The organism is Desulfosporosinus sp. FKB, assembly GCF_002196705.1.
GTDB lineage: Bacteria > Bacillota > Desulfitobacteriia > Desulfitobacteriales > Desulfitobacteriaceae > Desulfosporosinus.
This window is the reverse complement of sequence record NZ_NADJ01000033.1, coordinates 1-115,343: the sequence shown is the minus strand read 5'-3', so window position 1 is coordinate 115,343 and position 115,343 is coordinate 1. Positions and strand designations below refer to the sequence as shown.

At 42.1% G+C, this 115,343-nt stretch carries 112 protein-coding genes, 1 tRNA gene and 3 riboswitches (1 of these 116 running past the window's edge); of the genes, 21 read left to right on the top strand and 92 right to left on the bottom strand.

Annotated elements, in window-relative coordinates; all coding sequences use genetic code 11:
• On the bottom strand, nt 1-234 hold the 5' portion of the coding sequence (locus B5Y67_RS11615) for a type II CAAX endopeptidase family protein (RefSeq protein WP_088226600.1). Its footprint begins 495 nt before the window's first position; only the first 234 of its 729 coding nucleotides appear in the window; its start codon is at nt 232-234; its stop codon lies beyond the left edge, outside the window.
• A 77-nt stretch (nt 235-311) separates the two neighbouring features.
• Between B5Y67_RS11615 and B5Y67_RS11610 the strand changes: the two genes are divergently transcribed.
• A complete protein-coding gene (locus B5Y67_RS11610; RefSeq protein ID WP_088226599.1) occupies nt 312-578 on the top strand; it encodes a hypothetical protein in 267 nt (88 codons plus the stop codon).
• A gap of 5 nt (nt 579-583) precedes the next feature.
• On the opposite strand, the gene B5Y67_RS11605 is transcribed toward B5Y67_RS11610, so the two are convergent.
• On the bottom strand, nt 584-1,237 hold the full coding sequence (locus B5Y67_RS11605; RefSeq protein ID WP_088226598.1) for an HAD hydrolase-like protein: 654 nt from the start codon (nt 1,235-1,237) through the stop codon (nt 584-586).
• An 87-nt stretch (nt 1,238-1,324) separates the two neighbouring features.
• Between B5Y67_RS11605 and B5Y67_RS11600 the strand changes: the two genes are divergently transcribed.
• Entirely contained in the window at nt 1,325-1,528 is a 204-nt protein-coding gene (locus tag B5Y67_RS11600) for a hypothetical protein (RefSeq protein WP_088226597.1), read from the top strand.
• A gap of 148 nt (nt 1,529-1,676) precedes the next feature.
• Here B5Y67_RS11600 and B5Y67_RS11595 read toward each other — a convergent pair whose 3' ends face one another.
• The 11 genes from B5Y67_RS11595 to B5Y67_RS11545 form a co-directional block, all read right to left on the bottom strand.
• Nucleotides 1,677-2,696 carry a zinc dependent phospholipase C family protein gene (locus B5Y67_RS11595; RefSeq protein ID WP_088226596.1) on the bottom strand — a complete coding sequence of 340 codons (1,020 nt, stop codon included), beginning with the start codon at nt 2,694-2,696 and terminating at the stop codon, nt 1,677-1,679.
• Nucleotides 2,697-2,765: 69 nt separating this feature from the next.
• Nucleotides 2,766-3,413: a TrkA family potassium uptake protein gene (locus tag B5Y67_RS11590; protein WP_088226595.1), complete on the bottom strand. Its 648-nt coding sequence runs from the start codon at nt 3,411-3,413 to the stop codon at nt 2,766-2,768.
• 11 nt (nt 3,414-3,424) lie between these two features.
• Entirely contained in the window at nt 3,425-4,759 is a 1,335-nt protein-coding gene (locus tag B5Y67_RS11585) for a TrkH family potassium uptake protein (protein ID WP_242975941.1), read from the bottom strand.
• Nucleotides 4,760-5,054: 295 nt separating this feature from the next.
• On the bottom strand, nt 5,055-5,903 hold the full coding sequence (locus tag B5Y67_RS11580) for an AzlC family ABC transporter permease (RefSeq protein WP_088226594.1): 849 nt from the start codon (nt 5,901-5,903) through the stop codon (nt 5,055-5,057).
• Nucleotides 5,900-7,186: a 3-phosphoshikimate 1-carboxyvinyltransferase gene (gene aroA / locus B5Y67_RS11575; RefSeq protein WP_088226593.1), complete on the bottom strand. Its 1,287-nt coding sequence runs from the start codon at nt 7,184-7,186 to the stop codon at nt 5,900-5,902. Before aroA ends, B5Y67_RS11580 begins: the two co-directional genes overlap by 4 nt.
• Before the next feature lie 204 nt (nt 7,187-7,390).
• Nucleotides 7,391-8,284, bottom strand: coding sequence for a prephenate dehydrogenase/arogenate dehydrogenase family protein (locus B5Y67_RS11570; protein ID WP_348982301.1), 894 nt, complete (start codon nt 8,282-8,284; stop codon nt 7,391-7,393).
• The gene (gene aroF, locus B5Y67_RS11565; RefSeq protein ID WP_088226592.1) at nt 8,278-9,309 is read right to left on the bottom strand and encodes a 3-deoxy-7-phosphoheptulonate synthase; all 1,032 of its coding nucleotides are present in this window, start codon (nt 9,307-9,309) and stop codon (nt 8,278-8,280) included. Before aroF ends, B5Y67_RS11570 begins: the two co-directional genes overlap by 7 nt.
• A 432-nt stretch (nt 9,310-9,741) precedes the next feature.
• Nucleotides 9,742-10,110, bottom strand: a complete 369-nt coding sequence (gene aroH / locus B5Y67_RS11560) for a chorismate mutase (RefSeq protein WP_088226591.1) — start codon at nt 10,108-10,110, stop codon at nt 9,742-9,744.
• A 13-nt stretch (nt 10,111-10,123) separates the two neighbouring features.
• Nucleotides 10,124-10,543 (bottom strand): HutP family protein, encoded by a 420-nt coding sequence (locus tag B5Y67_RS11555; RefSeq protein WP_170932673.1) that lies wholly within the window; start codon nt 10,541-10,543, stop codon nt 10,124-10,126.
• Nucleotides 10,544-10,663: 120 nt separating this feature from the next.
• A complete protein-coding gene (locus tag B5Y67_RS11550; RefSeq protein WP_088226589.1) occupies nt 10,664-11,134 on the bottom strand; it encodes a hypothetical protein in 471 nt (156 codons plus the stop codon).
• Between the two features lie 41 nt (nt 11,135-11,175).
• On the bottom strand, nt 11,176-12,435 hold the full coding sequence (locus B5Y67_RS11545; RefSeq protein ID WP_088226588.1) for an NAD(P)/FAD-dependent oxidoreductase: 1,260 nt from the start codon (nt 12,433-12,435) through the stop codon (nt 11,176-11,178).
• Between the two features lie 283 nt (nt 12,436-12,718).
• Here B5Y67_RS11545 and B5Y67_RS11540 point away from each other — a divergent pair, with 283 nt between their 5' ends.
• On the top strand, nt 12,719-12,994 hold the full coding sequence (locus B5Y67_RS11540) for a hypothetical protein (protein ID WP_088226587.1): 276 nt from the start codon (nt 12,719-12,721) through the stop codon (nt 12,992-12,994).
• Between the two features lie 15 nt (nt 12,995-13,009).
• Nucleotides 13,010-13,900 carry a phosphatase PAP2 family protein gene (locus B5Y67_RS11535; protein ID WP_088226586.1) on the top strand — a complete coding sequence of 297 codons (891 nt, stop codon included), beginning with the start codon at nt 13,010-13,012 and terminating at the stop codon, nt 13,898-13,900.
• On the opposite strand, the gene B5Y67_RS11530 is transcribed toward B5Y67_RS11535, so the two are convergent.
• The 6 genes from B5Y67_RS11530 to B5Y67_RS11505 all read right to left on the bottom strand — a co-directional run bounded on the left by B5Y67_RS11530 (nt 13,859) and on the right by B5Y67_RS11505 (nt 21,601).
• Nucleotides 13,859-14,923: a 4Fe-4S binding protein gene (locus B5Y67_RS11530; RefSeq protein ID WP_088226585.1), complete on the bottom strand. Its 1,065-nt coding sequence runs from the start codon at nt 14,921-14,923 to the stop codon at nt 13,859-13,861. The genes B5Y67_RS11535 and B5Y67_RS11530 overlap by 42 nt on opposite strands.
• A gap of 106 nt (nt 14,924-15,029) precedes the next feature.
• Nucleotides 15,030-15,749, bottom strand: coding sequence for a FadR/GntR family transcriptional regulator (locus tag B5Y67_RS11525; RefSeq protein WP_088226584.1), 720 nt, complete (start codon nt 15,747-15,749; stop codon nt 15,030-15,032).
• A gap of 209 nt (nt 15,750-15,958) precedes the next feature.
• The gene (locus B5Y67_RS11520; RefSeq protein WP_088226583.1) at nt 15,959-17,254 is read right to left on the bottom strand and encodes a (Fe-S)-binding protein; all 1,296 of its coding nucleotides are present in this window, start codon (nt 17,252-17,254) and stop codon (nt 15,959-15,961) included.
• 2 nt (nt 17,255-17,256) lie between these two features.
• The gene (locus B5Y67_RS11515) at nt 17,257-18,645 is read right to left on the bottom strand and encodes an FAD-linked oxidase C-terminal domain-containing protein (protein ID WP_088226582.1); all 1,389 of its coding nucleotides are present in this window, start codon (nt 18,643-18,645) and stop codon (nt 17,257-17,259) included.
• 252 nt (nt 18,646-18,897) lie between these two features.
• Complete coding sequence (locus B5Y67_RS11510; RefSeq protein WP_088226581.1) at nt 18,898-20,547, bottom strand: lactate permease LctP family transporter; 1,650 nt, start codon at nt 20,545-20,547, stop codon at nt 18,898-18,900.
• Between the two features lie 589 nt (nt 20,548-21,136).
• Nucleotides 21,137-21,601 carry a hypothetical protein gene (locus tag B5Y67_RS11505; protein WP_088226580.1) on the bottom strand — a complete coding sequence of 155 codons (465 nt, stop codon included), beginning with the start codon at nt 21,599-21,601 and terminating at the stop codon, nt 21,137-21,139.
• 165 nt (nt 21,602-21,766) lie between these two features.
• On the opposite strand from B5Y67_RS11505, the gene B5Y67_RS11500 reads away from it, so the two are divergent.
• Nucleotides 21,767-22,279: a hypothetical protein gene (locus B5Y67_RS11500; RefSeq protein WP_088189530.1), complete on the top strand. Its 513-nt coding sequence runs from the start codon at nt 21,767-21,769 to the stop codon at nt 22,277-22,279.
• On the opposite strand, the gene B5Y67_RS11495 is transcribed toward B5Y67_RS11500, so the two are convergent.
• The 9 genes from B5Y67_RS11495 to lepB form a co-directional block, all read right to left on the bottom strand.
• Nucleotides 22,276-23,046 carry a pseudouridine synthase gene (locus B5Y67_RS11495; protein ID WP_088226579.1) on the bottom strand — a complete coding sequence of 257 codons (771 nt, stop codon included), beginning with the start codon at nt 23,044-23,046 and terminating at the stop codon, nt 22,276-22,278. The two genes, B5Y67_RS11500 and B5Y67_RS11495, sit on opposite strands and share 4 nt — an antisense overlap.
• 119 nt (nt 23,047-23,165) lie before the next feature.
• Nucleotides 23,166-24,578: a glycosyltransferase family 39 protein gene (locus tag B5Y67_RS11490; RefSeq protein ID WP_088226578.1), complete on the bottom strand. Its 1,413-nt coding sequence runs from the start codon at nt 24,576-24,578 to the stop codon at nt 23,166-23,168.
• A complete protein-coding gene (locus B5Y67_RS11485) occupies nt 24,563-25,357 on the bottom strand; it encodes a glycosyltransferase (protein WP_088226577.1) in 795 nt (264 codons plus the stop codon). The genes B5Y67_RS11490 and B5Y67_RS11485 overlap by 16 nt, the downstream gene beginning before the upstream one ends.
• Nucleotides 25,358-25,408: 51 nt before the next feature.
• A complete protein-coding gene (locus tag B5Y67_RS11480; protein WP_088226576.1) occupies nt 25,409-25,945 on the bottom strand; it encodes a spore maturation protein in 537 nt (178 codons plus the stop codon).
• A complete protein-coding gene (locus tag B5Y67_RS11475; protein WP_088226575.1) occupies nt 25,942-26,523 on the bottom strand; it encodes a nucleoside recognition domain-containing protein in 582 nt (193 codons plus the stop codon). Before B5Y67_RS11475 ends, B5Y67_RS11480 begins: the two co-directional genes overlap by 4 nt.
• A gap of 105 nt (nt 26,524-26,628) precedes the next feature.
• Nucleotides 26,629-27,066, bottom strand: a complete 438-nt coding sequence (gene ytfJ / locus B5Y67_RS11470) for a GerW family sporulation protein (RefSeq protein WP_088226574.1) — start codon at nt 27,064-27,066, stop codon at nt 26,629-26,631.
• Between the two features lie 4 nt (nt 27,067-27,070).
• The gene (locus B5Y67_RS11465; protein ID WP_088226573.1) at nt 27,071-27,715 is read right to left on the bottom strand and encodes a DUF2953 domain-containing protein; all 645 of its coding nucleotides are present in this window, start codon (nt 27,713-27,715) and stop codon (nt 27,071-27,073) included.
• A gap of 109 nt (nt 27,716-27,824) precedes the next feature.
• Nucleotides 27,825-28,475 carry an HAD family hydrolase gene (locus tag B5Y67_RS11460; RefSeq protein ID WP_088226572.1) on the bottom strand — a complete coding sequence of 217 codons (651 nt, stop codon included), beginning with the start codon at nt 28,473-28,475 and terminating at the stop codon, nt 27,825-27,827.
• Between the two features lie 150 nt (nt 28,476-28,625).
• Nucleotides 28,626-29,162, bottom strand: a complete 537-nt coding sequence (gene lepB / locus B5Y67_RS11455; RefSeq protein WP_088226571.1) for a signal peptidase I — start codon at nt 29,160-29,162, stop codon at nt 28,626-28,628.
• Nucleotides 29,163-29,347: 185 nt separating this feature from the next.
• Between lepB and B5Y67_RS11450 the strand changes: the two genes are divergently transcribed.
• The 3 genes from B5Y67_RS11450 (at nt 29,348) to B5Y67_RS11440 (ending at nt 32,244) form a co-directional block, all read left to right on the top strand.
• Nucleotides 29,348-29,542 carry a DUF2892 domain-containing protein gene (locus tag B5Y67_RS11450; protein ID WP_088226570.1) on the top strand — a complete coding sequence of 65 codons (195 nt, stop codon included), beginning with the start codon at nt 29,348-29,350 and terminating at the stop codon, nt 29,540-29,542.
• A gap of 59 nt (nt 29,543-29,601) precedes the next feature.
• Nucleotides 29,602-29,751: riboswitch (FMN riboswitch) on the top strand.
• 149 nt (nt 29,752-29,900) lie between these two features.
• Nucleotides 29,901-30,875 carry an EamA family transporter gene (locus B5Y67_RS11445; RefSeq protein WP_088226569.1) on the top strand — a complete coding sequence of 325 codons (975 nt, stop codon included), beginning with the start codon at nt 29,901-29,903 and terminating at the stop codon, nt 30,873-30,875.
• A gap of 649 nt (nt 30,876-31,524) precedes the next feature.
• Nucleotides 31,525-32,244: an NlpC/P60 family protein gene (locus B5Y67_RS11440; RefSeq protein WP_088226568.1), complete on the top strand. Its 720-nt coding sequence runs from the start codon at nt 31,525-31,527 to the stop codon at nt 32,242-32,244.
• 322 nt (nt 32,245-32,566) lie between these two features.
• Here B5Y67_RS11440 and B5Y67_RS11435 read toward each other — a convergent pair whose 3' ends face one another.
• The 3 genes from B5Y67_RS11435 to polA form a co-directional block, all read right to left on the bottom strand.
• Nucleotides 32,567-33,484, bottom strand: coding sequence for a pentapeptide repeat-containing protein (locus tag B5Y67_RS11435; protein WP_088226567.1), 918 nt, complete (start codon nt 33,482-33,484; stop codon nt 32,567-32,569).
• A gap of 81 nt (nt 33,485-33,565) precedes the next feature.
• Complete coding sequence (mutM, locus tag B5Y67_RS11430) at nt 33,566-34,387, bottom strand: bifunctional DNA-formamidopyrimidine glycosylase/DNA-(apurinic or apyrimidinic site) lyase (protein ID WP_088226566.1); 822 nt, start codon at nt 34,385-34,387, stop codon at nt 33,566-33,568.
• Between the two features lie 2 nt (nt 34,388-34,389).
• The gene (gene polA / locus B5Y67_RS11425) at nt 34,390-37,023 is read right to left on the bottom strand and encodes a DNA polymerase I (protein WP_088226565.1); all 2,634 of its coding nucleotides are present in this window, start codon (nt 37,021-37,023) and stop codon (nt 34,390-34,392) included.
• A gap of 266 nt (nt 37,024-37,289) precedes the next feature.
• On the opposite strand from polA, the gene B5Y67_RS11420 reads away from it, so the two are divergent.
• Nucleotides 37,290-38,660: a Na+/H+ antiporter NhaC family protein gene (locus tag B5Y67_RS11420; protein WP_242975940.1), complete on the top strand. Its 1,371-nt coding sequence runs from the start codon at nt 37,290-37,292 to the stop codon at nt 38,658-38,660.
• A gap of 252 nt (nt 38,661-38,912) precedes the next feature.
• Here B5Y67_RS11420 and B5Y67_RS11415 read toward each other — a convergent pair whose 3' ends face one another.
• The 17 genes from B5Y67_RS11415 to B5Y67_RS11335 all read right to left on the bottom strand — a co-directional run bounded on the left by B5Y67_RS11415 (nt 38,913) and on the right by B5Y67_RS11335 (nt 54,013).
• Nucleotides 38,913-40,436, bottom strand: a complete 1,524-nt coding sequence (locus B5Y67_RS11415) for an ATP-binding protein (protein ID WP_088226564.1) — start codon at nt 40,434-40,436, stop codon at nt 38,913-38,915.
• Complete coding sequence (locus B5Y67_RS11410; RefSeq protein ID WP_088226563.1) at nt 40,433-41,116, bottom strand: response regulator transcription factor; 684 nt, start codon at nt 41,114-41,116, stop codon at nt 40,433-40,435. The genes B5Y67_RS11415 and B5Y67_RS11410 overlap by 4 nt, the downstream gene beginning before the upstream one ends.
• 178 nt (nt 41,117-41,294) lie before the next feature.
• A tRNA-Leu gene (locus B5Y67_RS11405) sits at nt 41,295-41,380 on the bottom strand.
• Between the two features lie 79 nt (nt 41,381-41,459).
• Entirely contained in the window at nt 41,460-42,422 is a 963-nt protein-coding gene (locus B5Y67_RS11400) for an acetyl-CoA carboxylase carboxyltransferase subunit alpha (RefSeq protein ID WP_088226562.1), read from the bottom strand.
• Nucleotides 42,406-43,320: an acetyl-CoA carboxylase, carboxyltransferase subunit beta gene (gene accD / locus B5Y67_RS11395; RefSeq protein WP_088226561.1), complete on the bottom strand. Its 915-nt coding sequence runs from the start codon at nt 43,318-43,320 to the stop codon at nt 42,406-42,408. Before accD ends, B5Y67_RS11400 begins: the two co-directional genes overlap by 17 nt.
• Before the next feature lie 2 nt (nt 43,321-43,322).
• Complete coding sequence (locus B5Y67_RS11390) at nt 43,323-43,523, bottom strand: glutamate decarboxylase (RefSeq protein ID WP_047809209.1); 201 nt, start codon at nt 43,521-43,523, stop codon at nt 43,323-43,325.
• Nucleotides 43,524-43,593: 70 nt separating this feature from the next.
• Nucleotides 43,594-44,103, bottom strand: coding sequence for a pantetheine-phosphate adenylyltransferase (gene coaD, locus B5Y67_RS11385; RefSeq protein WP_088226560.1), 510 nt, complete (start codon nt 44,101-44,103; stop codon nt 43,594-43,596).
• Nucleotides 44,104-44,181: 78 nt separating this feature from the next.
• Nucleotides 44,182-47,634 carry a DNA polymerase III subunit alpha gene (locus B5Y67_RS11380; protein WP_242975939.1) on the bottom strand — a complete coding sequence of 1,151 codons (3,453 nt, stop codon included), beginning with the start codon at nt 47,632-47,634 and terminating at the stop codon, nt 44,182-44,184.
• A 113-nt stretch (nt 47,635-47,747) separates the two neighbouring features.
• Nucleotides 47,748-49,079 (bottom strand): DRTGG domain-containing protein, encoded by a 1,332-nt coding sequence (locus tag B5Y67_RS11375; protein ID WP_088226558.1) that lies wholly within the window; start codon nt 49,077-49,079, stop codon nt 47,748-47,750.
• Nucleotides 49,080-49,147: 68 nt separating this feature from the next.
• Nucleotides 49,148-49,345 (bottom strand): small, acid-soluble spore protein, alpha/beta type, encoded by a 198-nt coding sequence (locus tag B5Y67_RS11370; RefSeq protein ID WP_088226557.1) that lies wholly within the window; start codon nt 49,343-49,345, stop codon nt 49,148-49,150.
• A 1-nt stretch (nt 49,346) separates the two neighbouring features.
• On the bottom strand, nt 49,347-49,487 hold the full coding sequence (locus B5Y67_RS11365) for a cleavage protein (protein ID WP_088226556.1): 141 nt from the start codon (nt 49,485-49,487) through the stop codon (nt 49,347-49,349).
• A 123-nt stretch (nt 49,488-49,610) separates the two neighbouring features.
• Complete coding sequence (locus tag B5Y67_RS11360; protein ID WP_088226555.1) at nt 49,611-50,312, bottom strand: metal-dependent hydrolase; 702 nt, start codon at nt 50,310-50,312, stop codon at nt 49,611-49,613.
• A gap of 23 nt (nt 50,313-50,335) precedes the next feature.
• The gene (locus B5Y67_RS11355; protein WP_088226554.1) at nt 50,336-51,292 is read right to left on the bottom strand and encodes a glycosyl hydrolase family 18 protein; all 957 of its coding nucleotides are present in this window, start codon (nt 51,290-51,292) and stop codon (nt 50,336-50,338) included.
• A 121-nt stretch (nt 51,293-51,413) separates the two neighbouring features.
• Complete coding sequence (locus tag B5Y67_RS11350) at nt 51,414-52,457, bottom strand: MraY family glycosyltransferase (protein WP_088226553.1); 1,044 nt, start codon at nt 52,455-52,457, stop codon at nt 51,414-51,416.
• A 2-nt stretch (nt 52,458-52,459) separates the two neighbouring features.
• Nucleotides 52,460-53,302 carry an MTAP family purine nucleoside phosphorylase gene (locus B5Y67_RS11345; protein WP_088226552.1) on the bottom strand — a complete coding sequence of 281 codons (843 nt, stop codon included), beginning with the start codon at nt 53,300-53,302 and terminating at the stop codon, nt 52,460-52,462.
• 15 nt (nt 53,303-53,317) lie between these two features.
• Nucleotides 53,318-53,764: a tRNA (cytidine(34)-2'-O)-methyltransferase gene (locus B5Y67_RS11340; protein WP_088226766.1), complete on the bottom strand. Its 447-nt coding sequence runs from the start codon at nt 53,762-53,764 to the stop codon at nt 53,318-53,320.
• Nucleotides 53,765-53,803: 39 nt separating this feature from the next.
• Nucleotides 53,804-54,013 carry an FmdB family zinc ribbon protein gene (locus B5Y67_RS11335; protein ID WP_348982303.1) on the bottom strand — a complete coding sequence of 70 codons (210 nt, stop codon included), beginning with the start codon at nt 54,011-54,013 and terminating at the stop codon, nt 53,804-53,806.
• A gap of 378 nt (nt 54,014-54,391) precedes the next feature.
• Here B5Y67_RS11335 and B5Y67_RS11330 point away from each other — a divergent pair, with 378 nt between their 5' ends.
• Nucleotides 54,392-54,889 carry an Lrp/AsnC family transcriptional regulator gene (locus tag B5Y67_RS11330; protein WP_088226550.1) on the top strand — a complete coding sequence of 166 codons (498 nt, stop codon included), beginning with the start codon at nt 54,392-54,394 and terminating at the stop codon, nt 54,887-54,889.
• The gene (locus B5Y67_RS11325) at nt 54,886-56,052 is read left to right on the top strand and encodes an aminotransferase class I/II-fold pyridoxal phosphate-dependent enzyme (protein ID WP_088226549.1); all 1,167 of its coding nucleotides are present in this window, start codon (nt 54,886-54,888) and stop codon (nt 56,050-56,052) included. The genes B5Y67_RS11330 and B5Y67_RS11325 overlap by 4 nt, the downstream gene beginning before the upstream one ends.
• Here the strand turns inward: B5Y67_RS11325 and queG are convergent.
• The 10 genes from queG to B5Y67_RS11275 form a co-directional block, all read right to left on the bottom strand.
• A complete protein-coding gene (queG, locus tag B5Y67_RS11320) occupies nt 56,049-57,068 on the bottom strand; it encodes a tRNA epoxyqueuosine(34) reductase QueG (protein WP_088226548.1) in 1,020 nt (339 codons plus the stop codon). The genes B5Y67_RS11325 and queG overlap by 4 nt on opposite strands.
• Before the next feature lie 559 nt (nt 57,069-57,627).
• Nucleotides 57,628-58,566 carry an NADP-dependent oxidoreductase gene (locus B5Y67_RS11315; protein WP_088226547.1) on the bottom strand — a complete coding sequence of 313 codons (939 nt, stop codon included), beginning with the start codon at nt 58,564-58,566 and terminating at the stop codon, nt 57,628-57,630.
• A gap of 363 nt (nt 58,567-58,929) precedes the next feature.
• A complete protein-coding gene (locus tag B5Y67_RS11310; RefSeq protein WP_088226546.1) occupies nt 58,930-59,511 on the bottom strand; it encodes a TetR family transcriptional regulator in 582 nt (193 codons plus the stop codon).
• Between the two features lie 526 nt (nt 59,512-60,037).
• On the bottom strand, nt 60,038-60,583 hold the full coding sequence (locus B5Y67_RS11305) for an NADH peroxidase (RefSeq protein WP_088226765.1): 546 nt from the start codon (nt 60,581-60,583) through the stop codon (nt 60,038-60,040).
• A gap of 116 nt (nt 60,584-60,699) precedes the next feature.
• On the bottom strand, nt 60,700-62,703 hold the full coding sequence (locus tag B5Y67_RS11300) for a molybdopterin-dependent oxidoreductase (protein WP_088226545.1): 2,004 nt from the start codon (nt 62,701-62,703) through the stop codon (nt 60,700-60,702).
• Nucleotides 62,704-62,949: 246 nt separating this feature from the next.
• Nucleotides 62,950-63,597, bottom strand: coding sequence for a flavin reductase (locus B5Y67_RS11295; RefSeq protein ID WP_088226544.1), 648 nt, complete (start codon nt 63,595-63,597; stop codon nt 62,950-62,952).
• A gap of 148 nt (nt 63,598-63,745) precedes the next feature.
• On the bottom strand, nt 63,746-65,113 hold the full coding sequence (locus B5Y67_RS11290; RefSeq protein WP_088226543.1) for an HD domain-containing protein: 1,368 nt from the start codon (nt 65,111-65,113) through the stop codon (nt 63,746-63,748).
• Between the two features lie 51 nt (nt 65,114-65,164).
• Nucleotides 65,165-66,046: a diacylglycerol kinase family protein gene (locus B5Y67_RS11285; RefSeq protein WP_088226542.1), complete on the bottom strand. Its 882-nt coding sequence runs from the start codon at nt 66,044-66,046 to the stop codon at nt 65,165-65,167.
• 37 nt (nt 66,047-66,083) lie between these two features.
• The gene (locus B5Y67_RS11280) at nt 66,084-66,485 is read right to left on the bottom strand and encodes a hypothetical protein (protein ID WP_088226541.1); all 402 of its coding nucleotides are present in this window, start codon (nt 66,483-66,485) and stop codon (nt 66,084-66,086) included.
• Nucleotides 66,486-66,562: 77 nt separating this feature from the next.
• A complete protein-coding gene (locus B5Y67_RS11275; RefSeq protein ID WP_088226540.1) occupies nt 66,563-67,678 on the bottom strand; it encodes an aminopeptidase in 1,116 nt (371 codons plus the stop codon).
• A 258-nt stretch (nt 67,679-67,936) separates the two neighbouring features.
• Here B5Y67_RS11275 and B5Y67_RS11270 point away from each other — a divergent pair, with 258 nt between their 5' ends.
• Both B5Y67_RS11270 and B5Y67_RS11265 read left to right on the top strand, forming a co-directional pair.
• Nucleotides 67,937-68,842, top strand: coding sequence for an RluA family pseudouridine synthase (locus tag B5Y67_RS11270; RefSeq protein WP_088226539.1), 906 nt, complete (start codon nt 67,937-67,939; stop codon nt 68,840-68,842).
• 230 nt (nt 68,843-69,072) lie between these two features.
• The gene (locus B5Y67_RS11265) at nt 69,073-70,221 is read left to right on the top strand and encodes a DUF2087 domain-containing protein (RefSeq protein WP_088226538.1); all 1,149 of its coding nucleotides are present in this window, start codon (nt 69,073-69,075) and stop codon (nt 70,219-70,221) included.
• Nucleotides 70,222-70,430: 209 nt separating this feature from the next.
• On the opposite strand, the gene B5Y67_RS11260 is transcribed toward B5Y67_RS11265, so the two are convergent.
• From B5Y67_RS11260 to B5Y67_RS11160, 21 genes are all read right to left on the bottom strand, one after another.
• Nucleotides 70,431-71,291, bottom strand: coding sequence for a PHP domain-containing protein (locus B5Y67_RS11260; RefSeq protein WP_088226537.1), 861 nt, complete (start codon nt 71,289-71,291; stop codon nt 70,431-70,433).
• A 352-nt stretch (nt 71,292-71,643) separates the two neighbouring features.
• Nucleotides 71,644-72,471 carry an inositol monophosphatase family protein gene (locus B5Y67_RS11255; RefSeq protein WP_088226536.1) on the bottom strand — a complete coding sequence of 276 codons (828 nt, stop codon included), beginning with the start codon at nt 72,469-72,471 and terminating at the stop codon, nt 71,644-71,646.
• Nucleotides 72,472-72,503: 32 nt separating this feature from the next.
• Nucleotides 72,504-73,274 carry a hypothetical protein gene (locus B5Y67_RS11250; RefSeq protein WP_088226535.1) on the bottom strand — a complete coding sequence of 257 codons (771 nt, stop codon included), beginning with the start codon at nt 73,272-73,274 and terminating at the stop codon, nt 72,504-72,506.
• Between the two features lie 108 nt (nt 73,275-73,382).
• A complete protein-coding gene (locus B5Y67_RS11245) occupies nt 73,383-73,823 on the bottom strand; it encodes a GNAT family N-acetyltransferase (protein WP_088226534.1) in 441 nt (146 codons plus the stop codon).
• Nucleotides 73,817-75,019, bottom strand: coding sequence for an alpha-D-ribose 1-methylphosphonate 5-triphosphate diphosphatase (locus B5Y67_RS11240; protein ID WP_088226533.1), 1,203 nt, complete (start codon nt 75,017-75,019; stop codon nt 73,817-73,819). The genes B5Y67_RS11245 and B5Y67_RS11240 overlap by 7 nt, the downstream gene beginning before the upstream one ends.
• A gap of 136 nt (nt 75,020-75,155) precedes the next feature.
• Complete coding sequence (locus B5Y67_RS11235; protein WP_242975938.1) at nt 75,156-75,980, bottom strand: ABC transporter permease subunit; 825 nt, start codon at nt 75,978-75,980, stop codon at nt 75,156-75,158.
• Nucleotides 75,977-76,762: an ABC transporter permease subunit gene (locus B5Y67_RS11230; RefSeq protein WP_088226532.1), complete on the bottom strand. Its 786-nt coding sequence runs from the start codon at nt 76,760-76,762 to the stop codon at nt 75,977-75,979. The genes B5Y67_RS11235 and B5Y67_RS11230 overlap by 4 nt, the downstream gene beginning before the upstream one ends.
• Complete coding sequence (phnC, locus tag B5Y67_RS11225) at nt 76,752-77,573, bottom strand: phosphonate ABC transporter ATP-binding protein (RefSeq protein WP_088226531.1); 822 nt, start codon at nt 77,571-77,573, stop codon at nt 76,752-76,754. The genes B5Y67_RS11230 and phnC overlap by 11 nt, the downstream gene beginning before the upstream one ends.
• Before the next feature lie 115 nt (nt 77,574-77,688).
• A complete protein-coding gene (locus B5Y67_RS11220; RefSeq protein ID WP_088226530.1) occupies nt 77,689-78,759 on the bottom strand; it encodes a phosphate/phosphite/phosphonate ABC transporter substrate-binding protein in 1,071 nt (356 codons plus the stop codon).
• 109 nt (nt 78,760-78,868) lie between these two features.
• Nucleotides 78,869-79,576, bottom strand: a complete 708-nt coding sequence (locus B5Y67_RS11215; protein ID WP_088226529.1) for an ATP-binding cassette domain-containing protein — start codon at nt 79,574-79,576, stop codon at nt 78,869-78,871.
• A complete protein-coding gene (locus B5Y67_RS11210; RefSeq protein WP_088226528.1) occupies nt 79,577-80,200 on the bottom strand; it encodes a DapH/DapD/GlmU-related protein in 624 nt (207 codons plus the stop codon).
• A gap of 37 nt (nt 80,201-80,237) precedes the next feature.
• A complete protein-coding gene (gene phnM / locus B5Y67_RS11205) occupies nt 80,238-81,428 on the bottom strand; it encodes a phosphonate metabolism protein PhnM (protein WP_088226527.1) in 1,191 nt (396 codons plus the stop codon).
• Between the two features lie 26 nt (nt 81,429-81,454).
• Entirely contained in the window at nt 81,455-82,300 is an 846-nt protein-coding gene (locus B5Y67_RS11200) for an ATP-binding cassette domain-containing protein (protein WP_088226526.1), read from the bottom strand.
• Nucleotides 82,301-82,311: 11 nt separating this feature from the next.
• Entirely contained in the window at nt 82,312-83,157 is an 846-nt protein-coding gene (locus tag B5Y67_RS11195) for an alpha-D-ribose 1-methylphosphonate 5-phosphate C-P-lyase PhnJ (RefSeq protein ID WP_088226525.1), read from the bottom strand.
• Nucleotides 83,154-84,290 (bottom strand): carbon-phosphorus lyase complex subunit PhnI, encoded by a 1,137-nt coding sequence (locus tag B5Y67_RS11190; protein WP_088226524.1) that lies wholly within the window; start codon nt 84,288-84,290, stop codon nt 83,154-83,156. The genes B5Y67_RS11195 and B5Y67_RS11190 overlap by 4 nt, the downstream gene beginning before the upstream one ends.
• Nucleotides 84,291-84,887: a phosphonate C-P lyase system protein PhnH gene (phnH, locus tag B5Y67_RS11185; protein WP_088226523.1), complete on the bottom strand. Its 597-nt coding sequence runs from the start codon at nt 84,885-84,887 to the stop codon at nt 84,291-84,293. It abuts the gene before it with no gap.
• 16 nt (nt 84,888-84,903) lie between these two features.
• Entirely contained in the window at nt 84,904-85,329 is a 426-nt protein-coding gene (phnG, locus tag B5Y67_RS11180) for a phosphonate C-P lyase system protein PhnG (protein ID WP_088226522.1), read from the bottom strand.
• Nucleotides 85,330-85,548: 219 nt separating this feature from the next.
• Nucleotides 85,549-85,860, bottom strand: coding sequence for a DUF6485 family protein (locus B5Y67_RS11175; protein WP_088226521.1), 312 nt, complete (start codon nt 85,858-85,860; stop codon nt 85,549-85,551).
• 223 nt (nt 85,861-86,083) lie between these two features.
• Nucleotides 86,084-86,788 carry a GntR family transcriptional regulator gene (locus B5Y67_RS11170; RefSeq protein WP_088226520.1) on the bottom strand — a complete coding sequence of 235 codons (705 nt, stop codon included), beginning with the start codon at nt 86,786-86,788 and terminating at the stop codon, nt 86,084-86,086.
• Between the two features lie 374 nt (nt 86,789-87,162).
• Nucleotides 87,163-89,835 carry a calcium-translocating P-type ATPase, PMCA-type gene (locus tag B5Y67_RS11165; protein ID WP_088226519.1) on the bottom strand — a complete coding sequence of 891 codons (2,673 nt, stop codon included), beginning with the start codon at nt 89,833-89,835 and terminating at the stop codon, nt 87,163-87,165.
• A gap of 476 nt (nt 89,836-90,311) precedes the next feature.
• Nucleotides 90,312-92,579: a PAS domain S-box protein gene (locus tag B5Y67_RS11160; protein WP_088226518.1), complete on the bottom strand. Its 2,268-nt coding sequence runs from the start codon at nt 92,577-92,579 to the stop codon at nt 90,312-90,314.
• Between the two features lie 154 nt (nt 92,580-92,733).
• Between B5Y67_RS11160 and B5Y67_RS11155 the strand changes: the two genes are divergently transcribed.
• Together B5Y67_RS11155 and B5Y67_RS11150 are read left to right on the top strand one after the other, a co-directional pair.
• Nucleotides 92,734-93,468 carry a lysophospholipid acyltransferase family protein gene (locus tag B5Y67_RS11155; RefSeq protein ID WP_088226517.1) on the top strand — a complete coding sequence of 245 codons (735 nt, stop codon included), beginning with the start codon at nt 92,734-92,736 and terminating at the stop codon, nt 93,466-93,468.
• 302 nt (nt 93,469-93,770) lie between these two features.
• On the top strand, nt 93,771-94,448 hold the full coding sequence (locus B5Y67_RS11150) for an NlpC/P60 family protein (protein ID WP_088226516.1): 678 nt from the start codon (nt 93,771-93,773) through the stop codon (nt 94,446-94,448).
• A gap of 126 nt (nt 94,449-94,574) precedes the next feature.
• Here the strand turns inward: B5Y67_RS11150 and B5Y67_RS11145 are convergent, their stop codons facing one another.
• Nucleotides 94,575-95,207 (bottom strand): hypothetical protein, encoded by a 633-nt coding sequence (locus B5Y67_RS11145; RefSeq protein WP_088226515.1) that lies wholly within the window; start codon nt 95,205-95,207, stop codon nt 94,575-94,577.
• A 327-nt stretch (nt 95,208-95,534) separates the two neighbouring features.
• Here B5Y67_RS11145 and B5Y67_RS11140 point away from each other — a divergent pair, with 327 nt between their 5' ends.
• Nucleotides 95,535-97,064, top strand: a complete 1,530-nt coding sequence (locus B5Y67_RS11140; RefSeq protein WP_242975937.1) for an ATP-binding protein — start codon at nt 95,535-95,537, stop codon at nt 97,062-97,064.
• A 5-nt stretch (nt 97,065-97,069) separates the two neighbouring features.
• Complete coding sequence (locus B5Y67_RS11135; protein ID WP_088226514.1) at nt 97,070-98,416, top strand: sigma-54 dependent transcriptional regulator; 1,347 nt, start codon at nt 97,070-97,072, stop codon at nt 98,414-98,416.
• 149 nt (nt 98,417-98,565) lie between these two features.
• Here B5Y67_RS11135 and B5Y67_RS11130 read toward each other — a convergent pair whose 3' ends face one another.
• Nucleotides 98,566-98,871: a hypothetical protein gene (locus B5Y67_RS11130; protein WP_088226513.1), complete on the bottom strand. Its 306-nt coding sequence runs from the start codon at nt 98,869-98,871 to the stop codon at nt 98,566-98,568.
• A gap of 197 nt (nt 98,872-99,068) precedes the next feature.
• Nucleotides 99,069-99,205: riboswitch (cyclic di-AMP (ydaO/yuaA leader) on the top strand.
• Nucleotides 99,206-99,209: 4 nt separating this feature from the next.
• On the opposite strand from B5Y67_RS11130, the gene B5Y67_RS11125 reads away from it, so the two are divergent.
• Entirely contained in the window at nt 99,210-100,685 is a 1,476-nt protein-coding gene (locus B5Y67_RS11125) for a C40 family peptidase (protein ID WP_088226512.1), read from the top strand.
• 49 nt (nt 100,686-100,734) lie between these two features.
• Here the strand turns inward: B5Y67_RS11125 and B5Y67_RS11120 are convergent, their stop codons facing one another.
• The 5 genes from B5Y67_RS11120 to B5Y67_RS25330 all read right to left on the bottom strand — a co-directional run bounded on the left by B5Y67_RS11120 (nt 100,735) and on the right by B5Y67_RS25330 (nt 103,889).
• A complete protein-coding gene (locus B5Y67_RS11120) occupies nt 100,735-101,664 on the bottom strand; it encodes a hypothetical protein (protein WP_242975936.1) in 930 nt (309 codons plus the stop codon).
• A 68-nt stretch (nt 101,665-101,732) separates the two neighbouring features.
• A complete protein-coding gene (locus B5Y67_RS11115; RefSeq protein ID WP_088226510.1) occupies nt 101,733-102,098 on the bottom strand; it encodes a hypothetical protein in 366 nt (121 codons plus the stop codon).
• A gap of 139 nt (nt 102,099-102,237) precedes the next feature.
• Entirely contained in the window at nt 102,238-103,071 is an 834-nt protein-coding gene (locus B5Y67_RS11110; RefSeq protein WP_088226509.1) for an ATP-binding protein, read from the bottom strand.
• 310 nt (nt 103,072-103,381) lie between these two features.
• On the bottom strand, nt 103,382-103,585 hold the full coding sequence (gene dmpI / locus B5Y67_RS11105) for a 4-oxalocrotonate tautomerase DmpI (RefSeq protein ID WP_088226508.1): 204 nt from the start codon (nt 103,583-103,585) through the stop codon (nt 103,382-103,384).
• Between the two features lie 160 nt (nt 103,586-103,745).
• Nucleotides 103,746-103,889 (bottom strand): hypothetical protein, encoded by a 144-nt coding sequence (locus B5Y67_RS25330; protein WP_170932672.1) that lies wholly within the window; start codon nt 103,887-103,889, stop codon nt 103,746-103,748.
• 377 nt (nt 103,890-104,266) lie between these two features.
• Between B5Y67_RS25330 and B5Y67_RS11100 the strand changes: the two genes are divergently transcribed.
• The gene (locus B5Y67_RS11100) at nt 104,267-105,010 is read left to right on the top strand and encodes a zinc dependent phospholipase C family protein (protein WP_088226507.1); all 744 of its coding nucleotides are present in this window, start codon (nt 104,267-104,269) and stop codon (nt 105,008-105,010) included.
• Between the two features lie 188 nt (nt 105,011-105,198).
• Here B5Y67_RS11100 and B5Y67_RS11095 read toward each other — a convergent pair whose 3' ends face one another.
• A complete protein-coding gene (locus B5Y67_RS11095; RefSeq protein WP_088226506.1) occupies nt 105,199-106,377 on the bottom strand; it encodes a cyclopropane-fatty-acyl-phospholipid synthase family protein in 1,179 nt (392 codons plus the stop codon).
• Between the two features lie 48 nt (nt 106,378-106,425).
• Nucleotides 106,426-106,860 (bottom strand): MerR family transcriptional regulator, encoded by a 435-nt coding sequence (locus B5Y67_RS11090; protein ID WP_088226505.1) that lies wholly within the window; start codon nt 106,858-106,860, stop codon nt 106,426-106,428.
• Between the two features lie 344 nt (nt 106,861-107,204).
• Here B5Y67_RS11090 and B5Y67_RS11085 point away from each other — a divergent pair, with 344 nt between their 5' ends.
• Complete coding sequence (locus tag B5Y67_RS11085) at nt 107,205-107,741, top strand: hypothetical protein (protein WP_088226504.1); 537 nt, start codon at nt 107,205-107,207, stop codon at nt 107,739-107,741.
• Between the two features lie 186 nt (nt 107,742-107,927).
• Here the strand turns inward: B5Y67_RS11085 and B5Y67_RS11080 are convergent, their stop codons facing one another.
• Nucleotides 107,928-109,076: a methyl-accepting chemotaxis protein gene (locus B5Y67_RS11080; RefSeq protein ID WP_088226503.1), complete on the bottom strand. Its 1,149-nt coding sequence runs from the start codon at nt 109,074-109,076 to the stop codon at nt 107,928-107,930.
• Between the two features lie 19 nt (nt 109,077-109,095).
• Nucleotides 109,096-109,536, bottom strand: a complete 441-nt coding sequence (locus B5Y67_RS11075) for a chemotaxis protein CheW (protein WP_088226502.1) — start codon at nt 109,534-109,536, stop codon at nt 109,096-109,098.
• Between the two features lie 106 nt (nt 109,537-109,642).
• Nucleotides 109,643-109,724: riboswitch (cyclic di-GMP riboswitch) on the bottom strand.
• A gap of 317 nt (nt 109,725-110,041) precedes the next feature.
• On the opposite strand from B5Y67_RS11075, the gene B5Y67_RS11070 reads away from it, so the two are divergent.
• A complete protein-coding gene (locus B5Y67_RS11070; protein WP_088226501.1) occupies nt 110,042-110,914 on the top strand; it encodes a DMT family transporter in 873 nt (290 codons plus the stop codon).
• A gap of 70 nt (nt 110,915-110,984) precedes the next feature.
• Here the strand turns inward: B5Y67_RS11070 and B5Y67_RS11065 are convergent, their stop codons facing one another.
• Entirely contained in the window at nt 110,985-112,856 is a 1,872-nt protein-coding gene (locus B5Y67_RS11065; RefSeq protein ID WP_088226500.1) for an ABC transporter ATP-binding protein, read from the bottom strand.
• Entirely contained in the window at nt 112,853-115,078 is a 2,226-nt protein-coding gene (locus B5Y67_RS11060; protein ID WP_088226499.1) for an ABC transporter ATP-binding protein, read from the bottom strand. The genes B5Y67_RS11065 and B5Y67_RS11060 overlap by 4 nt, the downstream gene beginning before the upstream one ends.
• Nucleotides 115,079-115,343 lie beyond the last annotated feature (265 nt).

Sequence of the window (115,343 nt, the reverse complement as noted above, 5' to 3'; positions counted from 1 at the left end):
AACCAGCCAAATCAAAAGAACAAATGAAAACTGGGTTAGAAAAGCATTTAAGTACATCAATACCCGTTCATTGGGCCACCATTTCATCAACCAGACAGTTCCCAAAGCCAGAATAATATAGATCACGGCAATTCCAATCATAACTGCCAGTAAGTCGACCCAGTTTAAGGTGCGTTTTCGTGCAGGAGGTTCTAAGAGCTCTGAGTATTCGTGATATTTAAGTCCTTCGTCCATATACACTCTCCCTTTTATGGTTTTACACATAGTTTAATGGCAAATATCTCAGACTAACACTTAAGGGAGGAATAGAAATGCATTCCAATGAAACGACACTACAAGTTTACCATCGCCATTTTAAAATTCCCGTAGAACGCTATTTAAATACCGTAACTGATTTTTTAGATCCCTGGGACGAACGCGCTTACCAGCACTTTGTTCAGCAGCACCTTAAAACAATCGATGATCATGGCATCGTAGGCATGGTTCGCCAAGATAAGGATGAAAACTATGTTTATCTTGATGCAGCAGTACGATACCCTATAAACCATCCGACAGACGTTGAAAAGGTAGCGGATTAAATGATCTAACCTTGAAGAAGCTGCTTCAAGTCTTGGACACTGGAAACAAAATAGTCCGGAGCTGCAGTTTCCAATTCTTCAAAAGTCCCGTAACCATAGCCCACAGATATAACCTTAATATTGTTCGCTCTGGCGCCTTGAACATCATAGAGACGGTCACCGATCATTACCGTTTTAGACCGGGATTGGGGAGAAACACTTTTTAAGACTTCACGGATCAAATCGTCCTTCTCCACAAATCTTCCACTCAATTCGCTGCCCATAATTTCAGAAAAACTATCGTTCAAAGAAAAATGCTGCAGAATTTTTTCCGCAAAGACCTTCGGTTTTGAAGTGGCCAAAAAATGCTGACAGCCTTTTTCCTTTAATAAGTCCAGCAGTTCAGGAATACCGGGGTAGACCATATTTTCATACATTCCAATCTCTTGGAAACGCTCGCGATAGAAGGTGACAGCCTTAGTTATTAAGTCTTCGTTGTCTGACTGAAGAAGAACTTTAAAACTAGCTTTTAAAGGCGGCCCAATAACCCACTCTAACTCGTCCTCATGGGGATAGGCAAAACCAAGTTTTTGCAGGGCATACTGTACAGAGCGAGTTATTCCTGGTTTAGGGTCTGTCAACGTCCCGTCAAGATCCCAAAGCAAATTATCAAAACGCACAACTGGACCTCCTCGTTTTTTCCTTATATTACCCGGATGAAATTCTCCAAAATGGCTAATCTAAAACGTAAGAAAGGGGGATAAACTATGTTCTGGCAAAAACAACACTACCATTCTCATGGATTACTCTTTATCCTGAGCCTTATTGCAGCCTTTATGTTAGGCCGCAAATCCGAACAATATGGCTACACCATCGTTTCACGAGGAAGCGGTTACTCAGATTCAGATGACGACAATAACGAGATGGGAATGATGAACGATTCCCAGACAGAGAATAACTATCAAAGTTAGTCAGCAATGAAGCTATACCTTAAGCCCGTCACATATCCTTAATATACTTTAACTATCAAGCAAGTGACTATAACCCATGACTTTTACTATACCTAACTTAACACTAATTTACCAGCCGAAATCAAAAACTCCGAGTCTTCTCGGAGTTTTATCTATTTTTATTATTCCAAAACGAAACAAATCCTCTTCGTTCCCGACGCAAGTGATCTTCAATAGGGTCCTGGCGAAAATATGTCATCTTCTTCACCGGTACATAGGCTAAACCGCTGTCGAGAGACAAGGGGGGATAGATCCGCAAAAGATCAGGCCATTTTTCCATTGATTCTGAACCTAAATGATGAAACAGGGCAACAACCTTTTCCACTGTTTCAGCAAAAAGCTGCTTCATAGTCATCTCAAAAGTTTCTCCCGTTACCGGGTGCTGCCAATGTAGGCGGGAATCCAAAAAGCCTAAATTAAAACGCTGAGGATAAAATAAAGCCTCCTGTTGTTCAACCGTAGGATGCCCTAACCGCCGGTAGAGAGCCAAGATTCTTCGAGGTGTAGACCAGCGAAAGAATGTCTGAAGGAAGCGATGATTGCGCCAAGCCGTCATAAAATGCTTTTCAAGGCTTTTGTCACTTTTACCGGCGTAATAATCGATCAGCAATTGCAGAGCTTCTTGTCCAGCTGTCCCAGCTTCGCGCCAAAGATGAATTAAATCTGAGGGGTACTCAAGAGGATCAACAGTTTCCAGCCAAAGATCAATAGCCGTCTCGAAAAGACGATGTCGGAATACTGCCTTTCCCCGCTCCTCAGCACTCTCTGCAAAGTAATTGCCGCTCATATAATAGACCATTGGGTGGAAGGTGCTGTCTGCAATAAGATGAGTCAGCATTCCCAGGAGGAAGACCAGCAGTGACTGCTTCTTATCTTGAACAAGTGCCGTTTTCGTAAGTTCAATCAACGGAAACAAGGTATTCTCTCCATTTACCCCGTGGAGTTGGTTTCCTATACCTTCGATGCGAGCTTCAGGAGGCTGTGATAAATCGTAAAAGGCAATATCATGAGCAATAGCTCCCAGATAAAAAAGGGCCGAATCACGAAGAATCATCTCTCCCAGCTGTCCTGGGACACCTTTCTGCAAAGCAGCACTGGCAATGTGCCAATGTGTCAATTCTTTCGGCACAATCCTCCCTCCTCTCCAGCCTGCCAGGGATTTTGAAACCACATTCCAGGAAAAATCGTAAGATCGTAACTAGTTTGGTAATTTAGTCAAGGACTTTTTATTACCCACAAAGACCAAAATATCTTTATCCTCAATAACAGCTTTTGCCCCCGGCGCAACTACAATCTGATCTTCTTTCTTTTTAATGGCCATAACGGTGATTCCATAATTTTTTCGAAGATCCAATTCCCCCAGGGTTTTATTGACAAAACTGGCTGACGCCTTAGTTTCAAATATACTATAATCCGGAGATAACTCAATAAAATCCAAAACGTTTGTTGCTACTAGATTATGCGCCAGTCGTACTCCCATGTCCCTTTCTGGATAAATCACTTTATCTGCGCCGATTCTTTCTAAAACTTTGCCGTGCTGCGTCGATTGTGCCTTTGCTACAACAATGATTCCCATCTCTTTCAACATCAGCGTAATCAGGATATTCGCTTCAAGATCATCCCCTATGGCAACGACCGCCACATCAAAATTTCGCACACCCAAGGCACGAAGAGTTTCCTCTTCACGAGCATCTGCCTGAACCGCATGAGTAACATTATGCATAATAAGTTGGACCGCATGCTCATTCCTGTCAATAGCTAACACATCGTGACCTAATTCGCTGAGAGTTTGAGCCACACTTCTTCCAAATCGGCCTAAACCGATAACTACAAATTGTTTACGCACATCTTCTCCCCCTAGCCTATCATAATTCGTTCATCGGGATATTTAATATGACAGATCCCTTTATTACGTTTTTGAGAAAGAACGAATGCTAATGTTAACGGGCCAACTCTGCCTATAAACATCGTTAAAATAATGGCAGCTTTACCAATTTCGGAAAGATTTGGAGTAATCCCTAAGGACAACCCTACTGTCCCAAAAGCTGAGGTTACTTCAAAAAGTAAGGTGAGTATATCGGCATGTTCTGTCAGCGAAAGAATTGAGATCATGACAAATATTAATAATGAAGCTGAAGTGGTAATAGCCCAGGCTTTTTGTATAACATCCGCCGGCAGTGATCGTCTTTTTAAAACGACTTGGGGTTCATTACGATAAGTAGCCAAAATAGAAACCATAATTGCAACAAAGGTTGTTGTTTTAATTCCACCTCCTGTTGACCCCGGTGAAGCACCAATAAACATTAGGACAATGATGGACAGTAACGTTGTGTGATGCATACCGGCAAGATTGATAGTATTAAAACCAGCAGTTCTAGGAGAAACTGATTGGAAGAATGAGGCTAAAATTTTACTTCCCAGAGGAAGAGGTCCCAGAGTCTCAGGGTTCGTGAATTCCAGCACGAAGATAATCACGGCTCCAACTAATATAAGAATACCCGAAACTTCCAAGACGATTTTAGTATGTAATTTGAACTTATGGGAGGGCGTTTGCAGATCGACTAAAACGAAAAAGCCCACCCCCCCTAATATGATTAAGGCCATAATGGTGAGATTGATAATTGGATCATTAACATAGGTTGTAAAACTGGTAAAATCACCCATAAGATCAATTCCGGCGTTGTTAAAAGCCGAAATTGAATGAAAGACCCCGAAATATAAAGCTTGTTTCCAACCAAAGTCAAAAGACCAGCGCAGAGCTAAAATAAGAGCTCCAACTGCTTCAATGATAAATGAAAATTGAATAACTGATTTCGCCAAACGCACAATGCCTTCTACAGATACCTGGTTAAAGGCCTCTTGCAAGAGTAAGCGTTCCCTGAACGTAATTCTGCGCTTTAAGATTAAGGCAAACATAGTGGCAAAGGTCATGAAGCCCAACCCGCCGATCTGGATCAGCATGAGAATAACTAGCTGCCCAAAATGCGTAAAGGTCTTTGCCGTATCCACAACGACTAATCCTGTGACACACACTGCCGAAGTCGCTGTGAAAACTGCATTGATGAACGACAGCCCATCTCCATTAGTATTCGCAATCGGTAAGGTAAGCAGCAGTGCGCCGCATAAAATGACTGTGGCAAAGCCCAATACTAATACCCGAGATGGGGTCATTAGCTTACCCAGTATCTTCACCCCATTTCTCTCATGACTTAAATGCCTTAAATTTAGTAGTTAAGCGACGGAACCTGAGGATTTTATGTATAAAATCCCATTGATATTTATCATAACGCAAATAATCCTTGATATAAACACTTGATTTTTTAAACAATTGCGTCAAAGTAGCTCTCTATCATTTCATTATTACAAAAATTTATATTGAAATGTTATTATAATCCATTAAATCCATAATTTTAAAAATATAAAGAGCAGCGGCAAACTTAAACCAATCGAGTTTACTGCTGCTCCGAGAGACACTTTCATAAGCAGACTAATGGAAAACAAGCAATAATTTATCGCATCCCCAATAGACGACCATACCAAAAAGAATTCCAAGAAAAAGATTAGGCACTCTACGGGCAAATAGAAATGTAAAAATTCCTGCCCATAAATAGGGATTATTAAGTACAATCGTTGATCCTCCGGGAGTAACCAACTCTGGAATAACCAAAGCTGCCAGAGCAACACTTAAAATGAGGTAAATTTTCCCTGGAAGGAGCAGCTTGAAAATAACTGCTAAGGTTCCGGCAAGAATATAAGTCATCAGGTTCTTACGAGACAATGAAGAAGCCGTCAAGATAATAAAAAGTGCTAAAAGAGCAAATTGAAACCCCGAGAACTGAACCGGCAGCCACTTACCGATTAGTCCGCCCAAAATCGTAAAGATAACCCAGGAGGCATAAGCACCGGAATTGATTCCCAACATAATTCTCCGGCGCTGTTCTTCTCCTGCCACTTCCTTGAGAATTCTGGAATTCAGGACAAAGGTCTCATCCGTTAAACCCTGTGCCAGCCCCAACGACCAGGTTAAAGATCTTTCCGGGAAAAAATGCACAACCGACAGACTCATAAGCACGTGACGAATATTTACAATCAAAGTGGTAAGACCTATCATCCAGGCGGTAGCACCTTGGTGGAGCATTTCAATAGCAATAAACTGCGAAGCACCGGCAAATACGAAACAGGACATCAGTCCTGCTTCCCAAACACTAATTCCAAACTGTGTTGCCAAAATCCCAAACGTCACGGCTACAGGGGCATAGCCAATGGCAATACTCAAAGACTGACGCAAGCCAAAGGCAAACCCTTGATCGCTATCCTGTATCGGCACAGAATTCATAGAATAACCTTCTTAATAACTTCTAAAAAATCAGGGAATGAGACATCTGCCGCAGTCATGTTGTCCACGCTGACTCCTCCTTGAGAAAGCATGCCGGCTACAGCCCAAGCCATAGCTAAGCGATGATCGCCAAAACTGCTCACTTCTCCGCCTCGCAGCGTTCTTTGGCCATGGATTCTCATTCCGTCAGGCAATTCCTCTATCTTGGCGCCTAAAGCATTCAAGCCTTCCGCAACTCGTGCTATACGGTCAGTTTCTTTGACCCTTAATTCGGATGCATCCCGAATGACTGTCTCTCCTTCCGCCAGACTTGCGGCCAAGGCTAAAATCGGAATTTCATCAATCAGGCGTGGAATCAGATCTCCTCCAAGCTCAATTCCTTTCAAATGTGCTGGCCGAACTCGTAAGGTCGCTCTTGGTTCACCACATATTTCTGAACTCTCCAAAAGTTCAATGTCTGCTCCCATAGCTTTTAAGGCATCGATAATTCCGGTGCGAGTTGGGTTTATTCCGACTTCCGGCAGAAGGAGCTCACCCTTTTCAGCCAAACTTCCTAAAACAAGAAAAAAGGCTGCGGAGGATATATCTCCCGGAACGGAAACCTCCTGGCCCGTTAACCTTCCGCCGCCCTGAAGTTTCACCAGGTTACCGGCGCTGTGAACTTCCACTCCAAAGCCCCTGAGCATTCGTTCGGTATGATCCCGTGATCGAGAGGGCTCTTGTACACTCGTCTCTCCCTTTGCTCTTAATCCTGCTAAAAGCAGAGCAGATTTGACCTGGGCCGAAGCAACCTCGGTCTGAAATGACTGCCCCTGCAGTTGACCGCCTTGCATCGTTATTGGTGCCAAATTACCGTCACTTCGTCCCAAAATACGGGCGCCCATTTGCTTTAGAGGCTCTGTAACACGCCGCATAGGGCGTGAGCGCAGAGAATCGTCACCTGTCAAGGTAATAGAAAAGGGACTCCCTGCCAACACGCCCAACATGAGCCTGAACGTCGTCCCAGAATTACCCGCATCCAAAATAGTTGTTGGTTCTCGCCACTCGTCCATACCTTGACCATGAAGCCAAACTTCAGTTCCTTGTCTTTCCCAGTCTACCCCTAGTTCTCTTAAACATCTTAGGGTGCTTAAACAATCTTGACCCAGTAAAAAATTCGTAACATGAGTTTCCCCCAAGGCCATTCCGCCTAAAAGCGCTGCCCGATGAGAGATGGATTTATCTCCGGGGACTCGAATTTCTCCCTTAACGCCGGTGATCGGCTTAACAAAAACGCCTCCCATTGGAATTCCCCTTTCCACTGTAGCATATCGCAGAAATATTATTACGTTAACGTCAAGAATTATAATTATACCTATCCAATCGTAAGACTCCCACTTCTACAAGGAGAGTGGTTCCCATACCTTACTTCGGTGGGGGTAGTGTCCATCCCTTCAGCGCGATAGAATTTGTTGATGTTCAGCTTTAGCTGAACGAGTTCACTTGAATCAAAGAGCTGCTCGAATCGTGTGGGCAATTCGAAAGACGTCAGCTATTTTCTCCCCATCTCCTTGCTCTAGATATTCCCGGAATTCTTTAAGCCTCTTTTCCCAAAGGGTTAGGCCCTCAAGAATTGTCTCGGAATTTCTAACCATGATTTCCTTCCACATCTCAGGGGAGCTGTCTGCTACACGTGTAATATCCCGAAAACTCCGTCCTGCTAAAGATAACAACGACTCACCGTCAGGGGAAGCATCTTTAGCCGCTAAAGACAGTGTAACTGCTAAAATATGAGGAATATGACTCACCATAGCAACTTCACGGTCGTGATCCAAAGGCTCTCTGAATTCTACCCTAGCCCCAAATCCCTGAACAAGTTGAACGATTTTGTCCACAACGATTGCCGGGCAATCTGCTGAAGGAGTTAAAACGTAAGGATAGCCGCGGAAAAGATCTTGATTGGCCGCTTCAAACCCGGACTGTTCAGAGCCCGTCATAGGATGACCACCGACATAATAAACGTCAGATCCCCTTAAACCTTCTTGATATTTATGACAAACCTCAGACTTAATACTCCCCACATCTGTGACAATGGCTCCTTGAGGAAGTTTTAGGGCGAAGTGATTAAAGCCTCTAACTAATTCTTTAAGCGGAAGGGCTAAAACAACAAGATCAACATCCAGATGCTCTGGTACTTCTGCCCAGCCTTCTTGGATCCAGCCTCGTCGAATCGCTTCAATAATACTTGACGTTTCAGGATCAACGGCAACAACCTGCCAGCCGAGCTGGTGTAACGCACCGGCCCAGGAACCGCCGATTAGTCCTAAACCAAAGATGCAGGCCTTCGGAATCCGAAGGCCTGACCATCCTGGTGTCAACATGACCGCGGCAGGTTTCAACACAAGCTCACATCCCCTAGGGAACGGCCAAGGGCTTTGCTTAATCCGATGAGATCATCCATCATCAGTTTAAACGTTTCCGGGGTTAACGACTGCTTCCCATCAGATACTGCCTTCTCCGGCTGAGGGTGAACTTCAACGATCAGGCCATCAGCACCGGCGGCCAAGGCTGCTTTTGCCATTGGATGAACCAATTGCCAGCGCCCTGTTCCATGGCTGGGGTCAACGATAACCGGTAAGTGAGACAGGGAATGCAGTGCCGGGACCATCGTCAAATCAAGAGTATTACGAGTATACGTTTCAAAGGTGCGAATTCCGCGCTCACAGAACATGACTTGGTAATTGCCGCCATCCATAATATACTCTGCCGCCATCATCCACTCTTCTAAGGTAGCTGAAGGGCCTCGCTTCAATAGAACAGGTTTTCCGCATTTGGCAACTTCTTTAAGCAGGTTGAAATTTTGCATATTCCGGGCACCAATTTGCAGAATATCGGAGTAATGGGCGATCAAAGAAACGTCTCGGGCATCGATAACCTCCGTCACGACCAGAAGTCCTGTTTCTTCCCGGGCATCTGCTAAATAGCGCAGCCCTTCTTCTTCCAACCCCTGGAAGGAGTATGGAGATGTTCGCGGCTTGAACGCTCCGCCGCGCAAAAAGGTTGCCCCTGCTGCGCGAACAGCATGAGCCGTTTCTATGATCTGCTCTCTGCTTTCAACGGCACAGGGGCCAGCCATCATATGAACCTGACGGCCACCAATTTCATGGTCACCAATGCGGATAATACTATCTGTGGGATGAAACTCGCGGCTGACCAATTTATAGGGCGCTAAAATAGGCACTACTTTCTCGACCCAAGGCAAAGCTTCTAAATCAAGGGCCTTAAGTCGAGTGCGATCTCCAACCGCACCCATTATTGTCTTCTCGACTCCTTCAGAAAGATGGATTTTAAAGCCCTCTTCCGTCAATCTTGTGGATACTTCTTCGACCTGCTCAGGTGTGGCACCTTTTTTCAAAACAATAATCATTTCAGACCTACCCCTTTCAACCATACTACTTTTTTACTTGGTTTATTCACTCACTACCATCCTGCTTAACCATTGTTTTCAACCTAAAATGTTCGCAATCTCTCGGAAAAGTTCTTATCCTACCTCCTCTGACACAGGCAGCTGCAAGCTGCTGCACTTATGCTTAAAAAATATATCGCATAGCGGCATGGGAGGCTGATGATAGTTACAAAAAAACACCCCAAATGAAGAGGGTGCTTTACTCCGATTATAACTGCGCCCATCCTACTATCCTACGATCCTTTATTTGTCCTCTAAGGATTCCCCATTAAAAAAATACCATCCTACTTAAGCTTTGCCTAACAAAGCCAATTCATTCACCGCTAGGGTAATAAATTGAAATTATCTTACCACATAAGAGGCTGTCCCTACAACCCCCTATGAAAAATCAGATTATTCAATCGTTTCCAAAAGATCCTTGCGTAAACTTGCAGCTTCTCTGAGAAAAATATGCCGAATTTCCTTTTGCGTACAGGATGTATTGACATGAAGCAAGACCCGAATGCAGTGGGACAGAGAACCAGGCACTGGTATTTCCGTGGCACAAAGTAAAGGAACTAGCTGCCAGCCGATCTCCCTGGCGCTGGATGCTGGAAAATCCGCATTTAAGTCTGACGTCACGGTAAAAATTGCACTAACTAGATCTTCAGTGCTCAGCTTATTTTCTTTAAGAATCATCTGCAAGAGCTCCTTTGTTGCCTCTCGAATCTCTCCTGCATCGTTGTTCATAACGGTGGTTGCACCGCGTATTCCACGTACCATATCTGTTCCTCCTTTAATCCTTAGGAGCAACGCGATGCCCCAACCCTACCGCTACTTCGTCTAAATGAAGAAGCCCGATGCCAAAGAAGACAGCAACACTCAAATGGTCGTCTTGACGTGCGATTCCGATTTTACCACCAATATTTAAACCCATAGCTTTATTCATAATTTGGCTTAAGGCCTCACGTGTGGCACCTGCTACGGCACCTTCGTCTCCATGGGTTTCGTGAATAGCCCCTTCGCGTTTAGCCGCTACGATAGCTCGTTCTACAATCTTGCGTACTGAATTAATATACTCGCCGCCATAATCAACAGCAGCAGTTTTAACACCCTGTCTCTGATAGTGTTCCTTGAGGTGAGTTTCCTCGTCTCTGCTCTCTGTCATGGCCATTTTTAAAGCGGCAAGGGCAATTTTCTTACTTTGTGCCATCATTCCGTCCTTCCTTTCCTATCATGTCCTTAATAACTCCTACCATTCTGCCCTCCTTCTCTTCAAGGCAAGTTCCATCGTCTGATGATTGCATTATAGTCCACCGGTTCAGGATTTGCAATATTATGGGCTAACCTGGAAGGTCTGAACAGATCCTGGTAAGACAATCACTTGCGTCTGGTGCGGCTCTTTTAATCCGCCATCGTTCTTGATAATCTGAACTCGTATTATCTGGGATAAGCCCGTGCCATCCAGTTGAATTTGGCCCCTTTGAGCAAGCACCTTCTGTTCTCCCTTCATCAGAGTTGCTATTTCTTTGCCATTTTGCAAGACGCGGATGGGTGCTTCAGGGATCGGCGTTAAGGTTAATTGCCATAATTTTGTCGACTCATTGGCAGCAAGAGAAGGCAAATCCAAAGGAGGAGACTCTACTTTCGAGGCGACAGATATGTAGAATTGCAGGGGATCACGAGCAACACTTAACTGCATAACAACAAGCATTACGGAGACTAAAACCATGACCCGGATAATTCGCCGTTCTCCATTTTGAACACTGCTCCAAAGCTGTTCCATCATTGAAACTTTTCTACGCACAAACACCACCTCAGAAAAAGTTTATGCGCCAAGTATCTCTATCAGACCAGAGAACAGACTTCTTCACCAGCTGCACGTCCGGCGCGAAAACCCATGGCGAAAGCAGCCTGCAAATTATAACCTCCGGTTATTCCATCAACATCAACCACTTCTCCTGCCCAGTACAGCCCCTCAATTCGTTTGGAAGCCATGGTTTTAGGATTAATTTCTTTAACATCAACCCCGCCGGCAGTGACAATTGCGGTCTCAAGAGAGAGGGTATCGGTTATGGTGAGAGTGAGCTCTTGCAGTAAAGTAAGCAACGTTTTTCGATCTTCACGATTGATTTGATGGACAACTCGTTCAGGATTAATTCCGCTTAACTGAATCATCACCGGGATCAAGCTTTGGGGCAGAAGGTCTTCAAGTGCATTTTTAAATTGTTTATTGCTATACTTTTGAAAATCCCTCTGAAGGCGCAGATCAAGTTGTTCCCTGGTCAAAGCCGGTTTCAAATTAATTCGCAGCTGAACAGTCTCTCCCTTACGTCTTTCTTCGCCTGCTTGCCGGCTTAGGGTTAGGATAATGGGGCCGGATACTCCGAAATGAGTGAAGAGCATTTCCCCAAACTCTGTAACTTTTTTCTTTCCGCCGATCCACAAAGAAGCTTCAACATTCCTTAGAGACAGCCCTTGCAATTCCTTGACCCAGGTCTCAGCCGTTCTGAGTGGGACTAAAGCCGGTCGCGGGGTAATCACATGATGCCCCAGCTTACGGGCAAATCGAAAGCCATCACCTGTTGATCCCGTTGCCGGATAGGATGCTCCTCCTGTACAGACAAGCACAGCCCGGGCTAAAAACCGCTTTTGACCTATTCCTTGGACACCGATAACACGGTCATTCTCAACCAGAATATCCTCGATCGTAATCCCGGTAAGAATCGTAACTCCCATTTCAGTCAAATACGCAGCAAAAGCCTTGTTGACACTTTCTGCATCATCAGAAACAGGGAAAACACGCCCTCCGCGTTCAACTTTAGTCTCAACTCCATAGTGCGCAAGAAAATGTCGTACGGCTACATTATCGAAGTCCCGGAGAATCCCATGCAAAAACCGCCCGTTGCCCGGATAGTTACGAATAAAATCCGAGACATTTTCTTCATTGGTGATATTACAACGTCCTTTACCCGAAATGGCAATTTTTCTGCCTAAGCGTTCTTTTTTCTCAAGCAAAAGAACCTTTGCACCGCTTTTCGCGGCTTGACCGGCTGCCATCATGCCGGCAGCGCCTCCGCCAACAACAATTACCTGATAGTCCTTCATCCTAATTTCCTTTCATTCACTTATCATTAGATTATCTGTATCTCTTGATCCGTTTATTTGATTTAACATATACTTTATTAGTAAGTACGTTTTTCTTCCCTACCTAATTAAAAGTCATTCAAGGTCCGAGTTTTGCCCTTAAAACCTGACTGTGCTAAAATTATCCCTACTTAAACTATTTACATAAAAGGTCTTCTTTATAAACAATTCAGGAAAACCTTTTGCGCTTCACTGAGTAGCCATAAAAATTGAACAGAACTAAATATTTTAGGAGGAATGTTTCATGAGTCTTGACAACCGCACCGCTATTTTAGCCCGAATTTCCGCTTCAGTAGCCTGTAATGCCCTTGCTTCACTTCGTGTAGCGATTATGGAAGCTTTAGAAATGGGTATCAATAAGGCAGACATTACCGAGGCAATAAACTTAGCCTTTGAAATTCAGCAGCAACCCATTAACCATGCAACTCATCTTACAGAACAGCTTTTGCGCGAACCCATGAAAAAGCCCCACCAACACGGTGCCCATTGCGATTGCGGATGCGGCGGTCACCATGTGTAAGCAGGGGCACAAGGTATGGTAAGCTTTTATCAAGCGATTCAATCCATTCATAATCCGCTGATTGATTATTTCTTTATTCTGCTTAGCTTTTTAGGCAGTGAGCCAAGTTATATTTTTCTAATGACCGTCATTTATTGGAATATTGATAAGCGTTTTGGTTTTAGACTGGCTATCCTATTCTTGACGTCTATGGCTTTAAACGGATTTTTCAAGGATATATTTAATGCCCCTCGTCCCATTGGGCAACCCGGTATTCGCTCTCTCTATCTTTCTTCGGCAGCAGGCAGTTCTTTCCCAAGCGGACATAGTCAAGGAGCGGCTACCTTTTACCCCTATATTTGGAACCGTTGGCGATCCCGTAAGATCTGGCTGGGAATTAGCGCCTTTATGATCCTTGGAATTGGCTTTTCCCGCCTTTATCTTGGCGTGCACTGGCCTCAAGATGTCTTAGGGGGCTATTTGCTGGGGGGTATGGTGGTTTTCGGGTTTCAAAAGATCGATGAGCGCTTGTTAAAACTTCAAATGTCCCTTGGTTTAAAACTCTTCTTTTCCTTCTTAGTCCCCTTGTTGTTTCTCTTGCTGTATCATACCCAGCAGGGACTGCAAATGATTGGTTTTGTTACCGGTTTCACCTGCGGACATTTTTTAGAGGATGTTTATCTGGACTACCGTGAACGTACCCTCCTGGTCCCCTCAATCTTCAAAACTCTCCTTGGCCTTTGCGTTTTAGGACTCTGGGTCTGGCTCTGGCATTCGCTTACCCGCATTTATCCTTGGATCTATCTTCCCGTCCTTTCCGTCGGCGGCTTATGGACGTCCTTTGGGGCTCCCTGTCTCTTTCGGTATTTTAAATGGGAAACCCCTTTAAAGGAAGAAAGAACTTCGTCCCTTGGGATCACTCGTTGAACAGACCAGACATAACTCCGTATTGTCAAAAATACGTTTTCCACACTGTTTGCAATACAAAGGGCTGCCTTCATGAATCAGTACCTTACCCGTTAAAAACCGATAATTTAGCATTTTAGTAGAATAAGACAAAGCCTCAATGCGGCAGACATCCAGACAACGATTACAATGGACGCATTTCTGAGGCTCAAGGATAAGCCGCTGGGATAATATTTTATCTTCCAGAGGTGACTCCTTGGCCGCCGGGTCAGGATCCCATTCCTCTGTTTTTTGCAGAGCACCCTGGGGACAAATCGAGGCGCAAACTCCGCAATTCGTACACAACCTGGAAACTGACAAAACTCTAAATGGTATCTTTTCATCTTCGTCTTTTTCCAGAGCCTGCAGCAAACCCTGTCGGCTCTTAGGAATTGGATAGGTCTGATCGGCCGTTAAGTTCGGTAACCAATGTTCAACCTGTTTCATGCTTTTTTGGCGCCAATTATCCAAGGAAAAACTCCGTTTAAACGATTTAGGAGCTTCTATACCCTTAGAGTCTCTGCCATCGTCCGGTCGTACTTGGATATGAACCGGCGCATGATCCGGCCAGGACGAATGCACTTGCTTAAAGGCTTGGACGCTGACAGTACAGGCAGAACGATCCTCGCAAGCTGAACATACTCCTGTAACCAGAGTTACAGGTTTTTTCTTCGCCCAAAGAATTAAGGTCACCCAGCCATCTATATCAAACATACCTAAACAAGGAATCTCAAAACCTCCGGGAAGAGCCTTTGGACAATTCAAACGGATTTCATCGGTCTCTTCAAGATATTCGTAGAGCTTATCAATCTGAGTATCAACAAAACCATCACTTGGACAAACGGCCATACAGGCTCCACATTCGGAACATTTCTGGGCATCAAGCTGTCGGTATTCAGAAATAGCCTGGTAGGGGCATACCTCAATACATAATCGGCAGGTATTCGTATAAGCTTTTTTAGTATTAAGACAATTTCCGTTGTGATAAACTACTTGGCAAGTCATATTTAGACCTCACTGTTCTATACTTTTTCATTCCAAACAACAGTCTGTTCTAAACGCTTTGAAGTAAAAGAGGCGGGAAACACATCATCTAGTGTTTCCGCCTCTGTTATTTGTACTTACGAAGCAAATCTTTTGCCAATTCATTCTCCACACCAACTAAGTGATCCAGCATCAATTTTTGAGCTTGTTCAATATCGTGCAATCGTATCGCTTCGTAAATGGCAAAATGTTCGTCATACAATCTCTGTGGCTTTTTTTTATCAGATGCAAGTATATCACGACTGGTTTTCAAAGTTATGCGCATGGTATCTGAAATCGTGTTCATAAGACGAATCAAGATCTTATTGTGGGTAGCTTTAGCGATGGAATAATGAAAATGGTGATCGGCTTCTTCTCCGGTTCGTTCTAATTGAAGATCAGTTCGCATAAGTTCCAGATATTTGTGCATCTCGGCGATCTCATCCTCTTCTGCTCTCTCCGCTGCTAATCCGGCAGCTTGCACCTCAAGAACCTTTCGAGCCTCATAGAGTTCTAAATCAGAATCTTTTTCAATGAACAGCATCCAGGCTAAAGGAGCTACTACCGAATCAACGTTAACCTGTCTGATATACATTCCTTCTCCGGAACGAACCTCGATAAGTCCCATTAGTTCCAGGGCACTTACTGCTTCACGGATGGAGGATCGACTAACTTTAAAACGTTCAACCAACTCACGTTCCGATGGTAAACGGTCTCCGGGTTTCAGATGGCCATCGATGACAAGTTGACTGATTTGATCTACAATCTGTTCATAAATTTTTTGGGTTTTTATGGGTTTTAAAATCACCCTATTCACTCCTTGTTAACACTTTCTCCTCCAATAGCTAAGAATTCACAATTCTATATGAATATTCTATCATACTTTTTAGTTTAGCATGAGTATTGGGGAAAATCCAATATTTTCTATAATAAAAGAGGAAACACTAGTTGATTAGTGTTTCCATTTAGTTTACCGTCCTCTAAATAACATCCTATAGTTTTAGTTTGAGGTTAGAATTACTTCGATCCTTTTTTACCGGCACGATAGGATTCGGCCAGGATTTGAACCGTATGCATAACTTGTTCCTGAATACCCGCATTTTCGACACCGCTCTGCAGCTGTAAGCGACAAGCAGGGCAACCGGTAGCTACAGTATTCGTTTGAGTTTGAGAAATATCGGCAATTTTGCGATCCGAAATCTTAACTGAAAGATCCGGGTGAACCAAACTAAACGATCCAGCCATACCGCAGCAACGACCAGGCTCTTTCATTTCTATCAATTCCACTCCGGGGATACTTTTGAGAATCTCTCGAGGTTCTTTATTAATACCTTGTCCACGATTTAAATGGCAGGGATCGTGATATGTCACCTTACGGTCAACGCGACCCAGGCCTTCTTTCTTAAAGGGTACTTTGTGGATCAGAAACTCCGAAATATCATAGGATTTTTCCGACCACTTCTTGGCCAGAGTGCTGAATTCCGGGTCATTCTCCAAAAGCTCCATAAACACATGTTTCCAAGCTGTTCCTCCTGAAGAACAAGCAACAACTAAAGCATCTGCACCCAATCGTTCAAAGGCTCGTAAGTTTCGTCGTGCAAGTGCACGGGCTGACACAGTGTCTCCATTTACTGATGCTGGTATCCCACAACAACCTTGTCCTCGAGGAATAACAACTTCAATGTCATTTTCTGTCAAAACTTCAACGACAGCTTTACCGATATCCGTGTAAAAATAGTTGATCATACATCCTGTAAAGAAAGCAACCCTCATTTTAGGATTTTTAACCTTGACAACTTCAGGCAGCTCAGAGCGTAAAGGACGTTTAGCGAGCATCGGAAATACTTTTTCTGTTCCAATGCCTATGTCAAAACGCATTCGGGCAAGGCGGTCACTTTTGTGAGGTAAATGCTTTAAAGCGACCCCTTGAAAAACGCTGCCTGTTTTCATACCAAAATCAAAAAGACGCTGCATCTTCAGGGCTGTAAAGGCGATCTTTTTAACAGGATGCAGACCCTTTTTACGAACCGCTTCTGCTCTAGCCGCCAAAATAATTTTATCAAAACGAACTCCACATGGACAATTTTGGTTACAAGCCATGCATGTGGTACAAAGAGAAAAACGCTCAGCCATGCCTTCTGTCATTTCTGCCTCGCCTGAGAGAATAAATTCTGCCAGGCTTATTTTCCCTCGTGCAACTCCAACTTCTTGGCGCGTTTCCTTATAAATTGGGCAAACGGCCTGACAGTTGCCACATTTCATACATTTATGGAGTTCCTCGTTAATCGAATCCAAAGAATCATATACGGACACGATTAATCCCTCCTTACAATTTTGCCAGGGTTCAACATATAGTTGGGATCCAAGGCTTCTTTGATCGCCTTCAAGGCTTCTACTCCCGCTTCACCAAATTCCAAACTCAAGAAGTCCATTTTGGCAACTCCGATTCCGTGCTCTCCCGAAAGGGTACCTCCCAGAGCAATAGCCCCATGGAAAATTTCGTCGACGGCGAGATGAACTCGCTTCATTTCGTCCTCATCACGCACATCTGTTAAAATCGTCGGGTGCAGATTTCCATCTCCCGCGTGCCCAAACGTTGCAATCTGAAGGTTATACTTGTCAGCAATTTTACGGACTATTTTAAGCATATCGGGAATTTTACTCCGCGGAACAGTGGCATCCTCAAGAACTGTCGTCGGCCGTTTTTGAGCCAAAGCAGGAAGGGCACTGCGGCGTGCAAGCCAGAGAAGATCACGTTCCTGATCGTTTTTAGCCACTTTAACTTCGACGGCACCCTCTTCTTGCAAAATACGTTCTACTAATACGGACTCGCGTTCCACAACTTCTTTGTAGCCATCCACCTCACATAAGAGTACGGCTTCAGCATTCAGAGGAAGTCCGGCATGAACGAAATGCTCAACGGTTTGAATGGTCACATTATCCATGATTTCCAGGGTCGCTGGAATGATCTTATTGCGAATAATTGCTGCTATGGCATTGCCAGCCTTATCAAGGTTATCAAAAACACCTAAAACACTTTTTCTAGTCTCGGGAGCAGGGATCAATTTGACGATCATTTCTGTAATAATTCCCAAAGTTCCCTCAGCACCTGTGAAAAGAGCCACTAAATCATAACCCGTAACATTCTTGACAGTTTTTCCGCCCCAGCGAATGACCTTGCCATTGGCCAGAACAATCGTTAACCCCATTATATAATGCTTGGTAACTCCGTATTTAAGGCCTCGTAATCCTCCGGAACATTCAGATACTGACCCGCCCATAGTAGCTGTAGTGACGGTTCCTGGATCAGGGGGATAAATCAGGCCATGTTTGGCTGCTTCGTCATTTAAGGTCTGAATAATAACACCCGGTTGAACAGTAGCAGTTAAATTATCCTGATCAAATTCAAGAATCTTATTCAAGTTGAGCATCGAAAGAACAATGCCCCCCTGGATGGGAACAGTTCCCCCACTAAGATTGGTTCCTGATCCCCGAGGGTAAATCGGGACTTGATGACGCTGGGCAATTTTCACTACCTCTGCGACCTGTTCGGTAGATATGGGCGAAACTACAACATCCGGCTTTTGATGTTTCAAAGCCGCAGTTGCATCGTAGGCATAGGTCAGTAAATCTTCCTGTTCTGTAAGAACATTTTCACGACCGAGCACTTGTATAAGTTCTTCCACAACTTCACGAGCTAACATTATTTTGTTTCCCCCTTTTTAATGTCTGATTGTCAGACCACACAAAAGCAAAATAAAAAAGCAATCTTCATATCTTTGATATATATAATAATAATCTAACTGTATTGAAATTTCAATATGAGAATTTTAGATAAATGAATTGACAAATTTATATAATTAACAATTTACTTGCCAACTTACTTTACGCTGGCATGAAAACGTGGGAAAGGGTTAATTTACCCCTTCCCACGTTCCATTTTAAATGATTAACCCTTAGTGTAAGATCGGCATCATGCCAGGTACGAAGTAGGCTTGAATATAAGTCATACACATGATAAGAACCAACATAAACACAGAATGCTTAATTGTGAAGCGGAAGAGATCTGACTCTCGGCCAACTAAGTCTGTAGCTGCAGCAGCAACAGCGATGGATTGCGGAGAGATCATTTTTCCTACGACACCACCAGAGCTGTTGGCAGCAACGGTGAGGATAGGATTGATTCCCACTTGTGTAGCAGTAACACGCTGCAATTGTCCGAAGAGAGCATTGGCCGATGTATCGGATCCAGTTAAGAATACGCCGAGCCATCCTAAGATTGGAGCGAAGAATGGGAACGCATGTCCAGTAAGGGAGAAGAATAAGCCAAGGGTGTAAGAAAGTCCGGAATAGTTAGCTATATAAGCGAAGCCAAGTACTGAACCAATGGTGATAATCGGATAGATGAGACTCTTTACAGTGGATCCGGCAACCTTACTAGCTCGAGAAGGACTGATTTTGAGAATGATCATGGTGATGATACAAGCGAATAAAATGACTGTTCCAGTTGCCAGGAAGAAATCCCACTTATAATTAGCGCCATATATGGTAGGCTTATTAACAATCGGTGCAGCTTTATAAACTAAGCCATCGAGACCAGGCCAATGAGGAATCATGATAAACCATTTAAGCTGTTTGGTAACAAAATCTTTGAAAGGATTAGAGCCCCAGATTCCTACCATTACTGTAAGAACGATGAATGGAGACCAAGCCTTTAAAATTTGACCACCGGTATATTTTTGATGTTGCTCGATTTTGACGTTCTTTTCGTTCGGGAAGCGCCAAATATTCTTGGGTTTCCAGAATTTCAGCAGAATAGCCGTGCAAATTAGAGAGAAGATTGAGGCAATAATATCAGGAAGCAGAGCTCCGAGATAGTTAGAGGACCACCATTGCGCAACGGCAAAGGTAATACCGGAAACGGCAATTCCAGGGAGAACTTCTTTAGCACCTTTCCAACCGGCCATTAAAATGATCAGATACAAAGGCACAAACACGGAGAGAAATGGTAATTGACGTCCGATTGCGGCTGCAATAATATTTTGATCAATTCCTGAAGAAGCAGCAGCAGCAATAATTGGAGAACCGATTCCTCCGAAGGCTACCGGAGCAGTATTAGCAACTAAGCAAATACCTGCAGCATAAAGTGGTTCAAAACCTAATCCCACCAAGATGGAAGCGGTAATAGCTACTGGAGTACCAAATCCTGCAGCCCCCTCGAGGAAGGCACCAAAGGAAAATGCAATCAGAAGGGCTTGAAGTCGACGGTCATCCGATAAAGAGGCGATTGAACTTTTAATAATATCGAATTGACCTGCTTCAACTGTTAAGTTATATAGAAAAACCGCGGCTACAATAATCCAGGCGATCGGGAACCATCCATTGATTACTCCGAGTATACTTGCTGAAATAGCAAGGCCAACTGGCATTTTGTAAACGAGAATAACATCAATAATCGTAAATAAGAGCGTAGTAGTACCTGCAATATGCCCTTTCATTCGTTTAATAGCAAGAGCCCAAAACAGATAAAAAATAGGCAGAGAAACAGCAAGCGCAGTTAATGGAATGCTATTTCCAAGGGCAGCGTAATTCTGTGTCCATGGCATTTGTTTAATTCCACCTTTCATTTAATTATGTCTAGAGCGTTTCCAATTTAGAATTAACTTATACTACCGTTCACCCTCCTTCTCTTCTAAGATTATAGGAAATGGCTGATTGTTTGACTGTCAGACCATTAACCTGCTTAATATACTACCTCTAAAGAATGAAAATTTCAATATGCTATTAAATTCTTTGTTTCACTTATTATCAAATTTTAATAATTTTGGGACCCTATTCCGAATTTTTAGAACAAAAAATAAAAACAAAAATGATTCGAATTTTACTTTAGAGAAATATCTTATTTTTAGTAGATTTAACTATATTGTTTAATTTACAGAGCTGAACGTGAATATTAAACTAGATTTAGTTATATTTTATTCAAAACTATTTCAATATTCAAAACTCCGTTTCACAAACAATATGTAGAATTGAAAAAATGTACTGTCTCTCACCTCCCTTTTAGAATAATATAATATTGAAAAAATTACAATATGTTAGGATCTTTGTGAATAAATTATTTAGTAAGTTATTTAATTATTTTAAATTTTTTATATTTTTATATAATTTGCGAAGTTACGTTAAATCTAATGATCTCTAGCGCAGATATTTTTGTTCTATAGCCTTAAGTTCCTGTTGAAAAGATTGACTTAAACGGAATAGCAAGCGCTCCATGTCCAGGCGATGTAAAGAAATACTTTCTGGACTCAAAAATTCAATCTTACGGAATTCCGGTTTAATTAATAAAGGCAATAAATCATCGAGATTTTCTACCCTAAGAGTAAGAATAATAGGCGCAAATGCTGACTCTTGGGTTCTTCGTCCCGAGCCTTCAGTAACTGTGTAGACATCTAGACTCAAATCAACATCCTCTATCATAATTCCCTGAAGTGGGACATTTCGCAATACAGCAACCTGCTGTTCCCTCGTTGCTTCGGCTACTTGTTCTTTACTTTTGCTTCCGAAAAAGAAACGTCCGCTGTGTGCTTCACCACGAAAATCCAAACGAATCCTCACACGGACATGTTCCGTTAAAAGTTCCTCTCCGATCCGTATTTTCATCTCTGATCTCTCCGTTCTATATAAACCTACAATTTTTTTATCGTTTAAGCAAAATATTCTCCATAGGGATTATTTTCTCCTGCCTAATTTGCTATATGCTCACACTTTGTGGACATACTAACCTTATTATAAGGAAAAGGAAATGCTGTCAAAGGAGATTAGAATATGCGAAAAACTGTGGTTGCAATATTTAAAGGCCCTCAACAAACAAAAGAAGCAATTGAAGAGATCCAAGGAGAATCCTTAGCCAATAGTAAAATTTCTGTTGTTGTTCTCAGCGATTATCTGCATCAAGGAGAATTCAAAGAAGAAATTGCTAATGAGCTGGCCTACTATCCGAGCGAAATTAATCTTGACAAATTTAACGCTTGGCTTGTTCAAGCTCCCCCTTTTAACGTTCCCAATCTTGGCGAGGTGGCAGCAGCCGGACCTATAGCCAACCTGTTGATGCATCAACCCCAGGGACGTGGATTGACAGAAGCCCTCTTAGTCTATGGTATTTCTGCGGAACGGGCTCGTCATTATGAGCACGAAGTCAGAACCGGACATTGGCTGGTCCTTATTACAACCAATCATGAAAAACAAAATTCAGTCGCCAATGCTTTAGGAGCTTTTGGAGGAAAAGACATTGAAAAATGGAATACCTCCATAGATCATCCTCTTTATCCTATTGGTTAAGACCGTCCAACTAATAAGCGAAGCTTTTTTACTTCCTCAATGGTTAAAGATCGATAGTTTCCTGCTGAAAAACGTTGTCCATCCAGGGTTAAAGGCCCATAAGCTATGCGCTCTAATTGAACAACGGGATAGCCGACAGATTCAAACATTCTCCGCACCTGCCTATTTTTCCCTTCATGAATTGTCACTTCAAGGACTTCAAGCAAATGTTGTTTATGACCGCTCCTGCTGATAACTTTAGCCGGAGCGGTTTTGCCGTCTTCAAGTTCAACCCCTTTTCTTAGCTGTTCCAGAGCTTCCAGTTCCACCGGGCCTTTAACCCAAACCCTATAGGTTTTATTTACCCCGTAAGAAGGATGCATTAAGCGATGGGCTAGTTCTCCATCGTTTGTCATAATCAGCAAACCTGAAGTATCATAATCTAACCGACCCACTGGATACACTCTAACTGGGACATTTTTCATTAAATCAACAACAGTTGGTCTTCCCCGTGGATCTCGAGCGCTCGAAATTACTCCTGCCGGTTTATTAAGCAAATAATAATGCAGTTCCTCAGCCTTTTTAACGAGAACCCCATCCACTATAATCTCATCTTCGGCACGGACCTTAGTTCCTAAAACAGAGACCGTAAAACCATTGACTTTCACTCGTCCTTCTTGAATTAATTTTTCAACTTGGCGGCGCGAGGCGACTCCAGCTTGAGCCAACACTTTTTGCAGCCGTACGCCGGATTCTGGGCTTTTTTCATGTTTGTATTTAACCTCCATGAAGCTTCTCATTCCTTTTCACTATTATCCTCTTTATGGGCTTTTATCCGGTTTTTAAGCCCCCCACTTCTATAAGTGGGGGTGGGTCCTTCGTTTCAGCTTTAGCTGAACGAGTTCACTTAGCCTTTCTTAATTTTTGGCTGTTTGAGAGCAAAAACCCCCGGTCCAATTTCAGGGTAAGCTTCTTCAACCTTTTCCCAGAAAAGTTCGTGTTGTTGGGTTTTCGGAAGTCGAATAAAATAATCCCCCGGAAATTGCGAGAGCACTCTGGCCGGAGATTTCTCATATCCCATATCTAACACTTCGGAAAGGCGAAAGCCCACTCGATGGGCATAATAAAATGTCATAGGTACCGGATCGCTTAAAACCAGAACACTAGAAGAAGGTGTATGATCCTTTATCCACTCTGCCTGGGTCAAGTATTCCGGATCCCATTGATATTTTGGCTTTAAATATGAATAAGATCCTCGGTTGAGTACAATTAAGAGCAGGAGAACAAGAACGAGTTGGAACCTTTTACATCCTTCTAAAGCGTAAGCACCTAATAAAGCAGTTAGAGGCATAATAGGAACCAGATAATAATCCAAGGGAATACGAACACAGACTATGCCTAGATAAAGCAAGGCAATGATTACCCACGCCAAAAGGGCTATTCGTCCATAAAATCGCTTAAAAAAGAGTCTTAATAAACCCATTCCCGACAGAAAAAGGGCGCTATCTGTTAAACCATGATGTAAACTTTTCAGAAGTGGTTTCCAATTCAAATGTTTAGAGCCTGCAACTTGACTGGTTATAATTCCCGATACAAATTGGCTTGAGGAGCTGACATTCATATGTACCCATAAATAATATACCATAGGGAAACCCAGTGCAATCAAGCAATAGCTGATGAATTTCCTTCGATACGCTTGTCTCCAAGGGTAAAAGCCAAACATCAAAGCAACAGGAAACAACATTAACTGAGGCAGCTTAGCTAATATTGCCCCTGCCATCATAACTCCAATCAACCCGACATCTTTTTTCTCAGGCGATTTTCTCCAGCGAATAATAAGAGCCAAAGCCCAAATACTTAAAGCTTGAGCCATTGGCTCGGGCATTACCACTCTTCCGTAATAAATCGACAGAGGCAATAAGGTATAAATCGCTGCCGCCAAATAACCTGCCCTCTCGGAAATCACATGTTTCCCTAAATCATATAATCCGTAAATTGCCAGCAATGATAAAGCTATAGCCCAAAGCCGCCCCCAGATATCTGCCCAGCCAAATAATTTCCATGTCCATGCCAATAAATAGGGAAACAAGGGAAATTCCAATTCAACGTTTTGAGGTGCTACACCGTCATAATTCAGCTGAGGTATCAGTACTTTGGGGAAATCCGCCAGATGGCTAAGCATATGAACCGCGATACTGGCCGTATCAGCCTGCCGCCATCCTTGATTATCCAGTAAGGGATTTGTAATCCCCTTGAGGCGAAGGAGCAGAGCAATCCCCAGAATGAATCCCAACAAACACCACCTTACTCTTCGACCCATTCGACAAGACTCCACCTTTGTCGTTTAATCTGGTATATTAACTGGACATAGCCCCAAATCGTAGCCCAAATTTTCATTTTGCTTGTACCTTGTTTTAATTCGTAATGAAGTTTTAGCGGAACTTCTGTCACACGATCTGCAAAGGGAGCTATTTTTAAGAGCAATTCTACCATTCCGGAAAAATTGCGGCTCCGAATAATGTTCGGCCCGTATTGCCTTGTCCCTTCGGCTAATAAAGAAAGCCGATAAGCACGATAACCACAGGAATAGTCATGGACACCTCTGATTGGCAGGAAAAAATTCATGACTTTTCCCGCTCCCCAAGAAAGTACTTTTCGCAGCCAAGAAAGACCATATTGTTCTCCGCCCTTAACAAATCTTGAAGCTATGGCCAGATCTGCACCTGAGCGAATCGCCTCCAATAGCAAGGGAATGCGATCAGCTGGTTGTGTGTTATCAGCATCCATAGTTACGACCATATCAGGAAATTCATCCGGAACACTTGTCAAGTAAGGCTTATGCGTTGAATTATAGTTTAAAACGTATTGAAATCCACTGTTTAAAGCTGCTCCTAAGCCTTGATTTTGAACATGGTCAACTTGGTGCACCGTTGAATAAATTTGAGTGTACCTCGTAATAACCTCCGGTGTCGTGTCAGTACTTCCATCATTAACTACGATAATTAAATGAGGAATATGAGCACAGGTCTGTTCAATATTATCGAGCAGCACCGGAAGAGAGCCGGCTTCGTTATAGGCGGGTAAAAGAATGTAAAGCATACTAACAAATTCCTCCTTTCGGATATTGTTAGTATGCGCAGAAATAATTCATTAAAACGTTTTTGTCACAATCCAGATCGAAGCAATTAAGCCTATAAAATCGGCCAATAATCCTAATTTAAGAGCATAGCGATACTTTCGTATACCTACCGATCCAAAATAGATTGTTAAAACAAAAAATGTTGTGTCTGTACTTCCTTGAAGGGTAGACGCTAAACGTCCTATATATGAATCAGGTCCGTATTGGTGTATCAGTTGAGTCGCCACTCCAAGGGCCCCGGATCCGCTCAAAGGGCGCATTATTGCTAAAGGAATAATTGCTGCAACGTTAGAATCCAAGCCAAAATAAGCAAATATCGGCTGCAGCCAATGGGCCAGGATGTTCAAAGCTCCCGAATCAACAAAGATTCGAATTGATACTAACATGCCAATTAAAAACGGAAGTATGCGAACACCGGTATTAAACCCTTCCTCAGCTCCTGCCACAAAGGATTCATAAACAGGTACTTTACGCAAAAAGGCAATCACCGGAATAAACAAAAGAAGCAGCGGAATCGCCCAACGTGAAATTTCAGCAATTGCCTTCATTTTGTTGCCCTCCTGCGGAAAAGATAATCCACAATAATAGCCGAGGTCATAGCACATCCCGTTGCAACAATGGTTGTTCCGATAATTTCTGTTGGATTAGCCGAATTTGCTTTCAGCCTTACCCCGATAATTGTTGCTGGTATTAGAGTTATACACGAGGTGTTCAGGGCGAGAAATGTAATCATCGCAGGACTTGCCGTGTCCGGCGTAGGATTTTCCTTTTGCAGTTCTTGCATAGCTTTTAGTCCAAAAGGAGTCGCTGCATTTCCTAATCCTAAAATGTTGGCACTTAAATTCATAATTATGGCTCCAAGGGCCGGACTATCCGGTTTTAGAGTTGGAAATAAGAGGCGAACGACGGGCCCAAAAAGACGGGCGATTCCCTTTACAATTCCCGCTTCTTCGGCTAAACGCATCAATCCTAACCATAAACTCATGACTCCGATAAGTTCAATAGCCACCTCGACCCCTAATTCGGCCGCTTTCATAGCCGAAACCGTGACAATTTCTATCTGCCCATTAATTGCTGAAATCAAAATGCCGATGACTAACATGATAAGCCAGATGAGGTTAACCATAGCCCACCCCCCTTGAAAAAATCTATGAAAAAGGCGGACAAAAAAGAACGAGATCTTCTCGTTCTTTTATTGAATAGTACCCTATGTATTTTGGGCGGCTAGAATTTATTCTCTGGCCAGTATAATTTCATCAGAGGGTTTCCTTTTTTTGTGAAGCATTCCTGACAATTTGTCTAAAAGATCTGGCACTGTATCTAAGATACGATCAATAACGACATTACTATCGACAGGCAGCAGGCGAATGGTTCCATTGCCAACGACTAAGAAACCTACGGGTTGAACAGATACCCCTGCACCTGCACCGCCTCCAAAAGGAAGTTGGTTGGCTGAATCCCCCGAATTATTTCCGCTCTCTTTTTGCTGATCGGGCGGGGAAAATTCGCTGCCCCCTGCTGCAAAACCACAAGCTACCCGTGATATTGGAATAATAACGGATCCATCATGGGTTTCTACCGGGTCACCAATAATGGTATTAACGTCAACAATTTGCTGGATACTTTCCATGGCTGTTTTCATCAATAATTCTATAGGATGATTACCCATGCTACTACCCCCTTCTAGCCCGCTTGAAACTACGCACAGCATTAAATCCAACAAAAATAATATGACCGATTCTTAATTGGAATATGCATTGAATATCACATAAAAATCCTTCTTTTTTAAATTGTGGAACTACCACAAGTTCAGGATTCTTAACCTCTACGATAACTTGTTTGTAGAGACGGGCGAGGGCAAATCCAAACAGGCTCCAAAAAGCTCCTGCAGCCATCGCTGTTTGTACCGCATCCTTGTAGCCAATCTCAATTCGCCATTTTATAGTTTTGCAATGGATTCCGCCATAAAACTTGTTCTTTAGCCAAACTAATTGATGAACATAATTTCGCAGCTTAGGCCAAAGCCGATAGATCCAGCCTCCGCGGAGATATCGGAAACGTACGCTTGATTTGGCTTTTCGCCTGCCGCCCTTTCCTTCAGCAACTTGATCTATTTCTAATTCCGGACCTTTTTCCCATTCCAATTGGAGTGTTGGAATTTGATATTGAGTATGCCAAATTCCATGTAATGCTCGAAAATCAATTTCCAGATGATCTTTTTCCTCCACTCGCCGATAGCGAAAATCAACCTCTGCTTTTATCGCCAAACTTAAAAGAAAAAGAATCGTTAACGCGAGTAAAAAGGCTAAAACTCGCACAGTAACCCCTCCGAACCAAACACTATCGTCTAAATAATTCTCTAAATAACTAAGATGTCCGAAGGAAGGTCATATTATGCTAAAGATTCCTTCTTGTAACAATTATTTCCTACAAGAGCTCTAAAAATTCCAAAGGATAGTTAATTAAACGTTGAGCACCGTTTTGGCTTAACTCCTCTCTCCCTCGATAGCCCCAAAGAGCTCCCACCCCGTACATCTTGGCAGCAGCTGCCGTTTGCATATCAACACCTGAATCCCCCAGATAAATAATCTCAGTCTGTGGAATATTTAAATTCTTACTGATGTATAAAGCGCCTGTAGGGTCAGGCTTCCTAGGAATATCTTCTCTAGGTCCCAAAACAACTTCAAACTTCCAATTCGCAAGAAGAGCCGCTACGACTTTCCGAGTCAGTTCATCTACCTTATTAGACAAAACACAAAGCTTAAGTTTATGTTTTGTCAGCTCATCAAGCAGCTCAGGGATACCCTCATACGGTCTCGTCTTTTCAAGACATCGCTTACGATATTCCTTCATCATCGAATCAAAACATTCTGTAATGAAGGTTTCTTCCCTCGATTCTTCAGGCAAAGCTCGACTAACCAGGTTTCTGATACCATTTCCTATAAAATATTTATAGTCTTCCAAGTCGTGCGCCTTCAAGTCTAAGGTTTTCAAAACCAGGTTCATTGAGTCAGCAATATCTTCAAGGGAGTTAACCAACGTCCCATCGAGATCAAAAATAACAGCTTTGTAGGTCATGATAGAATTTATCCTCCTTGTTTCATTGAATAATTAAGATTGGAGAGATGTATTGGTCAAATGATCCCCCATCTTTCTAACTAAATTCAGAAAACAAATAAAGAAGGGAGTCCTTTCCAGGAAACTCTCCCTGATCACGAATCTTTCTCATTACTTAGCTAATGTTCCAAACCGCTGCAAGGGCCAATATCTTAAAACTGCTTTTCCTTCGATCTCTTTGGCGGGCAGAGTTCCCCAATAATGGCTGTCGAGACTATGATTGCGATTATCGCCAAGTAAAAAATAAGAATCTTTGGGAACAATCACAGGACCATAATTATAATTGGGAGCTTCCATTTCAAAGGGTTCTGTCAGGGGCTGATCATTAAGATAGACCTTCCCGCCCGTGATTTGAACTTTGTCTCCCGGCAAGCCAATAACCCGCTTGATCCAATAGTCTCCACTGGAATCCAAGTTCTTTGGAGGGTTAAAAACAATGATATCGTCCCTTTTTATTCCAGTAAATTTATAAAACAACTTGTCTACAATGACTCTATCCTGTTCATGAATAGTAGGCATCATTGAAGGCGATGGTATCGTTGCCGCTTCCACCACATTACTCCGTAACCCCCACGATAATATAAAGGCAAATATCAGAATTTCTGCAACTTCTATTATTACCTTAGTTAAACTTCGCTTTTTCGCCAAAAAAAATCCCTCCTTTAAAAGTTCTCCAATTTAATTCGCTGCAGTTTATAAATCCCCTCTAATTTAATGTTCTTCTCTATATAATGTTCTTAATTTTAAGCATATCATTGTCCCTTCTTATAGTCTCTTTCTTAAATTGCATTAACCCTTCAAGATATTGGACAAAATAATAAGGAGGTGATTGTATGATATGTAATGTTGGAAATACCGAGCAAATTGTTAGAATTATCATAGGAACAATTATTGTTCTTTTAGGTCTGGCCTTCAGAAGCTGGTGGGGGCTTATCGGACTCCTGGGGATAGCAACAGGATTACTGAGGTATTGTCCGGTAAGCAATATTCTGGGAATTTCAACCTGCGAAGTTCGAGACAAGAAATAGTTTTATAATATAAGGCTACCCTAGAACAATAAATTCTGTTATACTTTCATTAACTGAATTTGATCCTTCGGGGCAGGGTGAGATTCCCTACCGGCGGTGACGATTGCATGTGCAATTCAGCCCGCGACTCGATGCAGCCTTAACGATGCATCGACTGACTTGGTGAAATTCCAAGGCCGACGGTAAAGTCCGGACGAGAGAAGGTAAAGACTAGGTTTAGCCAAGCTGCTATCCTGGTCCCTCGTATATGCCTCGTGAAAGGAATTGTTTCTCGGGGTATTTTTCATGCACAATTTTCTTTCTATGACATGTGAAGGTTCAATTCAAATACATGTTATAAGATATGGAGGGTTTGGATTTGATGCAAAAAAAACAATCTTCTCCTTGGGCAATTTGGTGGATCGCCCTTGGAGCGGCCATGTGGGGACTTGATGGTGTCTTTATTGTTACATTGCTCCACTATGTGACGTCCTCTCAAATTGTCTGGATGGAACATATATTATTGTTTCTCTTTGCTGCTCCAGTGCTTATCTGGAAACGTCAGGAACTGCGGCAATTAAAGCTCGCTGACTGGTTAGCCGTCATATTCATCGGCTGGGGCGGATCTGCCGTAGCTTCGATCCTGTTTACTGCCGGATTTACTTATGGCAATCCAAATGTTGTTCTCATCCTGCAAAAACTGCAGCCAATTTTTGCCGTCCTCCTTGCCGCCTGGGTCCTTAAGGAGCAATTGCGGAAAAACTATTGGAAATTATTTATCGCTGCACTCATTGGTGCCTACTTACTCACCTTTGGCCTGTACATTCCAACCACCGCCGCAAGCACCTCACAGCTTATCGGGTCCTTATTTGCCATCGGCGCCGCTGCACTTTGGGGGGGATCTACGGTGATGGGCAAACATCTCGTTGGCAAATTGTCGTTTACCACTTTAACGGCACTTCGATTCGCTGTTGCTCTGCCTTTGTTGACAGTCATTATCTTAGTACAACATCCAAACTGGCTTATCATTGGCAAAGCCCTTAGTCTGGCACCTGTTTGGGCAAACCTCTTGTTTCAAACGCTCGTACCAAGCCTTGTAAGTTTGCTCCTTTACTACCGGGGGTTAGATGGCGTGAAGGCTTCTCATGCCACCATCGCAGAACTTGCTTTTCCTGCAACCGGCTTACTTCTTAACTGGCTGATTTTACATCAGACCATTGATCTGGGGCAATGGGTTGGTTTTGCAATAGTCTGGATAGCCGTACTTCAGTTATCGCGGATGAACCACGAACCGGAAGCAATAGGGCTAAACCTTGAATCATCTGCTCAGCAAGCAGATTTAGCAAGCAAATAAGAGTTGGGATAATATAGGAACTAAGCATTGACAATTACAGAGTCATTTCTATAATTACTAGAGTTTCAAAGTGAACTCGTTTAGCTAAAGCTGAACATCGGGGCTTCAGATACAATAATGTCCAGTGGACATTATTGTCGAGCCGCCTTTCCCAATAGGAATACTTAGCGGCGAAGGAGGACTCTACCCCACCTGAAGTTAACGAAGGACCCACCCCCACTTATAGAAGTGGGGGTCATAAAAACTGGATAAAATAAAAGATTACTGAGGTAAGTGGTTAACACTTACCTCAGTTTTGTCATACAGATCAATTACTTCGAAGAAATTTAACATCACAATCCTGATGTTTAAATTTCAGTTACATATGTTTGCAATATTATGAAGATATTTCGAATTATCTTTAAGTTACTTTTTAAATTATCTCTTTTACTTCCTTTGACATTCTTCCGTTTTCTTTGACTATTAAAAATTATTTGCTTTTAATAACAAAACGCTCACTGAAAAGCTAAGTATTAGGAAGAATATGGTCCTGAAACCAACAACCTTTACTTTTCATATGAGTTTTTAGATGCTAAGATTTAAACCATAACTTGTCAGTGAACATTACAACGTAAACTTACAAGTGATAAAATTCATTAGGAGGTAACAAATGCAGCAGAATTATACATTTAATAAATGGAGTCAAAAACTTAAACTTTTAGCAGCCAGTACATTTATTCTTACAAACCTGGTAACTTTCACACCGACAGTCCAGGCTGCAACTCTCATGAAATTAGGCTCATCTGGTGATAATGTCGTAACCTTGCAAAAGGAATTAGTTAATTTAGGGTATACTGTCGGCCCAATCGACGGAATTTTTGGTTCCAAAACATTTTCAGCTGTAGAGAATTTTCAACAAAATGATCATCTCCAAGTTGATGGAATCGTTGGTCCGCTGACTCAAAGCGCCTTAGATAAGGACCAATCCATCCAAGCTTCCCAAGCCTCTGTCACAAACTCTCCTACAATTGATGGGATCATTGCCAAAGCCAACAGTCTGCTTGGAACACCTTATTTATGGGGCGGCACTACTCCCAATGGTTTTGACTGTTCCGGTTTTACTCAATATGTTTTCGCTTCCCAAGGTATAGATCTGCCTCGTACCAGCCAGGATCAGGCAAAAGTCGGGACTTCAGTGTCCTATGGAGACCTGAAACCTGGTGATTTAGTCTTTTTCTCCACGGCTGGAAACGGAACCATTGACCATGTAGGTATTTATCTCGGTAACTCGCAATTCATTAGTGCTACAACTCACAAAGGTGTGGCCATTTACCCACTGACTTTATCCTATTGGCTAAACGCCTATAAAGGAGCTCAACGGGTTTTATAATTCAAAGTTTTATAATTCAAAACAGAACAAAGTGAACTCGTTCAGCTAAAGCTGAACATCGGGGCTTCGGTGACGAAAGTGTCCTGTGGACACTTTTGCCGAAAACCTAGCCCATAACAATTCTATCGTGCAGAAGGGATGGACTCTACTCCCGCCGAAGCAGAGAACGGGAACCACTCCCACTTGTAGAAGTTAAAGTCTTACGAATGGATAATATTTGAATAGTATTCAAAAAGGACTGGGTATCCGGTCCTTTTCAATTTGTAATGATAATCCAGATCAGATGCCTCCCTCTAGAGAATGACGATCGATTGTTTCGGTCCTAAAAATTCTTGAAACTCCAAGAAGCCGGGCGAAGCAGTGAGTGTGGCAACAGGGTGCTGTTATCACCTTTGGCGGCATTTATTTGTCCTTGAGTAAGAAAAATACTCTTACTTAGATCAGCACCTCTTAGGTCTGCGTCACGAAAATCGGCGCCGATAAAATCTGTTCCGCTGAGGTCGACTCCTCTCAGGTCAGCAGCAATAAGATAAGCTCCCCTCAGATTGGCCCCTCTGAGATCAAACTTCCTTAAATCCTTACCAATAAGATCGGCTCCCCGTGAAAATGTCTTTCGCCGCCCTGCATGAACTTTTTGCTCCAGGCAGGCATCAGTGCGTACAAGTTCGCTGGCTTTTAAGAGCAGTACATTGACATCATCTCGAAGGGCAGCCACGTCAAGTTCCAGGACCAAATCTGGTCTCTGATCAGTCAAGGTTTCTATCTTCTCAAGCATGGCGCTGATTGCGCCGTGAATAGGAGAGGATGCCTTCAAGATCAGCGCTCCAGCTAAATACCAGAGTAATTCATGAAGCTGCCGCATAATTAGAAACACCTCAAACATTTGCTCTGCCGATTCCGGATCTTTCTGCCAATCCTTTCGGGCAAAGCTAATCTGGGAAACCTTTTGACCTGCTCCAAAACAGTCAAAAGCAAGACATCCTTTTAACCCGAGTTCCCGGAGATTTTTATGAACATGACAGAGAAAATTAGATTGCAGGTTAAGGCAGGGCTGACCTGCCTTTTTGTCGATTGGAAAACCTTCTGAAGCCGAAAAATAGAGCGCGACACAGCACAAACCAAAGCAATTTTCACAGTCGGCCCGTAGTTGAGGAAGAATTATATCTGACCATGAGGATGGATAGTCCCGATTGACAAATAACTTGTGAGTATTTTTTAAAGAGTTAATTTGATTTTTCATTGTGTATACCTCGTGCTTACCTCAAATTTATGTCGATAACTTGCCCATTAAAAACAGCCCTTCAAAAGGGCTGAGTGAACGTTACTTTTGACATTTTGGGCAATAGACCGTTGTGCGGCCAGCTAAACGCAAGCGTTGTAAAGTTTCACCACAAATACGGCAAGGGTCCCCCCCTCTGCCATAAACCTGGAGAGCCTGTTCAAACTGTCCCTTTTCCCCATTGGCATCTCGGTAATCCCTAAAAGAGGTCCCTCGGGCATCAATACCCGCTTGTAAGACGTCTTGAATGGCCTTATGCAGCCGCTTGATTTCCTCTTCCGCAAGAGTGTCCGCCTGACGCTGCGGAGATATTCCTGCTCGAAAAAGAGATTCATCCGCATAAATGTTCCCTAATCCGGCAAGAACATGTTGATCCAGTAAGGCGGCCTTAATGGCAACTCTTTTCTTAGCTAAACGATCCTTGAGCACGATTGGTGTAAATTCAGGATCTAAAGGTTCCGGACCAAGTTTACCAAGCGAGGACTCTTTGACACATAGTAAAGTAGGAATAGCTTGTATTCTGCCAAATTTCCGGACATCCGAAAAATGCACCTCACCATGCTCCAAAGTAAGGACTACATGGGTATGCTTTTCCGGTTCTCTATGTTCCGGATAATAATTAAGCCGCCCTGTCATGCGCATATGGGCGATTAAGGTCATCTCCTCATCCAAGCGGATGAGGAGATATTTTCCCCGCCGGTCAAGACCTGTTATGCGGCGTCCCAGGACTAGTTCTTTAAAACTTTTATCCTTCCAGCCACAAACAGCGGAGGGCCAAATAAGGGATATGTCTTTTATTCTTAAACCCTTAATGTGTGCTGCTAAAGTTCGTCGAATGGTTTCGACTTCTGGTAATTCCGGCATAACTACTCCTTATTATCATTAGGCTGATATGGCTTCATATCGTACCAATTTGGTCCGACTTTGCAATCAACTGTCATGGGAACTGATAAAGCAAAAGCATTTTCCATCGTTTCTTTTAAAATCAGAGCTGCCTTCTTTAAATCTTCCGGAGCAACTTGGAGCAGCAGTTCGTCATGGACCTGCAGGAGAACAGCAGCTCGATAGGGTTTTATCTCTTCTGCGACTTGAATCATTGCCAACTTCATAATATCTGCCGCAGTTCCCTGAACCGGTGTATTCATAGCGATCCGTTCTCCTAGCTGCCTTTGGGCCCTGTTAGCATGATATAATTCAGGAATCCGGCGCAGACGATTAAATAAAGTACGGACTTGTCCATCTTGTTTAGCTTGAGCGACAACGCTCTCCAAATAGTATTTTACGCCGCTGTAACGTTTAAAATATTGTTCAATATAAAACTTAGACTCTTTGCGGGGAATTCCCAAATCCCTGGACAAACCGAACTCGGTTAAGCCATAGACAAGCCCAAAATTGACAGCCTTGGCACTTCTACGCATATCTGAGGTAACAGCGTCCAGGGAAATTCCAAAAACTTCGGCGGCAGTTCTGGTATGAACATCTTGTCCTAAGGCAAAAGACTCGCAAAGGAGTGGATCTTGAGAATAGTGGGCTAAAATACGCAGTTCAATCTGAGAATAATCTGCGGAAAGAAGGAGATAACCCGGTTCAGTTGCGTGGAAGACTTTTCTTAACTGCCGCCCTTGCTCCAAGCGAATAGGGATGTTTTGCAAATTAGGCTCCGTACTGGACAGTCGTCCCGTTGCCGTAACGGTCTGCTGAAAGGTCGTATGAATTCTGCCCTCTTTCTCTTGGGCAAGTAAGCCATTGACATAGGTTGACATAAGTTTATTTAGCTGACGATAATCTAAAATTTTCCCGATAATCGGATGGGCTGAACGAAGCTCTTCCAACGTCTCAGCATCTGTGGAATACCCCGTTTTAGTCTTTTTAGCGGCAACTAATCCTAGTTTTTCAAACAATATCGTTCCTAACTGTTTCGGAGAATTAATGTTAAAGGACGTTTCTGCTAAATCATAGATGTCTTGTTCTAATTGTTTTAAGGTAATGCTGATTCCTTCACCGAAATGTTCCAATTGCTGAGTATCAATGCCAATCCCCTGACGCTCCATTTGAGCCAGGACCAGACTTAAAGGCTCTTCAATCGAATGCAGCAAATCTTCCAAGCCCAAAGTTTCGATGTCTTGTTGATATTTCGGAGCAACTTGGGCCAGAGCTGCAGCCTCCTCAGCGATACTATCAAAAGCATCTATCATAGGAACATATTCTTTGACTAAATCCAGGGGAGCAAACTTCGTGCGGGACGATTGGATCAAATAGGATGCTAAGCCAATGTCAAAGGACACTCCCTTTAAGCACTTGTTCTCGTTCCCAAGCAATAAGTCCACCGTTTTCGAATCAGCCAAAATCTTTGGAACTTGTTCATTTGCCAACAACTCAAGCCATGCCTCAGAAACCTTTGAGGATACTTCTTCTCGAGACAGTTTAAAGGTCTCCTCTGAAACAGCAGCTCCCCACTCAAGCCAGTGTCCCCCTTGCAGTCCGGTCTTCTCATAACGGCAAGTCAACGTGAGGGCAGTTTTTGAGTTTTGCCATTCCTCTATCTGAGTTAACCAACCTTCTTCAGAAAGCTCACGGACCGGCCAGGTTGCTAGGGACACTTCTGCAGTATCCTGCCTTGCCTCTTCATCCTTGGCGTGGCGCTCCTGCCATATGCGTGTGACATTTCTTAGATCGTATTTATTTAAAGCGGGAAGAACTTTATTAGCTTGAGGCCGACGATAAATAAAGTCCTCCAAAGAAAATTCCAGAGGAATCTCCGTTAACATCGTTGCTAAGGTTTTACTTAATCTTGCTTGGTCTGCATATTCCTTTAAACTGCTTTGCAATTTCTTCCCGGAGACCTTCTCGGCGTTCGCTAAAACACCCTCGACTGTTTCGTACTCCCAAAGCAATTTTAGGGCAGTTTTCTCCCCAACGCCCGGAACACCGGGAATATTATCTGAAGTGTCTCCCATCAGGCCCTTTAGATCGATAATTTGGTGAGGACGCAGCTGATAACGCTCCCACAAAGCATGCTCATCGTAGCATTCTACCTCGCTGATTCCCTTCTTCGTTAAATAAATATGGGTCTTAGGCGAGATCAATTGTAAAGCATCTCTATCACCAGTATAGACCTGAACCTGCATCCCCTGCGTTTCAGCTTGCTTTGTCACAGCCGCGATGAGATCATCCGCTTCGTAACCTGCAAGTTCCAGCATCGGCACGTCCAGTTCGGCAAGAATTTCTTTGAGATAGTCAAATTGCGGACGCAAACCTTCAGGAGTTGCTTTTCTCTGGGCTTTATACCCTGCATACTGCTCTATACGCACTGTTGCCTTGGTTTTATCAAAAGCTACCACCCAGTAGTCCGGATGTTGTTCTTGTTCTAAACGAAATAACATCGTCAAAAAACCCTGCAGCACATTGGTTGGGCGTCCATCGGATGTTGTTAGCAAAGGTAAAGCATAAAAAGCGCGATTCGCTAAGCTGTTTCCGTCTAATATCAGCATTTTCGGCATCGTGAAAACCCCTTTCTCTTCGCACTTTACTATATCATACCCACTTGTTTCTAACAAACACAACTGCTCTTGCAAAGGTGCTTAGCCTTTCTATTGACATTTTTTGATGTTGTTTTGCTCTGGGATCAGATGGAGTGCTACAATAAAAGTTAACATTAGTAAACCAATACTTCTTTCTCTCTTTCTTTGAGAATACCAATACCATCCGCTGCAATCATTCAAAGCCAGGGCCAATCAAAAATTTCAACAACGAAGGGGAACCTAGCGTGAAGTATAAGAATATGTATCTTTTGTTCAGTGTGCTTATTACTTTTGTCCTCCTCCTCTTTAGTACCCTCAAAGGAATATTTATAGGTTTTCCCCTGATTCTATGTTTTCTCAACTTTGCCGGCATCGCTCATCAACGAGGATATCCCCTTCGAGAGATTATGGGAATGTCTTACCGGGGCGGTAAAAAATCTCTCCTTGTTTTACGTATTCTTCTTCTTGTAGGTGCTATTACCTCCCTCTGGATAGCCTCTGGAACGACTCCGGCCATTCTTTATTATGGAATGCTCTGGATGAATCCCCACTTATTCATTATGTACGCTTTTCTGATCAGTTCCGCAGTTTCCTTTTTGCTGGGAACCTCCTTCGGCACCGTCAGCACTGTTGGCTTAGCTTTGATGATCATGGCGAAAAGCGGTCACATTGACAGTAATATCGCGGCAGGAGCCATTATTGCCGGAGCCTATTTTGGCGACCGCTGCTCCCCCATGTCCTCCAGTGCAAATTTAGTTGCTCATTTAACGCATTCCGACCTGTATGCAAATATCAAAGGCATGTTGCGAACAGGGACATTACCCTTTCTTCTCTCTGCCCTAGCCTATCTTGGATTATCAATCTGCCAACCGTTACGATTCACCGGGACCACGATGATAAACGAAATTTCTCTTCTATTTATCCTTCACTGGATTGTTTTGCTGCCTGCCCTGGCAATCTTGGTACTTGCTGTTTCCCGGGTTGACGTTAAAATCTCTATGGTTGTCAGTATTCTGCTGGCCATCATTATTAGTTTGAGAGTACAACATTATCATGTTCTTGAGATTCTTAAATTTGTTCTGTTTGGCTTCACTCTTCATGCCAACAGCCCTCTTTCCTCAATTCTTCAGGGCGGTGGTATCCTATCGATGTGGAAAGTCTCTGTGGTTGTTTACATATCCTGCTGTTGGGCCGGCCTTTTTGCCGAAACCGACATTTTAAAGGATTTAAACGAATTCCTTAGGACAATAAATTCGCCTTCCGCAAGATTTCTGATGACTACACTCATGAGTCTCCTCACCTCAATTCTCGGCTGCAGTCAAACAATCTCTATAGTTTTAACCCATTCCTTGATGAATGACGTTTATACCAACGGCCAATCATCAAGGACTCAATTAGCTCTTGACTTAGAAAATACGTCAGTCCCCTTAGCAGCAGTCATACCCTGGAACACGGCAGCCTTTGTGCCCTCTTCTACTCTAAATGTTAGTTTGACGGGATTCATCCCCTACGCCTTTTATCTTTATCTGTTACCTCTGACTCAAATAGTCTTCTCTAGGCTAATTAAATCCCTATCGTCACCAGTACATCATTTAAAGAAACCGAAAACGCTCTAAGTGAACTCATTCAGCTAAAGCTGAACACTCTACCCTCACTGTAGCAAGATATGAGAACCACTCCCACTTGGAGAAGTGAGAGTCTTACAATTGGCTGAAACTTAGTAAACAAGTCGAGACAATGTTGTCTCACAACTCAAAGTAAGGTTAATCGTTAATATGGATACTTAAAGTTTCTGGACAAAGAATATTCCGAGCAAACAATAAGGACTCTGTATGCATCGCAGTGTTCAGAGTCCTTTAAAAAAGCTGCTATTCTAATGTTTCTGTAAGGGGGAGCCAAACGCAAAAGGCAGTTCCTTCGTCAACAATACTATCGACCCTTATTGTACCGCCGTGAAGTTCCACAATTGATTTTGTAATTGCTAAGCCGAGCCCTGCACCCCCATATTTTCGAGTTCTGGAAGAATCGCTGCGATAAAAACGATCAAACAATTTTGGCAAATGTTTCTCAGAGATCCCTGAACCATTATCACGGATAGACAATTCAACGCCGCCCTTGACATTAATTAATGAAACTTTAATTTCACCTTTCTCAGAGTCGGTGTGTTGAACCGCATTATGAAAGAGATTCAAGATAACTTGTTTAAGACGGTCAACATCAAACCAACCCCTTAAATCAGACGACAGTTCTAAAATAACCTTCCGGTCTCCGGCCAATAATCTTAACTGGGGAGCCATTTCTTTAATAACTTCGTCCAAAACAACTTCTTTTCTCTGAATATTGGGTGAGCGGTCAAGTTTAGCCAATAAAAGAAGGTCTTCGACCAACTTCTTCATGCGTTCTGATTCTGCGTACATACTCTTTAAGGAACGATCAAGCATATCCGGTTGATTTACGGCACCGCGCAACAGTACCTCTAAAAAACCATGAATAGCCGTCAGGGGAGTGCGCAATTCATGAGAAGCGTCGGCAACAAAGCGGCGCATTTGCTCTTTGGACTCTATTTCCGCATCGAAGGATGACTCAAGCCGCTGCAGCATCCCGTTAAAGGAATTAGCCAAATGATCGATCTCAACTTGGCCTTGATCGACTGGTAAACGTTCAGCAAGATTTCCGGCATCAATTTGTTCCACCTTGTCAACCATGTTTGATAAAGGAACAAGGGTTTTTCTCAGCACGGGGATAAAGGCTAATATCCCAATAACAAGAGCGATTAGCGACACCCCTAGAAAAACAAGCAGTTGATGCAACATCATATTCTTTAGGGGTTTAGTACTGATGCTCACCTGAATTAGTTCCTGAGTATGATCTTTCGTTCGAATCGTTTGCAGAACGATGAGCTGCTCATTTTCCCCTGTTGGATTAACAATTTGATAGGATAGGTGATGTTCATCGCTTTGCAAAGCATTCTTATAGTCTTCCTCTGCTAAACGAGGAGATGTTCCCCCATCCCCGGAACCATTAGTAAGCTCTGTGAATGTCCCCTTCTGATCGATAAGGGCTATGTGGGCGTCTTGGAGCAAGAAGAAGGGTCCATGGCGATGAGGCTCCAACGAACTTGAATCCGTCGAGTTATTAGAATTATCCTTTGGAATGTCCGTGGTATCTTGACCGCTATTGGCCATCATCATCCAAGCATCAGGCGGGAGAGACTGAATCTGGCTCTGAATGCTTTTAGCCTGATTCTGATAAATAAACCCCTGCATGAAAATATATTGCAAGAATCCAATAACGATTAATAATCCAGCCAAAAGCATAAGGGAACCGGACAAGAGCTGAAAGCGCAGGGAATTAGGAACCATATAACGTCTCAGCCGAGTTTTTAAGATCATGATATGTCAACTCTGTATCCCGCTCCGCGTAACGTTCGAATTAAGCGATGTTCTTTGTCATTGAGTTTATCTCGCAAAGACCGAATATAAACCTCGACAATATTTTCGTCTCCGCCGAAATCATAGCCCCATACTTTATCTAAGATTTTCGCTTTACTCAAGACGATACCTTGATTCAGCACCATAAATTTGAGCAGTTCATATTCTGTAGTTGAAAGCTCCAGTACGCGCTGTTGGTAGAGAATTTCTTTACGCAGGTCATCGATGCGAAAGTCTCCGATGACTACCTCGCCCATAAGATTTGGAAATTGATTGCGTATTCGCGCTTGTATACGTGCTAAAAGTTCCTCAAAACTAAAAGGTTTCATCATATAATCATCCGCGCCCAAGGTCAGCCCTTTTACACGATCGTCAACTTCATCTTTCGCAGTAAGCATAATGATCGCTACATTTTCCGTCTTTTTAAGCATCCGGCATACTTCAAAGCCGTCCATTCCCGGCATCATAACATCCAGGATAATAATGTGGGGGTGAAACTCTTTAGCAAGGGTAACCGCTGTCATTCCATCCTGAGCCGTTTGGACCTCTAAGCCCTCATTCAGGAGTCCCATTTCTAAAAACTGCAAAATATTTGGTTCATCATCTACAAGAAGTATTTTTATACCTTTTAAGCTCTGCATTCCTAAGTCCTCCAAATCATAGAACCTTTTATTTAGACATCATTCTCAAAGATTTTAATTTATTTTCCTATATGCAGCTGAATTAATACTGAAGAGTTCCTGAAAGTTTGCTGAAGGAATAACAAAGTGCATATGTATAATAAAATAGAGCCCCTAAAGGCTCTTAATAATTTCATTTTGGTGGGCGAGGGGGGACTTGAACCCCCACATACTCACATATATCGGATTTTGAGACCGACGCGTCTGCCATTCCGCCACTCGCCCAAATCTTATTCGCGATGAAATAATACGACTTAGCTATAATAACTTATTTAAACATTTAAGTCAAGCCTTTTTTTGAGAATTAGACCGATTTTTCTTGGAACATTCCAATAGCCCGAAGTTTCTGGTACCGTTTTTCTTGCAGAGCTTCGGGAGACTCTGTCCTCAGACGAACAAGGTACTTGGCAATAACCTCTGACAATTCATCAGCGGTCTGCCTTAAGTTATAATGTGCTCCGCCTTGAGGTTCCCTGACTACTTCGTCCGCAACTCCCAATTTGAACAGATCCTGAGCCGTTATCTTCATGGCTCCCGCAGCTTCTTTAGCCTTTGATGTGTCTTTCCAAAGAATAGATGCGCAGCTTTCCGGAGCAATGACAGAGTAAAAGGAATTCTCCAGCATTAAAATGACGTTTCCTACCCCCAGTGCCAATGCGCCGCCGCTTCCACCCTCTCCGATAACCGTACAGATCACCGGTACATGGTACCCGGAAACAGCCAGCAAACATCTTGCAATAGCTTCACCTTGTCCCCGTTCTTCAGCTGCTAAATCGCAGGCCGCACCAGGGGTATCAATAAAGGTCAAAATCGGTCGCCCGAACTTCTCTGCTTGATCCATTAAGCGCAAGGCTTTGCGATACCCTTCAGGATGGGGCATACCGAAATTGCGCTTAATATTTTCCTTGGTGTCTTTTCCTTTAACTTGAGCAATCACCGTCACTGGTACACCTCGGAAGAAGGCCATCCCGCCGGCAATAGCCTGATCATCAGCATACAACCGGTCTCCCTTAAGTTCAATAAAATCGTCAAATAAGAGCGGCGCATAATCGTAGAAGTTTGGTCGCTCTGGATGTCGGGCAATCTGGACTTTTTGCCACGGTTCAAGATTGCCGTAAATTTCTTTCTTAAGAAGAGAGACTTTTTTCTCTAAGGTCTCTACTTCACGGGAAAGATCAATATCTTTTTCAGCAGAAAACTTTTGCAGTTCCGCTATTTTCCGTTCAAGTTCTATAATAGGTTTTTCAAATTCAAACAGTTGCGCCATGCTGAACCCCTTCCTGATGGTACCGCAACAAACGTGCCAGTGTAGACCGCATTTGAGCACGTTCTACAATAAGATCGATCAAACCGTGCATTTGGTTAAACTCAGCTGTTTGGGCTCCCGCCGGCAATTCTTGCCTCATTGTCTGCTTGATGACTCTCGGTCCGGTAAATCCTATTAAAGCATTCGGTTCAGCAATTAAAATATCACCAAGAGAAGCATAGCTGGCCGTGACCCCTCCAAAGGTCGGATCTGTAAGTACCGAAATATATAACAAATGATTTGCAGCTAAACGTCCCAAAGCTGCACTTGTCTTAGCCATTTGATAGAGAGAAAGAATTCCCTCTTGCATTCGGGCACCGCCGGAAGTAGAGAAAATGACCACGGGCAGGCGCAAATCAATCGCCCGTTCAACGGCACGAGCAATCTTTTCCCCAACTACAGACCCCATACTGCCCATCATGAAATTAGCTTCATTAAAAGCCAAAACAACAGGAATTCCCTCAATCATAGCCCGGCCTGTAAGAGCCCCTTCAATCATTCCCGCTTTTTCCTGAGCCTCAAGAAGTTTCTCGTCATAACCGGGAAACTCTAAAGGGTCAAGAGTAAGAATTTCCGAATCCCATTCTTCAAAGCTGTTTTCATCAGCAAGCAACGCTAAACGGGCTCGACCGGAAATTCGAAAATGATAGGAACAAGTTGTACAAACTCGCGCATTTTCCTCAAGATCTTTAATGAAAAGAACCTCACCGCATTTCGGACATTTTACCCACAACCCATCAGGCAGTTCTTTCTTAACAGTTTTAGGTTCTTGGCGTGCACCATCAGGCGTCGTACGCTTGGGAGCGGGAGTCGATTGAATCGTAACGTATTTCGTTTTTCGAAAGATATCTTTGAACATAGTTAGCTCCCTATTGCGCCAGTAATAATTTCATAGGCTTCATCTGCTTCAGATTCAGGTACAAGAATTTCCACTGAAGCATGATCCCCTAAATGCGCAGAACCAATGGGTCTTAATTGAACAAGCATTCCTTCGTCTGTGAGAATTGTTTTATATTTTTCCGCGATTAACTTGTTGGGTGCGATATAAATGACGGTCCACACAGTAATAGCCCCCTTATTAAATCCGTATTATGATACCATAGCCCAATTAATTGTGCAACAAAGGGCCCTATTATGAATCCTCATCACGAACTTCTGAGCGCAGATTGGAGAATTTGGCCATTAGAGCTTTTTCCACATTAGGCGTTACAAATTCTGTTACTCCGGCATGTAAGCTGGAGGCCCATTTAATAGCACTCGAACTAATAAAAGAATATTTGCTTTGCGTCATTAAGAAGACCGTTTCGATATCAGGAGCAATTTTTTTATTCATAAGGGCCAATTGAAACTCATATTCAAAGTCGGATAAAGCGCGCAGACCTCTCAAAATCGCCACAGCACCACATTTACGGGCAAATTCCACAGTTAAGCCCTCAAAAACACGAACATTTACATTGGGCATATCCTTTGTAGCTTCAAGAAGCAGCTCCATTCTCTCGCCAAGGGTAAACAGTGGCGCCTTTTTACTGTCGGCTGCTATGGCAATCGTTACCCCATCAAAAAGTTCTTTGCCACGAACTAAAATATCAAGATGCCCATTAGTGACCGGATCGAAGGTTCCCGGATAAATCGCTGTTCGCACATTCAATCTCCTTTATTTCAGGATAACAGGATATTTTCATGGGTTTCGCCTTAAAACTCAGAAATCCTGCTAGCAAAATTATTTGGGTAAAATTTTTCCCGGTTTCCAGACAACATTACTTTTACCCAGAACCTTAAGCAAAGCATTTTTTAATTTCTCATCATCAGTTACCCAAAACTCACGATTACCCTCAATAACCTTCTGATTATCCGCAAAATAAAAATAAACAGGCTGATTCCCGGGATGACGTTTCAAAATTTCCAAAACTTCCGCCATGTAGTTACTTTCATTGCTGGAAAATCTCAAAAAAAGCCGCAGCCCCCGACTTTGAGCAGGTTCTTCAGCAGGTTTAAGTTCTTCCAGGCGGGTAATCTTCTCGGCAAAGACCTTCTTTTCATCCTCGCGAATATTATACCTGCCGGTTATAACAACCACTTGGTCATTACCCAAGGACCGAGTGAAGGCAAAGACGCGCGGGAACACTAAAACTTCAATTCCGCTGGTCAAATCTTCCAAAACAAAGCTCGCCATCATTTCGCCTTTTTTGGTTACTGTTTGTCTTAAACCGGTCACTAAACCTCCAAGAACAACCTTTTTTTCGTCGTCGCTTTCCAGACAAGTCAAAATATCCGAAGAGACAAATGGCTTTAACTGTGGCATAACCGACGAAAGGGGATGACCGCTTAAATAAAGGCCTAAATACTCCTTTTCCATCTCCAGAATTTCCCGTTCATCAAACTCGGACAGTTCAGGCAGGGTAATTCCTTGGTCCATATCTTCTGTTAGATCAAAAAGGGAGAATTGACCATTATTCCGATCTTTTTGCCGCCGCTGAGCAGTGTCCAGAACCTGATCGAGAACTGCCAAGGCCTGAACCCGAGTACCAAAGGAACTCATGGCTCCCGACCGAATTAAGCTTTCAAGAACGCGTCGGTTTAAGACCTTTTGGTCCACACGCATACAAAAATCGTAAAGAGATTGGAAGGGACCATCTTGTCTGGCTTCCAAGATTTTCTCCACCACATTGACTCCAACGTTGCGGATGGCCCCCAGTCCAAAGCGAATGGCCCTTTTTTCTGTTGAAAATCCTATTTGACTGTACTGCACATCAGGCGGAAGCACTTCAATTCCATTTTGTTTGGCATCCTGTATATAGAAGGATATTTTGTCGGGGGAGCCCATGACACTGCTTAAAAGAGCTGCCATAAATTCTAAGGGATAGTTTGCCTTTAAATAAGCGGTCTGATACGAGATCACAGCGTAGGCGGTAGCGTGTCCTTTATTAAAACCGTATTCCGCAAACTTGGCCATTAAATCAAAAATTTCTTCGGCCTTTTCACTGGTTAAACCGAGGCGGAGGGCCCCCGGAATAAGCCACTGTCCCTTTTCATCCTGTAGGCCATAGATAAAGTTCTGGCGTTCCTCAGCCATAATTTCCTTTTTCTTTTTCCCCATAGCCCGTCGTAGCAAATCTGCTCGCCCTAAAGAATAACCCGCTAAATCTCTGGCAATCTGCATAACCTGTTCCTGATAAACGATAATTCCATAGGTTGATTTAAGTATGGATTCCAACTTAGGGTGTAAGTAGGTGATTTGGCCACCATGCTTGCGGCGGATAAACTCGGGAATCTGATCCATAGGACCTGGCCGATATAATGCTCCCACTGCAATAATATCTTCGAAACAGGTTGGTTTTACTTCTTTGAGGACAGCTCTCATCCCACCGGACTCAAACTGAAAGATCCCGGTGCTGTTTCCTGAGGCAAGCAGTTGATAGGTTTTAGGATCGTCTAAGGATAGTGACCGCAAATCAAGTTTGATCCCATGAGTTGCCTCAACCCGTTTCACTGCCTCTTGGATGATGGTTAAATTTCTCAAGCCGAGAAAATCCATCTTTAACAACCCAATTTCTTCAACTATTTTCATGGGAAATTGAGTCATCACAAAATCCTCTGAAGTTCTCTGCAGAGGCAAATGATTCATCAGAGGATCTTTAGAAATCACAACCCCTGCGGCATGGGTGGAAGCGTGTCTCGTCATCCCTTCAAGGGATTGGGCCAGCTTATAAAGCCTCTTAATTTCTTCATCCTCTTCGACCATTTGAGCTAAATCCGGAGACATCTGCAGAGCCTTTTCCAAAGTTATACCCGGATCTGAAGGAATGGCCTTGGCAACTTTATCCACACGAGCCAAAGGAATCGCCAACACCCTCCCCCCGTCTCGGATAGCTGCTTTGGCCCCCATGGTTCCAAAGGTAATAATTTGGCAAACCTTGTCTGAACCGTATTTTTCCGTCACATAGCGAATGACTCGCTCACGGCCCTCCGGGTCAAAATCTATATCAATATCCGGCATAGAAATTCGTTCCGGATTTAAAAAACGTTCGAACAACAAATCATGACTAAGGGGTTCAACGGAGGTAATTCCAAGCAAGTACGCAACCATGCTGGCAGCGGCAGAGCCCCGTCCCGGACCGACAGCTACTCCGTTCTCTCTGGCAAATCGGCAAAAGTCAGCAACGATCAGGAAATATCCCGAAAAGCCGGTTTGAGAAATAACTCGAAGCTCATAGTCTAAACGCTCTCGTTCATTTTTAGTCATTTGGGGATAGAAACGCGGAAAAGCCTCTCGGCATTGAGCTTCCAGATATCCGTCTAAGGTGTATCCAGAGGGAACGTCAAAAACCGGCAAGAAATTTTCTCCAAACTTAAAATCCACCTGACAACGCTCGGCAATTTTGGCAGTATTGTCTAAAACCTCAGGATGTTCTCCAAACAACAGGGCCATCTCTTGTTCTGATTTAAGAAAAAATTCCTGACTTGAAAACCTCATTCGCGAGGTATCCGTTAAGGTCTTGCCGGTTTGGATACTCAGCAAAGCATCTTGAACAAGAGCATCGTCACGATTTACATAATGCACGTCATTAGTAGCTGCGATAGGAATTCCCGTGAGTTCATGAATCTTCCATATTCCCTGCATAACCTTCAGCTGTTTATCAATTCCATGGTCCTGAATTTCAAGGTAAAAATTACCTTTGCCAAAAATCCTTTCATAATCCAATGCGCTTTGAACTGCCATTTCTAATTGATCATTAAGGAGATAATCTGCCACTTCTCCGGCCAAGCAGGCACTAAGGGCAATAATTCCGCTGGAATAGTTGTGCAGAATTTCTTTATCTACTCTAGGCTTATAGTAAAAGCCTTCAATATGAGCCATGGATACTAAGCGGATTAAGTTGCGATATCCTTCTTCATTTTCCGCGAGAAGAACTAAATGGTAGTTTTTATCGTCTCTTCCCGGAACTTTATCCGTCCGTTTATTAGGAGCAACATAAACTTCACATCCGATAATCGGCTTAATGCCCACTTTGCGGCACGCTTTGTAGAAGTCAATGACTCCATACATTACCCCATGATCGGTAATTGCCAGTGCCGGCATATTCAATTCAGCAGCACGCTTGACTAAATTATTAATGCGGGCAGCTCCGTCAAGCAGACTGTACTCCGTATGGTTGTGAAGGTGAACAAACATCACATATCTCTCCTCAAGATATATAGCAAAGGTCTTGAAAAATTCAAGACCCGTCATTCAAAAATTGTTGATTCATTTATAATCTGTAACTTTGCCAAGGAATAAAATCATCTTCAATTAATTAAAGAACTGCTTTCATTCACTAGTTTTTTATCTCCAATACGTGCTGTCATCAGACCTTTAGCAACTATTTCATTTTCAACCATAACTTCTACTTCAATATTACAATGTTTCTTAGCTACCAAAAGAAGTTTAGCAGTAACGGTAATTTCCGTCCCTACAGGTATGGGCTGAAGCTGATAGAGAGTAAAGTTTTCGGTAATTGCGTTGAGTCTGTATTTCTTGCGAAGCCCGATATATCCAGCCATATTCATGACTGTAACAATAACACCACAACTGGCTGATCCGTAGTCATCCACCATGGCGTTGGTAATTTCACCTTCAATGGAAAGATGTTCGGAATCATCAACAAATCGGAATCCACTTAACACCAGATTATCAACAGTCTCTCCGAACTGAGGCTGTTTCTGAACTTGCTGATAAGCTTCAATGACATCTTGTAAACTGATAATTCCTATTAACTTACCCTGATCCGCTACGACTGCAATTTCCCATCCTTCCCAAACCATAATGCGCGAAATATGGGTTACAGGATCATCGCGGCCAACCATAAAGGGATTGCCGTTCATAACGTCCTTGATCGGAGTTTTGAGATCCTCCCCGGCAACATCAACCGCCGTGACAATCCCCACAAGATTCATGTCATTATCAACGACCGGAAAGCGGCTATGGTCTGTACTTTGGGAAAGATTCCGCCAATCTTCTACGGTAGCATCGACATTCAAATACTTAACATCTTTGACCATAATATCTTCGACTAAAATAAGCTCTTTTTGAATTAATCGATCATAGAGAGCGCGATTAATCATAGAAGTAACGGCAAATGTATCATAGGGTGATTGAATAATGACTAACTCACGCTGCCGCGCCAAAGCTACAATGTCTTCGTCAGGTTCTAAACCTCCTGTGATTAATAAGGAGGCATTATGTTCTAAAGCCAGAATCTGAGCATCATGACGATTGCCAATAATGCACAAGGCATTTTCTTCCAAATACCGTCCCATGGCATCAAGTTCCATAGATGCAATAACAAATTTATGGGGGGAACGATCGAGATGCTCAAAGCCACAGATAACAACCCCTTCGGCGATCTGTGACACTTCGCGCAACGTTAAATCCTCGATCTGGCGTTCCTTAACCCCTTCAATTCGTATGGTACCAACTTTGGGAATTGAGCGAACTAATCCCTTAGCCTCAGCTTCTTTAATGGCACGATAAGCTGTCCCTTCACTGACGTCTAAGGCTTTAGCGATAAAACGGACAGAAACCTTACTGCCGATAGCTAAATCTTCAATGAATGTTAATATTTGTTGATGTTTTGTCAAGTGATAACGCTCCCCACTTATTACTATCCAATCAGTAATTATACCATATGATTGAAGATCGAACTAGCTTATTCGTTTCTATCTTTAAGATTTTCCCGTCTCCGCCGTTGGGTCATTAATCCGCCGATCTTGCCGGCATCTTTGGCGTTTAAGGAATGCCAGCCTTTGGTTTTAACTTGCTCTAAAAGTCCCAATTCTGCGGCTATTTCCATCTTCAACGGTTCTAAGGGGTCTGTTCGCCTTAATCTTGGTTTTGCTGATTTCATCTTATATCCTCCCCCTGCTCATGGCAAATAGATCTTCTTCATAATGTGGGCAATTTGGTCCTCTATCTCCTAGCAAATGTTCTAAGCGACAACGTCCGTCAACTCCATAGAGACAACGAAGGGTACACATTTTTCTGGTCATGTTCTCATCTCCTTTTCTAAAAGTTTTGCCCTTTTTAATTAAAAATATCCCGCCTGATCGACAAGCGGGATATTTCAGCAAAATTATTATTCAGTTTTCATTTTATGTTATATGTTATATGGACTAAACTAATTCGAAAGATTCCCCTGCATTAAGTACTACGCCCTTCGTCTCTGGAACTCTGCGCTGCAGCATGCGCAGGAACTCGTTAACATCCTGGTTGATAAGAGGAAAGGTATTGTAATGCATGGGGATAACTGCTTTTGAGCGCAGTAATTGGGATGCGTGGGCCGCTTCCTCGACGCCCATGCCAAAGTTATCACCGATGGGCAGCATGGCGAGTTCCAAAGGATGCCGCAAGCCAATCAGTTCCATATCTCCAAATAATCCGGTATCTCCGGCATGGTAAAGCCATTTCCCTTCTATTTGCAGGAGAAAGCCGCAGGGGGGGCCGCCATAGATCATAGGCCCTCCTGCTGTCTCTTCAATCCCTGAACCATGAAGTGCCAAAGTAAGCTTAACCCATCCGAAAGGGAAAAGATGTTTTCCTCCAATATGCATGCCATGGGTCGCGGCGCCTTGACTTTGGCAATAGGCCGCTAGCTCATAGACTGCAATAATAGGAGCACCTGTTTGTTGCGACAATTCTACAGCATCGCCTAAATGATCGTGGTGACCGTGGGTAACTAAAATCGCATCAAGCTGTTTGAAGTCTTCAGGTTTTGCTGTAGTACTCGGGTTCCCTCTTAAATAGGGATCAATAATGATTCTTCCTGCCTCGCTCTCAATTTCGAAGCACGAATGTCCGTGGAAACGAATATTCATTCTTTAACCTCCATCTGATCGCTTTAGCGCGCTGAATATACTTGAAGCACTTCCCACAATGCAGGATAACTTAAATTCATTTCCCAAAGGGCTACTCCTCGAATGCCCTTACTTAAAGCAAGGTCCAGTTTATCTTTCAAGCTGCGAGGGTCTTCGAAGTAAACGGTATGTTTAACACCCATAGTTTCATAGCGAAAATGCAAGCCGTGTTGTCTTGAATCCCAAAGTATTGGAGCGCCATAACGTTTAGCGAGGTCTACTGCCCTTTGGTAACTGATGCTCTGGGCCCCGCCTCGTTCTGACCAATCATAGCCGTAAAGCGGAATACCCATATAGATTTTGCGAGCCGGAATATTTGCTAAAGCATAGTTTAAATTCTCATTGACCCAAGGCAAAGAAGCTACTGATCCCGGAGGACTCGCCGGCCAATGCTCTTCATAAGTCATGATGATAACCTCATCAACAACCTGGCCGATAGCCTGATAATCAAAGACACCTTTCCACGGATCAAGAGGTTCACTCGAGGACTTTGCTGGCACATCAATAGTAACAATATAGTTCGCTTGATGAAACAGGGTTGACCACCTTTGGATAAGCTGAGTAAAAAGCTGCCGGTCTCCCGGACTCGCTTTTTCCAGATCTAGATTGACTCCATCAAACTGATACTGTGCCAGAAGATTCCGTATGTTCCCCCAAACATAATCTGCGAATTGTCGGTCCCGCACCAACCGGGTCATTAAATCTGTCGAAAAGAGTCCCCTCTGGGTCAAGTTACTGACGGTTAAAAAAACCTTAATCCCCTTGGCATGGACTTCGGTGATTATTTTTTGACTGGGTCTGCCTTGAAGCGTTCCATCATTCTGAATAGGCATTTGAAAAATATCGAACTGATCGATAGTGTTTCCATATTGTACCAAATACGGGTAACCCTTTACTTGTTCCGTTAGTCCATTGTAAAAGGCAAAAACATTCAGTGGCATACTTATACCCCCTTTCCGATCATCATATGCATCGCAGAGGGTATAAGTGTGAAGAATACTACTATATGGGAAGCTTCGGAGAAATTCGGGCTTCTTTAAGTCCTCGATTATCATTAAACTTCTATTTTGAGTGACGACGGCCGAAAACAGCCAACATTGCAGTTCTGCGCATTAAAATAATTACCAGGAGCGCAAAAACAAGGATGAGAATAACTAAAGCCATAATCCATTGTCCTTTGGCTCCTAAAACTGCGGAAATGCCGAAGCAAGCACTGATTCCATACATTGACAAAACTGCCTGACGCTGGGTAAGGCCCGCGTCCAGAAGCCGATGATGCAAATGTCCTCGATCGGCGGTGGCCACGGATTGTCCTCTAAGTTTACGGCGAATAATAGCAAAGGTTAAGTCCGTTACCGGCATGCCCATAACGAGAAGTGGAAAAACCACGCCTAAAATTGTCGCAGTCTTAAGCAATCCGTAAATGGAAAGGCCACCAATAATATAGCCGATAAACATACTTCCGGAATCACCCATAAATACCTTCGCCGGGGGAAAATTAAACAATAAAAATCCCAGCAGTGATCCGGCTAAAGCCAAGGTCAGATGCGCTGCAGGACTACTGATTTGATTTGCTGACCAGAATAACAACAGCGCCGCCATAAAGCATATCCCAGCGGCGAGTCCATCTAAGCCATCCGAGATATTAACTGTATTGACCAGGCCAACTATCCAAAAGAGCATTAAAGCAAAACCTACAATACCAAGCCAAAGACCCGTGAAGTAAATTGGCCGCCCGATCAGAGGAAGTTTAATGAAATCTAAGGAAAAATTAAAGCCAAAGAGTAACGCCGCTGAAACAATTTGCCAAAAGAGCTTTACTATTGGACGGATTTCCCATATGTCATCACAAACACCAACCAACGTAATTAACGTACTGCCTAAAAATAGCCCCCAGAATGATAGATCCCATTTCTGGGTTAATGCCGCCGCCAGCCAAAAACCGGCGTACAATGCCAATCCGCCCAAACGGGGAATAGGTTTTTTATGGACATGGCGGCCTCCAGGGTAAGCAATGGCTCCCCATTTTTGGGCCAGTTTCATCGTCAGCGGTGTACAGACAACTGCAATTACTAAGGCCAAGGCAAAGGTTAGTATATAGGCCATGATTATTCCTCCGCAGTCTTAGGCTCAAGCTTGTCACGCAGCATCGTCGGTTGGCGCAGTTCCAAACAAGAACAGGAAAAGGTTTGAGGAAGCATAGCCATAGCATTTAACAAAATCCTGCCGGCAAAATTGGACTGATTATAAAAAATATCGGCTAATTCCTCGTGTTCCCAATCCTTGATGATGCCTTCAGCATAGTTAACAACAAGCTGAACCGTAGCGTAATGGGCCCCGATTTCCCGGGCCAGATATACTTCCGGGCACATGGATTGCCCAATGACATCGCCGCCCATTTGTTTAAACATCTGAACTTCAGATGGACTTTCAAAATGACGCCCGTCCGTACAAACATAAACCCCTCGTTCAAAGACATAGCGCGGAGGCTGGTTTTGCAAAACGGTCTCATGTAAGACTTTAATCAAGTCCGGGCAAACTGCATTGCGCATGGTTAACAAATAGGGAAGTCCGATGGACACATCTTTCCGCATTGAAAAGTCCAAATAATCGTGAGGGATAATAATGTCACGAGGTTTTAGCAGATGATTAATTCCCCCGACCCCGCCCTCAGTTAAAACCACGTGGACCCCAGCTTGATGAAAAACCCAAAAAATTTGCTGAGAAGCCTGAGCTCTGGTGACTCCCTGTCTCCAGCCATGCATCCGGCACGTTAAAGCCTCTTTGCCTGCATAAGAAAAATGGGCAAATTCCGGCGACGGTCCATAAGGGGTATCAAAAATCAATGCCTCACCCAGCACTTTTGTTCCGGGTATCTTTAAATCTTTAGGAAAGGAAATCGAATTAGTACTTGAACCACATATTAACCCTACGTCAACTTTGGGTATCATAGTTTCTCCCCCTTTTTAAACAAGATTCGGAAAACCCCATTGACGCAATACTTCATAAACAACAACAGCTACTGAATTGGATAAGTTCAAGGAACGCGCTTCCGCACGCATCGGCAGTCTTATAGTCTTGTCCGGGTAACGACCCAAAATTTCGGGTGATAATCCTTTCGTTTCCTTACCGAAAATTAAATATCCCCCCGGTTCATAAACCATGTCGGTGTAGGAACGGCCACCTTTTGTCGTTGCTAAGTAACGGAGTCCGCCAGGGTTTTTTTCTTCAAAATCATTAAAATTGTCATAATAATAGATATCAAGAAGGTGCCAATAATCTAAGCCGGCACGCTTTAAATGCTTATCGTCAATGCTAAAACCCAATGGTTTGACCAGATGGAGTGCAGCTCCTGTTGCAGCGCAAAGCCGAGCCACATTTCCCGTATTGGGCGGGATTTCCGGCTCAACCATTACTATATTAAGTCGATTGTTCAAAACCTGGTTCCCCTTTCAATGACACCCGGAACAATTCCCATGACACCCGGGTGAACAAGTTCCGCCGCTGCTTCCTTTAGTCACTCCGGGACTTGAAAATTTGGATAATTTTTTGGAAAGACCCTTATGTCCGCAGCCGGGACATGATAGGGACTCTCCATTTTCGCCTAATCTGCATAATTCTGTGGTTAGCAAGCCACAACTTGGACATTTGAATTCATACATGGGCAATTTAATGCAGCCTCCCACTACTTAAAGCTTATTTCAGCTCTTATAAAAGGTTTTGCTTATGATTACCTATTATAACCTGAAATTATTGCAAACCCAAACTTTTGTCTGCTTTTTTCCCCTTTATTTCCCCTTTATTAGAGAATTTAATATTGACCATATTAAACTTTACTAAATATATCGTCTATCTATCCGCCGCAGGACAGATATTTTGTATAATTACGCCAGATCGTCTGGATGTTCCCTCAGGTTTTTGCTAAAGTTACTAGTATCAAAATAAGCCTCTGTTATATAAAACGTCCTTGTAATTCTTGTTGTTCTAAGTTATGATAATGTTTATCGACCTTATTAGATTGTTTAAAGAGGTGTAAAAGGATGCTCACTCCAGAAGATCGCAAATTACTTAAAATTATAGCTAAAGACTGCCGCTTAACTCCAGAGGAACTTTCACTGCAAACCGGCTTATCCGCGGAATACATCAAAAAGCGGATCAAGGACTGGGAAAAAGAAAAAATCATTGCCGGTTATCAACCTGTAATCAATTGGGAACGGACGGGTGAAGAAAAAGTTTCTGCTCTGATTGAAGTAAGAGTCCTCCCTCAGCGCGGTTATGGTTTTGACAAAATTGCGAAACGGCTGCAAAAGTTCCCAGAAATCAAATCGTTGATGCTTATGTCCGGTGGATATGATTTGGCCTTACTTATCGAAGGCAAGACGATGCAGGATGTTGCCCTTTTTGTTGCGGAAAAACTAGCTCCCCTTGAGCATATCCAGAGTACGGCCACTCATTTTGTACTGCGCCGATATAAACAGGACGGTGTGGAACTTTTGGGTGAGGAAGAGACACTCCAACGTCTCGTGATTTCACCGTGAATCGTTATCTTGCCAGCCATGTTGCTAATATGCCGCCTTCAGGAATCCGTAAGTTTTTCGATCTTGTCGCCACTATGAAAGACGTAATATCTCTGGGAGTCGGCGAACCTGACTTCGTAACTCCCTGGACTGTGAGGGAAAGCGGTATATTCTCCCTCGAACAGGGGCAGACGATGTATACCAGCAACGCGGGACTCTATGAACTGCGGGAAGAGCTTGCCCATCATTTAAACATTACCATGGGCCTCTCCTATGACCCACTTAAAGAGATTCTGATTACAACTGGCGCCAGTGAAGCTGTTGATCTGGTTATGCGCGCTGTCATTGAACCAGGAAATATTGTTTTGGTGCCCGATCCCTCCTACGTATCTTACGGACCCTGCGCAACCTTAGCCGGAGCCAGTGTGCGCTATGTTCCAACCCACGCTGATGAGAATTTCCGTCTGCGGGTTAAGGATCTGGCCCAAGCCTACTCACCCGAAGTCAAGCTCCTGGTGTTATCCTATCCTAATAACCCGACAGGGGCTATTATGCAGCGTGAAGATCTCCTGCCCATTGCCGAATTTGTCAAAGAGCATGACTTGCTCGTCCTGGCCGATGATATTTATTCCGATCTTACCTACGAAGGCACTCATACCTCGTTTGCCAGTTTACCGGAAATGCACGACCGTACCCTCTTCGTCAGCGGTTTCTCAAAATCTTACGCTATGACAGGCTGGCGAATCGGCTACGTTGCCGGGCATCCTGACCTTATCAGCGGAATGACCAAAATTCATCAATATACCATGCTTTGCGCCCCAATCACTGGCCAAATTGCCGCTCTTGAGGCTTTGCGCTCTGCTTCCGAAGCTAAAGACGAAATGGTCGCAGCCTATGATCGCCGACGCCGGCTTATGGTCCATGGTTTTCGATCCATGGGTCTGGATTGTTTTGAGCCCCTGGGTGCCTTTTATGTCTTTCCGGATATATCGAAAACGAAATTATCCTCGGAGGCCTTTGCCGAAGAACTTTTAAACGAGGAAAAAGTCGCCGTCGTACCCGGGACCGCCTTCGGGCCATCCGGTGAAGGATTCATTCGCTGTTCCTACGCTTATTCTCTGGAGCAGCTTGAAGAAGCATTACAGCGAATCGGTCGGTTTGTAGAACGGAGATTCTCCCTTTAAACGTCATCTCCTGTTACTCCGTCCAGATATGGCGTCAATATTGGCGGAAGGGCTTTTTCTTTATTTGTCAGCCAGGATTTAAGTCTGGGGTCCTGCATGTTGCGCAAAGCGAGAAAAGCATTTCGCTGCAGGATGCCTTTACCTCGCCATCCGGCTGCCGTATGAAGAAAACGTTCTCGAAACTCCCCTTTGGTTAAATTCAACGTATCCACTAAATCGACACCGCGCTTTTTTTCCGCTGCCGATACCATCTGCACTTCTTCCTGAAGCCGTTTTTGGTTATGAGGGCAAGCTTCCTGGCAGGTGTCGCAGCCAAAAATTCGATTTCCTAAACCTATTCTCTCTTCTGGCGTAAGCACTTCTTTGCTTTGAGTGAGATAAGAATAGCAACGTCTGGCTGCAAAGATCTCCTTGCCAAGAATTTGGGCAGGGCAAGCTTGAATACATTTCCGACAAGAACCGCACTTGTTCAAAATCATTTCATCGCTGGGAAGTTCATGATTCAGCAGCAACAACGCTAACCCCGCAAAGGAACCGTAGCCGGGTATAATCAGTTGCTGATTTCGGCCGATCCAACCGAGCCCTGCCCGAACTGCAAAGGCTCTTTCAACTAAAGGTCCCGTGTCGACCTGCCAGCGGATAGCTCCGGGCCAATGGTTTTCCGCCATTATCTCAGCGAGCTCTTTTAATTTTTGATTGATTACCCGGTGATAGTCTTCTCCGATGGCCGAGCGGGCCAAAATACCCTCTCCCTTCTCGGGAGCAATCGCGAGAGGAAGTTCATAGGCTAACGCAGCAACGCCCTGACAATCCTGCCATACAGCCTTTGGATCAACCCTCTGCTGAATTATTTGACTCTCAAAAGGAGTAGACACACCTTGTTCAAGGCGAGCCTGCAACAAACCATTAAGCCCCTTAATCGGTTGGGCAGTGGTAAACCCAACTGCTATAAACCCTAAATCTAAAGCCCATTTCCTAAGCTCCTTTTTCCAATCTTGCCATTCCTCCAAGCTCAATAAACTATCCTCCCTAACAAGGCAAAATGTGATCTTGCATCAGCAAATAGATAATCAATCAATCCTTATGCAATAAGTCTTCTCTATTTACATTTTAACTCACTTTTCTCAAACTAAACATCCTTGATATTTCTAATGCTAAAGTGGCTCTGTTAAACAAATTGTTGAAATTAAAAGATATTTTTGACAAAGCCTGTAAAATGTCCTGCGTTCAGTTTTTCCTTTTAATTCCCGATATGAGTAAAATACAAACTATAACTATGTCACTTTAACTTTGCATTACAATTAGTACAATAATTGATATTCGTTACTGATTGCCGAATTGATAAGGGCTTGTTATCGCTGGTATATCAACTGAATTAAAAGAATGACATGTCTGCTTTCCCGCTTAATATTATAAGAAAGGCGCAGCGTTGTGAACTAATAATTTCACAACGCTGCGCCCTTTTAGAAGGAGCTATCGTCGGGCGCCCCGACAACCAGCGAAGCGCACCCTCGCCTGCCGCGGGAATGTGACCTGACCGGCTGAGCTAACGACGACAAGATCGTGGAACAACACCTAGATGTCGATGACGACCTTGCCGTGCACGTGCCGACCAGCTTGAAGCTCGACTGCCGCGCGGATCTGCTCCATCGGGAAACTTGCTGCGATGGGCACACGGAACTGGCCCGCCGCGACCAGGCGAGCAATCTCTTCTATGGCGCCAGGGACGGCGTTAGCACCGTTTGCTGGCGTGATCCCGTCGACCTGTGCAGCGATGGTGGTGATGCGCTCATCCGGAACGCCAAGATCTCGTGCCGCCTGCATCGTGTCTGTCCCATATAGGTCGATCGCCGCAGTAACGCCGGCGGGAGCAAGGGCGCGGAGTCGGTCGACCATGCCGTCGCCATAGGTGACCGGCTCGGCCCCGAGGGCACGCAGGGCATTGGCCGAGGTCGCCGATCCCGTTCCGATCACTCGCGCGCCTGCGAGCCTAGCAAGCTGGACGGCGAACACGCCAACCCCGCCTCCCGCGCCGCCAATGAGCACAGTGTCGTCTGGGCCGAGATTGACCACGGCGAGGGCGGCAGAGGCCGTGCAGCCCGCGATAGTAAGAGTAGCGGCGGTGCGGTCGTCGACGCCGTCGGGGGTGTGGTGCGCGTCGCCACCCCCCGCGATAGTTCCTACCACATCTACTACTACGTAGCCGGCTACCGCACGGGAGAGGGCGCCACCGAACACTCGGTCGCCGATCGCGAATTCGATCACGCCTTCACCAACCTGGTCCACAATCCCGGCATAGTCGGTTCCGAACCCGGACGGCAGGCTCAAGCCGAATCGAGCGGCGGTGTCTGCATCGGAGGTCATGAACCAGTCCATCGGGTTCAGTCCGGCCGCAGTGATGCGCACACGAATCTGCCCCGAGCCGGCCTGCGGTACGGGCACTTCGCGGACGTTGAGAACCTCAGGACCGCCGAACGAGTCGAGCTGGACCGCTCTGTTTACAAAATTATGCATTGAAAATCCTCCTTTAAACTTCAAAACCAATAATCCAAGTTACATGTTTTTGATATTATAACATGTAACTTGGATAATATCACGTTGTGCTATTAAATACAATATATTTCATTTGTAACTTATCACAAAAAAATATAAAGGAGTATGCTACCGCTCTCAGTTTGACCCTGTTTTTATAAAGTATGGTCAAATTCTTGAAATACCAATAACTAACGCCCTCAACAATCCTATTAGGAAAGCCAAGGGCGAAAAATTTTAACTTATCTTTTTTAGAGCTTTGTCAAACTTCGAGAAAAACCTAGTCCCATCTCACAAACAAGGTGTTGTGGGATGACGAAGGCTAGTCGCCCTCTCCTGCTCGATTCATTTATTAGGATTTTTAAGTCCTCTTATCAGAAGATTTACAACAGATTCTATGTTCTGTTTTCGATTCGGATCTTCAAATGAGTTTGGGTTGATAAAAACACCGGTTGAAAGATATACGGCTCTTGCAGCTTGATCAGGAGATTCCGTAAAAAATATACCTTCCGAAATTCCTTGAACTATAATCTCCTTAATACGATTAATACCTTCTTCTATACTTTTTTCTATTACTTCCATTGAGTTGTGCGCTAGCTTAATGTAATTTGCAAACATTTCCGGATCATTAATAGCACTGCGGCGTTTAGCTTCCGCAAAGTCTTCGAGTAAATGAAAAAGTTTAATATCAGCAGGATTATCTTCTTTCAAAATATCATTTGAAGGAGCATGCAAACTTGTGAGCCAACGCTCTGTAACAGCATTCCAAAGGTCAGTTTTTCCATTATAATATCTATAAAGGGCAGCATGGCTAACCTTTAATAGCTTTGCTACGTCAGTGATATTCGCTTTGCCTGGTCCGAAACGGCGAATAACTTCTTCTGTTGCATTGAGGATTATTTCTTTATCTAACGAAATCTTATCCAAATTAATCACCTCTTGTATTATACAGTAGTAAGAACATTTGCTTTTGAAGCACCGGTAAATAGATTCAATTTGGAATCCAAATCTAAGCTGGAATATTTCTAAAGCTGAACATCGGGGCTTCAGATACAATAATGTCCAGTGGACATTATTGCCGAGCCGCCTTTCCCAATAGGAATACTTAGCGGCGAAGGAGGACTCTACCACCTGAAGTTAACGAAGGACCCACCCCCACTTATAGAAGTGGGGGTCTTAAAAATTGGATAAATTCCAGAACTTTATCCATAAACATCAAATTATGTTTTGACTTTTAAATAGTTTGTTCCTCTTATTTACTTTTCAAGTATACCACATATAATACTAAGTTTCAAATTACACAAATTGTAATTAATTAACCCCTATGGCATATACTTTCGTTCCTCAATCCGTGTACTGCGTACATAGAGTTGTACATAAAAAAGCTCATACAACCCTTTATTTATAAAGGGTTGTATGAGCTTTGTGAGCCACCAAAGTTTATGTGGTCGGCTTATTTAAAATATCTGTCTAATAATCCTTTAAAGGCTTTACCGTGTCTAGCTTCATCCTTGCACATTTCATGAACCGTATCATGAATAGCATCGTAGTTCAGTTGTTTTGCTTTGGTGGCAATTTCTTTTTTACCTTGGCAAGCGCCATATTCGGCTTCAACTCTTGCTTCTAAATTCTTTTTAGTGTCAGCAACCACTACTTCGCCAAGCAGCTCTGCAAATTTAGCGGCATGTTCTGCTTCTTCAAAGGCAATTCTCTTATAAGCTTCTGCAACTTCAGGATAGCCTTCTCGGTCTGCTTGACGGCTCATAGCTAGGTACATACCAACTTCAGTACATTCTCCGGTAAAATTAGCTCTTAAACCTTCAAGAATTTCTGGATCAACGCCCTGGGCTACTCCAATTTTATGCTCATCAGCCCATTGCAGGGGGCCGTCTTTTTTCTCGGAGAATTTGTCTTTAGAAGCTCCACATTGCGGACATTTTTCCGGAGCCTCATTCCCTTCAAAAACGTAACCACATACTGAACATACAAATTTCTTAATCATTTAAGTTAACCTCCCCAAATTTATTATCAATTAATCTATGTTCTTATTTTACAATTACTTTAAATAAAAATCAAGGGTTTTTAAAAATTTTTTTGTTTGTATCCTGAACGAGTTCACTCACACCCTCGCACATCGACTTTAACATCATAGAGCGTGCTCGCCGAAGCTCGATCAGTCAAACGTTGAGAAGTAAGAGCATTAACCGATGACGTTTTGGAATTTTTATTCCAAAACAGCCCTTCTGTAACAACAACTCCGCGGGGAACCTTGGTCGTTGTTTTAAGAATGAAGTTAACTTCACCACGTTCATTAAAGGCAGCCACCTGCTGAAGATCATTCAAATTCTTTGCCAGAGCATCCTCTACATTCATTAAAAGATAGGCTGTTTTCTTCTTCTTTAATAAATCTTCTCGCTCATTAAACGATGAATTCAAAGAATACAAATTAGGACTACTCATCAGGAAAAATGGAGCTTTATCTCCATGAGGTTCGATATAGCGGGGCAGGGGGGCTGGTTCCTGGGGATTATAAAGTTCGATTTTTCCCGAAGGAGTCCGAAATGTCATTTTATAATCGACAGGCAGCTTAAGTTCAACGGGATGCCCTTCTGAAAGTTTCTCCTGCTCCTCTTGCAGTAGCCAAGATGACGAAGATTCAATCAGCTGGTCAATAAGATCTTCCGTAGACTGCTTAAAATAGGGCTCCTGAAAATCCATACTTTGAGCAAGTAATTTAAAGACATCCCAATTTGACTTAGCTTGCCCAAGGGGTGGGATGACTGCTGCAGCTTTCTGAATAACATAAGAACCGTAAGAACGATAAAGATCCGCATGTTCTAAGGAACTCGTGGCCGGTAAAATAATATCGGCATAGCGGGCGGTGTCCGTCATGAACCGTTCATGGACAACTGTAAAAAGGTCTTCGCGCCGAAGTCCCTTAAGTATTTGATTCTGGTCCGGAGCAACAACTGCAGGATTAGAATGGTAGACATATAAACTTTTAATCGGCGGATTCGTTAATTCAGTCAAGGCAAAACCAAGTTGGTTCATATTTACAACTCTCGTCGGAGATTGCAAGAAATCTTCCCGGACGACAGACGCTGATGAAATAACTTTAGAAGAAATGCTTGTCAACAGCCCGCCCCCCGGCTTGCTCCAAGCCCCAACCAATGCAGGCAGACAAGTGATAATTCTAACGGTCATTGCTCCATTTCCATAACGTGAAAGCCCTGAACCCAAGGAGATGAAAGGAGCGCCTGCTCGAGCATATTGAAGAGCTAATTCTTCCAGTTGACTGATTTCAACGCCCGTGATTTGACTGACTTTTTGAGGAGAAAAATCATCAAGACATTCCTTACGAAAGGCCTCGAAGCCCTGTACATAGTCATCGAGGAACTTCTGATCCTGAAGTCCTTCCCGAACTAAAATGTGCATCAACCCGAGAGCCAGAGCGCCATCACTGCCCGGTCTGACACACAGGACTTTATCAGCTAGTTTAGCCGTGGGTGTTTCATAGGTGTCCACAAGCCAAACAACAGCCCCTTGTTTCTTGGCTTCCCGTACTTTGCGGACAAAATGAATGTTTGTCGCTAGGGCATTTGTCCCCCAGAGAATAATTAAATCACTTCTCTTAACTTCATCGGGATGAGGAGCTAAAGTCTCTCCCATTACTGAGGCCCAGCCATAACCTTTCGCTGCAGAGCATATTGTTCGCGCTAATCTCGATGCCCCCAAACGATTAAAAAAGCTTTCTCCGCAATTGCGCTGCACTATTCCCATGGTTCCAGCGTAGGAGTAAGGCAAAATTGTTTCTGCGCCAAAATGATCAATTAATTCTTTCCAGCGGTTAGAAATCCGGGCAATAGCCTCATCCCAAGTAATGGCTCGAAATTGTCCCGAACCCTTTTCCCCGGAACGAAGAAGTGGCTGAGTCAATCGCTGCGGAGAATAAACAGTTCTTTCATAATGAGCCATTTTAGGGCACAAGGTACCTCTTGTAAAAGGATGCTCGGGATCACCACTTACTCTCACTGCCTTATCAGCTATCAGTTCGACCCTAAGCCCACAAGTGTCGGGACAATCATAAGGACAAACTGATCTCTTAACCTCTGAATGCATAATGATCCTCCTAACGCCAAATTTATCCAATCGTAAGACTCCCGCTTCTTAAGTGGGAGTGGGTACCCCGTACTCTGCTTCGGTGGAGGTAGAGTCCCCCACCGAAGTCTCGATGTTCAGCTTCAGCTGAACGAGTTCACTCACTGATCCGCTAACAAAACCTTCATGGATTTGTGCAAAGAATCAGGCTAATTCTGTTTGACACGAATTAGCCTGATTGCTTTTTTCTATACATTCCTGAAGCCTCTATTTGCTGGCTCTAAAAAAGGCATAGGTCATCGGTTCTCCCTCTTGAAGGATCTCAGCCGCAACAACATCCGCCAAAAAGAGGGTATGAGTTCCCGCATCGAGTTGGCCCACCACTTTAGCTTCCATTGTAGCAAGTACATCATCAAGCAGTAAAACACCCGATTCCCCACGATGAACCGCTACTCCTTCAAACTTATCCGCGTCACGCCCTGAACGATATCCGAACTTACGAGCATAGTCCTGACCTGTCTGGCTTAAAACTGATACTCCAAATCTCCCGCCTTTTTGGATTAGTTCATGAGTAAAATTCGATTTATTAATGCCAATAGCTAATCTCGCCGGGTCCGATGTCACTTGAAAACATGTATTGGCACATTGTCCATTATCTCTTCCATCAGCTTCAGCCGTAATAATATACAGGCCATAAGAAACCTTATAAAGTGCATGGCGAATGACCTGGGAACCGTCTTCTTGAGTCATTTCAATCTTCGCTGCCGGTTTAACATTTGATGTTGCGTTCACTCCAGGATCCCCTGTTACCAGCTCAAAATTACTAGCATCAACACTACAAATAGGACAAACTTCAGGCGGATTATCGCCGGTATGTATATAACCACATACGTTGCATCGCCAACGCTTCTCCATAAAAGCACCTCTTTTTTAGTAATAATTATAAACTTATCGTTTATACCGGTCAAGACATATTTTTCCTCTTGGAGCTCAATCTTCGCTCTATTCAACTAAGATATTCAATTGCAATTACTAAAATAACACCTATGGAACGCCCCAAACCCTAAGCATCTCTCAGTAAAAAAGTCCGGTATTCTGCTTCCAGAAAGCTGGTGTCATTCAAACAATACTCTGGGCAACGTATCAGGACTCTGCGCACCTGTTCTTTAAATCTTCCATAGTTCTTGCCTCTCAAGCCTTTTTCCTCAGCAAATTGAGGAAATACCTTCCAATCCAGAGTCTTTATTCGCTCAGTTATCCATAACGAAGCAGCTCTTACCTCACTTTGAATTCTTGCATAACGTTCGAAATCATCCCTGTGCTCTTGCCTTCCGCCTTGAAAATCCGCCTGCCACAGTCTCAGTGAATTTTCGACTCGAAGCGGATCAAAAACCTGACCGTTCCATCCGATTTTCCAAGCAAAACAGCGCGCTTTAAAGGATACCTTCTGCCAATCAGCTTCTCCCCTCAATTCCTTTCTAAAGATACGAGAACCCAGACTGTGATGCCTTACAAGATATTCAACCTCTTGTTCCCCATGAGTTCCCCCAGGAAGAACCATACTCCAACGAAAACGGGTAAAGATTTCCCGCGAAAGCCGGGCACTTTCTTTTTCGTGAGGAAAATAATGTCCTTCCCCTCTACCGGGAGTTTGCCATTTTCCCAAATCATGAAATAAAGCTGCTAAACGTAAACTTATCTGCTCTGGGCTATACTGAACCACCTTCAAGGTGTGCTCCCATATATCTTTGGTATAAAAGCGATCCTGAACCAATCCCTTAAGCCTGGATAGTTCAGGAATATATAGTTGAAAAAATCCAATCCGATCTAGTAATGAAAGGCTCTGAGCAACATTCTCCAAAACCAGGATTTTTCCCAATTCTTCAGTAACTCGTTCTTTGGAAACCTCTGAAAGTTGAGGGACAAAGATGACTGCCGACTGCCAGGTCTCAGTCTCTATACTTAAGCAGTATTTAACTGCAAATCGTATCATTCGTAAAACCCTTAAAGGATCTTCCTCAAATCGCTCTAAAGGATTGCCGCAAGTTCTTAAATACCGATTTCTCAAATCGCTCAGGCCCAGAAAAGGATCCTCTATTTCCCCTGTTTTAACATCCTGATAAATGGCATTAATCGTGAAATCACGCCGCAAAGCATCCCTTTCGAGCTCACCGGGGAAGGAGACTATGTCTAAGCGATCCGACTCCTGAAACAAACTTATCGTTTGTAGTTTTGCGCCCAGTAAATGAGGTGTATAGCCCCAATGGGTTAAAAGGTTAAAGATTTCTTCAGGGGGTAGGGCAGCGACAGCATCCACATCTTTGTTAGGTATCCCCAGTTCTGCATCTCGCACTGCACCGCCGACACAATAAACGGGACAGATTAGGCTTAGACGTTTTAAAACTTCCTGTTGAAAAGATGAGCCAAGCATCAAGTCCCCCCCGATTAACCCTTAAAATTACAATCAAGCTTCAAGGACAGATTAACAGAATACAGAAATTTTGGGGCCAATACAGATATGCCAAGGGCTTCCCGGTCCATGTTCCCCGTCAAGATCCGAGGTTATGAGTCGATCAGTATGAATCGTTAGTTCTGAGATCTGAAATTCTTTCATTTTGGGGGTACTTACCTGTTCTCCGCGTAAAACTCTCAGAAGAATTCGAAGAGTTTCCGGCCAACCAACAAGTGGGACCATTAAAATATCCAACTTTCCGTCAGACAAAGACGCTCTGGGCATTAGTTGTCTAATTCCCCCAACGGAAAGACCATTAACAGCCAGAAAAAGAATAACTTCTTCACTATAATGTTTTCCATTAAGATCATACTCTACCCCGAAAGGCCGGTATGAAGGAAGCGTCTCAATCCCTTTCAGAAAATAGGCTAGCTGACCCAAAGAGTTTTTTACTCGCAGGTCCACTTTTTGTGAAACATCTGTTAAAAGTCCTGCACTGGCAACATTAACAAAATAACGATTATTGACCATACCCGTATCTATATTGTAAATATTTCCTCGTCCAATTACTTTACAGGCTTCAGGAACACTTTTAGGCAAATGGAGAGCATAAGCCAAATCATTGGCTGTTCCTACAGGCAAAATTCCCAAGGCTGGACGTTGGAATGCCGGAATTTCTACCAAACCGTTAACTACTTGGTGAATACTCCCGTCTCCCCCGGCGATTACCAGACAATCAACATCACTGCTTTGTAAAGCAGTCTCTTCAATGTCTTCCGGAGAACAGGCTCGATGAATACATACATCATGTCCGCTTTCTTGAAAAATACGTATCACCGAATCTAATTGACCTGTTAACTTACACCGTCCAGCGTAAGGATTATAGATTAAACGCAAGCGTTTATTCAACATTGTTATAAATCCGACTCCTCTTCCATAGCTAAACCACTTACTTTTTTATTCCCATACGCCAGCGGCGAATCTTCGTGTTCAATAAATGAGCATTAAAGAAAAATACTCCTGCTAAAATAACAGCAATTAGACCGCTTTCAATTAACACGGCTCTCGTTTCCTCAAGGGGAAAACCTTTTGCTAGCAAATAAACCATCGCCAAATTGGCCAGGGGAAAAAGAAGCGATTCTACAGCTAAGCCTCTGAGAATAATAATCCACAAATCTATACTTGTCTTTTCTTCTGACAAAGCTTTAGTGACTAAAAACCCCAGAGCAAGAAGTACTCCCGCCAAAAAAGCCGGCAATCCGTACTTGCCAATGGCAACAACAATATTAAGGTAAGTACCTAGCCCCCATAAAACCGCACCTAAGATAATGGATAGCAACTTATTAACCATCGAACCGCCTCCATTTGAATTCGGTAAGCCCCTGCTCAATTCCCAAATGCGGGTTACGATCACGGTCATAAGGAACGTTATTTCAGGTTTTCCGGATTCAATACTTCCAGTTCCGGCAACACAAAACGGCCGTCTTTGCGAATTAATCTTTCATCAAAATAGATCTCACCGCCGCCATAATCCGGTCTTTGAATACACACCAAGTCCCAGTGAACGGCTGATTTGTTACCGTTATAACAGTCATCATAGCAGGAACCCGGAGTAAAATGAAAACTTCCATCGATCTTCTCATCAAAAAGGGTGTCCAGCATTGGGTTTAAGATGTATGGATTTACTCCGAGAGCAAATTCCCCCACATACCTTGCCCCTTCATCGGTATTGAAGATGTCATCAATCCGCTGCGTATCATTGGCAACGGCCTTAATGATTTTACCGTTTTTAAAATCCAAGACAATTTTTTCAAAGGTAAATCCTTGAAACAACGATGGGGTATTATAACTGATCCGCCCGTTTACCGATTCCTTAATAGGCGCGGTATAGATTTCCCCGTCAGGAATATTCATTTGTCCGTCACATTTAATCGCTGGCATTCCATTAATCGAGAATACTAGATCAGTACCCGGTCCAACAATTCGTACTTGATCGGTTTTCTCCATTAAGTTCTTGAGCGGATTCATAGCCAAGGACATTTTTCCATAATCCAGGTTACAGACGTCAAAGTAAAAGTTTTCAAATCCTTCCAGACTCATTGATGCCAACTGAGCCATAGAAGGGTTAGGATACCGTAAGACACACCAACGAGTATGGGGAATACGCTGTTCAATATGCACCTTCTTTTGATAAGAGGATGAATATGATTTCAGAGATTCACCGGGAATGTCTGCCCATTCGTTAGCATTTTCTCCTGCCCGAATTCCTATGTAGGCCTGCATTTCTTTCATTCTTGCAAGGTCCCAGCGAGCCATAGCCTCAGCTTGCTCAACCGTGAATTCTTTTAATAAGTCTCGCATTAGAGTATGATTAATGACAGATACAAAGGGCACTCCCCCAGCTTGATAGGCATGACGTACGAGAGCCTGGGCAAGTGGAATACCTGTTCCAATGACTTCAATAAGAATTCTCTCCCCCGGTTTCAGGGCGATCGAATAATTAATTAAAGAATCGGCTAGTTTTTCAAAACGAGGATCTTTCACGTTAGGGCCTCCTTAAACTAAAATCATAGTTAAAATGGTTTATAATGTCAATCGCTTTGTTCTACTGACATGATATCCTTAAATTGCTCATTTCTGTGCAAATTTATCTCAATAACAGAATCCCTTTAAAGGATTTACCAGTGGATAGTTCGTATGTATATTCTTCATACCTTAGCATTTTCCTTTTTATTAACGCTTTATGTCTGTAATGAACCTTTAATAACACTTTAATTTTTGTTGATGAAGATGGAGGTCACTATGAACTCAGTCAATACCTTATGGGAATATCGTTTGCAGCCGGAGGATGCCGGTCAAAAATATCTTTCCATCTTAAAGCATAAATTTCATTTTTCTCTTAAAGTTTTACAGCATTTAAAACAGGGAGAACGAGTCTGGGTGGACGGACGCTTCACATACTTAACTGCACGAGGGAAAGAAGGTGAACTTCTCTCTATTCAGCTCTTTGCGGAGGAAGAATCGCCAATTCAAGGCGAAGATCTACCCTTAAGTATCCTCTACGAGGATGATTATCTATTAGCTGTTAACAAACCTGTCGGACAGGTCGTCCACCCTAATCGCCGCTACCCTGACAATACCTTGGGGAATGCTGTCATAGGTTACTGGGAGCGCAAAGGAGAGCAGAGACTCTATCGACCCATTCACAGAATTGACCGCAATACCTCCGGGGTTGTGATCATTGCCAAAAATCAATTTGCCCACCAGCAGCTTGCTTGGCAGCTAGTGCGCGGTCACATCCATAAACGTTACTATGGCTTTGTCCAAGGAAACCTGTTCGAAAACAGAGGAACTATAGATTCTCCGATAGGTCTTGCTCCCAATAGTTTCATCAAGCGCCAAATTCAGAGGGATGGAGAAGCATCACGAACGGATTATCGAGTCATCCGCCGCTATTCTGAAGCCAGCTTGCTTGAATTTATCTTAGAGACGGGGAGAACGCACCAAATCAGAGTCCATTGTGAAAGCATAGGTCACCCCTTGCTGGGAGATGATCTTTATGGCGGAAATACATTACTCATAAACCGTCAGGCCTTACATTCTTCGGTTTATGCCTTTTTGCATCCTGTCACCGGCCTTCCTCTCGTAATTCGTGCCCCTTTCCCCGAAGATCTTAGACATTTGCTAAAGGCACTAAACAAGGCTTAAGGAATAATTTCTACGAGTCGCAAACTCTTTAAATTCTTTAGATCGTCCTATAATACCAGTCCCAATTATTTCTTTGACATTTATTAACTTAACGTCTGAATTCTACCAAATCCTACTCCCTGAAAGCAAACATAAAGAAGTATTCTATTATAATGTTGATTTGATAATCTATAGACATTGTGTTAAAATGTCTATAGATTTTTTCTCAATATAAAGGATGTGTCTATTATATGGCTGTTTCAGAATTATTTTGGAGTTCATCAATAGACGATTTAAAGCGCGGTTATTGTCAAGAGCCCGAACACTATGTCTGCTTACTATGCGGTAAAACTATTGAAAAAGGAATTATTTATCAGGAGGATGACGTTTTCTACGAGGCCTTTCGGTACATGAAACTCCACATTGAAAACGTCCATGGATCGGTTTTTGCATACCTTAACCAATTGGACAAAAAGGTTACTGGGCTTACCGACCATCAAAAAACACTGTTAGGATACTTTTACACCGGTAAAACGGATGCTGAAATTCAAAAAGAAATGGGTATTAAAAGCGCTTCAACCATTCGAAATCACCGATTCTCTCTGAAGGAAAAAGAGCGGCAGTCTAAAGTATTCCTCGTCATGATGGAGCTTCTTAAAGAAAAAAATAATACAGAAGCCTTGTTTTTAGCCCCCCCTAAAACAGCAACGATGGTAGATGACCGCTATAAGGTTACGCAAACTGAGAAGGACAAGATTCTACTCAAACTTTTCCCCGAAGGGCTTGATGGTCCTCTTAAAACCTTCTTTGTGAAGGAAAAATATAAATTACTAGCAATCCAACAAATTGCCAAACGATTCGACGAAAATAGAACCTACACAGAAAAAGACGTTAATCTAACTCTTAAATCTGTTTATCCTGATTTTGCAACTCTCAGACGGTATTTAATAGAATATGGGTTTATGCAGCGCACACCTGACGGCAGCCAATATTGGCTTAATCGAGGCAGTGAAGAAAGAAGAGATCGAAACATGGACCGTAAACAAGAATTGAAACGCCTCTATAAAGAAACTAGAACCGAAGCCGGAGTTTATCAGATTCGAAACCTGGAAAATCAAAAAATTTATATTGAAAGTACTCTTAATCTTAAAACCATAAACGGTAAACGTTTTAATTTAGATATGGGAACCTTCCCAAACCAAATACTCCAAAAAGAATGGAAAGAATTTGGAGCAGAAGCCTTTGCCATTGAGGTACTGGAAATTCTAGAAATCCCTGAAGAAGGGTATTTTGATGTTAAAGATGCCTTAAAAAAGCTGAAGGAAAAATGGTTGGATAAGCTTCAGCCCTATGAAGATCGTGGCTATAATACATTCAAAGCGATTCAGCAAGAACTTTAAACTACCTGTCGAAGGCGAATGCAAACAAAAAAATGATCTGAATGTATTAAAAGAGTGGATAACTTCTCCCATAGAAGCATATCCACTCTTTTATAAAATCATATTGTTGTTTATGTTTAATGTTTTAAGTAACTGTCTAAATTATATGGTTAAAGCTTTAACCAATCTCTTTTCTATATTGAAATTAAAAAAACAAGCATAACTTAAAACTAAACTATGCTCGCGAAGGGACTCTTTAAGCCTAAGGAAAGTTCTTTAATACACTCTGGCCCCAATTCCAGACAACCTAACTCTACCGGTTTTTCACTATAAAAGCCGTGGAAATCCGAACCGCCTGTAATCACCAAGTTATGCTTTTGTGCATAATGCAGGGATTGGCGTCGGTCAGTGTCATTATGGCTGGGATGAAATACTTCGATCCCGCCAAGTCCTTCTTCTGTCCACTCATCAATGGCATCAAAATTACCAAGTTGTCCGGGATGGGCGAGAATAGGAATTCCTCCTGCTTCTCTGACAGCCTGAATCGCCTCGCGAGCATCAATATATTCTAATGGAACAAAGGCCGCACCCCGGGGGTGAGTACTGCTTCCACGGTGAAAAAGCTTCTTATATAGGTCATCATAAATGGCCTCACAATACCCCTTATCCAATAAGGCATGCATTAAATGCTGTTTATAAACGCCAGTCCCCCCAGCATACTTCAGAACATCCTCCCATGTTATATCATATCCCGCTGCAAGAATCTTAAGGAACATATCATAGGATGCTTGTTTCCTGCTTTCAATTAGAGGGGTGCAAAGACGATCCAGAGAAGAATGCCCCGGTTCGATATATAAACCCAGAATATGAGCTCTCTTGTTCCTCTCATAATCGTAAGCTGATATCTCTATGCCCGGAACGATGGTGACACCTAAATCGGCTCCCAGGTACAGAGCATCATTTAACCCCTTTGTGGTATCATGATCTGTAATGGCAAGATGAGTAATCCCCTTTTCTTTTGCCAGTTTGATGACCTCACCAATACTTAAGGAATTATCAGAGATATTCGTATGAACATGTAAGTCAATCATTGTTTCTAATCACCCTTTATAATTATTTTTTTCAATAATTGCTAGCTTTTTAATTCCTTGCTCAAAGCATTAAAAGAATTGCAGCAGATAAAAATAATGAAATGCCAATGCGGCAAGAATCAATACCACGGTCTAAACAATCGTAATAGCCCTTTTTAAGAACATATTTTGATTGCTCCTAAAGTCCTCCTTTAATAAGACAACGTCTTCAGAAAAAATCAGAGCCTCATTCTCTGTCATATAAGACTTTAAAACTCGACAAATGCTCTTTGACTCTTCCCTTATTATTTCTTCATATTGAAGCACAAAATCACCCTTTATTCACTGTTCGTGTGGCTGTATCTTCTGCAAATCAAGCGTCAAACTTATCTCTCAGGCAGAGGGGAAGATATTGGCGAGCCTCTGTCCATATCAACGGCGAGCGAAAAGCAGCTACTAATAATTTACCAAAAGGTGACCTATTCTCATTGTTTCTGCGAATAAGAACTTCTCCCCCACGTTGTTCCAGAAAAATCCTGGCGGCAGCAATGTCCCATTCATGGACATTAGACGAAATAAACAAGTCATATTCTCCGTTAGCAACTTTACATATTTCCAGAGAGGCGCAGCCCAAATATCTGTAAGCCTGGGCCTGGGACAACATCCCCATGACGTCCATGCCCAAACCTGCGAATTCTCTCATAGTTCTCAAGCTAATACCAACAACTGCTTTGCTCAGCTTATCATGGGAATCCGGCAAAGTGTCTAAAGGATGTCCATTGATGATTGCTCCTTCACCACGACCTGCGCTGAACATCTCGCTATTGGCAACATCATAAACTAAACCAAACATCGGATTTTCATTTTTATATAAAGCCAGGGATATGGCATAATCCTTGCCAAACCGATAATAATTGACCGTACCGTCAATTGGGTCGATAACCCACGTATAATCATTATGCTTCGGACATATCTGTTCCCTGCTTTCCTCAGCAAGGATATTATGATCTGGATAGTTACTTAGAATAGCATCAATGAGGAATTTCTCAATAAGTAAATCATGTTCCGTGACAAGGTCCATCTGAGAGGTCTTTTCCTTAACTTTTATGACGGATTGCCGGCGCTCTTGTTTCAGCTTCGACCCCGCAGAATACATTAAGAGTTTAGCGAAGTCATACATTTCTCGTTCTTCGACGTTCATAAACGATTAATTCCTTTCAAAGGAGATAGCAGTTATAGCCTGAAGGCCGGCCAATAATCTTGACGATTAAACTCAGAAAAATCATCAAATCTTCTAACCTCGGCCCGTTTAATCATAAAGGGTACAGGAGTATTGAAAAATCTCTTGTTTGTTTCTGAGATCGCATCAGCCATCATGCGTCTTTCTTTTCCTGATAACTTTTCCTCCAAATAAAACAAACTGATATGTCCCTGAAACCGTCGTTTTCTCTCAACACCAAGTTGTTTAAGATTGTTATCTTCGTAAAGATGGTCTCTGACTGCTTGCAGCCCTAGGTAATCACCTTCGGTCAGCGGCGAAACGATAGCAGCTATGACACCTTGGGGAAAAACAGATAAGCCCTTAATTTCATAGTTTAACGATCCGGAACTAGACATATGGGAAAACATTTGATGACAGGCCAGCAAAAATTCGTCTTCGCGAGAATCCTTAATCCTCTGGTTAAAAACATCGCCGGATATCAACCGGCCTATGGTCATATGAAGAGCAATCGTGGGGGCCCAGACTATCCCGGGAAAGGGGATGTTCCAAAATAATTCTTCTCGAATATCGCTAAGAAATCTATAGGAATCAACATTTTCCTCGTCATCTAAATATGTTGGCGTGATTAAAGTATAGCCTGAATAAGAAACCGGCTCCCAAAGTCCATCTGTAGACTCTTTAAATTTTCCCAGAGTCTTCATTTGGCGAGCATATTCTCTAATCGCTTTTTCCGTAAGTACCAGTTCAACATAGTTGAGATATTCGGTATAATTCATTTCCATAATCGCACCTCGTCTTACTAAACATCATATGTGCGCCTCCATGACTCTTACTACAATCGGAAGTGCCCCACTGCTTTTAATAAAACCGCTCTCACACAGCTCCATGAACTAGTATTTATTAAGTTCAACCACAAAACTGATTCCATGTTGTTGAAATCCCAGTTTCTGATAAAACTCATGGGCCTGCAGCCTTTTCTTATTGCTGGAAAGCATAAGCTTGTAACAATTTTCCTCTTTAGCCTCATCCATAATAAAATGCATCAGCATACTGCCTATACCGGAGCCTCTGTAATTCTCAGCGACAATCACACTTTCGGCAAGGGCAAGTTTGGCGCCTCTATGACCCAAATTTTCCAAGATGATCAAACTGCAGGCAGCGATGATCCGGTTGCTGTCTTCAACTACAAATACTTTATAATAGGGATACTCCTTCATTTTCCACCATATGGTTACGGCTTCGCCGTAATCGATCCTCTCCTCGCCGTCCATGGCTTGTAAAAGATCTACTATACTTGACAGATCTTGCTCCGAAGCTTGTCGGATTAACATACATTATCAACTCTTTCACTATAGGCCTTATAATCTGATTGAAATACGGTGTTCCCGCCCACTAGGGTTTTCCGAAGGATCGGATAGTCCTGATGCATTTCCACAACGATTAAATCCGCACATTTACCGACTTCGATGGTACCGACCTCACCGTCTATTTTTAAAGCCTTAGCAGGGTTTAAGGTTACCATCTTAACTGCCTCATTCAATGCGATTCCTTCCCGTGTTAAAGAAAAAACTGCCGGAAGCATGGCACTTGGCAGATAATCGGAACAAATGATATCTGCCGCATGATTGAGAATGGCATCAATCGCTCTCATATTGTTGCTGTGGGACTTTCCGCGAATAATATTGGGAGCTCCGACGCAGACGTGAATCCCTTTAGAAGCTGCGTAAACTGCAGTAGTCAAATTAATGGGGAATTCGCTGACGATCCCTTCGCATTCCAGGAGGGTATCGATTTTCTCTTGGGTATCATCGTCATGAAAAGCTAAAGGAATTCCCTTATGTTTAGCAATCTTGGATAGTTCCATAAGTTTGGTCCAATTGATTCGGGCCTGGTTTTCGATAGTTTTATCGAGAAAATCGTCAAATTCCTGCTCTTTTTTACCATAAGATTGGAGAGTAAAGGTTTTAAGTGCTTCAGCATCTCTAAACTGTCCCTGCCCCGGTGTATGATCCATATAGGACATTAAATCAATGCTCTTATTTTTAATGAGACCTTCCAAGGCCTTAAGTCCGGCAAGAAACGTCAATTCGTAGCGAAGATGAATTTTATGATTAATCATAGAACGAGCATTTTTAAGAGTATTGATGCTATTAATAACTCCCACAACCATGTCTTGATTTCTTACTCCCCATTCGTCACTTAAGCTAAGAGAGTGAAACATAGTTGTAATACCGCTGACCGTAAGTTTCTTTTCCAACTCATAAAAGGCCATATGAATCGGGAATAAGGTATTGGGCCTTGGTTGGATTTCCTTTTCGATAGCATCGCTGTGGAGATCAATCATCCCCGGCATGACAAAACAATCTTCGGCATCAATCATCGTCAGCTCTGAATAGCACTTCACTCTGGGAAAATCACTTTCGGCTACCTCAATGATTCTATTTCCATCTATAATTAAATAGCCTTTGCTGATCTTCTCAGGCAAAATCATTTTGGCATTGTAAATGCAAATCTTTTTTGTTCTCACGTCAAATTTGCTCCCTTTTAATCCTTATTTCCAAACAATTAATTAACCATCATCTTTCTTCACGGCATTTTGGGGGAACATCAAGGCCTAGCCTGTGATCTGTGATTCATGATTTGCTTTCTGCACTCATTACAGGCTAAGCCTTTTTTATTAATATCTTGCTTTTCAAATTGGTGGAAATCGTTTCGAGTACTATAGCAAAAGCTATAATAAAATAGGTTACCAGTCCGATTTCCCGGAGATCAAAATAAAATCCGCTGTCCATAAACAAATCGAAGCCGATTCCGGCCGCCCCGGCAGCGGCGCCCATGGCAACAGCATTAGCAAAATTGATTTCAAATCTCATAAATGTCCAAGACAGCAAGGAAGAAACGGAGGAGGGTATAACCGCTTGAAAAATAATCTGCCACCAATTCGCCCCGCTGGCCATTAAAGCTTCAATAACGCTTCTGTCTAATTCCTCAAAAGACTCGGAATAGGCCTTCGTTAAATAGCTGACAGAGTGAAAGGTTAAACCAATAACGGCAGCCACGCTGCCCAGGCCTGCCGCCACGGCAAAGATCAAAACCCATAAGATGCTGGGAACTGCACGAATAAAAGCGACAAAACCTTTGATAATATTGGTAACTTGTTTTGGCGCCAAATTCTGGGCGGCCAACAATCCCAGGAGCATAGCAATGACACCGCCAAACAAGGTCGTTAAAAATGCCAACCCCATGGTTATTAAAACTTCGTAAAATGCGTCCCACAAGCTAAGCCGGTGAGCTGCAGGATGGAAAAATATAGTTTTGAAATTATTGAGAGTATCAGCCATTGCCTTTCCCATATCCACACTCGTGTAATCAATGGCGGCCAGGGCATAGATAGTCAATAGGGATAAAACAAGCAATAATATCCACATGGTAAGAGACTCCCGAGTCAAGGGTTTCACGGGTAAAATTGCTTCCTCAATCTTCTTCACATAATCACCCTTCTGATAGTATTGGAAACCATTTCAATGAGAATTACAGTAATGACAATTAAAATCACGACAAGGCTTGCGGCATGAAAATTAAAACTCTTATAGTACAAATCAAAGGAAAACCCGATTCCTGTGCCTGTAAGAAGGCCAACTAAGGTGGCATCACGAATATTCGTGTCAATCATAAATAATATCCAACTGATCATCTGGGGGAGACTGGACGGCAAAACTGATTGAAAAATTATATGGAAATAGCTGGCCCCGGTAGCTGACAAGGCTTCAACGGAGTCGTTGGACACTTCGTCAATGGTTTCAATAAAGGCTCTTGTCAGAAACCCAAACGATCCTAAAAAAAGAGCCAAGTAGCCTGTAATTGAGCTTTGACTAAAAGCTAACATTAAGACCATGGCCCAAGCGACGAGAGGAATGTTGCGAAAGAGTGAGGCAATGCCCCGGGCAACCAGACTAAACAGTCTGTTCATTCTTGTAGTTCGGGAACCAACCAAGGCCAAAAGCGTTGCGAAAACCGTAGCAACCGTCGTTGCTGCAATAGACATCAGGATCGTATCCCATAGTTTTCGCAGTACATCCGGCAATATGGTCAGTGACTTACCATCGGGATAAAAATTGGAACCTCCCCAGATAAAAGCCTTAAGAAGACTGGTAAACCCTTTCGACACGTCATACTGGGTAATGACGACCGAGCCAACAGTAAGCAATATTAATAAGAAAAAAAATATCAGACTGTCCTTTTTGCGTTTAGCAAAAATATCAGATTGCATAGCGTTCTCCTAATTCAACCATGAGATCATTGGACTCCGACCCATAAATTTCTGCGATTTTTTCGGCAGTTAAAGCACTCGGGGAGCCGTCGAAAACGATTTTTCCCTGATTAACACCGATAATACGATCCGAATACTTGAGAGCAACACTGACTTGATGCAGATTTACAATAACTGTTATGCCCATCTGAGCAGAAACATCTCTCAGGTGATCCATAATAATTTTGGCTGAATTGGGATCTAAGGAAGCAATGGGCTCGTCACATAAGATTAATTTGGGATCTTGAATTAAGGCCCTGGCAATACCAACCCGCTGCTTCTGACCGCCGCTTAGTTGGTCACAGCGTTTATAGACCTGGTCATGCAAACCTAATAAGTCAATAATCCTCATCGCTTGTAGTTTTTCTTCTGGGCTATACCGTCCCATTACCCCGGCAAGGGTTGATTTGTAACCTAACCTGCCATGAAGAACATTCTCAATGACTGATAACTTATCGACTAAATTATAATGCTGAAATATCATACCGATCCTAGTTCTCAGCTTTCTCAAGTCTCGTTTCTTCAATTTCGAAATGAGGACTCCATCAAAGGAAATCTCGCCGCTGGTCGCTTCAATCATCCGGTTAATACAACGGAGAAGGGTGGATTTCCCGGCACCGGATGGGCCTATAACAGAGATAAACTCTCCCTCCGCAACCGAAAAATTGATGTCTTCCAGGGCCGGTGCCGCACCGTGATAATACTTGGTGACATGTTTTAGTTCCAACAAAGGTTCACTAAATTCTCGGTTCACACCTAGTTCCAGTTTCATTCATAGTCCCCCTTTCTTATTGGAGAGAGACGTCAAGGCAACGCCCCTCACCCCCAAACCCTAACTATTTAATTGAGAAACAATAAATATTGGTTTTTACTTAAACTATTGGCTTCTATTTAGAATAGCCAAGAACTTTTCTCATGGGATCATACCAAGAATCATCAACTTTCAAGAAGCGGTGGGGCTGGACAAAGACAGATCCCTGAGAACCTTTCGGAGCAAATATCTTGGTATCCTTTGTTGTCTCATCAGAGGTAAGTGCCTGAGTTATTTCGTCCAGGGTTTTTGAGCTCAGCACTGCACTGTTGGCCTCAAGGGGTGTGTTCAAGACCGGTATGGATTTAATGATCTCAAATTGAGCGCCGGCAAGAGTATTAAATGGAGCATCGGCACCCTGTTTAACCGTATAGACAGCCCCAGCCTCATTGTCTTTTCCTGAGCTGAGAGTTACATATTGGGCTACATCAAGATCATCAACTGCTGAAACATCAGATTTGCCCGTAAGTACATTTACTAACGATAATTGGTGTGAGCCAGCAAAGAGAACCTGGCTGAAAAATTTCCCGCTCCCGCCTTGGGCCAAGTCATCTTTGGTAAGACTTTTCCACTTGTCCTGACTGTTGAATTTCCCCAGTATTGCTGCGGCTGGCATATTAAACCCAGATGTCGAGCTGGTGGAAACGAAGGACATTTTTTTCCCTGCTATGTTATCAATGTCATAACTGTCACCCGATTTGTACTGATCTTCATTGCCTTTTTTAATGAGAAAACGGCTGTGGTAAAGGGCATCGTTCAAAGTCCCTGAATCTCCGCTTTCTACCACCAAAGGTATGACCTTGGGATCTTTAGCATGTGAGACAATGTATTCATTCGGTCCGAAATACCCTAATTGAGCGTCTCCGCTTTCCAAGGCAGAAATGGCTATAGCATAATCAGTCGTCAATTTGTTTTCAACTTTTTTTCCTGTTGCTTTTTCGATGATCTGGTCAAATTCATCACGGAAAGCCTTTTCATTATCCCCTGAATTATTAGGCAGCCAGGCGATAGTGATTGTTGCAGGCTCTTTAACATCTGAACCTGAACCAGAATTTGCCGATGAGGTTGATGAAGCGGCAGTGCCGCATCCTGCTAGCAGGGACGACATCAGAATAACTGCCATGACCGATAAAGTGGCTTTTTTCACGTTTTTATTCTCCTCTCAATGTTTGAAATATGATTGCGATGTCCATAAGTCCTATTTGTATTTTACCTAACAATAATTATGTTCCCATTAAACTATTGTAATATTTAGGTTAAATTTGAAAATCCTGCAATCTTCCATCATGCATTGTATAAACTCGAGTACAGAGGTTTTCCATAAATTCCAGGTCATGAAAAATTCCCATCATCGTTGTTCCTTCTCGTTTCAATTGCTCAATCAGTTCCCGCACTTTTAATTTTGAAGCATGATCCAAACTGGCAGTAGGTTCATCCAGAAGCAGTAACCTAGGACGCTTGACCATAGCCCTGGCAATATTTAAGCGCAGCTTTTCACCGCCGGAAAAGGTTCCGGGATAACAATCCCATAATTCTTTGTCCAGTTCAAAATGTTCCAGCATTCGCTGAGCTTCTATATTAGCATAATCTTCACCAGATCCCATTTCTAAAACGGCTTGTTTTACCAGTTCCCGTGCGGTTGTCCGCGGCATTATATTCAGAAACTGTGATACGTAGCCAATCTCATGTTTCCGAAGATAGATCATTTGTCGTTCTGAGAGTTCTGCTAAATTTACAAATCCGTATTTTTGAGAGTTATACCAGATTTGTCCATTCCGGGGTACATAAGTACGATATATGCACTTAAAGACTGTAGATTTTCCGCTGCCGCTTTTCCCTGTAATCCCGACGAATTCACCTCCTTTTAGGTTAAGGGAAATATCATGAAGCGCTTCAATGTGCTTAGCTAAATTGTGAATGATAAAGGATTTTGTTAAATCTTGGACAACTAATATTTCTTCCATTTACACACCTGCTTTTTTATACTTCTCTAGAAATTCATGGATAGGAAGATAAAAATCATTAAGCCTTTCTTTAATCATTTCATAGGACCAGTCCCACCACTTAATCTCCTCAAGTATTTGAATAGACTCTTCAGAAAATCGTTTCTTGATTGGTTTAGCCTTCACTCCGACTACAACGGTATAGGGATCCACATCCTTCGTAACCACTGCACCGCTGCCTACCACCGCTCCATTGCCGATTTTTACACCGGGCATGATGATGGCACCGTGTCCTATCCAAGTGTCATAACCAATCGTGACTCTCTGCTCCTTCCGCCATTGGAAGAATTGTTCATCATCGGATTCTGCCAAACCATACTTCCTACGGCGGTAGGTAAAATGATGCAGGGTAGGCCGATCCATAGGATGATCGGTTGGCCCGATTCTTACCATCGCCGCAATGTTGGAAAACTTGCCGATTTCGGTGTTCTGAACAATGCAAAAGGGCCCTGTATAAGAAAAATCGGCTAATTTTACATTTTCTAAGACGTTATAAATCCCTACCTCTGTATACTGACCCAATTCAACATTGTCCAGCTGACAGTTCTCATGAATGCTAGGTTCCTGACTAAGCCTTTCGATCATTATTAGTTCATCCGACCTTTCCCAATTTACTCAACCTTCAAGCCGAATACGATGTTGTTTGCTTTAATTTCCCATCAATAATTACAGCAGTAATAACCGGATAATTCTCCTCGATCGTTTCAATAATCAGGAGGTCTGCTTTCTTCCCTTCTCTGATAGAGCCGATTTCCTGATCCAGAGAGACGGCTTTGGCCGGATTTAGGGTTACTAATTTGAAAGCGTCGACAAGATCTAATTTATACTTTTCATGAAGCATGAACACAGCATGCAGCATGCCAGGCGGATAATAATCACTGCAGAGGATGTCAATAGTATTCGCCAGAATTGCTTCAGCTGCAGATAAATTTCCGCTGTGGGATCCTCCCAAGAGAATGTTGGGGGCACCGGCCATGGTGAACAATCCTTTCTTTTTGGCTTTTTGAGCTATTGCCAAAGAGATGGGAAATTCACTGATTGTCACTCCCCAGCTTTGTACCAACTCTAATTTTTCGGCAGTGTCATCATCATGGGACGCAATAGCGATACCATTTTCCTGAGCCAGTTCTGCGATTTGCCGAATCCCGTCAATCGTTACTTTTTCCTTCTTTTGATGGCGGTCAATAATTTGATCAATCACCTGATCCTCTAGATCGTTATAGCTTTTGACCATATTCCTATAAACCTCTAAATCCCGGTATTGTCCCTGGCCCGGTGAATGATCCATGAAGGAAACAAGCTGAACCTTTTTCTCCTCGATATACCCTTTTAATTTTTCCACGTCGTTAACATTGTCAATTTCAAACCGGGCGTGGAATTTGTGTCGTATCAAGTTATGGTTGGTTCCAGTTCCGGCAACTAAATCAATAAATTTACGAACATTTTCAGGATTGCGGATGGGTTTGCGCTTATACTCAGTGTCTTTAAAAAGGGATAAAGAATGGAACATGGTGGTAATTCCATGAGAGACTAATTGTCTCTCTGTTTCGCGAAGACTCATTTGAAAATCCATTAGGCAGGTCGGCCTTGGTGCTGCCATTGTCTCAATATAATCCGAGTGAATATCAATAAATCCCGGTGCGACATAGCCGCCTGCCCCGTCAATAACTTGAATGTCTTCTTGAAGCTCCTCGGTTATAGCTTCTTCACCTTGGGGCACTATCTTGAAAATCCGATCGTCTTTGACCAGAAGGTCATACCCTGTTAAGACTGACTCTTCCGTAATGATCTGAGCATTAGTGATTAAAAACATATGCTATCTCCTTCATCCGCCGGCAGTTATAACAAGGATTGGACAAGCCTCTGAGTATAACCATGCTGGGGATCTTCCAAAATTTGATCCGTTAAGCCTTGTTCAATTACCTGTCCGTCAAGCATAACAAGAGTTCGATCAGCCAACATCCTGATAACACCTAAATCATGAGACACGATAATCATAGAAATCTTTAACTGTCTCTGAATGCTCTTGATTAAATCCAGGACACTAGCTTGAACGGATAAGTCCAATCCTGTCGTGACCTCATCGAGGAGCAGCAGCGGCGGATTGTTCGATAACGCTTTAGCAATTTGAACCCTCTGCTGCATTCCTCCCGAGAAGTTCTTAGGAGCTTCTTTCATACGATAGACAGGGATATTGACGTGTTCCAACAGTTCTTCCCCGCGGACTTTCATCTGCCCTACATTCCTGTTTCCGGCTGAAATCAGCTTCTCGGCAATATTTCCAATGGAGGAGAAATTCATTTTGAGACTCATGAGGGGATTTTGATATACCTTTCCCATGAGATGATTTCTTATATATCGTTTCTGCTGTGAGGATTCCTTGAAGACATTTGTTTTGCCGCCTTTATAAGCGGTAATATAAGCTTCGCCGCTGCTTACTTCCTGGTCAAAATAAAGGCATTCCATCATCGTCGATTTTCCGCTGCCGCTTTCTCCCACGATTCCTAAAATCTCCCCCGCATAGACTTCAAAGGAGATATCCCTGCAGGCATATACCGTACCGCAAACGGGGCAATAATTTTTCAGCAAGCCCTCCCCTTTTGACCCACGGCAATTGACACATCCTTGACCGTATTGTTTATTAATATTTCGTACTGCTAAAACAGGCCGTTCAAAATCGTCCATGTTACAATCCCTCATCCTTTTGATTTTCCATTCATTCTTTGCAGGCAATAGCTGGTGTCATTGCATTGATATGAGGCTTCACCCGTAATATCATTCAATAGTTCATCCAGAAATACGTCCTTAGCTCCACATAATCTGCAGCACTTATCCTGAAAGGTTTCAACCCTAAAGGGATAGTCCTCAAAATCCAGAGACGCAACCTTTGTGTAGGGAGGTACTGCATAAACCTTCTTTTCACGGCCGGCGCCCAAAAGAATCAAGGCGTTATTCTGGTTTAGCTTGGGATTATCGAATCTCGGAATAGGGCTGGGAGCCATCACATATCTGCTGTGAACCATCACAGGATGATCTGCTCCTGTGGACATGGCCCCATAGTTCACGATCTGCTCAAAAAGCATGAGCCAAGCGCCACTGTATTCATGCTCAGCATGAAGTTTTTTAGTTTCATATTCACTCGGTTCATAATACCTAAGAGGTTCTGGTATCGGTACTTGGAGAACCAGGATCTGATCTTCTTGCAGCGGGGTTTCGGGGATCCGATGTCTCGATTGGATGATGGTCGCTTCAGCCGTTTCATCTGTAACACCAATTCCAGTCGTCAGGACAATAAGTTTCTTAATATTGACGGCATTTACCGATTCATCAGAGCCTTGGTCAATAACTTTCAGACTATCTTCTTTCCCCACCAGGGAAAGGGTTAACTGAAGTCCTCCTGTTCCCCATCCTCTGGCAATGGGCATTTCTCTGGAAGCAAAAGGCACCTGATAACCTGGGATGGCAATGGCTTTTAAGGTTGCTCGTCTAATTTCCCGTTTAGACCCTTCATCAAAAAAAGCAAAATTATACTCAATGTTCATGACTGCAGCTCCTCATTGTTTCCCTTGGTTTGGGGCAGGTCTTTTTTCGATTGTCGCACGCTGTCTAACTTGGACTGAAACGTTACATAGTGCGGCAATTTTAGATGCGATATAAAACCCGAAGACTCGACGGAATCTATATGCAGCAGGACAAACTCCTCGTCATTAATGGCATGCTCTGATTCACCCACTTCTAAACACCGGTCAAGAATACTCATGGCAATTGCTTTTGTCTCATTTTGGCCATAACAAAGTCCATAGCCGAGCTTAAATTCAATCTCTTTTTCGCCGTTGGTGTTCTGAATATCTTCCGGAAACAACGTCTCGACTTCCGTGACTTTAATTTCGCCGATGTAGTAACCATCATCTTTTTCATTTTGTTCATTAAAGGGATTGTCCACATAAAGAGGCAGATTTCCCATTCGCAGTTCCCCCACCGTAGGATGGAGAGCTCCGGAACTGCGCAAGGCTACATACCCCAGAGACGTAACAGCTCCTGTCTGCCCTCGTGTTAAAATCTGCAGACGTTCACTTCGGCTCGCCGGAAACTGGAGACTCTCTTTTGTAACATCATCCGGTTCACGGTTATCATTATCACAAACTGACATCAAGCCATTTTCCCGCAGATAATCCAGGACTTTGGGTAAATTAGCTAAATCTGTTCTATCGTTAACTTCTCCGCCTTCCAGGACATAATCACCTACCCAATTGATTGCCTCTTCATCCCTTTCCTCACTCAAGTTAAAGTCAAGCAAACGATGAGAATAATCATTAGCCGCACCTAAAATCTGTCCGCCGGGTATATCTTTAAAACTTGAGGATATTCTGCGTTCAACCATCATGTCTTCAGGCTCAACAATGCGGGAATAATGATTGCGCGGCAGAGTTGAACGGTAGGCTCTCATTAAAAAGACAGCTTCTTCAGGACTTCCTTCCGCTTGCTTTATGGCCAACGCGGCCAACGTTTCATTATATAGGCTGCTTTCCGACATAACTTGGTCAATTAAGCAGCGCATTCCACTTTCAATTCTCTGACAATCGACAACGGCTCCCTTTTTTAACCGCTCATATTTTAGTCGTTTCAGCGATTCCTCAATGGCAAGAGTCCCGCCTTTAACAGCAACATACCCCATCTATCCAACCACCTGTTTTATAATTTGAGTTGTCCGCGGGAGGCACAAAATGTTATTCTCCCGATCTGTAAAGATTAAATCAATTCCCAAAGGATATTCAGAGTTTTTTTCTTCTCGCCAATCGACCCACTGATCGGTCAGCGTTACATCCATATAGTTTTCTTTTTCGATTCCAGGCCCTTTCAGAGTGAGATTCCGATCATTACACACAACGTCTGTTTCAATGATCAAGGTTGCACCTTTGTGCGGGTCCAGCAAATCCCCGCTGCGGGCCATTTGAAAAGCCTTCTCCAAATCCCCCGGTTTCGAGTCATGTAAGATCAGAATATAATCGGCACTCTCCAGTTCCGTTGCTTTGGCGTACGTTAACTGATTAATAAGTTTGGCCATCTCAGCTTCATGTTCAGAGCATATTTTGAAGGTTACTTCTGTATCGAAGAGCATCAGGGCCAATACCAGGGTTGAGTTAAAACAGTCAATCTCCATGGCCACCTTATCTGCCTGATCACGGAGGTTTTTGATTAAGCCTGGCCGAGACATGGAAGCAAGCGTTTTGCGATAAGCTGCTTGGATATCATGAACGAGATCAAGTTTCATCTGCATACCCCTCCTCTTATTGAACATCCATGGTGTCAAAGTTAACTTTTGTTTTTAAGACTTGCCTCTTTAGTGCCTCATAGTTTTCGTTAATGTGAAGTTCTTCCAGCAATAAGGCCTTAGTCCATGCTTTGGTCTCTGGCAAATCCCCATTATAGGCCGCATCAACAATTGCCAGGTTATAGGCTAAGCTTGGTTCATGCCCTTTGACCATACCAATTCCCAAAAACCCGTTGATCATCACCTTACATTCGGTAATAAGTACCTCACCTAAGTAAAATAAGCTTCGCTGAGCGCTCTCCCGAACTTTTACCATGACTAAACTATTCTTGCTTGCTTCAATGGTCTTGACGTCATAGGCCTGAAGTATTTCCTGGGCCAATTTTGTAGAAACTTCCTCAGAGCCTTTGATTAAGATCTCGGTTCTCTTTTTTCTAATCATGCTTAAGCCTTCCTTTGTAAGCGATTCTCTTTACAACATGAGCATAACTTGTTGCCAAGTTGGCTGTGTTAAAGCTCTGTATGAACTCCGTTAAATCTTCGTAAAGAAACTGGAGTGAACTAAAAAGCGGCATTTCCAAGGGTTATTTGCTGTCAGTTCAGCAAATAACCCTTGGAAATGCCGCTTTATGTAATACAATCGCTTATTAAACTTATTAAGTCAGGACTCCGGGCGAGAGCGTAAAAGTTGGTCTTGTTCCTTAACATAGAGTCTGTATTCTGTTGGTGTCTTTTTATTTCTTTCGGCGGTCATTTCTCCAATTTTAACGATATCCTTTAATTTATCGTTAATGAAAGCCTGAAAACAGGCTGGAACATGATCTTGATGATATCTATGTAAAGCAACACATTCCCGGCAGCGTCCATGCCATTCACAAAGAACTTCGGTACATGTGCACTTAAGGTTCAATGGGTCACTAGCGATTTTTCTATTGTTTAAAACCAACTCGTAATACTCTTCTTTCGTTCTCAATTAGACTACTCCCCTTTACTTTCCATATCAAATTTTATTTCTTTTACTTTTTTAGATTTCCATCGGGGTCGTCTTACCACTTGCAGAAAATATGACCACTGATCTTTGTTATGAATTTCGTCTAATTATAGATCATTGATGTAAACAATGTATTAACCACATATTAATTTAGGGTTATTTAACCATTGACCATATCGTACTAACGTCTTATGTTAATTGATATTTACGGTATAACATAAGAAAAGCAATCGCTTCTATAATAAATTTTGAGGTATTCCAATACCTTACCTGTTTTCTTATCCATACAACCCGATTCCAAAACTAAGAGAGGAATCAAATGCGGACAATTAAACAACATTCTCTGAGACGCGGTGGGAAAAGAAACACTTAAGACGCTGGGTTTAGAGTCAAATTGTGTATACCCTTTACTGTAATAATACTGAAACATCGAGGTTATATCCCTTCCGACGTCATCAATATCCTCAAAGACCGATTTAGCAACATAAGAGACATGAAGCGCTATCGGCTGACGGTCAATATACCTTAACCTTCCGACTTTGAAGATCTTATCCTCTTTAGCAGTTTCTAAGTAATTATAAATTTTCTTGTTGTACTTAATTTCTTGGCAAAAGATCGTTTTCGATTGAAAGTCATATCCTTTCTCGATCATTTTTTGACTGAAACTCACATCTCCTGTCAGAACAAGTTCAATTTGCTGATATCTGTCTTTGACGTAGCTCCCTTTTCCCTGTTTTTTATAAATATATCCCATTTCTTCAAGTCTTTCATAGGCCTTCCGCGCTGTAATTCGAGGAACCTCGTAACTATCAGCAGTTTCATTCTCCGAGGGCAGTCTATCATGGGCGTTGTATTTTCCTGAGGACATTAAAGCAATTAACTTATCGACTATTTCTATTTCATGAGACATATTAGGCACCCACTTTCAAGCTTATTATACTAAAAGACCTACCCTTGAACGTTAAGGTTTTGTAAACATTTGTATAATAGCCTGAGGTGAACCGAAGGCCATGGATGCACGCGTCTTCCCGAAACCATTGACGGCGAGAGTGGAGAGTTTATTCTTGTGGACAAAGCTGCCTTCCTCATGGATCTATAGTTTTCTGGATATTTGAACGAAACGACAAACAGGGAGTATCCTTGTTATATAGATACTCCCTACTGAATTAATATGAAGGTAAGCAATTCTAATTGATAATTGATCCTAACAAATAATCTTATAACATAGCTTTACCAATCTAATCTCTTTCAACTCTAATCTCTTCAACCCGAAAAACTAAATGTTTAAATTTTAATGAACTTTTGCCCGCCTCTCATCATAAGTTTCAATAGCTCACTGAACACAACAATACTAAACGTAAACCCAAGCATTCTTACCCATAAATATACTTCAAGAGGAACTGTTTTAAATACCTGCCCGCCAAATTGAGTAACCATAATTTGAATTAAAAAGGTTAGAAATACTACACCGAGCATAGTTTTATTTTTATGAATATAAGGAAAGATGCTTTTTACTCCAAATTCTCTGCAGTTAAAAGCATTCCATAACTGGAAGAGTACAAACGACGTAAAGACAATGGTCGATTGCTGTGCTTCACTTCCCCCAAGTATTTGAGTTTTCAGAAGGAAAATTAAGGCTGCCACGATAAACAAACCATTGGAAATGATTTTGAATAACATATCTTTCGTAACAATAGAGGCATTTCGTTTAATGGGCCGTTTTTCAAGCAAATGTTGTCTGGGTGGTTCTAAACCCAAAGTTAAGGCCGGCGGTCCGTCCATTATAATATTTACCCACAGCAATTGCAGAGTTGTAAACGGCATTTTATAACCTATGATTTCTGCCAAAATAACTGTAATGAAGGCTACAATATTAACAGTCAACTGAAACTGAATGAAGCGCTGAAAGTTTTCATAAATGCCTCGCCCCCACTTTATAGCTTTGACGATGCTGGAAAATGAATCATCCAATAAGACAATATCAGAAGCCTCCTTGGAAACTTCAGTTCCGGTAATTCCCATAGCAACTCCGACATCAGCCGCTTTCAAAGCGGGAGCATCGTTGATGCCATCACCGGTAACAACGACGGAAGCATTGTTTTCACGCAGCAATTTAACAACTCTCATTTTAGCCGTAGGATTTGAACGCGCTATGACAACAATGTTACTGAGTTTGCTTTTCAGTTCCTCATCACTCATGGCATCAATATCTGTAACCTCGAGAACCAGAGAATCCTTGCGGATAATTCCCAGTTGATCGGCGATAGCTTTAGCAGTGTTAATGTTATCCCCGGTTAAAATTTTGACCGCAATACCAGCCCGGCGGCACTGATCGATAGCCTCCTTGACGTCCTTGCGCAAAGGATCTTCAATTCCAACAAAGCCTGTAAAAATAAGATTTTTTTCCACATTGTAAATATCTTCCCATTGAGGCTCTGCTCTAAAATCGGTGTAAGCAAAGGCTAATACTCTCCGCGCATGATCCTGAAGTTCTTTAATTCCAGCTTCAATTCTATCTTTGTGTTCCTGGGTCAAAGGAACGATCTCATTATTCACCAGGACTCTATCACTGATCTTAAGGACTTTTTCCGGGGAGCCCTTGGTATAAATACGGTAGCCATCTGCCATTTCATAAGCCGTCGACATCATTTTTCTTGCTGACGTGAAATTGTATTCGGCAACAGGCTCGCCAAACTGTTTGCGATAGTCGCGATAGTTAATTTGATTCGTATCAGCATAGACAAGAAGAGAACATTCCGTTGGATTTCCCAGAAACGTATAATGACTATCCTTTTTCGTGATATCTGCTGTCGTATTGAGACACAAATTCTCCAATAATGCAGGACAATTCAGGCTCACCGCTGATGACTCTTGACCGTTACACCAAGCCTCTACCACTGTCATCTTATTTTCTGTTAAGGTTCCTGTTTTATCGGAACATATGACATTCACAGAACCAATAGTTTCGCAGGCGATTAACTTACGGACTAAAGCATTATTTTTAGCCATTTTCTGCATGTTAAAAGCAAGGGTAATTGCCACCATAGTGGGTAAGCCTTCCGGAACTGCCGCCACGATAAGGGCCACGGAAGTGATAAAAGCGTCTTTAACTCCCGGCAGGGCTGAAGTAATATTACCCGGAACAAGGAGGCCTTGTCGATACATGATTAACAACTCGAAAAGAAAAATCCCAGCAGCTACTATCGATCCAATAATTGAGATTTTCTTGCCAAGATCCGCTAATTTCTCTTGCAGGGGAGTTTGAGCCGTCGTCTCCCCCTTTAACTCCTCAGCAATTTTGCCCATTTCAGTTTGATCGCCTACAGCAGTTACTAACGCAATAGCTCTTCCTTCGATGACCATAGTGCCTGAGAACAACATATTGGTTTGTTCAGCCAAGGGACAGTTTTCCCGCTCTATAGGCTTGGATTTTTTGGTAACAGATTCTGCTTCACCGGTAAGCAGGGATTCATCAATTCCGAGATTTGAACAATGGATAACTCTGGCATCTGCCGGAACTTTTTCCCCTGTTTCTAAATGGATGATATCACCGATGGTAAGCTCACTTTGCGGTATATGGATTATCTGGCGGTCTCTCACTGCTTTCACCAGAACATCCTCACTCAGTTTAGCCAAGGCTTCGAAGGCTTTATCCGATTTGCCTTCCTGAATCACGGAAATAGTCGTGGCTATAAGAACAGCGGCGAAGATTCCCAGCCCATCCGGAAGGTGACCCATTAATAATGATATTACCCCTGATATCAATAGGATTATAATTAAAGGCTCTTTCAGGCTTTCCATAATTTTGACAAGAAGGCTCTCTTTGGGCTTAGGAGTAAAAACATTTTTCCCGTAACGCTGAATTCTTGCTCTAACTTCAGAAGAAGATAATCCACTTTCTTCGTCACTCTTCAATTCGGCAATAACTGCTTGGGCTTCTTTTTGATAACAATTCACATTTAGATCCTCCTTTTGCTTTCCTAATTATCCCCTACCCCCTATTAAATTTCGATGTACTTAATGAATATAACCACTCCTCACTTCAAATATAAACCTTGAGGTAAATAAAAAAGACTTTTGACATAGTCAATTAAGACCATGTCAAAAGTCTTGTTACCTCTTGGGCTTACAAAGCCAGGCAAGAATTCTTGCCGGGTATGTTGACTTTGTAATTTAAAACTACTCCCTTTTAACGCTTCAAGTATAATTGAAAACTACCTGCTTGTCAAGTGAACTCGTTCAGCTTAAGCTGAACATCGGGGCTTCAGATACAATAATGTCCAGTGGACATTATTGCCGAGCCGCCTTTCCCAATAGGAATACTTAGCGGCGAAGGAGGACTCTACCCCACCTGAAGTTAACGAAGGACCCACCCCCACTTATAGAAGTGGGGGGCTTAAAAACTCGATAAAACTTTTCTTGTTTGCAATGAATTATGCTGAGTTATTTTCTACGTCATGAAGAAAAATCTCAACTAACTGGGGATCGAACTGAATCCCGGCGTTAATTTTCAATTCCCGCAGGGCAATGGTTTCAGGCAAAGCCTTGCGATAACTTCGTTCGCTGGTCATTGCATCATAGGTATCAGCAATAGCAATAATTCTTGACTGCAGCGGGATCGCAATACCCCTTAGTCCTTTAGGATAACCCTTCCCATCCCAACGCTCATGGTGAGATAAAACATAATCCGCCATTTCAGACATATCATTGACCGTGCTAAGGATTCGATAACCTATTTCCGGATGCTTTTTGATTTCCTCCCATTCATCGTCGGTCAATTTGCCAGGCTTGTTTAAGATTGTTTCTTCAACGGCAATTTTACCGATATCATGAAGCAAGCCAACAGTTTTTAGTTCTTCGATTTGCCCTTCGGGAAGGTCCAAAGCCTTGCCAATTCGTTCACAAAGCGCTGATACTCGATGAGAATGCTGCTCTTCACGTTTGTTTTTCTCGTGCAAAGTGCTAATAATCGCCTTAATGGTTTTTCCTCTCATGCTCGGGCTTTCAAAAAGCTTTTTCTTATACATATAATCTTCGGCCTTTTTTAAAATCTCATAAATATTTTCACCTTTATGAGTCTTTGTCTCATATCCAAAGGAGACCGATAAGGCAATAGAACCTACTTTCTCTTCTAAGGCCCGAGTTTTAATGCGTTTAAGAATTTGATCTGTTTCACTGGCACTAGTCTTAGGCAGGAGAAGAACAAATTCATCCCCGCCTAGACGGGCAATGATGTCGTCGGATCGGCAGGAACCTTTTATTACCTCGGCGACTGTTTTAAGGAGTTGATCCCCCATACTGTGACCAAAAGAATCGTTAATAAGCTTTAGACCGTTAACATCGACAAAAACAACCGTTAAAGGATAGTTTCTCTGCACATCTAACCGTTTAAGCTCTTCTTCAAAAAACCGGCGATTATATAACCCTGTAAGAAAATCATGATAACTCAAAAACTCAAACCGTTGTTCCATTTTTTTGCGTTCACTTATATCTCGCCATAAGACATGAAACACTCTTTTTTCATTAATTAGGATGGACGTCAGCATGACTTCTCCAGGAACAATTGTCCCGTCCTTCGTTTTCAAAAGCCACTCAAACTTTTTACTTCTATGAGTCGTTTTAATAATCTCCATCGCCTTCTTTTGAGAAGAAACTCCTTTGGCTTGGAATGGCGGTGAAAGCTCCCAAAAACTCTTGCCAATAATACTTTCTTTAGAATCATAGCCTAACAGTTCTATAGTCGCAGGATTACAATCTATGAACTTATTATCATCAAGAATTAATATAACATCAGATGAGCCCTCAAAGAGAGTTCTAAAAGTATGTTCACTAGCTTTTAGAGCCTCTTCAGCCCTTTTTTGCTCCGTAATATCCTTGTAAATTCCGAACACGCCAATCCGTTTATCTTCAAAAATTAAAGGGTAGCCAAGGATATGAACATGAACAATACTCCCATCCTTACGCGATCTGAGAGTATCATATTCAACGATATTCCCCTTGATAACTTTTTCGGAAAGCTCAGTGGCCTTATCGCTCTGCTCCAAGGTAACAATTTTATCATTAATAGTGAAGCCGATCAGCTCCTCTTTTGAGTAACCAAAGACTTTTTCAAAAGCACAGTTAACGTCTATAAATCTATCTTCAGTATCTAAGATGCAAATAGCCTCCGGAGAATTTTCAAAAAGCTTGCGGAAATATACTTTTTGTAATTCCAAATCTTTTAGAGAACTCTCTTTATTAGCAAGGTCATTAAAAATTATACAAAATTCAATTTCGTTCTGTTTAATTATTAAAGGAAGTGCCAATATTCGAACTTGAATGGGTAAGCCATCTTTACGGAAACATGAAATATTTGAAATTACTGTTTCTCCTTCTGGAATTTTATTGCAAAAAAAATCAATTTCCTTTTTATCGGAGCCAAGCATGACATCACTAATAACTGAACCCAAGATTTCGGAGGTTTTAACTCCAAACATTCTTCCAAAAGATTTATTAATGTTAAGTATTTTTCCTTTTTGATTCATGATTAGAATACCATCTTGAGTATTCTCAAAAACCTCAGTAAAAAAATTATTTCTTAATTTTAAGTGATCGGTCAAAACTTTTAGTTCTTTATTTTTCTTCTTTATTATGTAAATGAGGATTAAAAAAAACGCTGTAATTAAAACTATGAGAGCTATGCGTAAACATAAATTCAGCATATAAACCCTTCTTTCGATTAACCAGACCTATTATATGACAATACTAAAATTTTTTCTATATCGTAATTTTCGGAGATGCTGAATAAATGGCCATTTCGAAAATTGCTTCTCTAAGCTATAATATCTTTAAAACAATATTGAGAGGAAAAAAATAATGATCCGTACAATTATTTGGTTTATCTACTTTTGGCTCTACCTTATTGCTATCGAGCCCGTCCTAATGAAAATTAATCGCTTGTCTAAGCTGGGACAAATTTCCGAACGAGACAAGATCACTGCTGAAATGGCTAAAAACTGGGCTCGATCTTTAATAAAGTGTGCAGGCGTAACAGTTTCAATCTCTGGGGAGGAGAAAATCCCTTCCGGACCCGTCCTTTTTGTGAGTAACCATCAAGGAAACTTTGACATCCCTTTACTCTTGGGATACATAAAAAAGCCTAAGGCCTTTATAGCCAAAATTGAGCTTCTTAAAATACCCTTTATCAGTACTTGGATGACACATATGCAATGTGTCTTTATGGATCGTTCCGATATCCGACAATCACTCAAAGTTATTAATCAGGCCGCAGATCATCTAAAAAAAGGCTATTCCATGGTTATCTTCCCAGAAGGGACGAGAAGCAAGAGTGAAACGTTAGGTGAATTTAAGTCTGGAAGCTTAAAATTGGGATTAAAAGCCGGAGTTCCTATTGTTCCTATTGCAATTCGCGGTTCTTATAAGATTATGGAGCAAAATGGCTTTCTGATAAAGCCAGCCCATGTTGAAATTATTATTTCAGATCCCATCCCCACCAACAGTCTTACAAAAGATCAGGCCAATGAATTGTCGGACAGAGTATATAACGTAATTAAAGATTGTTTGGCCGAGACAGATCCTATCGTGGCCTAGACGATCACCGCCATCAGGAGACTGCCCGTTTCATGCAAAAAAACCGCTTTTTTGAGCGGTTTTTTTATATCTAATCTATTATATCTAGTGAAATATATCTAGTGAAATTCAACGTCAATCTTATGCAGCGGGATATTGATCCTTCGCAATGATTCAATTTCTATAAAAGCAAATAATATGACATGATTTTGGAATATTTTATCCATAGACTTGTCCCAAGGCTTTAAAATATAATGAAATTATGCACATGACTCCTTGGCTATCGTAATAATGAGCATCGTAATCAAGAAAGGGGATGTTTTATGCAAAAGAAACTGACAAGTCTGATTTTACTGGTAATTATTTTAGTCTTTGGCTTAGCTCAATCGGCACAGGCCTCTTTAGGCGACACCTTACTTAAATTTGGTTCAACAGGTCCTGACGTTGTACAGTTACAAATTGAACTTAATTACCTCGGCTATAATATTGGGACAACAGACGGTATTTTCGGCTCCAAAACAAAGAATGGGGTTGTTGCTTTTCAAACGGCCCAATCCTTAAGTGTTGATGGAATCGTTGGGCCACTCACCGCAAAATCTCTCAACGCTGCTTACACAGAAAAACTCCATGCTGATAAAGCAGCTGCCCTTATTAATACTGCCGAAAAATATCTTGGTGTTCCCTATCAATGGGGAGGAGAATCACCAAGCACCGGCTTTGACTGTTCCGGCTTCGTTCAGTATGTTTTTGCTCAAAACGGAATCACCCTACCACGGGTTTCACGTGATCAATACACGGTGGGAACGCCTGTCAACTTTAGCGATTTACAACCGGGGGACCTAATCTTTTTCTCGATCGGAAAAAACGAGATAGTAGACCATGATGGTATTTATATCGGGAATGATCAATTCATTAACGCTTCCAGCTCCAAAGGAGTGACAATTTATAGCATCGGTCCTTATTGGCAATCTGTATATCTGGGCGCCAGAAGAGTTTCCTAAGTAAACTCGTTCAGCTAAAGCGGAACATCGGGGCTTCGGTGACGAAAGTGTCCATAGGACGCTTTTGCCGAAAGCGCCTTCCGGAATAACCAATTTCCGGAGGGCGCTTTTTTGCCGTCAGACACGTCAATCAATCCAAATATTAAGTTCATGCTCATGTTCAATAATTCTATCAGCAATCTTTGTTCCAACAACCTTAAAGTAGTTTTCACAGACTTCCCAAGAAGAATCGTAGTCTTCCATAAACTTACCCCTTGTCATAACCCTGCGAGGCAGAGGAATCCTATTCGTGCTGTTGATATCAAAATTTGCAATGGATTTTTCAAATTCGCATTCTAAATTTGCACTGTTCCAATACTTGGTTCCTTTTTCTGATCCCGATTCACAGATACGATTTACTAATTCATAAGTTAGCGTTCCGAAGGTAATTAATAGTTTGGGCCGATATTCTAGAATACTTTCCTTTAGCGATATAATATCATCTGCAATTTCGGATGATGGCCAAAATTGCGAAGCATTAGAAACCAAACCGATATCGCTGACCATACTTTTGAAATAGATATTTCTAGTCTCAATTCTTTTTTTAAGTTTACGGTATACTTGGTCCTGAATCACTTCAAGAATCGGCACCCAAATATCATTACGGACTGCAGGATAGTTAGGATTAACTAATAGCCAAAGATGGGAAGATCGATCTCCGGACTCAGTTTTTATTTTATCAACTAAAGGTGAATACGTATTGAGTACTAAGCTAGACAAGGATAATTCCACCTTTCGTATTAGGGTTAATACTAAATAGGAACAATATCAACGCTTTACTTTGATATTGTGGTATAATTTTATATAACTAGTTACATAGCAAAAAGCGTGCCAGACCCTAAATAGGCCTCAATTCAAGATCTTCGGCAATCAAGTAATTAAAAAGTGTAGCAAATGCTACACTTGAATAAAGGACTTCTATACTCATTCGAGCTGCTTCTTGATTGCATGCTTACCTTCACGGTATTTTTGGGCATTTATAGAGTGTAGGTTTTATTTAATAATAACTGTAGCATATACTACAGTTATAACAACGGAAGTGATATTGTGCTGAGAAGAAATAAATTATTCTCTACCTTTAAAAGCAGCAGTTTGCGAAATCAGATCGTAATTATAATTGCCGTTATCATGCTTGTACCATCTGTTGCTCTAATGTACGACATTTTTTTTGCTTCCAAGACAGATGAAGTTGTTTTCCTAGACAAAGAACAACGGCTCGAAGCCCTGGTCAACAGTATCAATAAGGATTTCTCGAAAAATCTTCAATCATTGTCCTTAGGAACTGAAATCTCTTCATCTCTGCTTCAAGACGAATTCACCCAAGTTGTGAACCCTCAGATTCAGGCTAATTTAGGAATTCGCTTTGGCTTGTATATACCCAAAACGGAAAAAATCACCGTACTTGGTTTCCTGCATAACTATCGTAACCTCTCTCAGGAAGAAGAAGCTCAAAGGGAAAAGGACATCTTTGACAATACAAAACCAGGGTTAGTTGCAACCGAAATGAGTAATACTCCGCTCTTTCGCATATCTGGTTTATGGAATGATCAGGTCGTTGAGTATATATCCCCTGTAGTTTTAAATAAGAACGTCGTCGCCGTAATGTGGGTTGAAGAGCGGCTTAACCCTTTCTTTTATCAGAGCAGCTTCTTCCTGAAACTTGAAAGGTATTTTACTCTTGCTGTCTTGGCTATTGTTATGATTGGTGCCCTTATTGTTATCCGAAACTTAATGACCGGAGTTAACCGTTTGAAGCAGGGGTTAAACCGCATGGAAAATGATATTCATCATTTGCTGCCTGAAATGCCGGGAGAACTTGGTCAGGTGGCTCAAGCAGTTAATCGCTTAGCTGTTGGCCTCAGCGAAAAGGAACGATTAGAAGATCAGCTGAGACAATCGGAGCACCTGATTGCTCTTGGCCGTCTGGCAACCGGTGTAGCTCATGAGTTACGCAATCCAATTGCTATCATTAAAACCTTGGTTGAATTGATGAAACAAGAATATTCTCAAATGACCGGCATTGAAGAATTTACGCGGGCAATAGAAGAACAAATCGACCGCCAAGATTTTGAGATTCAGGAACTTTTAGATTTCGGACGTCCCACTAAAGTTGCCACCAAAGAATGTTCCATTAATGATCTTATCAAAGGAGTCCTCTCCTTCTCCGCCGCTATGCTGCGCAAGCAAAAAGTCCACGTAAAAATACATCTGGCAAATAACCTGTCTGAAATCTTAGCTGATACCGAAAAGCTTAAACAAGTTTTTGTAAACATCATTGTTAATGCGGCAGAAGCTATGCCTGAAGGCGGAGAACTGGCAATAACCACTGAAGAAAGGGAGAGCACCATTGCCATAAGCTTTGCGGATACTGGAGAGGGTATCCCCCTAAACGATAAATCAAGAATATTTGATCCCTTTTATACAACCAAAAAGACCGGCACCGGCCTTGGTTTGTCAATTTCCTATCAAAGTGTAAAACTGCATGGTGGAACCATTGACGTTGACAGCGAACTGGGAAAAGGGACTACTTTCCGGATTAATCTTCCTGTACTGCCCAAAATCTTTAGACAGGAGTGATCTTCTTGACACCAAAAATTCTGGTCATTGACGATGAGGAAAGAATGTGCTGGGCCCTCGAGAGGGCACTCAACCATGAAGGATATCAGGTGATGACCGCCACAAGGGGGTTAGAGGGCATCCAATTGGCCCAAGAAAGCGAACCCTCGCTGGTAATTTTGGACTTAAAAATGCCTGATCTCGATGGCATCGAAGTATTAAAAGAGCTAAAATCTTTGCACCCTAATGTACCTGTCATCATGATCACCGCCCATGGGACTATTGATACGGCCATAGAGGCGATGAAAATTGGCGCTCTGGACTATATCACAAAGCCCTTCAAGCTGGAAAAAATTAAAGTCCAGGTTCAACAAGCGCTCCATCTTTCAAATCTGGAGAATCAAGTTGATTTTTTACGTCAGGAATTGGGAAGACAATATGGCAAACTCATTGGCCGAAGTGAACCGATGAAAGAGGTATCTCTCTTAATCCGCCAGGTTGCAAAAACCGGAACAACAGTACTGATTACCGGTGAAAGCGGAACAGGAAAAGAAGTTGCTGCTTTGGAAATTCATAAAGCCAGCAATCGTTTCGATAAACCCTTTGTGGCAGTAAACTGTGCTGCTCTTCCGGAACATCTCTTAGAAAGTGAACTATTCGGCCACGAGAAAGGGGCCTTTACCGGGGCAGCCGGCAGAAAAAAAGGGCGCTTTGAGATCGCCGATAAAGGAACAATCCTTCTTGATGAAATTGGAGAAATGCCTATCAACATGCAAGTAAAGTTGTTAAGGGTATTACAAGAACGATGTTTTCAAAGAGTTGGCGGAACCGAGACAATCCACGTCGATGTTCGAGTCATCGCTACAACGAATCGAGATCTTGCCGCGGCTATCACCACCGGAACCTTTCGAGAAGATCTTTACTATCGCTTAAATGTCATGGGTATTGTCATGCCTCCCCTTCGATCCCGAAAAGAGGATATCCCGCTTCTTGTTAATCATTTTCTGGAAAAATTTGATCCTACTAAGTGTAAAAAAATTTCTTCTGAAGCGATAAAAACCTTAACCCAATACAACTGGCCAGGAAACGTCAGAGAGCTGCAAAATGTTATTGAAAGAGCTCTTATTGTATGCCAGGGTTCAGAAATCCAATCGGTGCATTTTCCTAAAGAATTGCTCAAACATCTTGAAGAATCGCCAACACCGGAGATCCAGCTTTCTGAAAGTGGTTTTTCTTTAGGGGAGTTAGAGAAACATCTTATCATTAAGGCTCTGGAAAAACACAACTATAATCAGACCAAGGTAGCAAAATATTTAGGAATTACCCGCCCAACATTGCTTTATCGCCTGCAAAAATATGGTATCAAGGTATGACCACAATTAAGGGACTGCAAAATGCATAAACGCCCCTCATTAAACAAAAACCCTTCATAAATAGTGGTTCAAATCCACTTATATGCAGGGTTTTATTTATGGAAACGGATAGATATTCATTATGCAACGGCCCCTATCCGCGACTTGTTTTAGATATGATCACTTCCGTAATCAACCATTTTCTGATTCAATTCCGCAAATTCCCGGCTAATTTCCGGTGCTTCAAGCCACTGACTTTGGGGAGAACAGCGATCAAAGTAATTTAAAAACTCCTTAAAGCCGTCGCCGCTATAAGCATCTCGAAACCCTTCCAGATTAAAATGCGACGAGAAATTACAGTTTAAGTTTAAATGATTATATAAATCCTCACTGATTAGCTCTGGATTTCGCGTCTCCACAACCTTATGAAAAGAAGCAAAAACTTTTTTCTGTTGCCTAGAATTAAGTCTATACACAACACGTCCCCCTTATTAAATTAAAATAGAGAGTTGTTATGCTGTTAGTATGCCCTTTAACTTCTAGAGTTTGCATTCGTTCAAACGAGAAATGACAAGTTTTTAGAGTAAGTTTAAAACTTCACAAGTATTTCATAAATAAATTTAGAGGACATTTGCATATAGTGTCGAATAAATAATGATATGCTTTAATGAAAGGAGAAGGAATGCCGAATCTAGGTCGTCTAGAACGGGGGATTTTATTCATGGGGTTAATCGTGTATAATGCGCGAAGGGCTTACACCTTCCTGCCCGAACCCGTCAACTAACCTCGTAGGCAATTGTGAAAGGTGAATAATATGCAATGGTCTCGTAAACTGTCTCAGATTCAAGGCGAAGTACTTAGCCGACTCAAGCATTTCGATTGGACTCAGAAAAAACTGGTTATCCAACAGTTTTCGCGCGATACGTTACGAAAGATTTCTTGGAAATCGCCAAAAGTTATCGGTACCTTATCAATTTCTCTCATTTTAATAGGTGGGGTTACCTACAATCTTACAACAACGACTTCTGCGGCTGCAGTTCTTGTTAACGGTCATCAGATTGGCCTGGCAAGAAATTCAGCGACGGCCGAAAACCTTGTAAAAACAATTTTGCAACAGGAAGGCAAACCATATGGCCTAGTTGCCAAAACTCACGACGTTATAACTTATGAGAACGTCAGGGTTAGTCCGGCGGTCTATCTGGAATCTTCTTTAAATGAAGAAAAACTAGAAAACGACATAACTTGTTATGTCGATGGTTATACCTTAAAAGCAGATGGGTCCGTTGTGGCTGTTTTGCCAAATAAGGAAGACGTGGACAAGGTTCTTAAAAAATACCAAGATTATTATGCAAAACCCAGCTCTGAAAATAAGATTGAATCAATAAGTTTTGCCGAAAATGTTAGTGCCGAAAAAGCTGAAGTCTCCCCGGATCAAGTAAAAACAGCTGATCAAGCCTTTAAGGTATTGATGGATGGCAAGATAACGACGAAAAATTATACCGTTCAGCCTAATGATTCCTGGTGGCTTATTGCCCGCAAAAACGATATGTTAACCGATGAGGTATTAGCCGGCAATCCGGGATCAACTAAAAATACCATGCTGAAACCTGGAGAAACTATAAAGCTTGTTGATTCCACACCCTATCTTACCGTTGTTAGTCAAGGAACTTATTCGGGGTCGGAAACAATACCCTACGATATTGTATCGAAAACAGATCCGAGTTTGGCCTTTGGCAATTCTAAAGTTGTAACCCAAGGAAGTAATGGCGCAAAATTAGTTACTTATTCCTATGTGCGTAAAAATGGTATCGACGTAACCAAAAAGGTATTAGCTGAAAAAGTCACTCAAAATCCTGTGAATCAGGTCATTGCCAAAGGACCTGGCAATGTGACGGTTGCTTATGGGATTTCCCGAGGAAGCAGTAATAATTCATCCATTGTAGGTCGAGCGCTCAGTTTAGAGGGTACGCCTTATGTCTTCGGCGGAACCACTCGCAGTGGTTTTGACTGCTCGGGTTTTACAAAATATGTTTATGCTAATTCCGGAATATCCCTGCCGCGTACTTCTTATGCTCAGTTTGCTTCAGGAAGTCCTGTCAGCAAAAATGACCTTCAGCCTGGTGATTTAGTGTTTTTCACTACATATACTAGTGGCGCATCTCACGTAGGCATTTATATGGGTGGGGGACGATTTATTCATGCCAGTAACCCCAACAGTGGAATTGAAGTCTCCAGTCTCGGTGACAGCTTTTACGCTTCACGTTATCTAGGAGCGCGCAGGTATAATTAGCAAGGGAAATTACGCTTGAAAAGGGGCAGTGTGAAAACACAGCCCCTTTTCATTTTTCAGGATAGGAATTATTCACCTCTGAAGCAATGAAATTTTTGACAATCAAAATAAAGACAGTAATACTCAAATAATAAATGGTCATGGTATAAAGGAAATTCCACCCTTCACAGAGAACGAGAATTTTTAGATTCAGAAGTATACGTTGTCCAATAATCGCAATACCGAAAGGAATTATCTTCCAGTACCATTTTTCAAGAACACATACGAAAAAAACTAAAAGTACAGTTTCAGCGAGCTGATATGTAAAAATAAATAAAGTACTTGCTAAATATAAATCAGATACCCAATTCACATGATAGTACTCTTTCCCCAACAATAACAATACGGGTACAGGATAGTGCAGCAGAACAAAACCAACTAAGTAAAACGTAATAAATCTTAAAAAACCTGACTTCATGTCATGCATTTTTTCAAACCAACTTTTAGTAACCAGTTGATAGACAAAAATGCAAATAACTGTCATATAGCTTTTCCACCAATGATGTTCGTAGATGCCTAATTTTAAAAACAAATACTCCATAAGCAAATAGAAAATAGTAATTAAAGAAATCCAACCTATTCCTAAGGCATAAACTGCAACTAATATTGCTGTACCTGGATAAAAGGTGGAATTAAGTATAAGATGGCCTAAGAGGTTCTGTGCCCAAGGACTTGTAAAAATGCCTGTTATATAGGCATAACTATTAAATAACCCAAGTACGACAAATTCACCAATCCAAGTGATACTTGTTGAAACGAAAAAGAAAACAAGAAATATAACCCCCCTATGTTTATCTCTTTTTTTATAGATGGTTAATCCAGTAACACTTAGCCCAATTAGTCCCAATACACAATACCAAAATATGTTTGGCATAATCCCTCCCAAAGCTGCCTTTAAATTAACACCTTTATCTTCTCTAAAGTATTCAATAATATTCAAGATACTATTCGAAATAACAATTGAAATAGTGACATAGGGCAGTTTGCTCCAATGCCACTATCACCGCATTAGGAATTATGCTGAGTATGATTAACGATGTTTGCTATTTCTCGCTTAATAAGCTCATTGGGTATAATGGTATAACGCAGATTGATAGTATCAAATAATTTGCTTGAAAATACCCAAAACCCTTTGTACATGTTAATCATTCGACTAGAATTCGTTTCTTCAAAGGTTACTGCCAATACAGAGCTCAATGAATTCCTAAGAAAAAAGTTTGTAATTTGACAACTAATAACCTCTTGCGACACTTTATCGAGGCTTAAGATAGGCAATACTAAATGCTCGCCTGTTTTGGAAACCAAATCGCATAAGACAGGTTTCAATGACAAGATAATCTCGGCTAAATCCCTTGTTTCCCAAATGACTCGCATTTTGCCACTCCCCTTATAGAACAAATCTTATATTACTTTTATTATAAATAACATATTAAATGAATGACTTAAACGTTCTTATCAAGCAAAATAAAAACTAGCCTGAATTGTAAAATCCGAAGCTAGTTTATTAATTCACTTATTCATCGAAAGGGTTGGGGAAACGTACGAAAAAAGTAGTCCCGTCTTGACCTGTATCAATGTCTATATGAGCATGATGTCTGTTGGCAATTCTGAAGCACATGGGCAGACCCAAGCCAGTTCCATTTTCTTTGGTAGTAAAGAACGGATTGCCCAGCTTTTTAAGATTCTCTTCATCAATTCCTTTACCTTCATCCTTTACACTAAGGACAATCCCATCTTCTTCCATAAAGGTTTCAATCGTAAGACAACCATTTGCCTCCATTGCTTCAAGACCATTTCGGGCCAGATTTAAGACTAGTTGGGTAATTTCATTGGAATCGATATTAATTTCCTTAATCTTACCCGGTTGAAAAATACACTTCTTATCTTGACTATAAGCGTCAGCGATTAACAAAGGAAATAGGTTTTCCAGCAACTTGTTGAGATCCATACGTTTAATTTCAGTCGGTTTATTTTTGGCAAGGGATAAGAAATTTGTAATTATTAGATTTGCCCTATCCAGTTCCTCGATCATTAATTCAAAATAATTTTGATAAACAAGTAAATCCGTTTTACTCTGTAACATTTGAAGAAACCCTCGTATAGTTGTCATAGGATTTCGAATTTCGTGTCCAAGACCTGCTGCCAGCTGCCCTATAATATTTAAACGTCCTAGTTTTGCTATTTCACCTTCTAGGTATTCTCTATTCGTAATTTCCTTTTTCAGGGATTTTTTTAACGAAAAAACCTCTGTTTGAAGATTAACTCGTTCTTCCCTGAGCCGAATTATCTCCTTTTTAAAATCAACAAATTCTTCCCAATCTTTAATAGTACGAAACGTTGCAGTCATAGATATTAAAATCCTCCGATAATTCATAATCATCTGATATTTATATCTATCTAATTTTACATCCGCCCCGGGTCTTAGGAACGGATATGTGGATAAAAGGATACTATGTAAGTAATAGTTATATTATTTCGAGAATAAAAAGGGAAATCCTTCAAGAATTGTTTATTTATTATGAGATTAATTATTTTCGCAAGAAACTGAACTCGTTCAGCTAAAGATGAACAACGGGGCCTTCAGGATAAAAGCGGCTGCAAATTTCTATTGCCAGAACGTTCTATCCGCTCTGGCAACCTTTTGTTAGACTGCTAATCTACTTGTTCCCTCTTTCTGCCAATACTTTGCTAAGTAACTTTCCCCCTGTACCCCAATTATCCATCTCGTTCTCTTTAATTAATACTATAAAGGCTTCTTCCGGAATACCAAGAGTATCACTGGCAACTCTAGTAAACTCGCTGATTAGTTTTTCCTTTTTCTCTTTATCAATTTTCCCAGCTTCAATTTTGATAAATGGCATTTAGACGGCCTCCTTTAATAATTTATTTATGCCTGAAACCTTGGTATCTGAATCCCTTAATTATCCTAGAATATCTCAGAGGATCGTTATTTATTCCGATTCTGACTTGGTTAAAAGAACATTTCAGGATTTAGACAAGCCCTTATGAAGCGAAACTCATCTAGTGAGAATTGGCTTCATACAATTGGTTGTCCTTGTTTAACGGTTCATTTTGGGAATTTTGATCACTTGTTCCTGAACATAATGTTTCCAGACCAACATCTGCTAAAATAGTTTCAATAATAAACCTTTCTTGTTCTGTCATGCTTCCACCTCGTGTGCAACGTTTTCCTATGATGCCAAGCTAATTGTTTTTCACGAATTAACTTACATTTTATTGTACCCTTAGGCAAGCTAACAGATAAAGCAAAAGTATTGTCATAATATGTAAAATATTTTCGATTTACTAAATAAATATTTAAAAAATATTGAAATTAGCCGTCTGATTCTAAAAACAGGCGGCTATATTTTTGGCCATTTAGATTGTACCTGTTAGCATATTTACTTCATTTTAACACATTCACAATACGTCTTTTACGTTCATGTTTTAAAATAAAGTTGAGCTAAAAATGGTTCGAATCTGAAGGTAGTTAACTCAACTTGGACTTTCTGGCAAGAATAAAACGATGAGGTGATAAAGTCATGAACGTCAGTGTATATACATACACTCTGGGGAAAATGACCAAAATGATCTTAGCCCCTGTAGGGCCTTTGCAGTATTTGCTTAATTCCCCGGGCCTTCCTCACATCTATAGCTTGGAACAAGCTTACCGACTCTTAGAACAAGACAACAAGTCCAGAGCAGCCAACTTTTTCGAGGACTATCATACATATCTTAAAAAGGGCCTGTTATGGGCAGACCGTGGCTGGAAAAATGTGTGTCATTATTATAATTGGAACAACGATCAAAACCGCGTCCAATGGCCGGATGCAGCAGCAGAGTGTCAATATTATTTCAATAAAGCCATGTCCCTCTTTTCTCAAGAGATGGTCAAAGGAATGTTTTATCTTGGAGCGGCTTTGCACTTAGTACAAGATATGTGTGTACCCCATCATTCAACGGGAGTCGTTTTTGATGGGCATTTAGAATTCGAGAAATGGGCAGCGAGCAACTGGTACAACTTCCCTGCCAAAACCGGTTTATACTTCTCCTTTACTCATCCTGTACAGTGGATTGACCAAAACGCTAAACTATCGGCTCCGCTTTATCCCCTAGTATCAATTGAAAATGGCTGTTCAAGTAAAACTTATTCAAAAGCCGCAGAAACCCTAATTCCTCTGTCGATTGCTACAACTGCCGGTTTTTTGGATTTTGCATACCAAATATTGACAGATATTCTTCCTCGGCGGAATTCAGCCAAGATCATGTTATGGCCTATTCGCTAAACGGTTATGCCTAACTTTTCATATAAGCAAGCATATGGCAACTGTTATAAGAAAAATAGTCTGAGAGAAGGTCCAAAATACCTCCTCTCAGACTATTTTTTGTACATACTTGCTTTCTTTAGCTGTTTTGCAAGAGACAGCTCTTTTTTTCTTAGAAATAAATGCCCCTTTATTATTCCGTTTATAAATTATTCATACATGTACTGTCGAGTTAAAGGCAGATTATTGTTTGCTCCTTTGGTAAAAAGGAACTGATGAACGTCTATATTGCCGCAATGAAATGAAGCGGCACAAGAATTCAAATATAAACGCCACATGCGAATAAAGGTATCATCTTTCATTTTTCGAATTTCCGGAAGCGCTTGTTCAAAATTTTGAGCCCAATGTTCTAAAGTCCTTGTGTAGTGCTCGCGCAAGCTTTCGAGGTCAATAAGATAAAATTTATTTTCAACAATTAAAGATACGAGTTCGTTAACTGCCGGAATATATCCTCCAGGAAAAATATATTTGTCAATCCAGCTGTTTGTTCCTGAGGCTTCATCATAACCTGTTATACAATGCAGCAGGGATATTCCCCCTTCATTAAGAAAGGATTTTACAGCGGAGAAATACCCATCAAGATTTTCTCTGCCGACGTGCTCAATCATCCCTACACTTACGACTCGATCAAAGGTTCTATCTTTTAATTCCCGAAAATCGAGTTGCTGAACTTCAACGAGATCTTCTAAGTCTTCTTCTTTAATTCTTTCCGAAACTCGAGAGTATTGTTCTGAACTAAGCGTTATCCCCACAGCTTTAACTTGATAGTTTTTCGCAGCAGTAAGGATTAATTCTCCCCAACCACAACCTATATCTAATAAGGTTTGTCCGGGCCGCAAATTAAGTTTACGCAGAATATGATTTACTTTGTTTTTTTGTGCCTGAAAAAGACTATCTTCCGGAGATTCAAAATAAGCACAAGAGTAGGTCATGCTCTCATCCAACCAAAGGCGATAAAAATCATTGCCGATATCGTAATGAAATTGAACATCATCTTTACTTTTACGTAAAGTATTGGAAAGCATCTTAGCAAATCTAACATAATTTTTTTTCTCATAAAGAAAGCTGCTTTGATTATTATAAATCGACTCGATAACTTTTTGTACAGCTCCATCAATGTCAACTTTTTTATGCATATAACCTTCGCCGAAGGCAAGGGAGGGATCACTGATAATTTCCGATTTAGGTATGGGCTCAGTGAAATTAATTCGGAATTGAATCTCTCCTTCGCCATATTTTTTAACGTCCCCATCCCAATATGTAACCTCACAGGGATCAGCGAACATATTTTTAAGGACATTGTTGTAGAATGTTTTATCAATGCTCATTCTATTTACCTCCTTCGGAACTGATAAAACCCTAGAGGTAATACTTCATTAAACTTCCTCTAAGTTAAATTTCTCGATTACCGATTGAGCTCGTTTTTTAAGATTAGTTAAGTCTTCTTTAACCCGTTCAATTTTTAAGATCTTCTGTTCGATTAAAGTAAGTTCTTCATCTAAGGTGTCTATAATACTCAACAGCTTTTCTCTTTGCTCTGTACGTTCAGCAGTTTGTTTAAAGCTTACTTTTTGAGACTCAATGAGATTACTAAGCGCAATAAAATGCTGCAGTTCCTCCAGCGATAAGCCTAAGGCGTCTTTGGTATACTTAATTCTCTTAAGCAATTCTATATGCTCTTCATTATAGTACCTAGTCCCCCCTTCACTGCGTTTAGGCGGCGGTAATATACCTATTTCTTCATAATATCGGATGGTTCGTTTGGTCAAGCCGCTCTGGAGAGCAACTTGGTCGATTTTATAGTTATCCACAATACCCTCCTTACTGTTGCTAAGATTATATTAGCACTAATGTAACATTAACGTCAACGTTCACACCTACTAAACCTTAATTTTTTACAAATAAATACATTTTTTACATCTTATATACTATCCACTAAACCTAACTTTTAATCCCAAGTAAAAATGGAGTAAACTTGTTAAGCTAAAGGCTAAATCCATAACTTCTTCACAAAAAAAGCGAGGACCTCAATTAGGTGCTCGCTTTTATCATGTATTTTACAGAATATGGAGACTGTTTTTGGTTCTTACCTGTCCTTTGCTTCTGTATATTAACGGTAGAATAGATATGGTTTTGAGGAAAGGAGGTTGAAACAGTGAAACGTCAGTGGTTAATCAAAGCAGCTGCTAACAAGCAGAGAAAACTCCCCACCCTAGGGGTAGCAATTATTGTGATCATAATTGCCATTGCTGCTCTGAAATTAGCGTTCAACCAAAGAGTATCTGCCTGGCAGGATTTTTCAGATACTATACCGACAATTGCAAATCCTTCTATGACTCCCGCTGAAATTGAAAGTTCTCTGGAAGACATCTTAAAACAATATCAAGAGATAGCAGCATCAAAAGAAATCAATAAGAAGCAAATAACAGCCACATTAGATAAATTATATCAGCTTTCCTCCACTGACTACCTGAATGCTAATGCTCTAAAACAATCATCCAGGAACAGCCAAATGATCATTGATTTAACCGAAGCAGCCAGATTGCTCACAGCATCCCTATTTGAACTAAACGATAGTTTGAGCAGTACCGGTGATCTGAGTAAGTCTCAATTAAAAAACAGCAAAGAAGATCTTGTCTCAGCGTCTAGTAAAATTGAACAGGTCCGCCAGGAAGTGAACTCGTTCAGCTAAAGCTGAACATCGGGGCTTCAGATACAATAATGTCCAGTGGACATTATTGCCGAGCCGCCTTTCCCAATAGGAATGCTTAGCGGCGAAGGAGGACTCTACCCCACCTGAAGTTAACGAAGGACCCACCCCAACTTATAGAAGTGGGGGTCTTAAAAACTGGATAAAGCATTAGCTCAAAAGAAAAAACTATAAAGTTTTGGCGAGATTGCTTAATTCCATTGACATGGAAGTGATTTCTTCGATACTTGCAGAAATCTCTTCCGAGGCAGCCGCTTGTCCTTGACTGGCATCTAAGGAGATATTGCTTTTTCGGCTCGCTTCTTCAACTTTCTGCTTTATTGTATCAGTCAATTGTTTAATTCTGGGAACCGTGCTCTTTGATTGAGCAGAGAGTTTTCTTATCTCCTCAGCAACTACGCCAAAACCGCGGCCTGCATCTCCGGCTCTGGCTGCTTCGATAGCTGCATTCAATCCTAACATTTTCGTTTCATCAGCGATCTCTTTAATAAAAGCCGACACCTCATTAATCTCTTCTGAAACATTTATTATCCCTTTAATATCAGTATTAAGTTCCCCTTCATTGGTGTGTATTTCCGTCGCTGAGGCTGAAAGCTCCTCTATGGCGGCGGCTATACCTTCAAGACTGCTTTCTAAGTTGATTGACATTTCACGCAGGGTAACTGCCGTTTTTTTCGGTGTCACAATCCCCAGAGTAGCAACGAGATTTTTATGTTCATCATCATACAAAGGAAAATTAGCTATAGTTAGTGGCTGCCCGTATTTTGAAGCGTCAATTTCTTCAATAATAGGCTTTTTAGTTTGCAGCGTCCGATACGCAATATCTGTTTCCCTTAGTTCATAGCCTACTGCTATTGACGGCATGTCAAATTTACCGGAGGCCTGTGCATAAGCAATCTTTGTTAAATCCGACATATATATATAAGCGCCTTCAGGAAACATCTCCGCTAAAATAGGAGCAAAATCTCCAAAGGCGGCAGCTACAGGGTGTAATTTAGGGAATGCTATGGTAAATGCACCCCAGACGTCTCCTTTTTCATCGATGATAGGGATTGAGACGATAACTACTCTCATGCCATAAACCGTACGGGGAATATTTTGCGTTAGAACCTTCTTATTCCGCATTGCTTGCACCGTCGTTGTATCTTCCTTTAACCTCTTGCCAACCTGAAAAATATCTAACGTAAACGACTCAGAGGTTTTTACCCAAACAAAGGTGTCACGTTCTACAACTCCGAACAATACTCCGCCTGGTATTAAATCAGCCATAAATTCAGCCATGATCTTACACGCCTCAACACCCGCTAAAGCTATCATCTTCAAATCACTCCTGTCCCTATCTGCTCGTTAAAACTTCAGCCCTAAAATTCAGCCCATTCAACAAAAGAATTAAACGCTCGTCAATCCGAACAACACCTTGCACTTTGCTGCTTCCAAGACCCGATAGTTCTGCATTAAGTCTTTCAATCGATTGTTCTTCGACCTTTATAACTTCTGAGACATCATCCACAATTATCCCAATTCCTACATTCTCTATGTTCAAAATAAGCAAACGGCTGTCAACACCTCGCTCAGATTGCTCAACACCAAATCGCTCTTTTAAGTCAATAACTGGAATTGCTTTACCTCTCAGGTCAATCATTCCTTCTATGTAGGAAGGCAAATAAGGCATTTTAGTTATTCTTTCCGGAATTCGAATGATCTCCTGAGCAAAAGTAATTTCCAAGGCATATTCTTCATCACCCAATCTAAAAACAACTAGCTGCAGAAAACGCATACAATTCACTCCCTTCAGAATTCTTAAGTTCTTTATCACTCCTTTACCAAGAAAGAAAAATCGTCAAGATAAGATATTCCTGACGACAAAGACATTTCTTACTATTTTCTGCAACCCGGCTATCTTCCTCATGAGAAAGACCCGTGGCTTTGCGTCCTTGGCTTTCACCAAGTTTGCCTTTGTCTTTTGGTGTATATTATAGCATAATAATGTAGTATAAAGTTGAAACTAATGAAAATATAGTGAATATTTTGCCTTGCATTATTTTTGAGTCTGTGAATTAAATTCTAAAATGAATCATTTATACAAGTTTAATTTGACAGTTCAAAGGGAAATTGGTCTGTAAAGGCGAATTTTCTTTTTACGGAGGTGAATTGGCATGTTTTCAGCACCACTGTTTGAAAATGATGTTCCCGCAGCCCTTCTATCCTGACGGATCGAAGTGGATTATGCATCTTCCGTCTGGAATAAGGACTTAATTTCATTGAAGACGGAGGGAACTTAAATGTCCAAAAATAAACTAGGCTCTATATATTTAGCTTTAGCTGCGACAATTTGGGGAGGTATGTATGTCATTAGCAAAGTGGTTCTTAGCGTCATACCACCCTTAGAGTTAGTGTGGCTGCGCTATATAATCGCGCTCCTCGTGCTCTCAGCCATGGCAGTCCTAACTCATCAATCTTGGCGCATAAGTAAGCGTGACATCCCCTTAATTCTGATGATTGGAATAACAGGCTATGCCCTATCGATCTGGACTCAATTTCTGGGAACAAAACTAGCTACGGCTCAGATGGGGGCTATTATTACCTCTGCAACTCCGGCCTTCATGGTTATATTCGCTCGTCTCTTGCTAAAGGAAACAATGACCTTGCGCAAAGGACTCTCGGTGCTTTTGGCAACCATTGGCGTCTTGTGCATTGTTGGAATCGGAGATATTAGTAAAACGTATCAGCTTGGAGGACTAATCTTAGGCGTCGCAGCAATAACTTGGGCTTTAATGTCTGTACTCATAAAACGAGTTCCCGGCACTTACTCTCAACTTGTTGTTACGACCTATGCGATTTTTATAGCAACAATAATTATTACCCCTTTTGCAGCTTCTCAGGCAAGCCAAATTCCGGTCGCTGTAATGGCCCGTCCCGCAATCTGGGGTGGAATCTTGTATCTTGGCATTGTTTCTACTGCCCTTGCTTTCTTTTTGTGGAACAAAGGCCTGCAGATGGTCGAGGCCGCTAGCGGAAGTCTCTTTTTCTTCTTCCAGCCCCTATCAGGAACTTTGTTGGGCTGGCTTTTTCTCGGCGAACACGTGGGACTCCCATTTGTGATAGGTTCAGTTTTAATACTTTCCGGAGTTTTATTGGTTATTAGAGAACCATAACTGTATTTAAAAATGCCGTTTACCTGGGAAAGTCTAAGGAGGCTCTTGAGCAATCAAGAGCCTCCTGCCATTAGCCTGCTTCAGCAGCCTCAAACTGGCTATTGTAAAGGTTAGCGTAAAAGCCGCCTTTTGCCAGAAGCTCCTTGTGGTGCCCCTGTTCTATGATATCACCATGGTTCATGACGAGGATCAAATCCGCATCGCGGATTGTTGATAAACGATGGGCAATAATAAAACTTGTTCTGTTTTCCATAAGGTGATCCATAGCCTTTTGAATTTCAACTTCCGTCCGGGTATCGACAGAACTGGTGGCCTCATCGAGAATAAGTATTTTCGGGTCAGCCAAGATGGCTCGGGCAATAGTCAAGAGTTGTTTTTGCCCTTGGGAGACATTAGAAGCCTCCTCGTTCAGTACCATATTATAACCCTTCGGCAGTGTATGAACGAAACTATCGACGCGTGCAGCCTTCGCCGCTTCCATTATCTCCTGATCACTTGCCTCGAGTCGGCCATAACGGATATTTTCCATAATGGTTCCATTATAAAGCCAGGTATCCTGAAGAACCATACCAAATAAAGAACGCAGATCATGCCTGCTGAAGTCGCGGATGTCATGTCCATCGACCAAAATTGTGCCATCATTGACATCATAAAAACGCATCAAAAGTTTAACGATCGTAGTCTTGCCCGCTCCCGTCGGCCCAACAATAGCTACCTTTTGTCCAGGTTTAATATAAGCGGAAAATTTGTTGATAATGATCTTATCTGGTTCATAGCCGAAATGGACATCTCTAAACTCCACACTCCCCTGCACTCTCTCCAGTTTAACTGGATCAGTGCTTTCGGGAACTTCATTTTCCTCGGCTAAAAACTCAAAAACACGTTCGGCTGAGGCTGCCGTTTGCTGGAGTATATTCGAGATATTAGCCAATTGAGTAATCGGCTGAGTAAATGATCGTACATATTGAATAAATGCCTGAATGTCCCCTACCTGCATAGACTTTTTGATGACAAGCCAGCCGCCTAAAACGCTAACCAGAACGAAGCTTAAGTTTCCGACAAAACTCATAATGGGCATAATCAGACCTGACAAAAACTGTGATTTCCAGGCCACCCTATATAATTTCCTATTAAAGCCTTCAAACTTCTCAATACTCTTCTCCTCGCCATTAAAGGCTTTCATAATCACATGACCGCTATACATTTCTTCCACATGACCATTTACATTTCCCAAATAATCTTGTTGCAGCTTGAAGTATTTCTGTGAATATTTAATAATAACCATAATAATGATCATAGACAAAGGGATCACCATGAAAGCCACTAAGGTTAAGAGCCAGCTTATACTTAGCATCATGACCAGCACACCAAGGACTGTTGTTACAGAGGTGATAATCTGCGTTAAGCTCTGATTTAGTGTTTGGCTGAGGGTATCCACATCGTTAGTAACTCGAGACAACACTTCGCCATGATTTGTCCGTTCAAAATAACCCAAGGGCATACGGTTAATTTTCTCTGAAATGTCCTTGCGAAACTGGTAACTGACTTTCATAGCCACACCTGTCATAACCCAGCCCTGGACATAACTGAAAAGAGCACTTAAAAAATATAAGCCTGCCAAAAGGAGAATGGTATTACCAATATAATTAAAATCTATTCCGCTGCCGCTGCCGGAAAGCTTGCTTAGAGCGCCTTCAAAAAGGTTTGTGGTGACATTTCCTAGTATTTTGGGGCCGACAATAGAGAAGACTGAGCTAGCTGCGGCAAAAATAATGACGAAGATCATGGCTGTCCGATAGGGACGTAAGTAATTTAATAGTTTCTTCATGGTGCCTCTGAAGTCTCGAGCCTTTTCGCCCCCCTGCATCATACCGCCGGGACCGCCGCCCATACCGCCCATGGGACCCCGCTGAGATGACTTCTTCCTGGTCTCCACGCTCATGCTAATTCCTCCTTCGAGAACTGAGACAAGGCTATTTCTTGATAAGCCTCGCAAGTTTTCATTAATTCATCATGGGTCCCGATTCCAGCCACTTTTCCTTCCTCAAGGACTATAATTTGCTCAGCGTTCATAATTGTAGAAATGCGCTGGGCAACGATAAGGACCGTACTTCCTCCGGTTTCAGCCTTCAGGGCTTTACGGAGGGCTGCATCTGTTTTAAAATCCAAGGCAGAAAAACTATCATCAAAAATAAAAAGTTCCGGTTTCTTAACCAAAGCTCGGGCAATCGATAATCGTTGTTTCTGTCCGCCTGAAACGTTTGTTCCGCCTTGGGCAATCCCTGTCAATAATCCTTCCGGCTTTTCGTTAATAAATTCCGTGGCTTGGGCAATATCTGCAGCTTTTATGAGATCCTCCCGGAGGGCAGATTCATCAGCATACTGCAAGTTAGATTCAATAGTTCCGCTGAACAAAATACCCTTTTGGGGCACATATCCGATCTTGTCATGAAGATCATGCAGAGTTACCTCACGGATATCTATTCCATCTAAGAAGATAGAACCGCCTGTAACATCATAATAACGGGGAATCAGGTTAATAAGGGTTGTTTTGCCTGCACCCGTCGAGCCAATAATCGCTGTGGTTTGATTTGGCCGGGCTTTAAAACTTATGTCTTGCAAAGCATCTTCCTCAGCACCGGGATACCTGAAGGAAACATTCCGAAATTCTAATTCGCCCTTAATTTTAGGATTAAAGTCTTTAGGGGTCTGCGGATCAACAATCACAAGCTTAACCTCCAAAACATCGGCAATCCGCTGAGCTGATACAGATGCTCTTGGGATCATAATAAACATCACCGACAACATTAAAAAGGCCATAATGATTTGTATGGCATACTGCATAAAAGCCATCATATCCCCGACCTGCATTCCTGAATTGGCTATTTGAGAAGCGCCAACCCAAACAATGAGCAATGTAACTCCATTCATAATTACGGTCATTGCCGGCATCATAACTACCATAACCCTATTGACAAATAGGTTGTTTTTTGTTAGATCAGAATTAGCCCGATCAAAACGACTTTCTTCGAATTTTTGAGTGTTAAAGGCCCTAATGACCATCATCCCGGAGAGATTTTCACGAGTTACTAAATTAAGCCGATCGATAAATTTCTGAATTAATTTGAACTTGGGCATAGCTACCGAAAAGACGATGGAGATCAAACCTAAAAGCACAATTACAGCAACAGCAATAATCCAAGACATAGAAGTGCTCTTACCCAGTGCTCTGATCACTCCACCGACACCCATCATCGGAGCATAAAAAAACATTCTAATCATAATCACAATCAGAGTCTGTATTTGGGTGATGTCATTTGTGGTTCGCGTGATCAGTGATGCGGTGGAAAATTGATCAAACTCTGCATTCGAAAAACTCTCTACCTTTGAAAATATACCTTTACGCAAATCCCGTGCCAGTCCTGCGGCTATGACTGCTGAGGTAAGCCCTACCATGATAGTACAGGCTGCACTGACTAAAGCAATTAAAAGCATCACCATACCCGTATTGTTAATATAACTATTTTGAATTTTGTTTGTGTTCATGCCTAATGCAGCATATTCTGCTTTAACGGAACTGACAGCTGTTTGAATAATCATACTGTCACTTAAGGCAGAGAATTGCTGATTGATTTTTCCGTTTAGTTGAGCTAGTTGAGCTGGAGGAAGTCTGGAAATAAGAGCATATAAGTCTGTATTCGCTGGAACTTTCATTCCATTAAAAGAAGTTACGCCCCCATTAGCGGTAGATTTCATTTTTTCAATACCTGAAACTGCTAGAAATGCCCTGCCAAATACTGGGTTCAGCTTATTTATTTCCGATTGATCGATAGATTTTAGAACCTCAATTGATTCCCGCTGTAAAATTGGATACGTCTGGACATATCTTTCATAGTCCTGACTTGATTTGTCGATTAAGGTATAATCTTTTAAAACCTCCACCTTATCGGCAGGAGTCATAAAAAGAGTAAGCTTGCTCATCTGACTTTGTCGCACGGCCACAGGAACATCATTAAGGATCCCCCCCTGTTGAATTCCCTGATTGACGATATTTGCCATATAATCCGGCAGGGAAAGGTCTGCCATAGCCTGACAAAAAATCAGAATTACAGCCGTAATAATTAACAACGTATAGGGTTTTAAATATCTCCATAGTCTCAGCATCAGCCAATACAGCTCCTTAAATCTTAAATCTTAAACCCATTAACCTTAAGTCTTAAACCTTAAGTCTTAACATTAATCCTTACTCTTATGTCAGTTACACAAATAAACTCTGTAAATGTTCCCAGTGCAGGTATTAGTATTTTAAGTTTCGCACCCTGATAGGAGTTATTTCCCGGCGGAAACTTGGTCACCAGTTTGAGTTCTTGCATCTTAACTCAGACAATTCCATTGGAATTTTACTGTTTAACAAGCTTTATCAAGCATT

Excerpts from the sequence above, each read along its gene's own strand:
- B5Y67_RS11260 (WP_088226537.1), bottom strand. The coding sequence starts at position 71,291 with ATGATTGACTTACATGTTCATACGAATATCTCTGATAATTCCTTAAGT.
- B5Y67_RS11495 (WP_088226579.1), bottom strand. The coding sequence starts at position 23,046 with ATGGAGGTTAAATACAAACATGAAAAAAGCCCAGAATCCGGCGTACGG.
- B5Y67_RS11400 (WP_088226562.1), bottom strand. The coding sequence starts at position 42,422 with ATGGCGCAACTGTTTGAATTTGAAAAACCTATTATAGAACTTGAACGG.
- B5Y67_RS11510 (WP_088226581.1), bottom strand. The coding sequence starts at position 20,547 with ATGCCATGGACACAGAATTACGCTGCCCTTGGAAATAGCATTCCATTA.
- B5Y67_RS11480 (WP_088226576.1), bottom strand. The coding sequence starts at position 25,945 with ATGAAGGCAATTGCTGAAATTTCACGTTGGGCGATTCCGCTGCTTCTT.
- B5Y67_RS11295 (WP_088226544.1), bottom strand. The coding sequence starts at position 63,597 with ATGGAGAAGCGTTGGCGATGCAACGTATGTGGTTATATACATACCGGC.
- ytfJ (WP_088226574.1), bottom strand. The coding sequence starts at position 27,066 with ATGGGTAATCATCCTATAGAATTATTGATGAAAACAGCCATGGAAAGT.
- B5Y67_RS11270 (WP_088226539.1), top strand. The coding sequence starts at position 67,937 with ATGAACTCAGTCAATACCTTATGGGAATATCGTTTGCAGCCGGAGGAT.
- B5Y67_RS11265 (WP_088226538.1), top strand. The coding sequence starts at position 69,073 with ATGGCTGTTTCAGAATTATTTTGGAGTTCATCAATAGACGATTTAAAG.
- B5Y67_RS11475 (WP_088226575.1), bottom strand. The coding sequence starts at position 26,523 with ATGGTTAACCTCATCTGGCTTATCATGTTAGTCATCGGCATTTTGATT.
- B5Y67_RS11365 (WP_088226556.1), bottom strand. The coding sequence starts at position 49,487 with ATGACCAGAAAAATGTGTACCCTTCGTTGTCTCTATGGAGTTGACGGA.
- B5Y67_RS11110 (WP_088226509.1), bottom strand. The coding sequence starts at position 103,071 with ATGACTGCAACGTTTCGTACTATTAAAGATTGGGAAGAATTTGTTGAT.
- phnC (WP_088226531.1), bottom strand. The coding sequence starts at position 77,573 with ATGAAACTGGAACTAGGTGTGAACCGAGAATTTAGTGAACCTTTGTTG.
- B5Y67_RS11345 (WP_088226552.1), bottom strand. The coding sequence starts at position 53,302 with ATGATACCCAAAGTTGACGTAGGGTTAATATGTGGTTCAAGTACTAAT.
- mutM (WP_088226566.1), bottom strand. The coding sequence starts at position 34,387 with ATGCCGGAATTACCAGAAGTCGAAACCATTCGACGAACTTTAGCAGCA.
- phnH (WP_088226523.1), bottom strand. The coding sequence starts at position 84,887 with ATGAAACTTGATCTCGTTCATGATATCCAAGCAGCTTATCGCAAAACG.
- B5Y67_RS11505 (WP_088226580.1), bottom strand. The coding sequence starts at position 21,601 with ATGAAAATACGGATCGGAGAGGAACTTTTAACGGAACATGTCCGTGTG.
- B5Y67_RS11080 (WP_088226503.1), bottom strand. The coding sequence starts at position 109,076 with ATGATAGCTTTAGCGGGTGTTGAGGCGTGTAAGATCATGGCTGAATTT.
- phnG (WP_088226522.1), bottom strand. The coding sequence starts at position 85,329 with ATGATTAGAAAAAAGAGAACCGAGATCTTAATCAAAGGCTCTGAGGAA.
- B5Y67_RS25330 (WP_170932672.1), bottom strand. The coding sequence starts at position 103,889 with ATGACAGAACAAGAAAGGTTTATTATTGAAACTATTTTAGCAGATGTT.
- B5Y67_RS11075 (WP_088226502.1), bottom strand. The coding sequence starts at position 109,536 with ATGCGTTTTCTGCAGCTAGTTGTTTTTAGATTGGGTGATGAAGAATAT.
- B5Y67_RS11355 (WP_088226554.1), bottom strand. The coding sequence starts at position 51,292 with ATGCCACTGAATGTTTTTGCCTTTTACAATGGACTAACGGAACAAGTA.
- B5Y67_RS11440 (WP_088226568.1), top strand. The coding sequence starts at position 31,525 with ATGCAGCAGAATTATACATTTAATAAATGGAGTCAAAAACTTAAACTT.
- accD (WP_088226561.1), bottom strand. The coding sequence starts at position 43,320 with ATGTTCAAAGATATCTTTCGAAAAACGAAATACGTTACGATTCAATCG.
- B5Y67_RS11360 (WP_088226555.1), bottom strand. The coding sequence starts at position 50,312 with ATGAATATTCGTTTCCACGGACATTCGTGCTTCGAAATTGAGAGCGAG.
- B5Y67_RS11370 (WP_088226557.1), bottom strand. The coding sequence starts at position 49,345 with ATGAAATCAGCAAAACCAAGATTAAGGCGAACAGACCCCTTAGAACCG.
- B5Y67_RS11340 (WP_088226766.1), bottom strand. The coding sequence starts at position 53,764 with ATGGTTGAGCCGGAAATCCCGCCCAATACGGGAAATGTGGCTCGGCTT.
- B5Y67_RS11155 (WP_088226517.1), top strand. The coding sequence starts at position 92,734 with ATGATCCGTACAATTATTTGGTTTATCTACTTTTGGCTCTACCTTATT.
- aroA (WP_088226593.1), bottom strand. The coding sequence starts at position 7,186 with ATGGGAGGCGTTTTTGTTAAGCCGATCACCGGCGTTAAGGGAGAAATT.
- B5Y67_RS11415 (WP_088226564.1), bottom strand. The coding sequence starts at position 40,436 with ATGATCTTAAAAACTCGGCTGAGACGTTATATGGTTCCTAATTCCCTG.
- B5Y67_RS11540 (WP_088226587.1), top strand. The coding sequence starts at position 12,719 with ATGAGTCTTGACAACCGCACCGCTATTTTAGCCCGAATTTCCGCTTCA.
- polA (WP_088226565.1), bottom strand. The coding sequence starts at position 37,023 with ATGCCGAAAATGCTGATATTAGACGGAAACAGCTTAGCGAATCGCGCT.
- phnM (WP_088226527.1), bottom strand. The coding sequence starts at position 81,428 with ATGTTTTTAATCACTAATGCTCAGATCATTACGGAAGAGTCAGTCTTA.
- B5Y67_RS11535 (WP_088226586.1), top strand. The coding sequence starts at position 13,010 with ATGGTAAGCTTTTATCAAGCGATTCAATCCATTCATAATCCGCTGATT.
- B5Y67_RS11290 (WP_088226543.1), bottom strand. The coding sequence starts at position 65,113 with ATGCTTGGCTCATCTTTTCAACAGGAAGTTTTAAAACGTCTAAGCCTA.
- B5Y67_RS11215 (WP_088226529.1), bottom strand. The coding sequence starts at position 79,576 with ATGGAAGAAATATTAGTTGTCCAAGATTTAACAAAATCCTTTATCATT.
- B5Y67_RS11170 (WP_088226520.1), bottom strand. The coding sequence starts at position 86,788 with ATGTCTCATGAAATAGAAATAGTCGATAAGTTAATTGCTTTAATGTCC.
- B5Y67_RS11100 (WP_088226507.1), top strand. The coding sequence starts at position 104,267 with ATGAACGTCAGTGTATATACATACACTCTGGGGAAAATGACCAAAATG.
- B5Y67_RS11230 (WP_088226532.1), bottom strand. The coding sequence starts at position 76,762 with ATGCAATCTGATATTTTTGCTAAACGCAAAAAGGACAGTCTGATATTT.
- B5Y67_RS11280 (WP_088226541.1), bottom strand. The coding sequence starts at position 66,485 with ATGGTTAATAAGTTGCTATCCATTATCTTAGGTGCGGTTTTATGGGGG.
- B5Y67_RS11460 (WP_088226572.1), bottom strand. The coding sequence starts at position 28,475 with ATGACCTACAAAGCTGTTATTTTTGATCTCGATGGGACGTTGGTTAAC.
- B5Y67_RS11335 (WP_348982303.1), bottom strand. The coding sequence starts at position 54,013 with ATGTATGAATTCAAATGTCCAAGTTGTGGCTTGCTAACCACAGAATTA.
- B5Y67_RS11245 (WP_088226534.1), bottom strand. The coding sequence starts at position 73,823 with ATGTTAATCCGACAAGCTTCGGAGCAAGATCTGTCAAGTATAGTAGAT.
- B5Y67_RS11380 (WP_242975939.1), bottom strand. The coding sequence starts at position 47,634 with ATGTTTGTTCACCTTCACAACCATACGGAGTACAGTCTGCTTGACGGA.
- B5Y67_RS11545 (WP_088226588.1), bottom strand. The coding sequence starts at position 12,435 with ATGAAGGACTATCAGGTAATTGTTGTTGGCGGAGGCGCTGCCGGCATG.
- B5Y67_RS11125 (WP_088226512.1), top strand. The coding sequence starts at position 99,210 with ATGCAATGGTCTCGTAAACTGTCTCAGATTCAAGGCGAAGTACTTAGC.
- B5Y67_RS11410 (WP_088226563.1), bottom strand. The coding sequence starts at position 41,116 with ATGCAGAGCTTAAAAGGTATAAAAATACTTCTTGTAGATGATGAACCA.
- B5Y67_RS11530 (WP_088226585.1), bottom strand. The coding sequence starts at position 14,923 with ATGACTTGCCAAGTAGTTTATCACAACGGAAATTGTCTTAATACTAAA.
- B5Y67_RS11255 (WP_088226536.1), bottom strand. The coding sequence starts at position 72,471 with ATGAACGTCGAAGAACGAGAAATGTATGACTTCGCTAAACTCTTAATG.
- B5Y67_RS11435 (WP_088226567.1), bottom strand. The coding sequence starts at position 33,484 with ATGAAAAATCAAATTAACTCTTTAAAAAATACTCACAAGTTATTTGTC.
- B5Y67_RS11500 (WP_088189530.1), top strand. The coding sequence starts at position 21,767 with ATGCGAAAAACTGTGGTTGCAATATTTAAAGGCCCTCAACAAACAAAA.
- B5Y67_RS11160 (WP_088226518.1), bottom strand. The coding sequence starts at position 92,579 with ATGCTGAATTTATGTTTACGCATAGCTCTCATAGTTTTAATTACAGCG.
- B5Y67_RS11150 (WP_088226516.1), top strand. The coding sequence starts at position 93,771 with ATGCAAAAGAAACTGACAAGTCTGATTTTACTGGTAATTATTTTAGTC.
- aroH (WP_088226591.1), bottom strand. The coding sequence starts at position 10,110 with ATGGTACGTGGAATACGCGGTGCAACCACCGTTATGAACAACGATGCA.
- B5Y67_RS11250 (WP_088226535.1), bottom strand. The coding sequence starts at position 73,274 with ATGGAAATGAATTATACCGAATATCTCAACTATGTTGAACTGGTACTT.
- B5Y67_RS11285 (WP_088226542.1), bottom strand. The coding sequence starts at position 66,046 with ATGTTGAATAAACGCTTGCGTTTAATCTATAATCCTTACGCTGGACGG.
- B5Y67_RS11485 (WP_088226577.1), bottom strand. The coding sequence starts at position 25,357 with ATGCTTTACATTCTTTTACCCGCCTATAACGAAGCCGGCTCTCTTCCG.
- B5Y67_RS11115 (WP_088226510.1), bottom strand. The coding sequence starts at position 102,098 with ATGCGAGTCATTTGGGAAACAAGGGATTTAGCCGAGATTATCTTGTCA.
- B5Y67_RS11300 (WP_088226545.1), bottom strand. The coding sequence starts at position 62,703 with ATGCATTCAGAGGTTAAGAGATCAGTTTGTCCTTATGATTGTCCCGAC.
- B5Y67_RS11610 (WP_088226599.1), top strand. The coding sequence starts at position 312 with ATGCATTCCAATGAAACGACACTACAAGTTTACCATCGCCATTTTAAA.
- dmpI (WP_088226508.1), bottom strand. The coding sequence starts at position 103,585 with ATGCCATTTATCAAAATTGAAGCTGGGAAAATTGATAAAGAGAAAAAG.
- B5Y67_RS11555 (WP_170932673.1), bottom strand. The coding sequence starts at position 10,543 with ATGATGGCACAAAGTAAGAAAATTGCCCTTGCCGCTTTAAAAATGGCC.
- B5Y67_RS11515 (WP_088226582.1), bottom strand. The coding sequence starts at position 18,645 with ATGTTAGCTCGTGAAGTTGTGGAAGAACTTATACAAGTGCTCGGTCGT.
- B5Y67_RS11330 (WP_088226550.1), top strand. The coding sequence starts at position 54,392 with ATGCTCACTCCAGAAGATCGCAAATTACTTAAAATTATAGCTAAAGAC.
- B5Y67_RS11315 (WP_088226547.1), bottom strand. The coding sequence starts at position 58,566 with ATGCATAATTTTGTAAACAGAGCGGTCCAGCTCGACTCGTTCGGCGGT.
- B5Y67_RS11065 (WP_088226500.1), bottom strand. The coding sequence starts at position 112,856 with ATGAGCGTGGAGACCAGGAAGAAGTCATCTCAGCGGGGTCCCATGGGC.
- B5Y67_RS11070 (WP_088226501.1), top strand. The coding sequence starts at position 110,042 with ATGTCCAAAAATAAACTAGGCTCTATATATTTAGCTTTAGCTGCGACA.
- B5Y67_RS11580 (WP_088226594.1), bottom strand. The coding sequence starts at position 5,903 with ATGAATTCTGTGCCGATACAGGATAGCGATCAAGGGTTTGCCTTTGGC.
- B5Y67_RS11060 (WP_088226499.1), bottom strand. The coding sequence starts at position 115,078 with ATGCTGAGACTATGGAGATATTTAAAACCCTATACGTTGTTAATTATT.
- B5Y67_RS11350 (WP_088226553.1), bottom strand. The coding sequence starts at position 52,457 with ATGGCCTATATACTAACCTTTGCCTTGGCCTTAGTAATTGCAGTTGTC.
- B5Y67_RS11600 (WP_088226597.1), top strand. The coding sequence starts at position 1,325 with ATGTTCTGGCAAAAACAACACTACCATTCTCATGGATTACTCTTTATC.
- B5Y67_RS11200 (WP_088226526.1), bottom strand. The coding sequence starts at position 82,300 with ATGGACGATTTTGAACGGCCTGTTTTAGCAGTACGAAATATTAATAAA.
- B5Y67_RS11095 (WP_088226506.1), bottom strand. The coding sequence starts at position 106,377 with ATGAGCATTGATAAAACATTCTACAACAATGTCCTTAAAAATATGTTC.
- B5Y67_RS11195 (WP_088226525.1), bottom strand. The coding sequence starts at position 83,157 with ATGAACATTGAGTATAATTTTGCTTTTTTTGATGAAGGGTCTAAACGG.
- B5Y67_RS11490 (WP_088226578.1), bottom strand. The coding sequence starts at position 24,578 with ATGGGTCGAAGAGTAAGGTGGTGTTTGTTGGGATTCATTCTGGGGATT.
- B5Y67_RS11190 (WP_088226524.1), bottom strand. The coding sequence starts at position 84,290 with ATGGGGTATGTTGCTGTTAAAGGCGGGACTCTTGCCATTGAGGAATCG.
- B5Y67_RS11210 (WP_088226528.1), bottom strand. The coding sequence starts at position 80,200 with ATGATCGAAAGGCTTAGTCAGGAACCTAGCATTCATGAGAACTGTCAG.
- aroF (WP_088226592.1), bottom strand. The coding sequence starts at position 9,309 with ATGATTATTGTTTTGAAAAAAGGTGCCACACCTGAGCAGGTCGAAGAA.
- B5Y67_RS11450 (WP_088226570.1), top strand. The coding sequence starts at position 29,348 with ATGATATGTAATGTTGGAAATACCGAGCAAATTGTTAGAATTATCATA.